This window comes from Thalassospira sp. ER-Se-21-Dark (genome assembly GCF_017922435.1).
GTDB lineage: Bacteria > Pseudomonadota > Alphaproteobacteria > Rhodospirillales > Thalassospiraceae > Thalassospira.
In genome coordinates this window covers 114494-229836 of record NZ_VDEZ01000001.1, presented here as the reverse complement: position 1 = coordinate 229836, position 115343 = coordinate 114494, and the positions used below count along the sequence as shown (strand labels likewise).

The 115343-nt window shown below is 54.9% G+C and carries 101 protein-coding genes, 5 tRNA genes and 1 other RNA gene (2 of these 107 running past the window's edge); 64 read left to right on the top strand and 43 right to left on the bottom strand.

Annotated features, from left to right (window positions below; genetic code table 11):
• The 14 genes from FHI25_RS01060 to FHI25_RS00995 all read right to left on the bottom strand — a co-directional run.
• Window positions 1–82 carry the 5' end (the start) of an FtsQ-type POTRA domain-containing protein gene (locus FHI25_RS01060; RefSeq protein WP_210514222.1) on the bottom strand. The gene continues 782 nt to the left of window position 1, outside the view, so 82 of the gene's 864 nt are visible here — the first part of the coding sequence; it begins with the start codon at window positions 80–82; its stop codon lies beyond the left edge, outside the window.
• Window positions 70–984 carry a D-alanine--D-alanine ligase gene (locus FHI25_RS01055; protein ID WP_210514220.1) on the bottom strand — a complete coding sequence of 305 codons (915 nt, stop codon included), beginning with the start codon at window positions 982–984 and terminating at the stop codon, window positions 70–72. The genes FHI25_RS01060 and FHI25_RS01055 overlap by 13 nt, the downstream gene beginning before the upstream one ends.
• Entirely contained in the window at window positions 981–1925 is a 945-nt protein-coding gene (gene murB / locus FHI25_RS01050; protein WP_210514218.1) for a UDP-N-acetylmuramate dehydrogenase, read from the bottom strand. The genes FHI25_RS01055 and murB overlap by 4 nt, the downstream gene beginning before the upstream one ends.
• Before the next feature lie 7 nt (window positions 1926–1932).
• Window positions 1933–3342 (bottom strand): UDP-N-acetylmuramate--L-alanine ligase, encoded by a 1410-nt coding sequence (gene murC / locus FHI25_RS01045; protein ID WP_210514216.1) that lies wholly within the window; start codon window positions 3340–3342, stop codon window positions 1933–1935.
• Window positions 3339–4538, bottom strand: coding sequence for an undecaprenyldiphospho-muramoylpentapeptide beta-N-acetylglucosaminyltransferase (gene murG, locus FHI25_RS01040; protein WP_210514214.1), 1200 nt, complete (start codon window positions 4536–4538; stop codon window positions 3339–3341). Before murG ends, murC begins: the two co-directional genes overlap by 4 nt.
• A gap of 154 nt (window positions 4539–4692) precedes the next feature.
• Window positions 4693–5832 (bottom strand): putative lipid II flippase FtsW, encoded by a 1140-nt coding sequence (gene ftsW / locus FHI25_RS01035; RefSeq protein ID WP_008889595.1) that lies wholly within the window; start codon window positions 5830–5832, stop codon window positions 4693–4695.
• Window positions 5829–7235 (bottom strand): UDP-N-acetylmuramoyl-L-alanine--D-glutamate ligase, encoded by a 1407-nt coding sequence (gene murD / locus FHI25_RS01030; RefSeq protein ID WP_210514212.1) that lies wholly within the window; start codon window positions 7233–7235, stop codon window positions 5829–5831. The genes ftsW and murD overlap by 4 nt, the downstream gene beginning before the upstream one ends.
• A gap of 12 nt (window positions 7236–7247) precedes the next feature.
• On the bottom strand, window positions 7248–8336 hold the full coding sequence (gene mraY, locus FHI25_RS01025) for a phospho-N-acetylmuramoyl-pentapeptide-transferase (protein WP_063088838.1): 1089 nt from the start codon (window positions 8334–8336) through the stop codon (window positions 7248–7250).
• A 45-nt stretch (window positions 8337–8381) separates the two neighbouring features.
• Window positions 8382–9791 carry a UDP-N-acetylmuramoyl-tripeptide--D-alanyl-D-alanine ligase gene (gene murF, locus FHI25_RS01020; protein WP_210514210.1) on the bottom strand — a complete coding sequence of 470 codons (1410 nt, stop codon included), beginning with the start codon at window positions 9789–9791 and terminating at the stop codon, window positions 8382–8384.
• 59 nt (window positions 9792–9850) lie between these two features.
• Complete coding sequence (locus tag FHI25_RS01015) at window positions 9851–11311, bottom strand: UDP-N-acetylmuramoyl-L-alanyl-D-glutamate--2,6-diaminopimelate ligase (protein WP_210514208.1); 1461 nt, start codon at window positions 11309–11311, stop codon at window positions 9851–9853.
• On the bottom strand, window positions 11298–13016 hold the full coding sequence (locus tag FHI25_RS01010; protein ID WP_008889600.1) for a penicillin-binding protein 2: 1719 nt from the start codon (window positions 13014–13016) through the stop codon (window positions 11298–11300). Before FHI25_RS01010 ends, FHI25_RS01015 begins: the two co-directional genes overlap by 14 nt.
• A complete protein-coding gene (locus tag FHI25_RS01005; protein ID WP_210514205.1) occupies window positions 13013–13444 on the bottom strand; it encodes a hypothetical protein in 432 nt (143 codons plus the stop codon). The genes FHI25_RS01010 and FHI25_RS01005 overlap by 4 nt, the downstream gene beginning before the upstream one ends.
• Window positions 13441–14427, bottom strand: a complete 987-nt coding sequence (gene rsmH / locus FHI25_RS01000) for a 16S rRNA (cytosine(1402)-N(4))-methyltransferase RsmH (RefSeq protein WP_210514203.1) — start codon at window positions 14425–14427, stop codon at window positions 13441–13443. The genes FHI25_RS01005 and rsmH overlap by 4 nt, the downstream gene beginning before the upstream one ends.
• On the bottom strand, window positions 14424–14927 hold the full coding sequence (locus FHI25_RS00995) for a division/cell wall cluster transcriptional repressor MraZ (protein WP_210514201.1): 504 nt from the start codon (window positions 14925–14927) through the stop codon (window positions 14424–14426). The genes rsmH and FHI25_RS00995 overlap by 4 nt, the downstream gene beginning before the upstream one ends.
• 633 nt (window positions 14928–15560) lie before the next feature.
• Between FHI25_RS00995 and FHI25_RS00990 the strand changes: the two genes are divergently transcribed.
• The 4 genes from FHI25_RS00990 (at window position 15561) to FHI25_RS00975 (ending at window position 18733) form a co-directional block, all read left to right on the top strand.
• On the top strand, window positions 15561–16244 hold the full coding sequence (locus tag FHI25_RS00990) for a hypothetical protein (protein ID WP_349237943.1): 684 nt from the start codon (window positions 15561–15563) through the stop codon (window positions 16242–16244).
• Between the two features lie 94 nt (window positions 16245–16338).
• Window positions 16339–17400, top strand: a complete 1062-nt coding sequence (corA, locus tag FHI25_RS00985) for a magnesium/cobalt transporter CorA (RefSeq protein WP_210514199.1) — start codon at window positions 16339–16341, stop codon at window positions 17398–17400.
• 95 nt (window positions 17401–17495) lie between these two features.
• Window positions 17496–18044 (top strand): cysteine hydrolase family protein, encoded by a 549-nt coding sequence (locus FHI25_RS00980; protein ID WP_210514197.1) that lies wholly within the window; start codon window positions 17496–17498, stop codon window positions 18042–18044.
• Window positions 18045–18112: 68 nt separating this feature from the next.
• A complete protein-coding gene (locus FHI25_RS00975; protein ID WP_210514195.1) occupies window positions 18113–18733 on the top strand; it encodes a pyridoxamine 5'-phosphate oxidase family protein in 621 nt (206 codons plus the stop codon).
• Window positions 18734–18811: 78 nt separating this feature from the next.
• On the opposite strand, the gene rnpB is transcribed toward FHI25_RS00975, so the two are convergent.
• The 5 genes from rnpB to FHI25_RS00950 form a co-directional block, all read right to left on the bottom strand.
• An RNA gene (gene rnpB, locus FHI25_RS00970) (RNase P RNA component class A) lies at window positions 18812–19207 on the bottom strand.
• A gap of 61 nt (window positions 19208–19268) precedes the next feature.
• Entirely contained in the window at window positions 19269–20021 is a 753-nt protein-coding gene (locus tag FHI25_RS00965) for an N-acetylmuramoyl-L-alanine amidase (protein WP_210514193.1), read from the bottom strand.
• Between the two features lie 5 nt (window positions 20022–20026).
• Complete coding sequence (locus tag FHI25_RS00960; protein ID WP_008889609.1) at window positions 20027–20899, bottom strand: EamA family transporter; 873 nt, start codon at window positions 20897–20899, stop codon at window positions 20027–20029.
• Between the two features lie 178 nt (window positions 20900–21077).
• The gene (locus FHI25_RS00955) at window positions 21078–22901 is read right to left on the bottom strand and encodes an ATP-binding cassette domain-containing protein (protein WP_210514191.1); all 1824 of its coding nucleotides are present in this window, start codon (window positions 22899–22901) and stop codon (window positions 21078–21080) included.
• A 123-nt stretch (window positions 22902–23024) separates the two neighbouring features.
• Window positions 23025–23762: a TerB family tellurite resistance protein gene (locus FHI25_RS00950; RefSeq protein WP_210514188.1), complete on the bottom strand. Its 738-nt coding sequence runs from the start codon at window positions 23760–23762 to the stop codon at window positions 23025–23027.
• A gap of 270 nt (window positions 23763–24032) precedes the next feature.
• On the opposite strand from FHI25_RS00950, the gene FHI25_RS00945 reads away from it, so the two are divergent.
• From FHI25_RS00945 to FHI25_RS00935, 3 genes are all read left to right on the top strand, one after another.
• Window positions 24033–26030: a HAMP domain-containing methyl-accepting chemotaxis protein gene (locus tag FHI25_RS00945; RefSeq protein WP_210514185.1), complete on the top strand. Its 1998-nt coding sequence runs from the start codon at window positions 24033–24035 to the stop codon at window positions 26028–26030.
• Window positions 26031–26358: 328 nt separating this feature from the next.
• Window positions 26359–28302 carry a HAMP domain-containing methyl-accepting chemotaxis protein gene (locus FHI25_RS00940; RefSeq protein WP_246878845.1) on the top strand — a complete coding sequence of 648 codons (1944 nt, stop codon included), beginning with the start codon at window positions 26359–26361 and terminating at the stop codon, window positions 28300–28302.
• Window positions 28303–28441: 139 nt separating this feature from the next.
• Entirely contained in the window at window positions 28442–28951 is a 510-nt protein-coding gene (locus tag FHI25_RS00935; protein ID WP_063088853.1) for a winged helix DNA-binding protein, read from the top strand.
• A gap of 63 nt (window positions 28952–29014) precedes the next feature.
• Here FHI25_RS00935 and FHI25_RS00930 read toward each other — a convergent pair whose 3' ends face one another.
• On the bottom strand, window positions 29015–29767 hold the full coding sequence (locus FHI25_RS00930) for an SDR family oxidoreductase (RefSeq protein ID WP_210514178.1): 753 nt from the start codon (window positions 29765–29767) through the stop codon (window positions 29015–29017).
• A gap of 269 nt (window positions 29768–30036) precedes the next feature.
• Between FHI25_RS00930 and FHI25_RS00925 the strand changes: the two genes are divergently transcribed.
• The 6 genes from FHI25_RS00925 to FHI25_RS00900 all read left to right on the top strand — a co-directional run bounded on the left by FHI25_RS00925 (window position 30037) and on the right by FHI25_RS00900 (window position 39081).
• Entirely contained in the window at window positions 30037–31011 is a 975-nt protein-coding gene (locus FHI25_RS00925) for a TRAP transporter substrate-binding protein (protein WP_008889616.1), read from the top strand.
• A gap of 141 nt (window positions 31012–31152) precedes the next feature.
• Window positions 31153–31665 carry a TRAP transporter small permease gene (locus FHI25_RS00920; protein ID WP_063088856.1) on the top strand — a complete coding sequence of 171 codons (513 nt, stop codon included), beginning with the start codon at window positions 31153–31155 and terminating at the stop codon, window positions 31663–31665.
• Between the two features lie 9 nt (window positions 31666–31674).
• The gene (locus FHI25_RS00915) at window positions 31675–32976 is read left to right on the top strand and encodes a TRAP transporter large permease subunit (protein WP_210514175.1); all 1302 of its coding nucleotides are present in this window, start codon (window positions 31675–31677) and stop codon (window positions 32974–32976) included.
• Between the two features lie 69 nt (window positions 32977–33045).
• The gene (locus FHI25_RS00910; protein ID WP_210514171.1) at window positions 33046–36687 is read left to right on the top strand and encodes a hydantoinase B/oxoprolinase family protein; all 3642 of its coding nucleotides are present in this window, start codon (window positions 33046–33048) and stop codon (window positions 36685–36687) included.
• Between the two features lie 315 nt (window positions 36688–37002).
• Window positions 37003–38679: an FMN-binding glutamate synthase family protein gene (locus tag FHI25_RS00905; RefSeq protein WP_210514168.1), complete on the top strand. Its 1677-nt coding sequence runs from the start codon at window positions 37003–37005 to the stop codon at window positions 38677–38679.
• A 48-nt stretch (window positions 38680–38727) separates the two neighbouring features.
• Complete coding sequence (locus FHI25_RS00900) at window positions 38728–39081, top strand: VOC family protein (protein WP_210514163.1); 354 nt, start codon at window positions 38728–38730, stop codon at window positions 39079–39081.
• Window positions 39082–39114: 33 nt separating this feature from the next.
• On the opposite strand, the gene FHI25_RS00895 is transcribed toward FHI25_RS00900, so the two are convergent.
• The 3 genes from FHI25_RS00895 to FHI25_RS00885 all read right to left on the bottom strand — a co-directional run bounded on the left by FHI25_RS00895 (window position 39115) and on the right by FHI25_RS00885 (window position 41273).
• Entirely contained in the window at window positions 39115–39372 is a 258-nt protein-coding gene (locus FHI25_RS00895; RefSeq protein WP_063088860.1) for a YjhX family toxin, read from the bottom strand.
• A gap of 232 nt (window positions 39373–39604) precedes the next feature.
• Complete coding sequence (locus tag FHI25_RS00890) at window positions 39605–40081, bottom strand: GNAT family N-acetyltransferase (protein ID WP_064779575.1); 477 nt, start codon at window positions 40079–40081, stop codon at window positions 39605–39607.
• Between the two features lie 157 nt (window positions 40082–40238).
• Entirely contained in the window at window positions 40239–41273 is a 1035-nt protein-coding gene (locus FHI25_RS00885; protein ID WP_349237942.1) for a sensor domain-containing diguanylate cyclase, read from the bottom strand.
• Between the two features lie 249 nt (window positions 41274–41522).
• Here FHI25_RS00885 and FHI25_RS00880 point away from each other — a divergent pair, with 249 nt between their 5' ends.
• Both FHI25_RS00880 and FHI25_RS00875 read left to right on the top strand, forming a co-directional pair.
• Window positions 41523–42230 (top strand): TIGR00266 family protein, encoded by a 708-nt coding sequence (locus tag FHI25_RS00880; RefSeq protein WP_210514158.1) that lies wholly within the window; start codon window positions 41523–41525, stop codon window positions 42228–42230.
• Between the two features lie 276 nt (window positions 42231–42506).
• On the top strand, window positions 42507–43910 hold the full coding sequence (locus FHI25_RS00875) for an FAD-linked oxidase C-terminal domain-containing protein (protein WP_008889628.1): 1404 nt from the start codon (window positions 42507–42509) through the stop codon (window positions 43908–43910).
• Between the two features lie 66 nt (window positions 43911–43976).
• On the opposite strand, the gene FHI25_RS00870 is transcribed toward FHI25_RS00875, so the two are convergent.
• Together FHI25_RS00870 and FHI25_RS00865 are read right to left on the bottom strand one after the other, a co-directional pair.
• The gene (locus FHI25_RS00870; protein WP_210514156.1) at window positions 43977–45065 is read right to left on the bottom strand and encodes a lipid A deacylase LpxR family protein; all 1089 of its coding nucleotides are present in this window, start codon (window positions 45063–45065) and stop codon (window positions 43977–43979) included.
• 272 nt (window positions 45066–45337) lie between these two features.
• On the bottom strand, window positions 45338–46174 hold the full coding sequence (locus FHI25_RS00865; RefSeq protein WP_064779571.1) for a DUF2189 domain-containing protein: 837 nt from the start codon (window positions 46172–46174) through the stop codon (window positions 45338–45340).
• Between the two features lie 467 nt (window positions 46175–46641).
• Here FHI25_RS00865 and FHI25_RS00860 point away from each other — a divergent pair, with 467 nt between their 5' ends.
• The 7 genes from FHI25_RS00860 (at window position 46642) to queG (ending at window position 56766) form a co-directional block, all read left to right on the top strand.
• The gene (locus FHI25_RS00860) at window positions 46642–50220 is read left to right on the top strand and encodes an AsmA family protein (protein WP_210514154.1); all 3579 of its coding nucleotides are present in this window, start codon (window positions 46642–46644) and stop codon (window positions 50218–50220) included.
• A 170-nt stretch (window positions 50221–50390) separates the two neighbouring features.
• A complete protein-coding gene (locus FHI25_RS00855) occupies window positions 50391–51917 on the top strand; it encodes an inorganic phosphate transporter (protein WP_040822812.1) in 1527 nt (508 codons plus the stop codon).
• A 231-nt stretch (window positions 51918–52148) separates the two neighbouring features.
• Entirely contained in the window at window positions 52149–52694 is a 546-nt protein-coding gene (locus FHI25_RS00850) for a VUT family protein (RefSeq protein ID WP_210514152.1), read from the top strand.
• Window positions 52695–52818: 124 nt separating this feature from the next.
• Window positions 52819–53871: a tRNA preQ1(34) S-adenosylmethionine ribosyltransferase-isomerase QueA gene (gene queA, locus FHI25_RS00845; RefSeq protein WP_210514150.1), complete on the top strand. Its 1053-nt coding sequence runs from the start codon at window positions 52819–52821 to the stop codon at window positions 53869–53871.
• A gap of 6 nt (window positions 53872–53877) precedes the next feature.
• The gene (tgt, locus tag FHI25_RS00840) at window positions 53878–55020 is read left to right on the top strand and encodes a tRNA guanosine(34) transglycosylase Tgt (RefSeq protein WP_210514148.1); all 1143 of its coding nucleotides are present in this window, start codon (window positions 53878–53880) and stop codon (window positions 55018–55020) included.
• A 3-nt stretch (window positions 55021–55023) separates the two neighbouring features.
• Window positions 55024–55491, top strand: a complete 468-nt coding sequence (queF, locus tag FHI25_RS00835; RefSeq protein ID WP_008889637.1) for a preQ(1) synthase — start codon at window positions 55024–55026, stop codon at window positions 55489–55491.
• Between the two features lie 120 nt (window positions 55492–55611).
• Window positions 55612–56766, top strand: a complete 1155-nt coding sequence (queG, locus tag FHI25_RS00830; protein WP_210514146.1) for a tRNA epoxyqueuosine(34) reductase QueG — start codon at window positions 55612–55614, stop codon at window positions 56764–56766.
• Here queG and FHI25_RS00825 read toward each other — a convergent pair whose 3' ends face one another.
• Window positions 56767–57552 (bottom strand): phosphodiesterase, encoded by a 786-nt coding sequence (locus FHI25_RS00825; protein WP_210514144.1) that lies wholly within the window; start codon window positions 57550–57552, stop codon window positions 56767–56769.
• A 338-nt stretch (window positions 57553–57890) separates the two neighbouring features.
• Here FHI25_RS00825 and FHI25_RS00820 point away from each other — a divergent pair, with 338 nt between their 5' ends.
• Window positions 57891–58163 carry a ribbon-helix-helix domain-containing protein gene (locus FHI25_RS00820; protein WP_210514142.1) on the top strand — a complete coding sequence of 91 codons (273 nt, stop codon included), beginning with the start codon at window positions 57891–57893 and terminating at the stop codon, window positions 58161–58163.
• An 11-nt stretch (window positions 58164–58174) separates the two neighbouring features.
• Entirely contained in the window at window positions 58175–60034 is a 1860-nt protein-coding gene (gene asnB, locus FHI25_RS00815; RefSeq protein WP_210514140.1) for an asparagine synthase (glutamine-hydrolyzing), read from the top strand.
• Here the strand turns inward: asnB (FHI25_RS00815) and FHI25_RS00810 are convergent.
• Complete coding sequence (locus tag FHI25_RS00810; RefSeq protein WP_210514138.1) at window positions 60002–61081, bottom strand: response regulator; 1080 nt, start codon at window positions 61079–61081, stop codon at window positions 60002–60004. The genes asnB (FHI25_RS00815) and FHI25_RS00810 overlap by 33 nt on opposite strands.
• A 279-nt stretch (window positions 61082–61360) precedes the next feature.
• On the opposite strand from FHI25_RS00810, the gene FHI25_RS00805 reads away from it, so the two are divergent.
• From FHI25_RS00805 to FHI25_RS00765, 9 genes are all read left to right on the top strand, one after another.
• On the top strand, window positions 61361–62236 hold the full coding sequence (locus tag FHI25_RS00805) for a MurR/RpiR family transcriptional regulator (RefSeq protein WP_210514136.1): 876 nt from the start codon (window positions 61361–61363) through the stop codon (window positions 62234–62236).
• Between the two features lie 22 nt (window positions 62237–62258).
• Window positions 62259–63647 carry an aspartate aminotransferase family protein gene (locus tag FHI25_RS00800; RefSeq protein ID WP_210514134.1) on the top strand — a complete coding sequence of 463 codons (1389 nt, stop codon included), beginning with the start codon at window positions 62259–62261 and terminating at the stop codon, window positions 63645–63647.
• Window positions 63647–64477 (top strand): 3-keto-5-aminohexanoate cleavage protein, encoded by an 831-nt coding sequence (locus FHI25_RS00795; protein ID WP_210514132.1) that lies wholly within the window; start codon window positions 63647–63649, stop codon window positions 64475–64477. The genes FHI25_RS00800 and FHI25_RS00795 overlap by 1 nt, the downstream gene beginning before the upstream one ends.
• 206 nt (window positions 64478–64683) lie before the next feature.
• Window positions 64684–65661 (top strand): TAXI family TRAP transporter solute-binding subunit, encoded by a 978-nt coding sequence (locus FHI25_RS00790; RefSeq protein WP_008889649.1) that lies wholly within the window; start codon window positions 64684–64686, stop codon window positions 65659–65661.
• Between the two features lie 198 nt (window positions 65662–65859).
• The gene (locus FHI25_RS00785) at window positions 65860–68463 is read left to right on the top strand and encodes a TRAP transporter permease (protein ID WP_210514130.1); all 2604 of its coding nucleotides are present in this window, start codon (window positions 65860–65862) and stop codon (window positions 68461–68463) included.
• Between the two features lie 14 nt (window positions 68464–68477).
• Window positions 68478–68906: a universal stress protein gene (locus FHI25_RS00780; RefSeq protein ID WP_063088881.1), complete on the top strand. Its 429-nt coding sequence runs from the start codon at window positions 68478–68480 to the stop codon at window positions 68904–68906.
• A 39-nt stretch (window positions 68907–68945) separates the two neighbouring features.
• Window positions 68946–69431, top strand: coding sequence for a hypothetical protein (locus FHI25_RS00775; RefSeq protein ID WP_210514128.1), 486 nt, complete (start codon window positions 68946–68948; stop codon window positions 69429–69431).
• A 208-nt stretch (window positions 69432–69639) separates the two neighbouring features.
• A complete protein-coding gene (locus FHI25_RS00770) occupies window positions 69640–70506 on the top strand; it encodes an SUMF1/EgtB/PvdO family nonheme iron enzyme (protein ID WP_210514126.1) in 867 nt (288 codons plus the stop codon).
• Between the two features lie 108 nt (window positions 70507–70614).
• Entirely contained in the window at window positions 70615–71382 is a 768-nt protein-coding gene (locus tag FHI25_RS00765) for a hypothetical protein (protein ID WP_349237941.1), read from the top strand.
• A 127-nt stretch (window positions 71383–71509) separates the two neighbouring features.
• Here the strand turns inward: FHI25_RS00765 and FHI25_RS00760 are convergent, their stop codons facing one another.
• A complete protein-coding gene (locus tag FHI25_RS00760; RefSeq protein WP_064789388.1) occupies window positions 71510–71908 on the bottom strand; it encodes a c-type cytochrome in 399 nt (132 codons plus the stop codon).
• A gap of 473 nt (window positions 71909–72381) precedes the next feature.
• On the opposite strand from FHI25_RS00760, the gene FHI25_RS00755 reads away from it, so the two are divergent.
• Window positions 72382–73518: a DUF2336 domain-containing protein gene (locus FHI25_RS00755; protein ID WP_008889656.1), complete on the top strand. Its 1137-nt coding sequence runs from the start codon at window positions 72382–72384 to the stop codon at window positions 73516–73518.
• A gap of 144 nt (window positions 73519–73662) precedes the next feature.
• On the opposite strand, the gene FHI25_RS00750 is transcribed toward FHI25_RS00755, so the two are convergent.
• The 6 genes from FHI25_RS00750 to FHI25_RS00725 form a co-directional block, all read right to left on the bottom strand.
• A complete protein-coding gene (locus FHI25_RS00750) occupies window positions 73663–75054 on the bottom strand; it encodes a TRAP transporter large permease subunit (RefSeq protein WP_210514124.1) in 1392 nt (463 codons plus the stop codon).
• A 21-nt stretch (window positions 75055–75075) separates the two neighbouring features.
• Entirely contained in the window at window positions 75076–75660 is a 585-nt protein-coding gene (locus tag FHI25_RS00745) for a TRAP transporter small permease subunit (RefSeq protein WP_008889658.1), read from the bottom strand.
• Between the two features lie 110 nt (window positions 75661–75770).
• On the bottom strand, window positions 75771–76832 hold the full coding sequence (locus tag FHI25_RS00740) for a TRAP transporter substrate-binding protein (protein ID WP_174713873.1): 1062 nt from the start codon (window positions 76830–76832) through the stop codon (window positions 75771–75773).
• 528 nt (window positions 76833–77360) lie between these two features.
• Window positions 77361–77437 (bottom strand) — tRNA-Pro (locus FHI25_RS00735).
• Between the two features lie 211 nt (window positions 77438–77648).
• Window positions 77649–77725 (bottom strand) — tRNA-Pro (locus FHI25_RS00730).
• A 99-nt stretch (window positions 77726–77824) separates the two neighbouring features.
• Window positions 77825–78862, bottom strand: coding sequence for a polyprenyl synthetase family protein (locus FHI25_RS00725; protein WP_210514122.1), 1038 nt, complete (start codon window positions 78860–78862; stop codon window positions 77825–77827).
• Between the two features lie 253 nt (window positions 78863–79115).
• Here FHI25_RS00725 and FHI25_RS00720 point away from each other — a divergent pair, with 253 nt between their 5' ends.
• From FHI25_RS00720 to ppdK, 6 genes are all read left to right on the top strand, one after another.
• Window positions 79116–79373, top strand: coding sequence for a DUF2007 domain-containing protein (locus FHI25_RS00720; RefSeq protein WP_064779976.1), 258 nt, complete (start codon window positions 79116–79118; stop codon window positions 79371–79373).
• Between the two features lie 38 nt (window positions 79374–79411).
• The gene (locus tag FHI25_RS00715; RefSeq protein WP_210514120.1) at window positions 79412–80197 is read left to right on the top strand and encodes a methyltransferase; all 786 of its coding nucleotides are present in this window, start codon (window positions 79412–79414) and stop codon (window positions 80195–80197) included.
• Window positions 80198–80272: 75 nt separating this feature from the next.
• Window positions 80273–80497, top strand: a complete 225-nt coding sequence (locus FHI25_RS00710) for a hypothetical protein (RefSeq protein ID WP_210514118.1) — start codon at window positions 80273–80275, stop codon at window positions 80495–80497.
• Between the two features lie 261 nt (window positions 80498–80758).
• On the top strand, window positions 80759–81649 hold the full coding sequence (locus tag FHI25_RS00705) for a glycine--tRNA ligase subunit alpha (protein ID WP_064779553.1): 891 nt from the start codon (window positions 80759–80761) through the stop codon (window positions 81647–81649).
• A gap of 3 nt (window positions 81650–81652) precedes the next feature.
• Complete coding sequence (gene glyS, locus FHI25_RS00700) at window positions 81653–83716, top strand: glycine--tRNA ligase subunit beta (RefSeq protein WP_210514116.1); 2064 nt, start codon at window positions 81653–81655, stop codon at window positions 83714–83716.
• 75 nt (window positions 83717–83791) lie between these two features.
• On the top strand, window positions 83792–86452 hold the full coding sequence (gene ppdK / locus FHI25_RS00695) for a pyruvate, phosphate dikinase (protein WP_210514113.1): 2661 nt from the start codon (window positions 83792–83794) through the stop codon (window positions 86450–86452).
• 50 nt (window positions 86453–86502) lie between these two features.
• On the opposite strand, the gene FHI25_RS00690 is transcribed toward ppdK, so the two are convergent.
• On the bottom strand, window positions 86503–87180 hold the full coding sequence (locus FHI25_RS00690) for a hypothetical protein (RefSeq protein ID WP_210514111.1): 678 nt from the start codon (window positions 87178–87180) through the stop codon (window positions 86503–86505).
• Window positions 87181–87307: 127 nt separating this feature from the next.
• Window positions 87308–88222, bottom strand: coding sequence for a folate-binding protein YgfZ (locus tag FHI25_RS00685; RefSeq protein ID WP_210514109.1), 915 nt, complete (start codon window positions 88220–88222; stop codon window positions 87308–87310).
• 149 nt (window positions 88223–88371) lie between these two features.
• On the opposite strand from FHI25_RS00685, the gene FHI25_RS00680 reads away from it, so the two are divergent.
• The 9 genes from FHI25_RS00680 (at window position 88372) to FHI25_RS00640 (ending at window position 97997) form a co-directional block, all read left to right on the top strand.
• On the top strand, window positions 88372–89412 hold the full coding sequence (locus FHI25_RS00680) for a glycosyltransferase (RefSeq protein ID WP_210514107.1): 1041 nt from the start codon (window positions 88372–88374) through the stop codon (window positions 89410–89412).
• Between the two features lie 3 nt (window positions 89413–89415).
• Window positions 89416–90378, top strand: coding sequence for a glycosyltransferase family 9 protein (locus FHI25_RS00675; RefSeq protein ID WP_210514105.1), 963 nt, complete (start codon window positions 89416–89418; stop codon window positions 90376–90378).
• On the top strand, window positions 90375–91139 hold the full coding sequence (locus FHI25_RS00670) for a glycosyltransferase family 2 protein (RefSeq protein WP_246878844.1): 765 nt from the start codon (window positions 90375–90377) through the stop codon (window positions 91137–91139). Before FHI25_RS00675 ends, FHI25_RS00670 begins: the two co-directional genes overlap by 4 nt.
• Before the next feature lie 4 nt (window positions 91140–91143).
• On the top strand, window positions 91144–92178 hold the full coding sequence (locus FHI25_RS00665) for a glycosyltransferase family 4 protein (protein ID WP_210514102.1): 1035 nt from the start codon (window positions 91144–91146) through the stop codon (window positions 92176–92178).
• 103 nt (window positions 92179–92281) lie between these two features.
• Window positions 92282–94054, top strand: a complete 1773-nt coding sequence (gene asnB / locus FHI25_RS00660) for an asparagine synthase (glutamine-hydrolyzing) (protein ID WP_210514100.1) — start codon at window positions 92282–92284, stop codon at window positions 94052–94054.
• 91 nt (window positions 94055–94145) lie between these two features.
• Window positions 94146–94454 (top strand): hypothetical protein, encoded by a 309-nt coding sequence (locus FHI25_RS00655; RefSeq protein WP_210514098.1) that lies wholly within the window; start codon window positions 94146–94148, stop codon window positions 94452–94454.
• Between the two features lie 15 nt (window positions 94455–94469).
• Window positions 94470–94850: a DUF1232 domain-containing protein gene (locus FHI25_RS00650; RefSeq protein WP_246878843.1), complete on the top strand. Its 381-nt coding sequence runs from the start codon at window positions 94470–94472 to the stop codon at window positions 94848–94850.
• Between the two features lie 94 nt (window positions 94851–94944).
• Window positions 94945–95943: an MDR family oxidoreductase gene (locus FHI25_RS00645; RefSeq protein ID WP_210514095.1), complete on the top strand. Its 999-nt coding sequence runs from the start codon at window positions 94945–94947 to the stop codon at window positions 95941–95943.
• Window positions 95944–96032: 89 nt separating this feature from the next.
• Window positions 96033–97997 carry a response regulator gene (locus FHI25_RS00640; protein ID WP_210514093.1) on the top strand — a complete coding sequence of 655 codons (1965 nt, stop codon included), beginning with the start codon at window positions 96033–96035 and terminating at the stop codon, window positions 97995–97997.
• A 123-nt stretch (window positions 97998–98120) separates the two neighbouring features.
• Here FHI25_RS00640 and FHI25_RS00635 read toward each other — a convergent pair whose 3' ends face one another.
• Entirely contained in the window at window positions 98121–98774 is a 654-nt protein-coding gene (locus tag FHI25_RS00635) for a response regulator transcription factor (protein ID WP_008891795.1), read from the bottom strand.
• A 296-nt stretch (window positions 98775–99070) separates the two neighbouring features.
• On the bottom strand, window positions 99071–99814 hold the full coding sequence (locus FHI25_RS00630; RefSeq protein WP_210514091.1) for a putative metalloprotease CJM1_0395 family protein: 744 nt from the start codon (window positions 99812–99814) through the stop codon (window positions 99071–99073).
• Window positions 99815–100049: 235 nt separating this feature from the next.
• Here FHI25_RS00630 and FHI25_RS00625 point away from each other — a divergent pair, with 235 nt between their 5' ends.
• Together FHI25_RS00625 and FHI25_RS00620 are read left to right on the top strand one after the other, a co-directional pair.
• Window positions 100050–101081: an NAD-dependent epimerase gene (locus FHI25_RS00625; RefSeq protein ID WP_210514088.1), complete on the top strand. Its 1032-nt coding sequence runs from the start codon at window positions 100050–100052 to the stop codon at window positions 101079–101081.
• A 6-nt stretch (window positions 101082–101087) separates the two neighbouring features.
• On the top strand, window positions 101088–102371 hold the full coding sequence (locus FHI25_RS00620) for an oligosaccharide flippase family protein (RefSeq protein ID WP_210514085.1): 1284 nt from the start codon (window positions 101088–101090) through the stop codon (window positions 102369–102371).
• 128 nt (window positions 102372–102499) lie between these two features.
• On the opposite strand, the gene FHI25_RS00615 is transcribed toward FHI25_RS00620, so the two are convergent.
• Window positions 102500–102574: transfer RNA gene (locus FHI25_RS00615), tRNA-Thr, on the bottom strand.
• 27 nt (window positions 102575–102601) lie between these two features.
• Window positions 102602–102676 (bottom strand) — tRNA-Thr (locus FHI25_RS00610).
• 201 nt (window positions 102677–102877) lie between these two features.
• On the opposite strand from FHI25_RS00610, the gene FHI25_RS00605 reads away from it, so the two are divergent.
• The 7 genes from FHI25_RS00605 (at window position 102878) to FHI25_RS00575 (ending at window position 108062) form a co-directional block, all read left to right on the top strand.
• Window positions 102878–103039, top strand: coding sequence for a hypothetical protein (locus FHI25_RS00605; RefSeq protein WP_210514081.1), 162 nt, complete (start codon window positions 102878–102880; stop codon window positions 103037–103039).
• Between the two features lie 130 nt (window positions 103040–103169).
• Window positions 103170–103724 (top strand): dCTP deaminase, encoded by a 555-nt coding sequence (gene dcd, locus FHI25_RS00600; RefSeq protein WP_062956196.1) that lies wholly within the window; start codon window positions 103170–103172, stop codon window positions 103722–103724.
• Between the two features lie 81 nt (window positions 103725–103805).
• Entirely contained in the window at window positions 103806–105098 is a 1293-nt protein-coding gene (gene murA, locus FHI25_RS00595; protein ID WP_008891764.1) for a UDP-N-acetylglucosamine 1-carboxyvinyltransferase, read from the top strand.
• A 46-nt stretch (window positions 105099–105144) separates the two neighbouring features.
• Window positions 105145–105804, top strand: coding sequence for an ATP phosphoribosyltransferase (gene hisG, locus FHI25_RS00590; RefSeq protein WP_008891763.1), 660 nt, complete (start codon window positions 105145–105147; stop codon window positions 105802–105804).
• Window positions 105794–107089, top strand: a complete 1296-nt coding sequence (gene hisD, locus FHI25_RS00585; protein ID WP_210514077.1) for a histidinol dehydrogenase — start codon at window positions 105794–105796, stop codon at window positions 107087–107089. The genes hisG and hisD overlap by 11 nt, the downstream gene beginning before the upstream one ends.
• 43 nt (window positions 107090–107132) lie before the next feature.
• Window positions 107133–107609 (top strand): UPF0262 family protein, encoded by a 477-nt coding sequence (locus FHI25_RS00580; protein WP_008891761.1) that lies wholly within the window; start codon window positions 107133–107135, stop codon window positions 107607–107609.
• 6 nt (window positions 107610–107615) lie between these two features.
• The gene (locus tag FHI25_RS00575; protein ID WP_008891760.1) at window positions 107616–108062 is read left to right on the top strand and encodes an arsenate reductase ArsC; all 447 of its coding nucleotides are present in this window, start codon (window positions 107616–107618) and stop codon (window positions 108060–108062) included.
• Between the two features lie 9 nt (window positions 108063–108071).
• Here the strand turns inward: FHI25_RS00575 and FHI25_RS00570 are convergent, their stop codons facing one another.
• Window positions 108072–108566 (bottom strand): GNAT family N-acetyltransferase, encoded by a 495-nt coding sequence (locus tag FHI25_RS00570; protein WP_210514074.1) that lies wholly within the window; start codon window positions 108564–108566, stop codon window positions 108072–108074.
• Window positions 108567–108820: 254 nt separating this feature from the next.
• Between FHI25_RS00570 and infA the strand changes: the two genes are divergently transcribed.
• The 5 genes from infA (at window position 108821) to FHI25_RS00545 (ending at window position 111568) form a co-directional block, all read left to right on the top strand.
• Entirely contained in the window at window positions 108821–109039 is a 219-nt protein-coding gene (infA, locus tag FHI25_RS00565) for a translation initiation factor IF-1 (protein ID WP_007092059.1), read from the top strand.
• A gap of 149 nt (window positions 109040–109188) precedes the next feature.
• Complete coding sequence (locus tag FHI25_RS00560) at window positions 109189–109770, top strand: nucleoside triphosphate pyrophosphatase (RefSeq protein WP_197145542.1); 582 nt, start codon at window positions 109189–109191, stop codon at window positions 109768–109770.
• A 2-nt stretch (window positions 109771–109772) separates the two neighbouring features.
• A complete protein-coding gene (locus FHI25_RS00555; protein ID WP_210514071.1) occupies window positions 109773–111182 on the top strand; it encodes a ribonuclease E/G in 1410 nt (469 codons plus the stop codon).
• Window positions 111175–111375, top strand: a complete 201-nt coding sequence (gene yacG / locus FHI25_RS00550; protein ID WP_008891756.1) for a DNA gyrase inhibitor YacG — start codon at window positions 111175–111177, stop codon at window positions 111373–111375. Before FHI25_RS00555 ends, yacG begins: the two co-directional genes overlap by 8 nt.
• A 117-nt stretch (window positions 111376–111492) precedes the next feature.
• Window positions 111493–111568, top strand: a tRNA-Phe gene (locus FHI25_RS00545).
• Window positions 111569–111639: 71 nt separating this feature from the next.
• Here FHI25_RS00545 and FHI25_RS00540 read toward each other — a convergent pair.
• Window positions 111640–112095 (bottom strand): hypothetical protein, encoded by a 456-nt coding sequence (locus FHI25_RS00540; protein ID WP_210514067.1) that lies wholly within the window; start codon window positions 112093–112095, stop codon window positions 111640–111642.
• Window positions 112096–112514: 419 nt separating this feature from the next.
• Here FHI25_RS00540 and FHI25_RS00535 point away from each other — a divergent pair, with 419 nt between their 5' ends.
• Window positions 112515–114062, top strand: coding sequence for a CYTH and CHAD domain-containing protein (locus tag FHI25_RS00535; protein ID WP_210514065.1), 1548 nt, complete (start codon window positions 112515–112517; stop codon window positions 114060–114062).
• Between the two features lie 37 nt (window positions 114063–114099).
• Here the strand turns inward: FHI25_RS00535 and FHI25_RS00530 are convergent, their stop codons facing one another.
• On the bottom strand, window positions 114100–115343 hold the 3' portion of the coding sequence (locus FHI25_RS00530) for a deoxyribodipyrimidine photo-lyase (RefSeq protein ID WP_210514063.1). Its footprint extends 235 nt past the window's final position; the window shows 1244 of its 1479 coding nt (coding positions 236–1479); the start codon falls outside the window, past its right edge; its stop codon occupies window positions 114100–114102.

Genomic DNA, 115343 nt, shown 5'->3' with positions numbered 1-115343 from the left:
TCTTTTTGACGTTGGTGCCAACGCTATGTTGCTTATCAAGCTTCTCGCGCCGTTCGCGGGCCTGTTCTTCTAGCGTTCGCACGATGCATCCTCCACCATCCATGCAACGATGTCGGCAAAGCTCATGCCGTCATGGCGTGCGGCATCCGGTACCAGTGATGTCGGCGTCATGCCCGGTTGGGTGTTAATCTCAAGGATCACCAAACGGTCGTTTTCAGGGTCATAGCGAAAATCGGCGCGTGCCACACCCCGGCAGCCAAGCGCCTTATATGCTTCTTCGGCGTGACGTTGTAGTCGATCGCGCAAATCGACTTCGATGTCGGCAGGCACGATATGTTCGGAGCCACCCTGGGCATATTTGGATTCAAAGTCATAAAATGCGTGATTGCCGGTCAGGATTTCGATGACTTCCATCGCCTCGCCATCCTTGACGGCAACGGTCATTTCGCGCCCGGGAATGAATTCTTCCTGCATGACGCCGTCACCATGGACCCAATCACGGGCCAGCATGTTTTGTTCTTCCTCGGCGGTCAGGATGATTTCAACCCCGACAGATGACCCTTCGTTATTGGGTTTCAAAACATAGGGCGGCGGCAATGCCTTGCCCGATGCGATGTCTTCGCGCGTGACCCAGACATGGCGGGCGCAGGGAATTTCATATTCGGCAAACATCGCCTTGGCAGACATCTTGTCCATAGCAATTGCCGATGCCCTTACACCGGAATGGGTATAGGGGATGTTCATGATTTCAAGCAGGCCCTGAACTGCGCCATCTTCGCCCCAGCGGCCATGCAGGGCATTGAAAATCACATCCGGTTTGGGATCAATGGCCGCCAATTGATGGGCAAGATCACGGTTTGCGTCGATTTCGGTAACTTTATAGCCCTTTTCGCGCAACGCCTTGGCGCATTCGCGCCCCGAGGACAGGGAAACTTCCCGTTCTGCTGACCAACCGCCCAGAATGACAGCGACATGTTTGTTCATGCGTCTTTTCCTATGATCGAGTGGCCAAGGCGTTCGCCAATGCGCCGGATTTCCCAGCGCAGCTCAACGCCGCTGTGTTCTTTGACCCGTCTGCGGACCTCTTCGCCCAACTGTTCAAGATCAAGGGCGGTGGCATCGCCCTTGTTGATCATGAAGTTGCAATGCTGTTCGGACATTTGCGCGCCACCGATGGTAAGTCCCCGGCAGCCAGCAGCATCAATAAGCTCCCATGCACGATCAGGCACCGGATTGGCAAAAGTCGATCCGCCGGTGCGTGATTTGATCGGTTGCGATTCTGCGCGCGCCTTCTGGATTTCATCCATGCGTTTGGCGATGTCTTCGGGATCACCAGACGATGCACGCAAGATTGCGGATGTGAAAATCCAGTCTTCCGGAAGCCCGCAGTGGCGATAGGTCATATTCATTTCGTCGGGCGTGACGGTATGAATGTTCCCGCTGCCATCAATTGCGGTTGCCGATACAAGGACATCCTTGATCTCAGTGCCATAGGCCCCGGCATTCATGCGTAACGCCCCGCCGATGGTACCTGGAATTCCAGACAGAAATTCCAGACCGGCAATGCCATTCATCTGTGCGGTTTGTGCGACATTGAGGTCAAGCGCACCGGCACCGGCGTGAACCGCTCCATCTTCAACCACCACATCGGTAAACGGGCGGCCAAGGCGGATCACAACCCCACGAATGCCGCCATCGCGCACCAGAAGGTTCGAGCCAACCCCGATCACAGTTACCGGCATATCCGCCGGTTTGCCTTTCAGGAAGGCGGCAAGGTCGGCTTCGTCTTCTGGGCGAAACATCACGTCTGCCGGGCCGCCAACCTGAAACCAGGTGACTTTGGCAAGTTGTGCGCCTTCACGCAGCTTGCCACGCACCTTGGGCAGGCGGTCGATCAGGGGCGTATGGTGTTTCGGCGTGCTCATATCTGCCTCAGTTCTTGATCGCTTCAAGTTGGGCGGGCAGGGCATTTGCCCATGCGCTGATGGAACCAGCGCCAAGGCAAACGACAAGATCGCCCGGCTTTGCTTCGGCTTTGATGACTTCGGCCAGTTTCTCTGGCCCTTCAAGTGCACTGACATGTCGATGGCCACGGTTGCGCAGGCCTTCGACAAGGGCATCACGTGATGCGCCTTCAATCGGGCTTTCTCCGGCTTCGTAAACGTCGGCAACGATCACGCTGTCAGCATCGTTAAAGCAGGTGCAGAAATCTTCAAACAGGTCATGCAGGCGCGAATAACGGTGCGGCTGAACCACAGCAATCACGTTGTTCTGGGTTGCCTGACGGGCAGCCTTCAGCACCGCCTTGATTTCCACAGGGTGGTGACCGTAATCGTCGATAATGGTGACACCATTGACTTCACCGGTTTTGGTGAAGCGGCGTTTAACGCCGGTGAAGCCGTCAAAGGCGGAGACGATTTTCTCATCCGGGATGCCAAGTTCAAGCGCGACCGTAATCGCCGCCAGCGAGTTGGAAACGTTATGATCGCCCACCATCGGCAGGCGGACATCCTTGATTACGCGTTCTTCGCTATCAACCCGTTCGCGGATCACGACATCAAAGACGGTATCGCCGATATTGGTGCGGACATTAACCGCACGCACATCGGCCTGCGGTGAAAAGCCGAACGTGAAAATGCGACGATCCGTGACGCGCCCGATAAGGGCCTGGACTTCGGGATGGTCGATGCACAGAACGGCAAAGCCATAGAACGGGATGTTCTGAACGAAGTTCTTGAAGGCTTCGCGCAGCTGATCGAAATCTTTCCAGTGATCCAGATGTTCCGGATCAATGTTGGTTACGACCGAGATCGTTGACGGTACTTTGACAAAGGTACCATCAGATTCATCGGCCTCGACCACCATCCAGTCACCTTCACCAAGGCGCGCATTGGTGCCGTATGAATTAATGATCCCGCCATTGATCACGGTCGGATCAAGGCCCGCCGCATCCAGCATAGTCGCAACCAGCGAAGTGGTGGTGGTTTTGCCGTGCGTACCACCAATCGCAATGGCCGCCTTAAGACGCATCAGTTCGGCCAGCATTTCAGCACGGCGCACGACCGGGATCATCGCGGCGCGCGCGGCAACGACTTCGGGGTTGGTCGGCTTGACAGCGGTTGAAATCACAACAACCTTGGCGTCTTCGACGTTTTCTTCCTTGTGGCCGACAAAGACCTTGATGCCAAGGGCGCGCAGGCGCTGCACATTGGCATTGTCTGAAATGTCCGACCCCTGAACGGAATAGCCGAGGTTATTGAGGATTTCGGCAATACCGGACATGCCGATGCCACCAATACCGACAAAGTGGATGGTGCCGATGTTGAGCGGCAGGGTGTTCATTGAGAGTCTCCTCGGTCTTGCGTCATGCTTTTGTTATCCGGGCTTCCTGCAGGGTTCAGGCCCAGCATATCAAGCACCATGTCAGCCAAACGCTCCGCGGCGTTGGCACGCCCGCTGCTTTTGGCGGCTTTTGCCGCCCGGGTAAGCGCTGCGGGGTGGGTTAAAAGTTTTGCCAGGCGATCAGTGACGGCCTCGCTGCTAAAACGTTCTTGTGGCATCAGCCACGCACCACCTGCGTCTTCGATCTGCTGGGCATTGTAACGCTGATGGTCATCAATGGCATGGGGCAGGGGTACGAGAAAACCCGGGCGTCCAGCCGCGGTCAGTTCCGCCACCGTCGACGCCCCTGAACGGGCAATCACCAAATGGCAATCGCGCAGGCGTTCGGGAATATCATTGATAAAAGATGCCAGGGTCACGTCAATCTGCGATCCGTCATAGGTTTTGCGCACCGTATCGATATCTTCTTCGCGCGCCTGTTGGGTAACAATCAGGCGTTTGCGGATGGCTTCCGGCAGGTTGACCAGCGCGGTTGGCAGAACTTCCGACAGGATGCGTGCGCCTTGTGATCCACCCGTTATCAGAAGGCGGATCGGACCATCGCTGGTCGGGGTCTCGTACTCGGTCGCAGCAAGGGCTGCGACCTCGGCACGGACCGGATTGCCCGTCCAGATCACTTTGGCCTCGTCACTTGATGCAATCATCGTGACCTTGGCAAAGGATGTCGCGATGCGCTGTGCGTTGCTAGCAACCAGACGGTTGGCGCGGCCCAAAACCGCGTTTTGTTCATGAATGGCATAAGGAATGCCAAGCCACTTGGCCGCCATGGTCGCCGGGATAGAGGCATAGCCGCCAAAACCGATCACGGCCGCGGGTTTGGTCTTTTTGATCCGTTTGCGGGCCTTAAGCGTGCCAAGGCCAAGCCGGGCGGCCCCGATCAGGCGGCCCTTGATGCCTTTGCCGGCAATGCCGCCGGCAGGCAGGATGACGGTTTCGACGCCTTCAACGCCCTCGGTATAGCGTGCGGCACGGGCATCGGTGAAAAACAGGACCTTTGCGCCACGACGCACCAGCGATTTGGACAAGGCAACAGCCGGAAACATATGCCCGCCAGTGCCACCGGATGTAACGGCGATCACCTGACCTGCGAGCGGTGTCTCGACGGCAGAAAGTTCTGGGTTGGCGAAGTCAGTCATCTTGTCCACATCTAAAACGACGGCAGTGCGGGGAGGGTCCCCGACAGTTACCCCCATCAGAACCCGACAAAGGTTAATATCCCTTCAAACCGGGCGTGGAATAACACCTGATTTTGTCGTTTTGATGCAGAAAGTTTTAAAGGGGTGGTGTCGATTATTCGCCGGGCCGTTTTCGCGTCAGCGCCAGAACAAAGCCCATGCCAATCGCAATCCCGATCGTGGCGGAACCGCCATAGGAAACAAACGGCAACGTCATGCCCTTTGGCGGGACCAGCTGCAGGGTGGACGCCATGTTGATGACGGCCTGCAAACCGAACTGAACGAGAATGCCGGTGACGGCCAGAACCACGAAAAGGTTGCGTTCCCCCATCAAGCGCGAAAGACCGCGCATGATGATGAAGGTAAAGACACCAACGACCAGCACACAGAACAGAAGCCCGAATTCCTCGCCCGCTACAGCAAAGATAAAGTCGGAATGGGCATCCGGGATGGAGTTCTTGACCCAGCCTTCACCCGGGCCGCGGCCCATGATACCGCCACTCATGAAGGCTTCCATGGATCGTTCGATCTGATAACTGTCACCAGATGCCGGATCAAGGAAGCGGTCCACACGCGACTGAACGTGCGGCAAGATCAGATAGGCCGTGACGGCCAGTCCAACTGCGCCAAGCCCAAGACAGAACACCAGAATGATCGGAAGTCCGGCCAGGAAGATCTGCACCGACCAGATCGATGTGATGACAACGGTTTGGCCAAAGTCCGGCTGGATCATCAGAAGGAAGATGCACACCGCCAGCATCAGGCTTGAAACGATGTATCCCGGGAAGTTCGGGTTCAAACGTCCTTCGGCAAACATCCAGGCAATGACAACCGCAAAGGCCGGTTTGAGGAATTCGGACGGTTGCAGGTTAATCCCGGCAACGTTGATCCAGCGTACTGCGCCCTTGATGTCTGATCCGATGAACGGGGTGATGATCAGCAAAAAGAGTACGCCCAGAAACATGAAGGACGCCAAACGTCGCACCCATTTCACTGGCAACAGCGAAATGGCAAACATGCAGACTGTCGCCATGCCAAGGAAAACGAACTGGCGGGTGACAAAGTGGAAACTGTCAACATTGATGCGATCAGCAACCGGCGGACTTGCCGACATCACCAGAAGCGCGCCAATCCCCATCAGAAGGATGATGGCCGCCAGCAACCAGCGATCGACCGTCCACCACCAGATCCCCAGAACTGATGTGTCGGCACGCGAAAAGGCTATATTCGTGTTGTGACCAAACAGGGACTTCATGCGTTTGCCTTCCCGGTCATGTCACGACCCGCCAATGCGTTGTACAGAACGCGGAATGCATCGCCGCGCGCCTCAAAGCTTTTGAACTGATCAAAAGATGCGCAAGCCGGGGTGAGCATTACCACCGGTTTGTCATCACCATTGGCCTTGGCGTCGGCAAAGGCCATTTTGGTTGCCACATCAAGGGTTTCGCATTTCTCCCATGGCAGGTCACTACCAAGGGTTTCGGCAAATTCATTGGTCGCCGCACCAATCAGATAGGCCTTCTTGATGTGGGGATAGAATTCCTGCAATCCCTCAATCCCGCCTTCCTTGGGTTTGCCGCCGGCAATCCAGTAAATGTTGCGATAGGCTGAAAGCGCCTTTGCCGATGCCTCGGCATTGGTGGCCTTGCTGTCATTGACAAACACAACACCGTCAATGGTGCCGAGCAATTCCTGTCGATGGGCAAGACCCGGGAAGGACATGATCCCGTCAATGATCCGGGTGGCATCCACACCGCGCGCACGGCACAGCCCATAGGCAAAGGCAATGTTTTGCCAGTTGTGGCGTCCGGGCATGTGGGTGACGGTCGCAAGGTCCAGAATACGAGTTTGTGCACCGGTCATGTCATCAATCAGCCAGCCATCCGCATCAACATAGATGCCGTGATCGACCAGTTGTTTGACCGAAACCTCGATGATGTGCCGACCGCCTTCACGGGCCAGCTCAACCGCCATTTTGGCACACGGCTCGTCATCAACGGAAATGATCGCCCATTTCGGGCCCTTTGCACGGGCAAAAATCAGGTGCTTGGCACCGATATAACCGTCCAGTCCGCCATGGCGATCCAGATGATCCGGTGTGATGTTCAAAAGCGCGCAGGCATCAAAGGCCGCATGTTCAAGCAGCTCAAGCTGATAGGATGACAGCTCAAGGACCAGACAATCATCTGCGGTGGAGGGTTCAAGTCCAAGGGCTGCATTGCCAAGGTTGCCGCCCGCCTGAGTCTTGATCCCGGCCTGCCCGATGATGTGGGCGGTCAGCGCGGTGGTGGTTGATTTGCCGTTGGTGCCGGTGATGGCAAGTGTTGGCACATCAGGTTGCGCCACACACAGCAATTCGACGTCACAAATGATCGGTTTGCCCGCACGGCGTGCCTTTTCAGCCGCCGGATGCGGGGTCGGGAAGGTGGATGGAATACCCGGGCTGATCACCAGCATGTCCGGTTCTGTCCAGTCGCATTCTGCAATATTGATCGGGGCAAGACCAAGCGGTTCAAGCTGTTCACGTGACGATGCGTTGTCATCCCACGCCCAGACGACGGCGCCTGCATTGATCAATGCCTTCACACTGGCAAGTCCGGATTTCCCAAGACCCAGAACCGCGATGGTTTTGCCGCGCAGATGTGAAAGATTAATCAATTCAGTATGTCCTTAACGAAGTTTCAGGGTTGCAAGTCCAACCAGGGCAAGGATCACGGCAATGATCCAGAACCGGATCACGATGGTCGGTTCCTGCCAGCCCTTTTTCTCGAAATGGTGATGAAGTGGTGCCATGCGGAATACCCGCTTGCCGGTCAGTTTGTAGGACCCGACCTGAATGATCACCGACAGTGTTTCCAGAACAAACAGACCACCAATGATCGCCAGAACCAGTTCGTGTTTGGTGACAACCGAAACCGCACCCAAAGCACCACCAAGGGCAAGGGATCCGGTATCCCCCATAAACACCATCGCAGGCGGGGCGTTGTACCAAAGGAAACCAAGGCCGGCACCAACCAGTGCGCCAAGGAAAATGGTCAATTCGCCAGAACCGGCAACGTAATGGACCTGAAGATATTCGGCGAATTGAACGTTACCGATCAGATAGGTAATCAGCGCAAAGCTGGCCGCCGCAATCATCACCGGCACAATCGCCAGACCATCAAGGCCATCTGTTAGGTTCACCGAGTTCGAAGCACCGACCATGACAAACATGGCAAACGGCACGAAGAACCAGCCCAGATCCAAAAGGAAATTCTTGAAGAACGGGAAGGCAAGTGCGGTCGAAAGCGGATCGGCGGTGTTATAGGAAATCCACCAAGCCGCAAGGGCTGCGATGGAAAACTGCCCAAGAAGCTTGAGCTTGCCCGGCAGGCCTTTGGTATTGCGCTTGGAAACTTTCAGGAAGTCATCAAGGAAACCAAGGAAGCCATAGCCGATGGTGACCAGCAAAACCGCCCAGACATAAGGGTTGGTGAGGTCGGCCCACAGCAGGGTGGCAATCGATGTTGACAGCAACAACAATAGCCCGCCCATGGTTGGCGTACCCTTTTTGGTCAAAAGGTGGCTTTCAGGGCCGTCTTCGCGGATCGGCTGGCCTTCGCTTTGTTTGGAACGTAACCAGTTGATCAGGTGCGGGCCGATCACAAAGGCAAGCACAAGCGACGTGATGATCGCACCACCCGTACGGAAGGTGATATACCGAAACAGGTTCAGTACCGGCATCTGATCAGCAAATTGATAAAGCAGATTATAGAGCATTGCTCTGGTCGTTCCTTTTGCGACTTATCCTGTTGCGGTTGTGGATTATTCCACCACGCCACAGGATTTTAAGGCCGATACAATTTTCGAAACGTAAATGCCAAGCGATCCTTTGACCAAAACCACGTCGCCATCGCGCAAATCGGCCTTTATTGGCTCAATTGCGTCCTCGGCAGTTTCAAAATGGCCAGCATTTCGTTCGGAAGGCAAAGTTTTGTCGAGTTCAGCCATCATCGGCCCCACCGAATAAACCCGATCAATTTCAAGTGCGGTCAGCGGTTGATGCAAATCGGCATGCATTTTCGGCGCAATATCGCCGAGTTCGCGCATCTCGCCCAAAACGGCAATCTTGCGTCCGCCGTCACCCGGTTTGGTCTGTGACAGGACCTTGATCCCGGCCATCATCGAGGTCGGATTTGCGTTATAGGCATCATCAATCAGGGTAAAGGTACCATCCCCGGATGGCAGCTTGACCGTGTGTGTTTCACCGCGACCGGCAGGCGGCGTAACATCCGCCAGATCCTGCGCGGCACATACAGGATCCGCACCAATCGCGTCAACACATCCCAGAACCGCAAGCGAATTCAGAACCCAGTGTTCACCGGGGCACCCGATGAAATATTCAAGGTCCCGTCCACCGACACGTGCGCGGACGGCACTGCCATCGGTGACGATGTTGGCTTCAAACAGTCGATAGTTCGCCATGGCATCGGTGCCAAAGCACTTGATGTTGCCAAGGCCAAGTTCCTTGGCACGTCGGGCAAGGGCGAAGTAATGCATGTTGTCACGGTTCAGAATGACCGTGCCATCCTGATCAAGGCCATCGAAAATCTCGGCCTTGGCCATGGCAATTTCGGCTTCGTCCTTGAAGAATTCAGTGTGTGCGCCGACCACGGTTGTGATCACGGCAACACTTGGCTTGACCATTTTGACAAGCTTGCTGATTTCGCCCGGATGGTTCATGCCGATTTCAAAAACGCCAAAGGCGGCATCGGCGGGCAGGGTCGCCAAGGTTATCGGCACACCCCAATGATTGTTGAAGCTGGCCGGGCTGGCATGGGTCTTTCCCTGCTGGGACAGCACGTATTTAAGCGCTTCCTTGGTGCCGGTTTTGCCAACACTGCCGGTGATGGCAACGATTTTGGCATTGCTGCGCGCGCGACCGGCAAGGCCAAGGCGCTCAAGGGCTGCCATCGTATCATCCACCAGAAGAACCTTGTCGGTATCGGTGATGCCTTTGGCATCCGAGACCATGACGGCATGTGCGCCGGCATCAAGGGCGGCCTGGGCGAATTTGTGACCGTCGAAATTCGGGCCTTTAAGGGCGATGAAAAGATCGCCCTCGCTGACTTTGCGGCTGTCGATTGAAATGCCGGCTACCGTCCAGTTCCCGGTGGTCTTGCCACCGGTTGCGGTTTCGGCATCCTTTGCCGTCCATAAAACAGCCTTCGTCATAACGTCACTTTCTTTCCGGTCAGGCCATCACGGCCAAAGCGCCGTAACGGTATTTATGTTCAGTTGCCACCTGCAAGGATGCTGCGGGCGACAGATGCATCATCGAATTGAAGAACCGTCTCGCCGACAACTTGGCCTCTTTCATGGCCTTTTCCGGCAATAATAAGGACATCGTTACGCTGCAGAATGCCAATGCCGCGTTTGATGGCCTCGGCGCGATCACCGATCTCAACGGCACCTTCACATCTTGCCTTGATGGCGGCACGAATGGTGGCCGGGTCCTCGCTGCGCGGATTGTCATCGGTGATGATGGCAATATCGGCAAAATCGTGCGCAACCTGCCCCATCAACGGGCGTTTGCCGGTATCACGGTCTCCACCGGCCCCGAATACACAAACGATGCGGCCTTTGCAATGTGGACGGACCGCCTTGATCACAGTTTCAAGGGCATCTGGCGTGTGGGCGTAATCAACAAATACCGGTGCGCCGAAGCTGGTTTTGCCAACCAGTTCCAGACGACCACGAACACCTTCTAGTTTTTCAAGGGCCAAAACCGCCTGATCAAGGTCGGCACCAGATGCCACCACGATGGAAAGGGCTGCCAGTGCGTTCATCACCTGGAAGCTTCCCATCAGCGGCAAATGGATGTTGTATTCGCCCTTATTCGCCATCAGGCGGAGCTTGGTGCCGGTGCTGTCCGGTGTTGCCTTGATCAGTTTGATGTCATCGGCGTTCTCGCCATAGGACAGGACATTCACACCGCGCTTGGCGCAAAGTTTTTTCAGAAGATCGAACTGTTCAACATCGGCATTCAGCACAGCCGTGCCATCGGCGACCAGAAGGTCAGAGAACAGGCGGGCCTTGGCGGCGAAATATTTTTCGAACGTGCCGTGATAATCAAGATGATCACGCGACAGGTTGGTAAACGCGGCAACGGTAACCTTCACGCCATCGAGACGATATTGATCAAGCCCGTGCGAGCTTGCCTCCATTGCGACATGGGTAACACCAATGCCACACATTTCATCAAGGCTTTGATGCAGGGCAACCGGATCGGGCGTGGTCAGCGAACCGGGGATCTTTGCCCCAGCGGCACGGATGCCAAGCGTTCCGATCGATCCCGACATGTTGCCAAGGATCGTCCAGAGCTGCTCGGTAAAGATCGCCGTGGATGTTTTACCGTTGGTGCCGGTGATCGCCGCGATGTTTGCCGGCTGCTTGCCATAGAAACGGGCGGCAAGCTGGGCATAACGTTTGCGCGGGTTTTCCACCGGGATCAGCGGCACAGTGGGGGCTGCCGGTCTTGGCGTTCCATCCTTTGCAAGGATGGCTGCGGCACCAAGTTTGATCGCATCGGCGATATACTTGGAACCGTCATCACGTGCACCGGACAGGGCGGCAAACATATAGCCATCCTTCACGGTGCGTGAGTCTGCTGTCAGGCCCGTGATATCCGGGTCCTGTCCTTCGGCATGTTTCAATGCCGCTTGATCACCTGCCATGAGCTCAGAAAGACGCAAGTTTGCGTTCCCCCTTGCGAAGTTCGATCTGCAGCGCTTGCTCAATCTCCGGCGCCTTCGCATTCGCCGGTTCAATGCCCAAAAGGGGAGCAATACGTGTCACAACCTTGCCAACGGCAGGGGCGGACACCCAACCTGCTGTGGCAAATCCATAAGTTTCTTTAGTGCCTTTGGGCTCGTCCAACGTCACCAGAACCACATATTTCGGGTCCTGCATCGGGAAGGCGGCGACAAAGGTCGACATGCGGGCGTTCTTGACATAGCGCCCGTTCACGAGTTTTTCCGAAGTCCCGGTCTTCCCGCCAAGGAAGTAACCCGCCACTTCGGCGTTCTTGCCAGAACCGTCGGTTACGACCAGTCGCATCAGGCGACGTAGCAGTTCCGACGTTTTCTGGGAAAATACACGTTCGCCTGCCGGTGCGCCGTCCTGTTTGAGGATGGTCGCAGGGCGGCGAATACCACCATTCACAAGGGTGGAAATGCCACTGACAACCTGAAGCGGGGTCACGGCCAACCCATGACCGAACGAAATCGTCATGGTGTTGATGTCGCGCCACGGATTGGGCACAAGCGGTCCGCCAACTTCAGGAAGCTCGATCTGCGGTTTGTCGAGCATGCCAAGCTTTTTAAGGTATTTTTGCTGGGTCTCGCCGCCAAAGGCCATTGCCATGCGGGCTGATCCGATGTTCGAGCTGTGAACAAGGATTTCCGGCAGGGTCAGCCAGCGGTTCTCGCCGTGATAGTCACGAATGCGGAACCCGCCAATTGCCAGCGGTTCGGTCGCGTCATAGACCGAATTCAGCGTCGATGTGCCGGTTTCAAGGGCGATGGCCGTGTTAAACAGCTTGAACACCGAACCCATTTCGTAAACGCCAAGCGTGGATCGGTTAAAGCGCGCATCGGCCGGGGCCTGACCCGGGCGATGGGGGTCAAAGTTCGGAAGCGATGTCATCGCAACGACTTCGCCGGTATAGACATCCATCACAAGGCCTGCCGCCCCAACCGCGCTGTAGGTTTCCATCGCGTTTTCGACTTCTTCGGCAAGCGCGTATTGCACGCGGGTATCAAGCGAAAGTTCCAGTGGGCCGTTATTGATGCGCAATTCGTTGTCAAATTCGCGCTCAGCCCCGGCGATGCCGTTATTGTCGATGTCGGTGAAGCCCAGAACATGTGACAGAAGACGCCCATGCGGATAAACGCGGCGTTCTTCACGCTGGAAATTCAATCCCGGAATGCCAAGCGAGTTGACGTCATATTGCTGTTCCGGTGTCAGGTTGCGGCGCAGCCAGACGAATGCCTTGCGCGAACTCAGATGACGGATCAGTGAATCGCGGTCCAGATCAGGCAATACGGTCAACAGCAAGTCTGCCGACTCAACCGGGTCCTTGACGACGCGGGCATCGGCATAAAGCGAATTGGTCGGAAGATCGGTCGCAAGCAACATGCCGTTGCGATCAACGATATCGGCGCGCTCGGTCTTGAGTTCGCGGGTATCAGTTCCCGATGCGACAGCCGGTTCATTGCCCTGACGCAGAACCGATGCATCAATCAGACCATAGGTGATCCAGCAAAAGCCGATGATGAACATCGCGCCGGTAATAAAGATACGGTTGCGCGCAGTTTCAAGCGCAAGACGTTCGCGCTGATCCGGGCCCAGTTCCGGACGGTCGCCACGCAGCCAGTATGAAAAACGGGTCAGGCTCATTGTGCGCCCTCCGTTTCGGTCGCAACAGACGGGGCATCAATGATCATGGTATCAGCCGCCTCGTCATACATCAGATCACCTGGACGGGCGCGCGGGACGGGCATGAAGGCAACTGCCTCGCCAAACTTGTTGATGCGATACTGATGCAGATCGGCGTCTTCGGGCAGGTCGTCGATGCTTGCCATCTGAAGCACGTCAATCTGCGCAAGGCTCAGATACTGTTTGGACAGGCGTTCGATACGTTCCGGATTGTTCAGATAGCTCCATTCGGCCTGAAGAACATGAATGCTTTCCTGTTCGGCCAGAATGTCGGACTGAATATCCGCGTAACGTTTTTCAAGACGTTCGACCTGATGGCTGACCCAATAGGTGCCGGTGCCGATCAGGATGGTCAGAACAAGGCCAATGATGGTTACCGCACGGGTCATTTGCGACCTCCCTGCGATGTGGCCGGTTGGTCGTTGCGCGCAACAGCGCGCAGCTTGGCCGAACGTGCGCGCGGGTTGGCGCGAATTTCATCTTTCTGACCAGTGACGGCCTTGCGTGTAATTGTCGTAAAGGTCGGAATGGCGACTTCCGGTTCGCCGGGCAGGCGACGCGACATCTTGTTCGGATCGCCAGAGCGTTCCTTCATGAATGTTTTGACCTGCCGATCTTCAAGCGAGTGGAAGGTCACAACCACCAGACGGCCGCCCGGTTTCAGCAACGTTTCGGCGGCATCCATGGCGCGTTCAAGTTCGCCAAGTTCGTCATTCACATAAATGCGCAGCGCCTGAAACGTCCGTGTGGCGGGATCAATGCCGTCCTTGGATTTGCGCACAACAGAACGCACTGCACGGGCAAGCTGGGATGTGGTGGTAAAGGGTTCCTCTGCGCGCATTTCGATAATCTTGCGCGCGACTTTGCGCGATGCGCGTTCCTCGCCATAACGGTAAACGACATTGGCGATGTCTTCTTCTTCGGCGGTGTTGACGAAATCGGCCGCCGTCGGGCCAGACATCGACATGCGCATATCAAGCGGGCCGTCTTCGCGGAACGAAAATCCGCGATCGGCCTGATCAAGCTGCATGGATGAAACGCCGATATCAAGAACGATACCATCGACCTGCTGCGCACCTGCCGCCGGGAGAAGTTTGGCCATATCGCCAAAGCAACCCTCGACCATGTGGAAGCGGCCGTCATATTCGGCTTCAAGCTTTTTGCCGGTGGCAACAGCGGTCGGGTCGCGGTCGATGCCGTAAAGTTCGCAGTTGGCAGAGTCAAGAATGGCGCGGGAGTAACCGCCTGCGCCAAAGGTACCGTCAACCATGATCTCGCCGTCACACGGTGCAAGGGCTTCTAGGACCTCGCGAAGCAGGACCGGCTTGTGCGGACGATCTTCAGTGGCAAAGCTTAGATCGTTGCTGCTCATGATGCGTCCTCCTCCGTTGCGGTGCCGGGACGTGCACCTTTGGGGAGTTCACTCATCGGTTTGAGCTTCAATGTCGCACCACGGTTAAGCGTTCGGGTCCGGCTGGCTTCTTGCAGGGGCTTGAAGATGTCAGGGTTCCACAGGCGGAAGGTGCGACCGCGGCCGACAAAGGCGACCTGGTCTTCGATGCGGGCGAACTCGATCAATTCTGCGGGCAGAATGATGCGGCCTTCGCCGTCGTAAGGAAGCATATGCGAGGAGCCAAGGATGGTGTCTGCCAGATCGTCGGCCTCGTCAGAAAACATGTCGAGTTCATCAAGCGATGCGGCAATGCGCTCCATATGGCTGTGGCTACAGCCTTCAAGCGCGCTTTCCTTGTGGGATTGATACAGGTAGATGCCGGCGAATTCTTCGGTATCAAGGGCCGCACGGAACCGTTTGGGGACGGATACGCGTCCCTTCCGGTCCAGCTTGTGAATGTGCGTCCCTGTGAACAGCACTTCGCCATTCCCCTGATCAAAAAACCGATCTCAGAACACTGGCCCTGATGGGCTGTCTTGCGACTGTGGTGTGTCTGAAATGGATATGCCCCGCATGGCACGGAATTTGTGCCTCTTTATGGGGTACCATGGGAAATCATGGGGGTCAATGGGATTTGATGGGCAAGAGTGTGACGTTTTGGCACTTCCCAAGGGTTTCCGCGGTATATGCAGAAAGGCTGAAATCGGCCAAAAATGCAGGAAAACCAGCGGCGATCCATCTTCTGCCCATAAAACCCCAATTCCGTTCCATGGGGACCCATGGGAAGACCATCGAAAAACCGGAATTTGGGTTTTGATGGACCAGTTCAAGAATTGGATTTGAATGGGGTTTTCGAAGACAATTTGCGATTTGATGGCCAATCGGGTTTGATGCGCGGGCAAACTCCTGCAAAATGTCAAAATGATCTCTGATGGTTTTGATCGGCCATCACGAATGAAAATGTCCCCAAATGGGGCGTGGTCTTCTGGCGCAGGGCAGCGTCAGTGAAACGAAGGATGCGATTGTTGCGGATAAAAGCTGCCATTCTATTAATGGGTTGTGCATTTTCCTGGGCCGCGTTGGCTCCCGGGGCGAACCCGGTCACGGGTGGCGTGGCCACGGCACAGGGGCTTAGTCTTGACCCGGCCGGTGGCGGATCAAATTCGCCCGAAGTTTCATCGCCGCAGATGCGTGAATTGCTGCCCTTGATCATGCAACAACTGCAAAACAATCCGGAGCTGATGTCTCAGTTTGGACTGGGCGGGCTTTCGGGGCTGAATGGCCTGAATGGGGATGGCTCCGGTGTAGGTGTTCCCGGTATGACAGGCGACGGTGTGTCCAACATCCCTGGATTGAACGAGGCAATCGCAAAGGCGCTTGCCCAGCAAAATGGTGGCGCTGGCGTCGCTCCATCGGGCATTCCCGAACAGGTCAAAGTCTATCGCGAACAATACCACCCGGTTGATATCGACCAGGATGGCCGGATCAGCGCGGACGAGGCTGCCGCCTATGCCAGCTGGATGTTCCGGCGGCGCGATATCACCGGCGATAATGTTTTGGTGGCGCGCGAATTTGCCGCGGTTGAAAAATTGCCCGGTTCTTCGGATGCCAATCGACAAAGGTTGCGCACCGAAAGCCGTCGACTTGAATTGCTGTTTCCGGAATTTGACGCCGATGGTGACAAGATGATCACCAAGGAAGAATTCATGGCGCAGGTGCACGCGACCTATAATGAAAAGCGCGGAGCGGCGGCGGATATTGATCCGTTTTCGTTCCAGACGGTTTTGCCATTCTAGGGCTGCGTTGCTTGGAAACGCATTCATCACATGACAAGCATTCAATAAACTGGCATCCGTAACCATCGGCAAGCCGGAAGAGACGGAGAGGCTCATGGACACCAACGAATTCTTTGCCCCGGTGCGCGCAAACACCGACAGCGGCAGTACCGCCAGTCAGGCTGCTTCTGATAGCGCCGTCGGTGACAGTGGGCAGGCAACCGAGGCTGCAAACACGTCTTCTGAACAATCTGCCGCCAAACCGGCTGCGACCAAGGCCGAGCGCCTTCCGGTTTGGGTCGATTTGCATGCCCCGACGCCTGACGAAATTCACGAGATTGAAGAACGCTTTGGCATTGAAATACCGACGCGCGAAGAAATGCAGGAAATCGAACTGTCATCGCGCTTGTATGACGAAGACGGTGCGTTGTTCATGACGGTTTCGGTTCTGACCAAGGCAACCACCGATGCGCCGCAAACCACGGCGGTGACATTTATTCTGGTCAAGAAAACCCTGATCACTGTGCGTTATGCCGATCCAGTACCGTTCAAGACCTTCATCCGGCGTGTGAAACGCAGCCCGTCGCTTGCCAATAGTGCAGAGGCCGTTCTGTTTGGTCTGCTTGAACAGATTGTTGATCGACTTGCCGACCTGATGGAGCAAACGGCGACCGATCTTGAAGGCCTGTCCAATCAGGTCTTTATCAGTCCGGACGAGAAGAACTCGGATGCGGATCACCGCGAAACCCTGCGTCAGATCGGGCGTACCGGTAACCTGTCGGGCAAGGCCAAGGACAGCCTTTTGAACCTGCATCGCTTGGGATTGTTCCTTTCAACACAGGCGCGACTAAAAAAGGATGCCAAGGCGCGGCTCAAGATCCTGTCGCGCGATATTGTCTCGATTACCGAGCACGCCAATTTCATCGCCAACAAGGTGACCTTCCTGCTGGATGCGACACTTGGCATGATCAGCCTGGAACAAAACAATATCATCAAGATCTTCTCGGTCGCCGCCGCCGCCTTCCTGCCGCCGACCCTGATTGCCAGCATCTATGGCATGAACTTCGAATTCATGCCGGAACTGGGGTGGAAGTTCGGCTATCCGGTTGCAATCGGCCTGATGGTGATGTCGGCCGTCCTGCCGCTGTTGTACTTCAAGCGCAAAGGATGGCTTTAAGCCAAATGGCGAAATGCGTGGGGCTTCTGTCCTTTTAGACAGTCTTTGCGCTGCTAGATTGACCGGCACATTCACCAGACATCGGAGCCCCACAAATGAGCAAGACCGCCTTGATCCTGATTGATTGGCAGAAGGGATTTGATGACCTCAATTACTGGGGAAATCGCAATAACCCCGACGCCGAAGCCAACGGCGAAAAACTGTTAGCACACTGGCGCGCCAAAGGTTGGCCTGTGTTTCATGCCAAGCATAATTCCACAGAGCCGCAATCGCGCCTGCATCCCGATCATCCCGGTAACGCTTTCAAGTCGGGTTTTGCGCCCAAGGATGGTGAGCCGGTCTATGGAAAGAACGTCAATTCTGCCCTGATCGGCACGGACCTTGAGGCCGATCTGCGTGCGCAAGGCATTTCGAAACTGGTTCTGTGCGGGATAACCACGGATCATTGCGTGAACACGACCACCCGCATGGCGGCCAATCTTGGATTTGATGCCACCATTGCGGCGGATGCCTGTGCGACCTTTGATCGCAGTTTGCCAGACGGGCGGGTTTTCCCGGCCCAGATGGTTCACGATGTTGCACTCGCCAGCCTGAATGGCGAGTTTGCAGCGGTGAAAACAGCCGCGGAAATTATTGCGGACTAATCGCCAATTGACTTGCGTTCGCAACTAAAGCAGTTTCTGCCCTCGTTTCTCGCCAAAGGTAATCTGCAATGACCAAAATCGATACTCAGGAAAAGCTCCGTGCCATTTACGGAGAGCCGCTTGGACTTGCTGTCAGCAAATGTTTGCCGGCGCTTGATCCGCACTGCAAGCACTTCATTTCGCTTGCGCCCTTTGCGGTCATTTCCTCGTCAGATACCAATGGTAATGCAGATGTCAGTCCGCGTGGTGATGGTCCGGGTTTCATCAAGGTTGTTGATGACAAAACGCTGGTCATGCCTGATCGTCCGGGAAACAATCGTGTCGATACCCTGTCAAACATTGTCGACAACCCGAAAGTCGGGATGCTGTTTTTCGTGCCGGGCGTGAACGAAACGCTGCGCATCAATGGTGTTGCCGAAATCAGCACCGACCCGGCTTTGCTGGGGCTGTTTACCGATACGCCCAAGGCACCGATTACCGCGATCAAGATCACGGTCGAGGAAGCCTTCCTGCATTGCGCAAAGGCACTGATGCGTTCCAAGCTGTGGGATCCGGAAACCCGGATCGAACGCAAAACGCTTCCGACCTTGGGCAAGATGATCAAGGATCAGACAGCGTCCGATATCCCCGAAAGCACGCAGGAAGAAGTAGACAAGTATTTCGCGCAATCTATTGCCGAGCGCGGCTGATCTGCTGTTCATGATTGAACGCATTTGATCCGGGCGATGACGGGAAACGGTCATCGCCTTTTTTCTGTCTGAAATGATAATACCAGATGGCCTGTAAGCCGGGTTCTGTCCATGCGGCGAACCGCACTGGATGACTATTCATCTGGGACGTCCGTCGCCGAACGCCTCCTGCAACCAACCCGAATGGTGGTGCGAAAACCCACCTGCCGACAATGCCGAAGCATCCGGCCGACCATTCCTATTAGGTTTTGCTCCCGGTGGGGTTTACCATGCGTCCCGCATTGCTGAAGGACCGGTGCGCTCTTACCGCACCCTTTCACCCTTACCGGATGGCTTGCGCGATCCGGCGGTATCCTCTCTGTGGCACTTTCCCTAGGGTCGCCCCCGCCAGACGTTATCTGGCACCGTGTTTCCGTGGAGCCCGGACTTTCCTCCCCGATTGCAAGCAATCAGGGCAGCCATCCGGCCATCTGGTGATCGGGATGTAGGTCACATCCATGGTGGCGTCAAGAAAAAGCAGTGTGGGCAGGGATGCCTAGCGGGTGATCGCATTGGCAAGGACCTTGGCAATGGCAATGCATTCGCCATCAACATTGCCTGAAATGTCGTTTTGCCGCCAATGACGTTGGAACGCGATGGTGCGTTTGTCTGTATCTTCGTCGCTGTCTGCCGGACCATAGCCAATCGCCTGAAGCAGTCGATAAAACTCATCCGGGCTGACAGCTGTGCCGGAAATGCCGGAACTGATTTCAGCAACGCCATGGCATCCGGGCCACAATCCAATGCCGTTTTCGGCCAGTTGCTGCCACGGGAACAGTTCACCCGGATCTTCCTTGCGGTTTGGGGCCATATCGGAATGGGCGATGATGCGGCTGGCGGGGATCTCATGGCGTTTGAGGATGTCTTGCGTCAGATCTATAACGGATTGGATCTGGATTTCCGGAAACGGGCGATAGCCATATTCATGTCCCGGATTGACGATTTCGATCCCGATGGAGTGGGAGTTCACATCTTGGCAGTCTTGCCAGATGCCAAGCCCGGCGTGCCAGGCGCGCTTTTCTTCATCAACCAGCTGAAAGATACGGCCATCTTCCTCGATCAGGTAATGGCTGGATACCGAGCTTTCCGGATCACAAAGCCGTTCAAGTGCCGAGGCACCCGATTGCATGCCGGTGTAATGCAGGACGAGAATATCAATCGGGCAACCCTCCGGACGATCACCAGAATTGGGGGAGGGATGGGAAATGATGTTTCCCGCTGATCGCGTTCTGGTGATCTTTTCCCCCATGCGGATCAATCCATTCCCTGTGCTTTGCGTTGAACCGGCTTGCGCAGCATGATGACCGCGACACCGCACAGAACGACTGTGCCACCAATGATTTTAAGCAGCGAAAACGGCTCGTCAAACACAAGGAACGAACCCATCACGCTGATCACCGGTGCCAAAAGGGTCCAGGGCACAACAACGTTCACATCCTGCGTCTTCAGCAAATGATACCAGAAGCCATAAGCCACAATCGATGACATCACGACCGTAAAGGCAAGGTTTGCATAAGCCACCCAGCTCGCGTTCATCACCGCTTCAAACCCGTTCGGCTCAAAGATCAGGGACATGATCAGCAGTTGCGGGGCCGCCATCAGCGCCATCCAGCCATTCAGCTGAAAGGTATCAATGTCGCCAAGCTTCTTGATCATGACATTAGCAACCGCCCACATGAAGGATGCAAACACGACCAACAATAGCGGTAATTGCAGCTCGGTCATGGTCGGGTCCCAGAACATGATGGTGACACCGATAAAGGCCAGCGCCATACCCGAAAGCCGTTTCCAGCCCAGCCGGTCATTAAAGAAATAGGTCGCAAGCATCGATGAAAACGGCACGCCCAAAAGAATGATGATGGCAACCGGCCCGGCATCAATCATCGACAGGGCATAGAACAGAACCCCGAAATGAAGACCGCCAAAGGTAACCGAAATCAGGGCGAGCTTGCCAAAACGGCCGCGCGGAACTTGGGTAAACGGGATCAACAGGATCGCCACAGCCGCAAAACGCATTGCTGTCAGGATGAAAGGCGGGATTTCACCAACCGCCCCTTTGACGGTCAGCATGTTCACGCCCCAAATGACGGCGACGGAAAAGGCCATAATTACGGCTTTGATCGGCATGGCGGGGCCTTTCGGCAATAAGGGACAATAATGACCCCAAGAATATCAGATAGATACGCACACCCGCCCAAGTTTTTTTAGACGGGTTCCAGTCCCTTGATCCGATGTTTCAGCCCAAAGCACAAATGAGTTGTTTTCAACTCATGCCTAAACTGTCTTGAAATTCGCGTAAGCTTGGTCAGCCCTGACCAAGTTCTTCGCGCAGCATTTCAAGTTCCAGCCAGCGTTCCTCGGATGCTTCAAGCTCCGAACGCGCAGCATCAAGGCGATCCACCTTTTTCTGGAAACCGTTCGGGTCCTTGGTGAACAGGCTGCTGTCAGAAAGCGCATCCTCAAGGGTGGCGATTTCCGCTTCCAGTTTGGCCATCGCAGCAGGCAGATTGTCGTATTCGCGCTGATCCTTATAGCTCAGCTTGCCTGTCGGTTTTGATTTCGGTGCAGATGCCTGTGCGGCCTTTTTGACCTGTTTGGCCGCGGCCTTTTCTTCCTTGGCGGCCTCGGCGCGCGAAAGTCTGCGTTGGGCGATGTAATCGGAATAACCACCGGCATATTCGATGGCAGTCCCATCACCTTCCATAACGATGGATGATGTCACCACGCGATCAAGGAAGTCACGATCGTGGCTGACCAGAAGAAGCGTGCCTTCATAGTCGCTCAGCATTTCCTGAAGCAGATCCAGCGTATCCATATCCAGATCGTTGGTCGGCTCATCCATGATCAGAAGGTTGGTCGGTTTGGCCAATTGTTTGGCCAGCAACAGCCGATTGCGTTCACCGCCAGAAAGCGCGCCAACCGGGCTTCGCGCCTGTTTTTCATCAAACAGGAAATCACGCAGATAGCTGACCACATGGCGCGGATTGCCGCGCACCATGACCTGATCGCCACCAACATCACATAGCGTATCCCAAAGGGTCTTGCTGTCATCAAGGGCGGCGCGTTTCTGATCGAAATAGCTTGGATTAAGGTTGGTGCCGATCTTGATCGTGCCGCTGTCAGGTTCGATCTGGCCGGTCAGCATTTTCAAAAGCGTGGTTTTACCGGCCCCGTTCGGGCCGATAATGCCGACCTTGTCGCCACGCAAAATACGGGTCGAGAAGTCCGCGATGATCTGACGGTCGCCAAATGATTTCGCGATATCGGTCGCTTCGATCACGACCTTGCCGGATGTCTCGCCGGCATCGGCCGCAAGCGACACGTTGCCGATGCGGTCAACCTGTTGGGAACGCTGGGTGCGCATGTCATAAAGACGGTGCAGACGGCCCTGGTTCCGTTTGCGGCGGGCTGAAATGCCCTGCACCGACCAGACGGTTTCCTGCGCAATCAGTTTATCAAGCTTGGCACGTTCCTCGGCTTCCTTGCGATAGATTTCCTCGGACCATTCCTCGAACTGGGAAAAGTTGATCGCACCCTGATGCATCACACCGCGATCAAGCCACAGCACACCATTCGATACGGCATTGAGGAATGCACGGTCGTGCGAGATCACCACAACGGCACCGCGGAAATTCTTGATTTCGCCTTCAAGCCATTCAATTGTCGGCAAATCAAGGTGGTTGGTTGGCTCGTCAAGTAACAGAACCTGCGGATCGGCAATCAGCGCACGCGCAATCGCGGCCCGGCGGCCTTCACCACCCGAAAGCTGTTTTGGGTCCGACTTCGGATCAATATCAACCGATGCCAGCAACATGTCGGATCGATAGGCATAATCCTGTTCATGGTCATCAAGGGCCGAAAGCACAAAATCCTCGACCGTGTCATAGCCGTCAAATTTCGGTTCCTGATTAAGGTAGGCCACCTTGCAGCCCGGCTGAACAAAGCGTTCCCCGCCATCGGGTTCGATTTCACCGGCGATGATTTTTAACAATGTCGATTTGCCGCCGCCATTGCGCCCGACAAGGCACAGGCGGTCACGGTCGCCAATGGCAAATGACACATCAGAAAACAGATCATTCCCGCCAAAGGTCAGGTGAATGTCATTAATATTGATCAGCGGTGGCGCCATGGAAAAACCGACAAGTTTGAAAATAAAACAGGGTCACAGTGACCGGCCCCCTGCAAACAGCAATTCGGGCACCGTTGCAAGGGAAATCAACTTTGACAGAGATAATCGCGAAGATCGAACGCGCTAGCGGATACCGCGTTCTTTGCGGATTTGATCCCAGGCCGCATTGATCCGCGCCATCTTTTCGTTGGCCTGTTCGATGAATTCCGGCGGCATGCCCTTGGCCATCAGGGTGTCGGGATGATTTTCGCGCGACAGTTTCCGATGGGCCGATTTCAGGTCATCGTCACTGGCATCACGGGTCAGACCAAGCTGTTCATAGGGATCGGGGCCATTTGATGCGGTGAAGGCATGATGAACCCGTTCAAAGTCGACCTCGGCAAAGCCAAAGATATGGGCGACCTTTTTAAGGTAGTCCTGTTCGGCCGGGTGCAGTTCGCCGTCGGCCATGGCGATTTGATAAAGCGCCTCAAGCACACCTTCAAGGATCGCCCGTTCACCGCGAAACATGGTGGCCATCTGATGGGCATAGACCTCAAACCCGTCTGACGATGATCGCGCCATGTCAAAGATGCGGCCGACATTCTTTTCTTCGCCCGGCGGGATATGGAACACGCGTTTGAAGGCGTTTACTTCATCGCGGCTGACATGGCCGTCTACCTTCGCCATCTTGGCGGCCAGCACGACCACACCGGTTGCAAAAGCGATCTGGCGGGGATCATGCCCGCCAATTTGCGGCCCGCGTGCATTGCTTTTGATCTTGTCAACGACATGACCGGCCGCCGCGCCAAGAATTGCACCCAATGGTCCGCCCAGGGCAAAGCCTGCGGTTCCGCCAATAATTTTGCCCCAGATGCTCATGGGTGATCTTCATCCTGTTTGTTGTAATCCGGTGCGGTCGATTGGCTGAATGGACAGGTGACTAATCAGTACCAATGCCCGCGCAAAGCACAAACATAGTGCGCAGATGATGAAAAGAAATGACCTAATTTGCGGGAATTTTCGCCAAAGGTAGAGGCAATTAGTAATTAGTCTATACTTTAGTCTTTATATATCTACTGATGGTAGAATGTTTTATGGTTCTGAAAAACAAAATATAAAACCAAGAACCGGAAAATGAGGGGTGGAAGCATGTCTTTCTTGTCGCGAATGAAGCTGGTTTACCAGATCTCGCTGCTGAGCATCGTTGCTCTGGTGATTTTCGCCATTGTCGGGATCACACAATTCGTCGCCGATCAACAGCGCCAATCCGCGCAATTGATCGCCAAGGCTGCGAGTGAGGATTCCCAGACGGTAAGCATTGTATCGCGTGCGTTCCTCGATGCACGTCGCCACGAAAAAGATTTTGTTATTCGACGAAGCGAGGAATATGTCACTGCCCACGCCGAAGCCGCCGCACAAATCCGGGCCGGTCTGGAAGAGCTTTCCGGGCGTGAAGAACTTGGGAGCCTTCTTGAGCAGGTCGAGCAGGTTCAGACAGCCGTCGATAATTATGTGTCGGAATTCGCCACTGTCGTTGAATTGCAGCGCAAGGTTGGTCTGGACGAGAGTTCGGGCTTGCTTGGCGAAATGCGCAGTGCTGCATCCGAAGTCGAAACTGCTTTGGCAGAAGTGGCCAAGCTCGAGGCGATGCTGGGACTGAGTGGCACCAAGGACCTCTCGATTGCCGTTTTACAGATGCGCCGCGATGAAAAGGATTTTCTTGCCCGTCTGGATCCGGCCTATGTCGAAAGTGTCGAAGCAACTTCCAAGCAGTTCTCGGCTGCGCTTGAGCGCGCTGGCAGCATTCAGGATGAAAAGAAACAGCAGCTTGGCAAGCTGATGGACTCATATCTGGCGGATTTCAAAACCCTTGCCGATGCTGTTCTTGAACGTGAAGAATCCCTGGAACGCCTCAGCGCATATTACGCCGCCGTCGAGCCGGTTCTGGAAACATTGGGCAATGAAGTCCGGACCGTTGCCGAAAACATGCAACAACGCGCCGAACAAATCGCTCATAGCGGGGTTCAGGTTACGTTTGCGATCTTTATCGCCGGTGCGATCATCATGATCCTGATGTCGATGGTTCTTGCGCGTGCCATCGTGCGGGCCATCACCGGGTTGACCGACAAGATGGCCCGGTTGGCCAAGAACGACTTTGACGTCAAACTGGATGAAGCCGACCGCAAGGATGAAATTGGCGAAATGGGCCGGTCTGTGGTTGTCTTCCGCGAAAACGGTCTGGAGCGGCAAAAGCTTGAAACCCAGCAACGCGAACTTGACGAAAAACAGCGCCAGCGCATTGAAAAGCAGGAACAGCACATTCGCGAATTTGACGATGATGTCGTCGCAATGATGAGCGAAGTGGGGACTGCGGTTCAGCAGCTGCACTCTGTTTCCGAAGTTTTGCGTAACAGTGCGGCCACAGCAAATGAACAGTCGACAACCGTTTCTGCGGGCAGTGAAGAAGCATCGTCAAACGTGCAACTTGTTGCAACGGCGGCGACGGAGCTTTCGGCCTCAATCCACGAGATTGCTGGGCAGATCAGCGATACTTCGAAAATGGCGGCAACGGCAAGTGATCGTGCCCAGACAACCAACGATGACATTCAGGGCCTGAATGCGGCCGCAGTCCGCATTGGCGAAGTCATCAATCTGATCAGCGATATCGCCGAACAAACCAACCTTCTGGCTCTGAACGCCACGATCGAAGCCGCCCGTGCCGGTGATGCTGGCAAGGGCTTTGCCGTGGTTGCCAGCGAGGTTAAAAACCTTGCCAATCAGACCGCCAAGGCGACCGAGGACATTTCAAGCCAGATCAATGATATCCAGCAAGCGACACAATCGGCCGTCGATGCGATTGATAGCATCGTTCAGATGATCAAGGATATCAGCGAACGAGCATCTGCGGTGGCCGCTGCCGTCGAACAACAGACCGTTGCAACCAGCGAGATTTCCCAGAATGTCGAACAGGCCGCATCGGCAACCACCGAAATCTCGAACGCCATGCAGGGGGTTTCGGCGGCGGTGGCAGAAACCACCGAGGCTGCCGATGATGTGCGTGGCTCGGCCGATAACCTGGGTCGTCAAAGTGATGGTCTAAGTGAACGTATCGATAACTTCCTTGCAAGGATGCGCTCGATTTCATAGGCCGCCTGCAACAAGCATCATTTCACGTCTGCAACTGGAACAAGAGGAAAGAGCAATCTTTCCTCTTGTTTTGTTGTGCCTCAAACCAATTGTGATTCAGTTGAGTAAGAGACAGGCACCGGGCAAGCATCAATTATGTCTTGCCAAGGCTTAGAGGCCGAAATGGTTTCCCGACATATGGGGCAAGGTTCCCCCGATTTGATCTGGCGGGCGCGATAGGTGTCTTCATTTCGTTGTTGAATAGAAACCTGCGCTGATGCCAGCGGGAGAACAGCTGTGGCAAAGGCGGGGCAACTGCTTGGGGGCCAAGATGAATTTTCTTTCCCGAATGAGACTTCTCTATCAAATATCGCTGATCGGCGGGGTGGCACTTCTGATCTTTATTGTAGTTGGTGCCGTGCAATTCATTGCCGAGCAACAAAGACGGGCCGCCGAAGAGGTCGCCGAGAGTGCGCTGGAAAACAAACTGGTTGCTGATGCTGTTTCACGTGAATTCCTGAATGCACGTCGGCGGGAAAAGGATTTCCTGCTGCGCATGGATGAGAAATATGTTTCCGAGCATGCCAGTGTCGTTGAAAACGTCAATGCAGGCCTCGAGCAGCTTGAACAGGCACCAGAACTGAACGCGTTTGATGCACAGCTCCAGGAAATCGTGACAGCCTTTGCAAACTATGACGCCAAGTTTTCGGTGGTTGTCGGTTTGCAGCGAGAAATCGGGTTGAACGAGGAAGAGGGGCTTCTTGGACGGCTACGTTCATCGGTGCACAATGTCGAAGAAGCGCTCAAGAAATATAATGCCGACAATCTTACCGTAATCATGTTGATGATGCGCCGCCACGAGAAGGACTTTCTTGCACGCCTTGATCCAAAATATGTCGGCCGGATTGATGACCGCCTAGCCGAGTTCGGACCGGCATTGGCCGCCTCAAACATTCCCGCCGCCGAGCAGGATAAAATCACCGACTTGATGAAGTCATATGTCGCCGATTTCAAAGCGCTGTCTGAAAAGATCCTGCAACGCGAAGAAGAGCTCGGCTTTTTATCCGACTATTATGCCGAGGCTGAGCCGATCCTTAATGAACTCAGTCAGTCGATTGGCGAAATCGCACAGACCCAAAAGCAAAGAGCTGACAGCATTGCAGAAACCAGTCTGACGGTTTCGGTCATCATGTATTCAATCGGCGTTCTGGCGTTGATGGGGCTTTCGTTCTTGTTGGCGCGCGCCATTGTCAGCGCGATCAGCGGTTTGACCAACAAAATGACCCGATTGGCTGAAAACGACTTTGACGTCGATATTAACGAAGTGAAGCGGGCGGACGAAATTGGCGAGATGGGCCGAGCTGTCCTGGTCTTCCGCGAAAACGGTATCGAACGCATCAAGCTTGAAGCGGCGCAAAAGGCCGAAGACGAAAAACGCCGCAAACGCATGGAGACGCAGGAGCGCTATATCCAGGAATTCGATCAGGCGGTGGTTGCCGTCATGGCAGATGTCGGAATAGCGGTGGAGCAACTCCATCAGGTGTCGAACGTATTGCGCAACAGTGCTGAAACAGCAACCAATCAGTCGATGGCGGTATCGTCCGGTGCGGAAGAGGCCTCTTCGAATGTGCAGTTGGTTGCCACGGCCGCAACCGAACTTTCGGCTTCTATCAACGAGATTTCCGGTCAGGTCACTGAAACGTCAACCATGGCACAGTCCGCAACCGAGCGGGCGCGCAATACCAATGACAATATTCAGGGGCTTAATGATTCTGCGATCAAGATTGGCGAAGTCATCAGCCTGATCAGTGATATTGCCGAACAAACCAACTTGTTGGCCCTTAATGCAACGATTGAGGCCGCCCGGGCGGGGGATGCAGGCAAAGGCTTTGCCGTTGTCGCAAGCGAGGTGAAAAACCTTGCCAATCAGACCGGCAAGGCAACCGAGGAAATCACGTCCCAAATCAATGATATTCAGCAGGCCACAAGCCTTGCCGTCGATGCAATCGACGAAATTGTCAAAATGATTTCTGACATCAGCGAACGCGCAGCTGCCGTGGCGGCCGCGGTCGAACAGCAAACCGTTGCCACCAGCGAGATTTCGCAAAACGTCGAACAGGCCGCCGCCGGGACAGAGGAAATCTCGGCTGCCATGCAAGGGGTGTCTGCAGCTGTCAATGAAACCAACGAAGCTGCTGGCAGCGTCAACGTTTCGGCCTACAACCTTGGTCAACAAAGCGGTGATTTGCGGTCGCAGATTGATGGTTTTCTCGAACGGATGCGCACACTTTAACGGTGAATTGCCGATAAGTATAAGGCGACAGGGGCTTTACCTTGTCGCCTTTATCGCGATAAAATGCCGACAAACTTCCAATGAATCTGGTTGGAACCTATGTTGGTGACCGGGAATACTGCATTACAGGGAACGTCGGATGGCTGATAAAACACGTATCGTCTCATCGTCACATCTTGTCTCGGAACGCGCAGCCGAATTGTCGGAACTTGAATTTGCGTTGATCCTGTCAGGCAACGCATTTAACCGCTGGATGGTGCGGTGCATGCGTGCGGCGGGTATGCCCGATGTGTCGGTTCTCGATATTCTGGTACTGCACAACGTCAATTCCCGTGAACGGGAAAAAAGCCTGTCTGAAGTGTGCTTTGTCCTGAATGTCGAAGACAGTCATCTTGTGAACTATTCCCTTAAAAAGCTCCGCAAGCTCGGACTGGTCGAGGGCGTCAAACGCGGCAAGGAAGTGCATTACGCGACCACCAAGGACGGCCGCGAAATGTGTGAGAAATACCGTCAGGTCCGCGAGGATTGCCTGATTGAGACTTTCCAGCGGCTTGGCGTCAATAGCGAGGAAGTCGGGGATGTCGCCAAGACCCTTCGCGCAATTTCCGGTGTCTATGACCAGGCATCACGTGCGGCGAGCGCGATGTAACTCGCGCTGCTGATACTGCTGCCAAGGCTTGTCCCTTGCATCCCCGACGTCCGGGAACAACACCTAGGGCTGAATAGGCAACAAGGTGCGATTGTAGGTCGGGGACATCACGATTTCGTTGAAACAGACCCGCATGGGGGCCCCGACGACATAAGTCACGATTTCTGCAAGATCGCTTGGGTTTAAAAGACGATCAAGTTCTTCCTGTTCTATCGGTACCGGGCGTTGCTGCAAGATCGGGGTGGCAACCTCGCCCGGCGAAATGCAGCAACAGCGGATGTTGTTGTGCAGTTCTTCCTGATTGATGCTGTGCGAAAGGTCGACGACACCGCGCTTGGATGCAATATAGGCAGGACCTGCGACCGGGAATTCATGCTTTGCGGCCCACGATGCAATATTGATGATCAGTCCGTCTTTTTGATCGCGCATCAAGGGCAGGGTCGCGCAAACGGTGTTGGCAACACCGTTCAGGTTGACGGCGACGATACGTTGCCAGTCTTTGATATCAAGATCGCGCCAATGCCGTTTCGGGGTGTTTACGCCAGCGCAGTTGATCAGCACATCAATTTTGCCCATCGCGCTTTTGATTTTCGCGACCGTTTCAAAAACCTTGTCGCTGTCACTGATGTCGAGCGGGTAAATGTCAACTTTTCCCCCGCTTGCCACAATGTCATCTGCAACTTGCCGAAGTGTCTCTTCGCGCCGCGCCGAAAGGGCAACGTGTGCCCCGTCAGCCGCAAGAGATTTGGCAATTGCCTCACCGATGCCGCTACCGGCACCTGTAATCCAGACAGACTTCCCCGAAAGATCAGACATTGGATTTTCCCCACTTGTTATTTGTTTGATCGCTAGTTGAATGCCCCCGGAAGGCAACAATAACAACAAAAATATCAGACGAATGGTCGGTTTTTGCGGGTTCACGCAGGTGGGGTTCTAAGTGTTGTTTCCCGGATTTCGCATATCTGCTATGAATTAAAGTTGACAATTTGTCGGCAAAATGTGATCAATGTGTCGGGAGGCTACTTTGGAGTCTCGATACGCGATTACGTGTATCGGCTTGCATCACACACAGGGAGACTTGAAAAATGTTGAAAAAAGCACTTTCGACTGTCGCAGTCGCAGCGATCACCATGTCAGCTGGCTTTGCATCCGCTGAAGAAACCTGGGACATGGCAACGCCGTATCCTGACGCGACTTTCCACACCCAGAACATCATTGAATTTGCCAAGGATGTGAATGAAGCATCCGGCGGTGAGCTGAGCATCACCGTTCATTCCGGTGGTTCGCTGTTCAAGCATGCTGACATCAAACGTTCGGTTCAGCGCGGCCTGGTGCCGATCGGCGAAACCCTGATTTCCCTGCTGGCCAACGAAAACCCGATCTACACCGTTGACGCGATCCCGTTCCTCGCGACGTCTTATGAAGACGCCAAGAAGCTTTGGGAAGTATCGCGCGAAGGCATCGAAGCCGCCCTCGCAAAAGACGGTCTTAAAGTTCTTTACGCTGTTCCGTGGCCGGCACAGGGCCTTTACACCGCGAACGAAGTCAACAGCGTTGCTGACCTCGATGGTGTCAAGTTCCGCGCCTATAACGCCACCACGTCCGAACTGGCATCGCTGACCGGCATGGTCGCGACCCAGGTTGAAGTTCCGGAAATCCCGACCGCCTTTGCAACCGGCATTGTCGAAGCGATGATTACGTCGCCATCGACCGGTGCCAACTCCAAGGCATGGGACTTTGTTTCGAACTTCTATGACGTTCAGGCATGGCTTCCGAAAAACATGGTTATCGTAAGCGAAAGCGCATTCGATGGCCTGTCTGCCGACGTTCAGGCTGCTGTTCTTGAAGCTGCTGCCAAAGCCGAAACCCGCGGCTGGGAAATGAGCATGGCAGAAGCCGAAGAGAAAAAGAAAATTCTCTCTGAAAACGGCATGAACGTTGCTGCACCGAGTGCAGAACTCAAAGACGGTCTGGCAGCAGCTGGTGACAAAATGGTCGCTGGTTGGCTGGAAAAAACCGGCGATGAAGGCCAGGCCATCATCGACGCGTTCAAGAACTAAGCACCAGTTCTTGCCAATTGTCGGGGCCGGACGGGTGTCGTCCTCCGTTCGGTCCCGGACAATCCGCACATTTTAATGTTACTGTCCGTTAGGTACGATACGTCGCTTTGGGGATGATCGTTGGCGGAAAGGGGGACTGCTGTGCGCAGACTGCTAGATTATTTATTCAAATTCAGTGCCGTTTTGGCGGCCGCGTTCCTGGTAATCATTGCGCTGCTGATCCTCGCCCAGTCCTTGGGGCGCCTTGTCGGGATCGCCGTTCACGATGCCAATGAACTGGCCGGGTTCTCGCTTGCTGCCGGTACGTTCCTTGCCCTTGGTCCGGCGCTGCGCGCAGGCACCCACATCCGGGTCATGATCGTCCTTTCGCACCTTAAAGGCCGTGTCCGCCGGACAATGGAAGCGATCACGCTGTTGGCTGCGATCTATCTTGCCGGTTACTTCGCCTGGTGGATGGCGGTTCTGGCCGAGGAAAGCTTTTCGTACGGCGATACCTCGCCCGGCGTTCTGGCCTTCCCGCTGTGGATCCCGCAAACCGCCATGGCCTTTGGACTGGTTGTCTTTACCATCGCTCTGCTCGAAGCATTTGTTGATCTTCTGGCTGGCCGCGAACCCGCTTTTGTCGGCGGCGAAGCGAACGAACTGAACGAGTAGGGGGCGGTCATGGACGTACTTCAAATCGGTCTTATCCTGATGGGCCTGCTGTTCCTGTTTCTGGGCGCTGGTCTGTGGGTTGCACTTGCACTTTTTGCCATTGGCGTCTTTGCCATTGATGTTTTCACCAGTGCGCAAACCGGTCCGATCATCGCGACCACAGCATGGTCAAGCCTTGCGACCTGGTCACTGGCACCGCTGCCGCTGTTTATCTGGATGGGTGAAATCCTGTTTCGGTCCCGCCTTTCCGAAGACATGTTCACTGGGCTTGCCCCGTGGCTGAACAAACTTCCGGGCCGGTTGCTGCATGTGAATATTCTCGGCTGCGGTATCTTTGCCGCGGTGTCGGGGTCGTCGGCGGCAACTGCGGCCACCATCGGGCGCATGTCGATTCCGGAACTTCGTAAGCAGGGCTATGCCGACAGCCTGATCCTTGGAACCCTTGCCGGATCCGGTACGCTGGGTCTTCTGATCCCGCCGTCGATCATTCTGATTGTTTATGGTGTTTCGGCCGAACTTTCGATTGCCCGTCTTTTCATTGCCGGCGTAATCCCCGGTGTCATGCTGATCATCATGTTCATGAGCTTCGTTGGCATCTGGGCCACGATCAACAAGGACAAGATGCCTGAAGCGGCCCCCAGCATTCCGTTTGCTGAAAAAATCCGTGCATCGGGTCGCCTGATCCCGGTCATCGTTCTGATTGCGGCTGTCATCGGCTCGATCTATGGCGGGGTGGCAACCCCGACCGAGGCCGCGGCATTCGGTGTGGTCGGTGCGTTGATCCTCTCAGCGCTTAGCGGGTCGCTTTCCAAGGAAAGCCTGCTTGATGGCATCATGGGGGCAACCCGGACGTCCTGCATGATCTGCTTTATCCTTGCGGGTGCCGCGGTATTGACGGTTGCCATGGGCTTTACCGGTGTGCCGCGTGAGCTGGCCGCATGGATCGCCCAGATGGAGCTGTCGCCTTATGCGCTGCTTGGTGCACTGACGATCTTCTTTATCGTTCTGGGATGTTTCCTTGACGGTATTTCGGTGGTGGTTCTGACAACCTCTGTGATCCTGCCGATGGTGCAGGCCGCTGGCATCGACCTTTTGTGGTTCGGCATCTATGTCGTACTGGTGGTCGAAATGTCACAGATCACGCCACCGGTCGGCTTTAACCTTTTCGTTCTGCAAGGCCTGACAGGCAAGAACCTGTTCAAGATTGCAATTGCTGCCTTGCCATTCTTCTTCCTGCTGTTGTTTGCCGCCCTTCTGATCACCGTATTTCCGGGGATCGTTACCTGGCTGCCAACGCAAATGAGTGGCTAACAGTTCATGATTTGAACTGACCAAAATACTCGAATTTTCTGACTACAGATGCCTGAAGGAGTGAGCATCATGGCCCCGCTCGACCAAAATTCGCCCGCCTCGCAGACCACCGGACAGCCGAAATGGCAGTTCTGGATCGATCGCGGCGGCACATTTACCGATATCGTTGCCCGCAAACCCAATGGCGCGCTTGTCACCCACAAACTGCTGTCGGAAAACCCCGAACGGTATAAGGACGCCGCCATTCAGGGTATCCGCGAACTGCTTGAGGTCGCCGACGGCGAGAAAATCCCGGCCGAGAAAATCGAAGCCGTCAAAATGGGCACCACGGTTGCGACCAACGCCCTGCTTGAACGCAAAGGCGACCGTACCGTTCTGGTCACCACCAAGGGCTACCGCGATGCGCTGCGCCTTGCCTATCAGAACCGCCCGCGCCTGTTTGACCGCAACATCATCCTGCCCGAAACGCTTTATGAGACCGTGATCGAAACCGCTGGCCGTTTTGATGCGCAGGGGCATGAACTCGAAGGCATGGACCTTGATACCCTTCGGGCTGACCTGCAAAAGGTCTATGACAGCGGCATTCGTGCCTGCGCCATCGTTTTCATGCACGGTTATCGCTATACCGCGCACGAACTGGCCGCCGAAAAGGTTGCCCGTGACATCGGCTTTACCCAGGTTTCCGTCAGCCATCAGGTCAGCCCGTTGATGAAGCTGGTATCGCGCGGCGATACCACTGTGGTTGATGCCTATCTGTCGCCGATCCTGCGTCGTTACGTTGATCAGGTCGCCTCCGAACTGGGCGGCGTGAAATTGATGTTCATGCAGTCCAATGGCGGTTTGACCGATGCGGTCAAGTTCCAGGGCAAGGACGCAATCCTGTCCGGTCCGGCTGGCGGTGTGGTTGGCATGGTCCGTACGGCTGAAATGGATGGCTTCAAACAGGTCATCGGTTTCGATATGGGTGGTACATCGACCGACGTTTCGCACTATGACGGCGAATACGAACGTGATTTCGAAACCCAGGTTGCTGGTGTGCGCATGCGTGCACCGATGATGAAAATCCACACGGTTGCCGCCGGTGGCGGCTCAATCCTGCATTTCGATGGTGCACGTTTCCGTGTTGGTCCGGACAGTGCCGGTGCAAATCCGGGACCGGCGGCCTATCGCCGTGGTGGTCCGCTGGCGGTGACTGATATCAACGTCATGCTGGGTAAGGTCCAGCCGGACTTCTTCCCGAATGTCTTTGGCCCCGAAGGCGACGAGCCGCTGAATGCCGATGCCGTGCGCAAGGGCTTTGAGGAAATGGCCGCCGACATCGAAAAGAACACTGGCCAGATCCGCACCCCCGAAGAAGTCGCCGAAGGCTTCCTGCGCATTGCGGTTGAAAACATGGCAAACGCCATCAAGCAGATCTCGGTTCAGCGCGGCTATGACGTCAGCGACTATATCCTGCAATGCTTCGGCGGTGCCGGTGGTCAGCACGCCTGTCAGGTTGCCGATACCCTTGGCATGACCAAGGTCTTTGTTCATCCGTTCGCCGGTGTTCTGTCGGCCTATGGCATGGGCCTTGCCGATATCCGTGCGATGCGTGAACAGGCGGTTGAGGGCAAACTTGCCGCCGAAGGTCTTGCGGATCTGGATAAACAGCTTGATGCCTTGGCTGTTGACGCGCTTGCGGAACTGAAAGAGCAGGGCATTTCGGATGACAAGATCAGCCTGCTGAAACGCCTGCATCTGCGTTATGACGGAACCGACACCCCGCTGATTGTTGATTTCGGCGATGTTGATGCCATCACGGGCCAGTTCGAAGAACAGCACAAACAGCGTTATGGTTTTGTCATGAACGGAAAGCCGCTGGTGGTTGAGGCCGTCGCGGTTGAGGCGATTGGCGAAACCCAAAGCCTTCCGGCGTCGTCGGCTGAACTCGATGGTGCGGAGGTTATGCTCAAGCCGCTTGCGACCCGTCCGGTCGTCTTTGATGGCAAAACCGAACAGACACCGTTTTACAAACGTGAAAACCTGAAACCCGGTGCGACCGTGCGCGGCCCGGCTGTGATTGTCGAGCCGGTCGGCACCACCGTGATTGATCCGGGCTGGGAAGCCAAGGTCAACGGCCTGGATCATCTGATCCTGAACCGTGTCGTGCCGATGAAACGCTCAGAGGCGATTGGCACCCAGGCCGATCCGGTGATGCTTGAAGTGTTCAACAACCTGTTCATGAACATTGCTGAACAGATGGGGGTCACCCTTGCCAACACGTCATACTCGGTCAACATCAAAGAACGTCTGGACTTCTCCTGTGCGGTGTTTGATCAGGAAGGTCTTCTGATCGCCAATGCCCCGCATATGCCTGTCCACCTCGGCTCGATGGGTGAATCCGTTCAGGCGGTGATTAAAAACAACGACGGCAAAATGAAGCCGGGCGATGTTTATATGCTGAACGACCCGTATAACGGCGGTACGCACCTGCCTGACATCACGCTGATCACCCCGGTGTTTGGCGATGATGGTAAGGAAGTGCTGTTCTATGTCGCATCGCGTGGTCACCATGCCGATGTTGGCGGCATCACCCCGGGCTCCATGGCGCCGAATTCGCGCGTCCTTGAAGAAGAAGGCGTTCTGATCAACAACTTCAAACTGGTTGATCAGGGCACGTTCGATGAAAAAGGTCTGACTGACCTTCTTGAAGGTGCGAAATATCCGGCACGTAACCCCTATCAGAACATCGCCGATCTGCGGGCCCAGATCGCGGCCAATGAAAAGGGTGTGCAGGAACTGCGCAAGATGGTCGATCACTTCGGCCTTGATGTCGTGCATGCCTATATGCAGCACGTTCAGGACAACGCCGAAGAAAGCGTGCGTCGCGTGATCGACGTCCTGAAAGACGGTGAATATGCCTATGAAATGGACAATGGCGCGGTTGTCCGCGTCAAGGTCACCATCGACAAGGCAACCCGTTCGGCGACGGTTGATTTCACCGGCACGTCCGATCAGCTTGATAACAACTTCAACGCCCCGTCGGCGGTGACCCGTGCTGCTGTGCTTTATGTCTTCAGAACGCTTGTTGATGATGACATTCCGCTCAATGCCGGGTGCCTGAAGCCGGTCAATCTGATCGTGCCCGAAGGATCGATGCTTAATCCGCGTTATCCGGCCGCCGTTGTTGCCGGTAACGTCGAAACCAGCATGCATGTCACCGATACGCTGTATGCCGCCCTTGGCGTGTTGTCGGGTGGTCAGGGCACGATGAACAACTTCACCTGGGGCAACGATACGCACCAGTATTACGAAACCATCTGTGGCGGTACCGGTGCCGGTCCCGACTTTGATGGTACGGCGGCTGTTCATTCGCACATGACCAACTCGCGCCTGACCGATCCGGAAGTGCTTGAATGGCGCTTCCCGGTGCTGCTCGAAAGCTTTGAAATCCGCAAAGGGTCGGGTGGTAAAGGCAAACACAAGGGTGGCGATGGTGCGATCCGCCGTGTGCGCTTCCTTGAAGACATGACCGCATCGATCCTGTCCAACCACCGTCGCGTGCCGGTTCAAGCCTGCCAAGGTGGGGAACCCGGTCAGCTTGGCCGCAATGCGGTTGAGCGCACCGATGGCACTGTGATCGAGCTTAAGGGCACAGACGGTGCGGAAATGCACGCCGGTGATGTCTTTGTCATCGAAACCCCGGGTGGCGGGGGTTACGGCAAGGCCTGATCGGCCCCTGCATTACCAGATGTTGCGGACCGGGAACGTGTTCCCCCCTTAAACACCTGTTTGTTTCCGGTCCCCGAAGCCGCCTTGCTTCCCTGTTGCAAGGCGGCTTTTTCTTGATGTTGTTTCAAACGTTCCCACATTCAGATCAAATGGGGATTCATTAAAAATCAACGACATTGCCATTGAGGCCCGTGATCAAATCAACGATGATCATGGATGTTGCTGCTATCTCGGATACGAAGAGTCAGATGCCTCCCCGCACAAGGCGGCTTTTCGTGGATCAGATCGGCCTGAACAGGACAGGATGAGAGCACCGTGAAATTCTTCATTTTGAACCAGCGCTACTTCGTGATGACGGGTGTTGTGGTTTTGGCTTTGGCCTCTGTGATCTTGGCGACGGCCGTTGATGTCTGGTTCTGGGTGCCTGCGGTCATTTTCGGGTTGCTGGTGCTGGTTGGCATTCACGACCTGTATCAGAACAAGCATTCCATCCTGCGCAACTATCCGATCAGTGCGCATATCCGCTTCATCCTCGAAAGCTTCCGTCCGGAAATCCGCCAATATCTGCTTGAAAGCGATCAGGACGAAATCCCGTTCAGCCGTCAGGCACGCGGTCTTGTTTATCAGCGCGCCAAGGGTGTCGAAGACAAACGCCCGTTCGGCACGATCGAGGAAGTCTATAAATCCGGCTATTCGTGGATTACCCATTCCGTCGCGCCCAAGCACATCACCGATACCGATTTTCGGGTGCGTGTTGGCGGACCGCATTGCAAGCAGCCCTATGATTGCAGCCTGTATAATATCTCTGCCATGAGCTTCGGTGCGCTGTCGGGCAACGCGATCTTGGCGCTCAACAAGGGGGCCAAGAAGGGCGGATTTGCCCATGATACCGGCGAAGGCAGCATTTCACGTTATCACCGCGAAGGCGGTGGTGATCTGATCTATCAGGTCGCCTCGGGCTATTTCGGGGCGCGCAACGAAGATGGCAGTTTTTCCGAGGAAAAATTTGCCATAACCGCCGCCGACCCGCAGGTCAAAATGATCGAGGTAAAGCTCAGTCAGGGCGCAAAACCCGGCCATGGCGGCATGTTGCCATCGGCCAAAATTACCGCCGAAATTGCCGAGGCCCGCGGTATCCTGATGGGGCAGGATTGCGTGTCGCCCGCCGGACACAGTGTTTTCTCAACCCCGATTGGGCTTATGGAATTCATTGGCCGTCTGCGCGATCTTTCGGGCGGCAAGCCGGTCGGGTTCAAACTTTGCATCGGGCACCGCCGCGAATTCATGTCGATCATCAAGGCGATGCTTAAAACCGGCATCACGCCCGACTTCATCGTCGTGGATGGCAAGGAAGGCGGCACAGGTGCGGCCCCGGTCGAATTTGCCAACCGGGTTGGCATGCCTATGCAAGAAGGCCTGACCTTTGTCCATAATGCGTTGCGTGGGGCTGGTGTCCGCGATCAGATCAAAATTGGCGCGGCCGGCAAGATCGTCTCGGCCTTTGATATTGCTCGAACGCTGGCGTTGGGGGCGGACTGGTGTAATGCCGCGCGTGGTTTCATGTTTGCGCTCGGCTGTATTCAGGCCCAAAGCTGCCATACCAACTGCTGCCCGGTCGGGATCGCGACACAGGATAAAATCCGCCAACGCGCCCTTGATCCGGGTGACAAAAGCGAACGTGTCGCACGCTTCCATAAAAACACCATGCATGCCCTGGCTGAAATCACCGGGGCTGCCGGTTTGACCGATCCGCGCAACTTCATGCCCTATCACTTCATGGTGCGCCAGAAAGACAACGAGTTTGTTGATGGCAACGAAGCCTATCCCTACCTGCCCGAAGGCTTCCTGCTGCAAGATACCGAACTTCCGGAACTCCACGAATGGCATTCCCGTTGGGAACGTGCATCCGCTGAAACCTTCGATCCCAAGGAAATCCCGTTCGGCCCCTATAAACGGGCAAAGGCGATTGCAGGGGAAAAAGCCGCGCAGTAGCATGCTTGCGAACCACACCCCCCAAATGGAGAGGACCAGATAGCACCAATGGTTGTTAAACGGATTGTCTCAAACTTTGCTGTGGATGATATCGCCAAGGCGGTTGCCTTCTACGAGGGCATCTTGGGTCTTGATACCGTGATGGATCATGGCTGGATCAGAACTTTTGCCGCAGCAGACCAAACCATGACCACGCAGGTCAATTTCGCCACCGAAGGTGGATCGGGTACGTCGGTTCCCGACATGTCGATCGAGGTTGATAACCTTGATAGCGTCCTTGGTAAAATGAAGGAGGCCGGGATCACAATCGAATATGGCCCGGCAGAAGAACCATGGGGTGTCAGGCGGTTTTATGTCCGCGACCCGTTTGGCAAGCTGGTCAATATTCTTGAGCATAAATGATCAAAGCCCGGCTTTTGGGGCCGGGCTTTGCTATTAGCGTTGACATAGTTCTGCGCGCACTGCGAGCAATCCTTCACGGGTAATGCGGTAAGGTCCGCCGCCTTGTGAACGGATCAGTCGGCGTTTGCGCAGCTTTTTGAAGACATCAAGCGTACAGGCGGTCAGAAACCAGCCGTCGCGGGTGATGCAATCTGCCTCAAGAACATGGTTTTTGTCGTCCTTGATCACTTTGATCAGGCCGCCTTGTGCGAGTGCATGCAGCACGCGCTGTTCATTCTTTGAAATATTCATCGGTCAGAGTCCGAAAACCAGTTGGGAAAACGGTTTTCGATCGGGACGGGCACAACAGTACCAGTCACGCGCACCCGGTTTAAGGTCGGGCAGGCGGTCCGATCTGCTGATCAGCGGTCTGGAAGCAGGAAAGACGCTAGGCTGTCAAACCGCGATCAGCGGCTGTGCCGGGACTCTGACATAAAATCTCCGATTAAGGTTCGGACGAAAATTGTCCGATTGCGCGCATTTGTCAAGCGGCGCGCTGCATTTCAATCATCGGCACTTTCTGGTCATTGATCGGGCCGGTGACCATAAAGCCGAACTTGCGGTAAAACGCCTTGGCGCGTTCATTGGCCGCCGGGACGGTCAGGCGCACATTGCTGCGCACTCCGCGTTCGGCCAGGGCATCAAGGGCGGCAATCATCAATGCCTTGCCCGCGCCAGTGCCTTGTGCTGATGGATCAACAACGATCCAGCGGATTTCAGGGGCATCATGGATGGCAACGACATAGCCCAGAAGATTATCGTCGCGGGCGGCGACATAGACCGAGTGATTGTCAGACTGCACACTGGCGGAAAAGGCATCAACCGCCATTTCAATCACACTGCGGGCATGGATGCTGGTTGTCTCATCAAGGTCTTCGACCAGACAGCCGAGCTCTATCGTGCGTTCGGAAATCGCACGTATTTCAGGCAGATCGTCTGCGGTGCCTTTGCGTATTTGCATGTCGTGCGCTCTAAGTCATTGTTCTTTCGGGTCTGACCCTTTGAGATCAGTTTTACTCAAAAACAATACCGGGAGGTTAATGACATACTGCCCTCAAGGGTGGGCGGGACAGTTCGGATATGCATAGACAGTCGCTGGGCCAAGCGTTGGTGGGTGATTATTTGCGGCGGCTTTTTTTATCGCGATACATCTCGAGATCGGCAATCGCCATCATGTTTTCAAGGCTTTTATCAAGCGGCTCGAAGAAGACCGACGCACCAGAACTGATTTTCGGTGTTTCGCGGATCGGGGATTTCGCGGTCGGCACGGTAAGTTTGACGTGATCAAGGGCGTTGCGCACCCGGGTGACAATGGTCGTCAGATCGCCGCGATTGCGCACATAGCCCAGAACGGCGAATTCATCCCCACCGATGCGCCCGCAAATATCAACCTCGCGAATACTGTCCGTGATGGCCTTGCCAACTGCGCGAAGGGCGGCGTCCCCGGCGGCGTGGCCGTAATCATCGTTCCAGTGTTTCATGTCATCAAGATCGATAAAGATGATCCCGATATTGTGGTGATAGCGTTTGGCGATGCGGATTTTCTGATGGGCGAGCATCTCAAACCCGGCACGGTTGTTCATGCCGGTGAGCGGATCGGTCATCGAAAGATTGCGCATGATTTCGTATTGCTCATACAGGCGCAAATCGGCTTCGATCAGGTCGCGAAAGACCTCCATCAATTCCTGCAACGGGTTTTCATACTGTGTGGCCTTGGTGTCAAACACGCAAAGTATCCCGAAAACCAAGCCGTTTGGCCACAAAAGCGGCACCCCGAAATAGGAAATATAGCCTTCTTCGACGACTTCGGGATTGTCCGCCCATTCGGGTTTGTTGCTGGCGTCGGGTTCGTAAAAGGCTGACTTTGTGGCGACCACCCGACGGCAATACAAATTGGCGTCAAGCGATTGCGGTTTTCCCGAAACTTCGGGAAACGGATTTTCCGGGTTCTTGCTTGTCAGGGCGGCGCGAAAACCGATCTTGTCATTATATTCGACAACATATCCGGCCGTGGCACCAAGAAGCTGCGTCATCAGATCGACGACACGCTGCCACTTATCAAGCGACGCCTTCATGACCTCGTCCTGAGTGATCCAGTCGAATTTCCTAAGCAAGACCATCGCAAGTGCCTTTGTCCGAGACCGATCAGTCACCCTGATCGCCTTAATATACATTATAGCATGGTATTATTAGGACTATACGAAACCTCTTAACAAAATGCTTTCGCTTCAACATCTTGACGATGGTGTTTCAGTCTCACGTATAGTTCTGCAAAATTAATGGCCTTCAGTGGTTTTGGGTGTGTCTGTCGTGTTTTCGCCCCTTTTTCTTGCGATTGAAACCGCGAGGTTCCAAACTTGGCCGTAAAGCAAGGTTAATTCAGAAAAACAGGAGACGCCCAGATGGCAGACGTGATCGATTATACGATCCATGGCGAAGAGATGCAGCTGGTTGAAATCGAACTCGATCCGGGCGAAGGGGTCCGGGCAGAAGCCGGGGCCATGATGTATATGAGCGACGGCATCGCCATGCAGACCGGTACCGGTGGCGGGCTGTTTTCTGGCTTCAAGCGGATGCTGACGGGTGAGGGGTTCTTTATCACAAGCTTTGTCCATGAAGGAGCGGGCAAGGGGCATGTTGCCTTTGCCGCCCCTTATCCGGGCAAGGTGGTGCCGCTTGATCTGGGTGAACATGGTGGCGAGATCATCTGTCAGAAGGATGCGTTTCTGTGTGCTGCGTCTGGCATTGATATTGATATCGCCTTTTCCAAAAAGCTCGGCGCAGGTCTTTTTGGCGGGGAGGGCTTTATCCTTCAACGGTTGAGCGGCGATGGCCTGGCCTTCATGCATGCGGGCGGCACGATTATTCGCAAGGACCTTAAACCCGGCCAGACGCTTCGGGTGGATACCGGTGCGTTGGTCGCGATGACGCCATCGGTTGATTATTCGATCAAGTTTGTCGGCGGGTTCACCAACGCGCTGTTTGGCGGCGAAGGCCTGTTCGTCACGACCTTGGAAGGACCGGGGACGGTCTGGCTGCAAAGTCTGCCCTTCGCACGTCTGGCGGACCGGATTGCTGCCGCGCTGCCGCAGGATCGCAACAAGGGCTAGGGCGCCGGGCCTTGCATAATCTGATACCGTTTCATGGTGTCAAAAACGGGTGGAGATATCGCCAGAACTTGGGCTTGCGCGATATCTCCACATTCTTTTCAGATCGCGACCGTGAGAATTTTTTGCAAGGTTTGGGCAAAAGGTAATACCAATTTCGGGCATCTCGGCGTAGGGTGTTTGCCAAATTTCTGTCCGGTGCTGTCTTCCCCAAAGATTTGAGGCGCACCGGGAAGCGATAGCCGCCATCAGGACCACACAGGCCGAAAGAGTAAAATCATGTCAGTTCGTCAGTATGAACGTATCGAAACCCCGGAAAGTCTGATCAATGCCTTGCGCGAAATGCTTGGTGATCGGCTTTCAACGGCTGCATCCGTGCTTGAACAACACGGCAAGGACGAAAGCTGGCATGAGGCATCGCCACCCGATGCGGTGGTCTTTGCCCACTCGACCGAGGAAGTAGCCGAGGTGGTCAAGCTCTGTGCCGCCCATGAAGTGCCTATTGTGCCGTTTGGGACCGGATCGTCGCTTGAAGGGCATGTTGCCGCCCTGCGTGGGGGTATCTGTATTGACGTTTCGCAGATGAACAACATCCTTGAGGTCAATAACGAGGATCTTGATTGTCGCGTTCAGGCCGGTGTGACCCGTGAACAGCTTAATGATCATCTGCGTGATACCGGTTTGTTCTTCCCGATCGATCCGGGTGCCAATGCCTCTATCGGGGGCATGACCGCGACCCGTGCATCGGGCACCAACGCCGTGCGATATGGCACCATGCGTGAAAACGTCCTTAGCCTGACCGTCGTGACCCCGGATGGCAAAATCATCAAGACGGCCAACCGCGCGCGTAAATCATCGGCGGGTTATGACCTGACCCGTCTGTTTGTCGGTTCCGAAGGGACGCTGGGTGTCATCACCGAAATCGGCCTGAAGCTTTATGGTATCCCAGAGGCGATGTCGGCTGCTGTCTGCGCCTTCCCGACGGTGGAAGATGCGGTTAACACCGTCATCCTGACCATCCAGGCCGGCATTCCGGTCGCACGTATCGAGTTTCTTGATCCGTTGCAGGTCCGTGCAGTGAATAACTATTCCAAGCTCGACCACAAGGAAGCACCGACCCTGTTCTTTGAATTCCATGGCACCGAAGCCGGGGTGAAGGAACAGGCTGAATTCGTGCAATCAGTTGCCGAGGAATTTGGTGCCGAGGAATTCCAGTGGGCCACCCGCCAGGAAGACCGCAACAAACTTTGGGCCGCGCGCCACAAGGCCTATTACGCGTCGCTTCAGCTTGAACCGGGCAAGGCCGGCATGCCGACCGATGTCTGTGTGCCGATTTCCAAATTGGCCGAGGCGATTTCCGAAACCCGTGCTGATTGCGATGCCAGCCCGCTGACCTGCACGATTATCGGTCATGTGGGTGATGGCAACTTCCACACCCTGATCCTGCTGGATCCCGAAGATCCGGCCCAGATGGAAGAAGCCAATCGCCTGCACAAACGCATGGTCGAACGGGCGCTTAAACTTGGCGGCACCTGTACTGGCGAACATGGCATTGGTTATGGCAAGCTTGATTTCATGGTGACCGAGCATGGCGAAGACACCATTGCCGTCATGCGGGCGATCAAAAACGCGCTTGATCCCAAAGGTCTGATGAATCCGGGCAAGCTGATCCCGGGTCTTTGATATCATCAGACCAATAGGGATATCACATTGAAAACGGGGCCATTTGGCCCCGTTTTTGTTTTCGGATCAGAACCGGAAGGAAAGCGAAAGCGACCCGAACTGGTCCGCCCCGCTTTGGGCGGTGAATTCCGGGGTCCGATAAACATGGGTGTAGGTCAGACGCGCCTGGCCGATGATCACGGCAAGACCGATCTGCAAATCGCCAACCCATGGTTCCTTATCGACCGACGCGCTATCGGCAAAGGTATTGCCATCAAGGGTGATGTCACGCGCGACATAGCGCCCGGCAAAACCGGCAAAGACATAACCGCTTAGCGGGAAGCCATCGGTGTCGGGGACAAAGAAATCCGATCCCGGCAGGCTGGGGCGAATGCGCGGCGGGCCATAATCGGCCGGCAGGTCAAAGCCCATCCGGAACATTGTGCCCAGTTCCGCATTGGTAAAGGCGTTACCCAGCGTCACGGCCCCGTGTGGGGTGGCATCAAATTCGACACCCAACAGATCGGCTTCGAACCAGCCACGATATTTCCGCTCATAGGTCAGGCCAATGATCGGTTCGTTCTTGATCTGATTGTCCCAGCCTTCGGGGTGGGGGCTATTGATTTGCTTATGCACAAACGACTGCGTTTCATCGGCAAGGGAAGCCGGACCAACCACGCCAAGGGTTAGTTCCAGCGTATCAATGCGCGAATAATTACTATCCGTCCCATTTTTCTGCAGACCGGTATCCGACAAAAGCCCGGCCGTGCCATACAGCATCCCGGCCCATGGGCGGTCATTGGGCTGATTTTCCGCAATCGTGATGTCGTCGGGCGTGTACATGGTCTGGCCCAGCGAATAGCTGGTGCGAATGCGCCCCTCGGATGCGAAGAACGGGACTTTCTTGGCAACGTTCAGAAAGCTCGCCGGGGCGTCGTCTTCGGGCGAGATAAAGGCAAGCCGCACACCGTTGGTGTAATGCTGGTCACTGTTTGTCGGCGTGAACAGATCGTTTTCAACCGACAGCGACACACCCCATTTGTCATCCGGGGTCCGGGTCGATTGCGGGCCATCGGCCGTATTGGTTTGCGCAAAAGCCCCTTGGGTGCTCGCAAGCAGCGCGAACAGAGATGCGGAAACGGCGATAACATGGCGGGGCGCACGGGCTTGATGCATGATCAAAAATAACTCGTAAATGCAGATGGTTGCCAGATGCTGATCTGTTGCCGACTGATCTTGGACAATTTATGGCGACGACGCCAGTGAAGTTTGCGGGTGCGTGATCGATATCTCGTCGTCTTATACGCAGGTCAATCGCCACAAAGCTTAAACTGCTGGTCGCGATATTTGTTCCCGTGCATGCATCGGTGCTAGGCAAATTATTTACGTAACAAAAAACGCCGCCCGTTTCAGGGGCGGCGTTTACAGATCAGCTATCAGAGAGATGCTTACGGAACCTGACGGCGCAGGCGGGCGACATCAGCCTGACTTTCATCGATGATCCCGCGATACGCATGCCAGCTTGAAAAGCCCAGAAGCGGCATGGTGATGGCAAGCCCGAACAGGAATACGACCATCCCGCAAGCAGACAGGATGGCAATCACGGCCCCCCAGCCAATCAAAACCTTCCAGTTTTTGCGAAACGCCGAAACGCTGATGATGACAGCGGTAATCACATCGACATCACGATCAACCAGAAGCGGGATCGATACCACCGATACCGCAAAGGCAATCACCGCCAACACACCACCGAGCAAACCGCCAGTAATCAGGAAAGTAATCGCATCGCGCGAGAAGAAGGTTTGCCAGACCAGCACATCAAGCGATGGCATGGTGCCGTTGTAAAACAGGGCAAAAAGTAACATCGCAATGCGCGTCCACGCCAAAAAGAACAGCATCAGCAAAACACCGATGGCGCCGATCTGGCCGGGATTGCGACGAAAACCATTCAGGCTGTGCCACAGGGTAACGTTTTCGCCCATCTCAAGACGGCGACTGGTTTCATAAAGTCCAACCGCAAGCACCGGTGCCAACAGCATGAAGCCAGCCGCAAGTGGCAAGGTCAGATAAGGTTCACCAGAACGGAAAATGCTGAGCACGATCAGCCAGCCGGCAATGGTGCAAAACGCTCCATAGGTCAGGCCGATGGCAGGGGTGCGTTTGAAATCGCGCCAGCCCGCTTGCAGCCAGGCGCCTGATTGGTCGGTGGTGATGGTACGTACAACGATTCCGCGTTGACCGGCGTCGACCGCTTTTTCCGGCGTTTCGATTATTGTATCGGTCATTTTAATCTTCCCTGTCGCGATTGCGTACAACGATCATCCGGGTGGAATGAAAGTCAGGATTGAATTCTTTTTCTGTTTTATAAAATGTATCATTTCGGAGGCCGATTTCCACCATCCAATTGATTTTAAACTACGTATTTCGCCGTTTGGTAAATTCGCAAATGGCGTTAAAGGTTTTCTTTCCGGGTATTCCGGTTCTATTTTTAATGTTTCAAAACAACGCAATATCTGCCGGATGCTTGATCAAAGCCCCGCTTTGACACACATGAAGATGGTGTCGATGGAACACATCGAACGATCCCGGCGTTACGGATGGATCAAGCTTGCCTGAAATTAGCTATAATCTTTGGCCATTTTCTGTTGCGAGAGCCATCACGAGCCTTATGCTTTCGAACAAGAAATCAAACCTTTGTGGGTCGCGGCCTTTTTTGGGCGGGGCGACCATGCGATCTAGCGGAGCCTGACTATTGAAAAAAATCCTTGTCGCAATTGGTGCACTTCTCGTGGTTCTTGTTGCCGCGTTGCTGATCATTCCGTCATTGATCGACTGGAATGGCTATAAGGCCGAGGTCAGCCAGGCTGTTCGCGAGGCGACCGGACGCGAGCTTGATCTTGCGGGCGATTTGTCGATGTCGCTGATCCCGTCTCCATCCCTGTCGGCAACGGATGTCAGCCTTGGCAATGTGCCAGGCGCACAGGATGCCGATATGGTGTCGATTGACGAGGTCCGGGTTTCCGTTGCGCTGATGCCGCTTTTGACCGGCAACGTGCAGGTGACCGAAGTCAGCCTGATCAATCCGGTGATCGCGATTGAGACCTTTGAAGATGGTTCGAACAATCTGGTATTTGATCCAGCGCAGGCCGCACGTTCAGGCCCGGACGCGGGAACAATCAGCACGCCGGGTACGGGTACTGAAAGCACCCCGGTACCAACCGAGAGTGCCGAGGGTACGGCTGATGCCACTGAGAGCACCGACAGTGATTTCGCCAGCACCATTCAGGTCGACCGTCTGGAAATTGAAAACGCGACCATCATCTATCGCGCGCCGGGCTCCGAAGAACGGATCGAGGGGCTTACCCTTGGTATATCGGCAGAGACCCTGAATGGCCCGATGGAGGGTGAAGGGTATGTTTTCTATCGCGGTATTCCGCTGACATTTGCGATGAATGTCGGGCAGATCAGCCAGACTGCACCGTTCCCGGTCAGCCTGAAACTGGGCATTGATGAGGTCGACGGCGGTGTCACCGTTGCCGGACGTGTCGATCTTTCAACGGATAACCCCGGTTTCGACGGCGAGATTGATGGCAATTTCGATGACCTGCGCGAAGCCGCCCTTCGGATTGCAGGCGACGATGCCGACATTCCCGATATCGCGGCCAAGCCGCTTGATCTTGGCGGGCACATCACGGCCAATGCCAAATCGGTGACGCTCAATGATCTGTCGATCCGGTTTGGTGAAACCCGCGGGTCTGGCGCGATTGCCATTGATCAGGAACCGAGCCTCAATGCTGATGTTGCGCTTCGCTTCAACCAGCTTGATCTTGATAGCATCCTTGTTCTGGCCGATATGGGCAATACGAGCGCATCGTCTGCGTCCGGTGATGCCAACAGCACGCAGGAAGCATCAAGTGACGCTGCAGGTAGCGCACAATCGATCCCGTCGCAAAGCTCGGTCAAGAAAAACGGTGCTGCCAATGCACCGGCGATCCCGGCGGATCTGAAGGCATCGATCGATTTCGAAGTTGAAACCCTGATCTACAACCAGACGCCGATCCATAATGCCCGGATCAATGCGGCAATCGCCAATAGCAAGATCACGCTGAACGAAGTCTCTGCCGGTCTTCCCGGCGGGACAGATGTATCTGTCTTTGGCAGCATTTCCGGTGATACGCCGGACTTGAGTGCCGCACTTAGCTATGAAGTGGCATCCGAAAACATTCGTGCCGTCATGCGTTGGTTGGGTGTCGATGTCGACGGGATTCGTGCCGACCGACTGCGCCGGTTCTCCTTGACCGGCGGGATCAAGGGTACATCCGAACAACTCAATATTTCCGATCTTGATCTTCGCGTCGATGATACCGCCATTCGCGGGGCCGTTGTTGCCAATCTCGGTGGATCGGACCTGCCTGCCTTGGGCATTGGTCTCAAGCTCGACCGGATCAATCTGGATCAGTATATCGCAGCTGCGCCGGATGCAGACGTTTCAGTGTCTACGACTTCTGAGGCGGGCGGCAATGCATCGACCGGTACTGCATCATCTTCATCGGATGCGGGCAACACGTCTGCTGCCAAGCAGGACATGGTCAAGATCATCAAGGATGCGCTGGCACCCCTTGAAGGCATGGCCGCCAATTACCGACTGGCCGCTGATGAAATCATTTCCTCTGGCGTGGCGGTACGCGGCATTTCAATTGATGGCAGCCTCAATGGTCCGAATATTACCCTGAGCAATTTTGCGGTTGCCGATGCAGCAGGCCTTGCCGCCAGTGCAAAGGGCGCATTCAACGGTTCGGCCGATGTGCCGGCGTTTGATAATTTGTCCGTGCGTATCACGGCCAAAACGCTGGAGCCGCTGGCGAAGCTGACAGGTATTACCCTTCCGGCACCGGCAAGCAGTTACAAGAGTGTTCAGGCAAATCTGGACCTGAATGGCCCGGTCACCGGGCCGAGCGTTGCGCTTGATGTGTCCAACCCGCTTTTGCAGGTTGCTCTTGATGGCGTTGTCTCGGAAATGCTCGGCAGTAATCCCGGCATTGATGGCAAGCTTGCTGTTCAGGCATCCAGCCTGAACCGTGCGCTGGAGCTTTTGGCACCCACCTACACGCCATCGGGCAATCTTGGCCGACTGGCAGTTTCGGGTACTGTGAAGGGCGATGCAAAGAATGTCGCCGTCGATGGTCTGAAGCTTATCCTCGGCGCATTTGAAACGGCGGGTACCGTGCGCTTTGATGGTTCACAGGCACAGCCCAAGCTTTCTGTCGCACTATCGGGTGGCAAGCTTGTGGTGGATCCGTTCCTGCCAGCAGACAAGCGCGCAAGCCTGATGCCCGGTATGGGCAGTGGCCCGCGCAAGGCGGCATTTAATCTGCCGAAAACCACGATGGTGACCCGCGTTGATGTCCGCGACGGTACGCCGTGGGATGACACGGTAATTGATGTTTCGGCCCTTCGCTCGATTGATGCTGATATTGCGGTTGCCCTGGATCAGCTTGATTTCGATACCTATAGCCTGATCAATCCGGACCTGAAGGCAACGTTGGTTAACGGGCTTCTCAGCATTCCGAGCTTTACCGGGCTTCTGGGGCAGGGTGACCTTGCGATTAACGGCACCTTTGATGCACGTAATACCGATGTGCCCAAACTGGCCCTTGCCGGTCGTTTGGACAGTGCACGGATCGAAAGCCTTGTGCCGATCCGGGTGGCAAGTGACACCATCATTGGCGGACTGGGACTGACATTTGATGCCAATGCGCAGGGCAATACATCCCGCCGTCTGGTGTCGGCCCTGAATGGTACAGCCAATCTGGTTCTGAACAATGTACGGTTCAGCAATGCCGACAAACGGTCGCCGGATCCGCGCCTGAATATCGAGGCACTTCTGCGTCAGGGGCCACAGGCCATGGTGGTTGAAGGGGTTGGTAACAACGATCTTATGCAATCGCTTGAAGCCGACATGACCATCACCAACGGGATTGCCAAAACCACCCGTGTCGAAGCACTGTCGCGGGTCGGCACTGCGGATGCGGATGCGACCCTTGATTTGCCGCGTTGGGTGATGGATACGCAGGCTGATTTCGATTTCTCTGAAAAGATCGAAGAATTGCCGCCGTTCAGCGTCTATGCCAAAGGCAAGATCGATGATCCGGTCATCACTGGACGCATGGACAAGGTTGCCGTTCGGGTTCTCGACAACCTGATCGACAAGGCACTGGGTGGCAGCGGATCAAGCAACGATTCATCGGGAACGGGTGGCTCTGGTGGCGGCTCCGCCGAGGATGCGGCCAAAGGCTTGCTTAAGGGGCTTTTGAACCAGTTCGGTCGCTGATATCAAATCCCTTGAAAATGTTGGAAAACGGCCCCGTTTTGTGGGGCCGTTTTTCTTTATCCTCAAAGACTTATCCGAAGGTCGTCATAAAACAGCAAAAAAACCTTAACAAAGAGGTCCGGCTTCGACATGATCCGCCCGTCGATTCCCTTTGATGGTAACGGTTGATTATGTCGGTAAAGAAAACTGCTCTGGATAAGGATCTCAAGTGGCAAAAACGCATGGATGCGGGGCTGGGTGAAACAGCATCGATCAGTGCGAAGCTTGGTCTGGCGCTTGTCTTCCTGCTTGCCTGTAGTGCGTTTGTCGCCTTTCACATGGGCGGACTGCCGCAAAGTGGCTTCCTGATCGCCGCCGCCGTTATCGGTGGTTATATGGCGCTGAATATCGGGGCCAACGACGTTGCCAACAATGTTGGTCCGGCGGTGGGTTCCAAGGCGCTGACCATGGTCGGCGCGCTTTTGATTGCGGCGATATTCGAGGCCGCTGGTGCGATCATTGCCGGTGGCGATGTTGTCGGCACGATCAAGAACGGCATTATCGATCCCACCCAAATGCCCGATGCCCAAACCTTTGTCTGGGCGATGATGGCAGCCCTTCTGGCAGCAGCCCTTTGGCTGAACCTGGCCACCTGGTTTGGCGCACCTGTCTCAACCACGCATTCGATTGTTGGTGGTGTCATGGGGGCTGGTATGGCCGCCGTTGGCATTGGGGCGGTGAACTGGCCGACCATGGGCACAATCGCCGCAAGTTGGGTGATTTCGCCGGTTCTGGGTGGTTTGATTGCTGCCGGGTTCCTGGCCTTTATCAAATTCCGCATTCTTTACACCGAAGACCGCGTGACCGCTGCGCGTAAATGGGTTCCGATCTTGGTCGGCGTTATGGTCTCGGCCTTCACGATGTATCTGATGATGAAGGGTGTGAAGAAAATCTGGAAGGCCGAAACACCGGTTGTGATCGCCATTGGTGTTGCCGCGTTCTTCCTGACCGTGATCCCGGTTCGCAAGGCCGTCTTCCGTGCCTCGGCCAGCATGACAGGCCGTCGCAAGGAAATCGCATCGCTGTTTCGCATTCCGCTTGTCGTGTCGGCAGCCTTGCTGTCCTTCGCCCACGGCTCTAACGATGTTGCCAACGCGATTGGTCCGCTGGCCGCGATTGTTTCCGGTGTCGATAGTGGTCAGATCGTGACCTCGGCCCCGATCCCGATCTGGGTGATGGTCATCGGCGCGCTTGGTATTTCTGCCGGTCTGATCCTGTTTGGTCCGAAACTGATCAAGACGGTTGGCTCAAAAATCACCAAGCTTGATCCGATCCGTGCCTATACCGTGGCATTGTCGGCGGCCCTTACGGTGATTGTCGCATCTGCACTGGGTCTTCCGGTAAGCTCGACCCACATTGCGGTTGGTGCTGTGTTCGGGGTTGGTTTCCTGCGTGAAAGCCTGTCGCATCGCCGTCGCAAGGTCGCATCGCCGATGTTGGTGGATCGTCCCGAGAACGAACAGGGCGACGAACATATCGAAGCACTTCGTCAGATTGACCCGAGTGAGGCCGAAAAGGCCGAGAAGAAAATGCGCAAGCGTCTTCTGGTGCGTCGTCGTTATGCGGTGACGATTGCAACCGCCTGGGTGGTGACGGTTCCGGCCGGTGCTTTCCTCGGCGCGCTTCTGTTCTTCACCATTCGCGGCATCATGCTGTAACTTAAAACGAATATGGTTTCGCGGCGCGGCGCCCCATTTTCCCCGGGGCGACTTGCAGCGATCTGCAGCGGCGATCAGGTTTTCCTGATCGCCGTTTTTCCTTGACCGGGCCTTGGTCTGCGCGTAAACAGCCGCACCAAAGTTACACAGAATCCGTTCGTGATCGTCGCCCAATATGGTGGGCCGCGAGATTTGTTATGCGTGGGTTCATTTGATGAGAAGGGCTAACAGATGAAAGCGATCATTTTCGGTGTCCTCGCCATGGCGGTGACCGTTGTCGCATCGAACATTCTGGTCGAATACCCGCTGCCCGGCGTTCTGGCGGACTGGCTGACCTATGGTGCCTTTACTTATCCGGTCGCTTTCCTTGTTACCGACCTGACCAACCGCGCACGTGGTGCGGCTGCAGCACGGGTTGTTGTGCTGGCCGGGTTTGCTTTGGCGGTTGTTCTGTCCCTGATCGTTGCGGATACGCGTATTGCCATCGCATCGGGTTCGGCTTTCCTGATTGCCCAGATGCTTGATGTGACCGTGTTTGACAAACTGCGCCGTGCAAGCTGGTGGAAAGCACCGCTGGTGTCGTCTGGCATTGGCTCGGCGGTTGATACCGCTCTGTTCTTCTCGATTGCGTTTGCCGGTACCGGTCTTCCGTGGGATACGTGGGCGATGGGTGATTTCGCAGCCAAGATGATCATGGCGCTGACGTGTCTGGCACCGTTCCGCCTTCTGATGACCGTGGTTACCCCGCGCGCCGATGCGCAACCAGTCCGGGGCTAAGACCGGCCTGATGCATGGCCGGGGCGGATCAGATATGCCTTCCGTGGCCTTGTGATTTCTTCTGAAGGGGCGCATAACACGCCCCTTCATTTGTTTTTTTAATTGAGCGGAATTTCCCTGATCCATGAAAGTCGATCTGTTCGATTTTGAATTGCCGCGCGAACGCATTGCCGAACATCCGGCCAACCCGCGTGATGCTGCCCGTATGCTTGATTTGTCAGGCGAAGGAATGCAGGACCGCATCGTGCGCGAATTGCCCGATATTTTGCGTTCCGGTGATCTGCTGATTTCAAATGATACGCGCGTGATCCCGGCCCGCCTGTTTGGCAAACGTGGGGATGCCAAGGTTGAGGTCACCCTGCATAAACAGGAAGGCCTTGGCACCTGGGTGGCATTTGCCAAACCGGCCAAGAAGCTGCGCATCGGGGAAACCTTCAAGGTCAATGATGAATTCGAAGCCGAAGTTCTTGCCAAGAAGGACGGCGGCGAAGTGACCCTGCGCTTTAACAAATCCGGTGCAGACCTCATTGCGGCTCTTGAAAAATACGGCGTCATGCCGCTGCCGCCCTATATCCGGCGTGATGCCGGTGGCGATGATCAGGACAAATCCGATTATCAGACCATCTTTGCCCAAAAGGATGGCGCGGTGGCGGCTCCGACGGCAGGGCTGCATTTTACCCCGGAACTTCTGGCCAATCTTGATGCACGCGGGATCAATCGCCGCACGATCACCCTTCATGTCGGGGCGGGCACGTTTCTGCCGGTCAAGGTGGATGATACCGACGATCATAAAATGCATGCCGAATGGGGATCGATCAGCAAGGAAATCGCCGATCTGATCAACGAAACCCGCGCCAATGGCGGGCGTGTGGTTGCGGTGGGGACCACGTCGCTGCGTCTGCTCGAAAGTGCGGCGCGCGAAGACGGGGTGGTTGACCCGTTCGAGGCCGAGACCGACATCTTTATCACGCCGGGCTATAAATTCCGCGCAGTGGATATGTTGCTGACCAACTTCCACCTGCCGCGTTCGACCCTGTTTATGCTGGTGTCGGCCTTTGCCGGGTTTGAACGGATGAAGGCGGCCTATAACCACGCCATCGAAAACGAATACCGTTTTTATTCCTATGGCGATTGCAGCCTGCTTGAATGCGCCAACAAAATTGATGCACGGACATAAGAACCGATGACCGAATTTCGTTATGAATTGCTTGCTCAGGATGGCAAGGCCCGTCTGGGGCGCATTCACACCGCTCACGGCGTAATTGATACGCCGACTTTCATGCCGGTGGGAACGGCCGCCACGGTTAAGGGCATGTTGCCGGAAAACGTTGCCGACACGGGTGCGCAAATCCTTTTGGGCAATACGTACCATTTGATGCTGCGTCCCGGTGCAGAACGCATTGCACGTCTGGGTGGCCTCCACAAATTCATGAACTGGGACAAGCCGATCCTGACCGACAGTGGCGGGTATCAGGTCATGTCGCTGGCAAAACTGCGCAAGATCACCGAAGAAGGTGTCACGTTTAAAAGCCATATCGATGGCCGCAAGTTCAACCTGACACCCGAACGTTCGATGGAAATCCAGCATCTGCTGGGCTCGACCATCACCATGGCGTTTGATGAATGCACACCGTTCCCGGCAACCGAACAGCAGGCACGCGAAAGCATGCAGATGTCGATGCGCTGGGCAAAGCGGTCGAAGGATGCGTTTGTTAACCGCGAAGGCTATGCGCTTTATGGCATTCAGCAGGGCAGCGTTTTTGAAAACCTGCGGCGTGAAAGCTCCGAAAAGCTGGCTGAGCTTGATCTGCCGGGCCACTCGGTTGGGGGCCTTGCAGTTGGCGAAGGCCAGCAGATCATGTTTGATACGCTTGATTTCTGCGTTGATATGCTGCCTGCCAACAAGCCGCGCTATTTGATGGGCGTTGGCAAGCCGTCCGATCTTGTCGGTGCGGTGATGCGCGGGATTGACCAGTTTGATTGCGTGCTGCCGACGCGATCCGGGCGCAATGCACAGGCCTTTACCCATCGCGGGACGCTGAACCTTAAAAACGGCCGTCATCGCGATGATGATCGTCCGCTGGATGATCAATGTGGTTGCCCGGCCTGCACGAAATATTCGCGCGCCTATTTGCATCACCTGATCAAGGCGGGCGAAATTTTGGGCGCGGTTCTGCTGACCTGGCACAACCTTGCCTATTATCAGGACTTGATGCGTGGCATGCGCGAAGCGATTGCCGAAGGCGGCATGGACGCCTTCGCACGCGATTTCCATGCCGGACAGGAAGGCGGGGACATTGATCCCGTGCCGATTATCGAGGACTAAGCCATGGCTGATCAAACCATCTACGACAACCTGACCATGCTGGGCGGCGACACCAAGCAGCCGGCATCGCCAGACGAAGCGGTTCTGGAACGCGTACAAAACCCGCAGGCCGGAACCGATTACTGCGTGCGATTTGTCGCACCGGAATTCACATCCCTCTGCCCGATCACCGGCCAGCCGGATTTTGCCCATCTGGTGATCGATTATGTGCCCGGTGACTGGCTGGTCGAAAGCAAGTCGCTGAAGCTTTTCCTGACCTCATTCCGCAATCACGGTTCGTTCCACGAAGATTGCACGATCAAGGTCGGGAAGCGGATTGTCGAAACCCTTGATCCGAAATGGCTGCGTATCGGTGGATATTGGTATCCGCGCGGCGGCATTCCGATTGACGTGTTCTATCAGACCGGCCCGGCCCCCGAAGGTGTCTGGATCCCCGAACAGGGCGTAGCCCCTTATCGCGGGCGCGGCTAGAACCTGCGTTTATGAGTTTGTTAAAAAGGCCGCAGCATCATGTTGCGGCCTTTTGCGTTATGATCGTAAGGCGATATAACGCGCCGAAGAATAAACAGGCCGAATGAATGCACTGATGCCATGACCACCAATACGCGCCAAAATATCACGTTTGAAATGCTTCAGGCCAAAGCCCGTGAAATCGGCTTTGATGTCTGTGGAGTGGCGCGTCCGAAAATTGATGCGCGTAATCAGCAACGTCTTGATGAATTTGTCGCGGGTGGTGAATACGGTTCTATGGCGTGGATGAATGATCCTGAACGTTTGCCGCGTCGGCGCGATCCGGAAATGCTGTGGCCTGATGTCAAATCAGTGATTGTGCTTGGCAGTAATTATGGGCCGGCGGAAAATCCGATGGCACTGTTGGATCATCCCGACCGGGCGATGATTTCGGTCTATGCCAAGAACAAGGATTATCACGACCTGATCAAAAAGCGCCTGAAGCAATTGGCGCGCTGGGTTGTTGAACAGTCGGGCGGGGCGGAACAGGTCAAGGTTTTCGTCGATACCGCGCCGGTTCTGGAAAAGCCGTTGGGGCAGGCATCGGGAATTGGCTGGCAGGGAAAGCACACCAACCTTGTGTCGCGCGAATTTGGCAGTTGGTTGTTTCTGGGCGAGATTTTTACGACCCATGATTTCCCGGAAGCGGAACCGGAAATCGATCATTGCGGGTCGTGCACCAAATGCCTGTCGGCCTGTCCGACGGATGCCTTTCCGGCCCCCTATAAGCTTGATGCGCGCAGATGCATTTCGTATCTGACGATCGAGCATGACGGGCCGATCCCGCCGGAATTCCGTAAACCGATGGGCAATCGCATTTATGGCTGTGATGATTGTCTGGCCGTGTGCCCTTGGAACAAGTTTGCCAGCCGGACAGAAGAACTAGCCTTTATCCCGCGCGTCGAACTGACGGCGCCACGATTGGCCGATTTCCTTGATCTGGATGACGCCGGATTTCGCGCGTTCTTTACCGGATCGCCGATCAAGCGGATTGGTAGGGCGAAGTTCCTGCGCAATGTTCTGATTGCGGCAGGCAATAGCAAGGCACCGCGCCTGATCCCGCGCATTGAAAATCTGCTGTCAGATGAAAGTGCGCTGATCCGTGCCAGTGCGGTCTGGGCCCTGTCGCAACTGATGAGTGCTGCTGAATTTGCCAGCCTCAAGGACATTCACGCCAAAATCGAAAGTGACCCGGTTGTTCTGGTGGAATGGGATCAGGCCAGTCACGCCGCCTGATCACAATTGCATATCGAACTTCACGAAATTGAAGTGATACCGAAGCCCGCCCTTGGCATCGGCAAAGGCAATCCCGTAACCCGGTCCAAGCGGATTGGGGTCCTGAAGCTCTTCTTCTTTCTCATGGCGGAAATCAAGTGGTTCGCCGGACTGGGTGCTGTTGCCCAAAACGAACGGCACGCCCAGCCAGGTACCTGTCGCCGGGCGATGCAGATGGCCAAAGAACAGATGTTTGATCTGCGGGTTGCTTGATACGATTTCACCAAGTGCGTCTTCGGCATCCAAGCGGATGGTATCCATAAACGGTAGGCCCATTGCCATTGGCGGATGATGCATGAACAGGAAGGTTGGCGTATCCCGATGCGCGGTCAATTCATCGCGCAACCAGTCAAGGCGTTGTGCGCACAGCGTGCCGTGATGGTGGCCGGGAACGATGCTGTCCATCATGACAAAACGCACACCGTTGAAGGTTTGCCCGAAATTGACAAAGCCGTGGGTGTCGGTTTCGGTTGTCGGAAAGGCATCACAAAATGCTTCGCGGATGTCGTGATTGCCCGGAATAATCAGATAGGGAATGGCAAGATCAGATAAAATATCGACAGCATTTTCATACTGTTCCGGTGTGCCGCGGTGGGTGATGTCGCCGGTGATGATGCAGATTTCCGCATCCGCATGATAGGTGTTTACCTCTTCAATGACCTTGCGGAGCGTCGCGGCCGCATCGGGCAGACGCGACACGTCATTTCGCGCCAGAATGTGAAGGTCGGAAAGATGTATGAATTTCATGTCGATGCCCTATCATGGCGGAAAGCTTTTGAAATCATGGTCGTTTTTGCGCCGGAATTAAAGACTAAGGGGCCAAACTCATTCACATAACTGATCCGGCAATTGATATGAGAGAAAAAACTAGGAAAAGCCTGTGGAGCGGGGTGATCCCCGGTCAAGGGGTTTGACGCAGGGGCTTTCTCTCATATCAATTGTCCTTCGGATCGCCCGGATTTGCACGGGTTATTTTGTCGCAAAATCTTGAAAGATCTAGATCTTCCTGCGATTTTGCTTCGCATATCCGCACAAATCCGGGCGACCGGGTCTATTATGTGAATGAGTTTGGACCCTTAACACCGATGGAAGATGCCGTTCGTAAAAGATCAGTGACAATTGCCGGGCACCGGACCAGTTTCTCGCTTGAAGATGCATTCTGGGAAGAATTGGTCGGCATTGCTCAACGTCGCGCCATGACGCTGGCTGAACTGGTTGTCGAAATTGATACCGACCGCGAAGGCAATTTGTCGAGTGCACTGCGGCTGTTTGTCCTGCGCGACCTGCAAAGTCGATTGGCCGGTGGCGCGGGCGGAGCTGAACCGTCCGATCCTGAAAGCCTCAGCGACCAGAATTAAGCAGGACATCCATGTGTGGCATCGCGGGCGCAACCCAACCAGACGATCACAGTGCCGTCGATACGATGCTTCAACGACTTGCCCATCGGGGGCCGGACGGCTCGGGTGTCTGGTCTGATCCAAATGGAAAGATAGCCCTTGGCTGCGTACGCCTTGCCACCACCGATCTGACGGGGCAGGCCAACCAACCGCTTATCAGCACGGACGGGCGATTTGTTCTGGTTTTCAACGGTTATATCGCGGGACATCAGCGCAAGATACAGGCGGCAACCCGCGACGGCCTGACATTCCAAACCCGGAATGATGCGGAACTTGTTTTGCAATTGATGTCCAACGCAATCCGGCAGGGAAGTGATCCTGCAAAGGTACTCCAAACCTTGTCGGGGCAATATGCGCTTGCCTTGTGGGATGTGGCGCAATCCTGTCTGTGGCTGGCGCGTGATCCGCTGGGCATCAAACCGCTTTATGTTTTGAGCCGTCCAGGCGGTCACATTGCCTTTGCGTCAGAGATATCGGCGTTTTCTGCAATTTCTCCGCTGGTGCGGGATGAGAGAGTCAAATCGACATATCTTGCCCATCTGTTTGTGCCCGCACCCGACACCGGGAAAGAGGCCGTAAAACTTCGTCCACCCGGTACGCTCATGCGCTGGCACGCGGGCGAGGTTTCTACAGACCACATCGCGCACCCGGTATATCGGGCCGACAAGGCTTCGCAGATACCGACGGCGGGCGACCTATTGTCTGCTGTTCGTCAATCGGTTGCTGATGCGATGGATGCGGATTGCGAAGTGGGATGTCTGGTTTCGGGTGGACTGGATAGTGCGGGTGTCGCGGCATTGGCGTGCGATATTGCGCGCGAACGTGGACAGAATTTTCCCAAGGCATTCGTGATGGGGTTTGATGATCCGGCCCTTGATGAAACGGAAGCTGCGCAAAAACTCTGTCGGCATCTCGGGCAAGAGCTGCATGTCGTTGCAGCCCCGACGCAGCCAGAGGACATCTATCAGGAGCTTGTGGCGGCCTTGAAAAGTGTCGGCGGGCCCTTTGCCAATCCGTCGATTGTCCTGATGCGCTGCCTTGCAAAAGCGGTGAGCGGGAATGTCAAAGTATGTCTGTCAGGCGATGGCGGGGATGAGTTGTTTGGCGGCTATCCGCGATATCGGGCCGCACAGTTTTACGAGACATATTGGCGTCACGTGCCAAGACCTTTGCGGCGACTGACAGCAAAGCTGTATGACGCTGGCACTCGACGGGAAATCCATCGCTTTCTTGCGGGCGGTTCAGGGGCGCGCAATCATGCCTTTGCCGTTTGGAACAACCGGTGTGTGATACCCGAATGCGATGCCAGAATTGCGCAGTGTCCTGATTTGCGCGGCAGCCTGACAGACGCGATGATGCATTTTGATCGCGATGTGACGCTTCCAGGTAATCAGCTTTTGATGTCGGATCGTTGCGGGATGGCCCATGGGCTTGAATATCGGTTGCCGCTTTTGGGGCATGATGTTGTGCGCATCGCGGGGGCAGTTACCGCGAAGCAACACCTTAAATACGGTCCAAAATCCCTGTGGCGTCAGGCCGTAATCCCCTACCTGCCAGCGGGGCATGTTCAACACCACAAGATCGGCTTTAATCCGCCTGTCGCAACGTGGCTTTTGGGTGTCGCCCGATATCTGTGGGGGGATGCGAACCGAATTCTTGAGGCGATCTTCGCTGATGTCGCCATTACGTTTGATCGCAAGACGGCATATTGGAAGCGCGCCGTTTCGGGCAAGGATCTGGATATGACGCTTAGTGTCTGGGCGCTGATGGTCTGGCAAATCTGGCTTGAACTGGATGGATCAGATATGGGGAGCGCTGCTGATACTGCGTGATCTGCGATACAGATTGAGCGCGGTCAGGGCCGTCGGGGCCAGTTGTACCACTTGGCGCGAGAGTGACAACAGGCGGTCTTCATCCGGATCATTGTCTTCGAATACGGATTGGGTGGTTTCGCAAAGTTCGGAAAGCTGGCGCAGTCCAAAGGTCCCGGATGTGCTTTTAAGCGCATGAACTTCGTTGCGGACCGTGGTCATGTCATCTTCTGACAGGGCCTTGTCGATCTTGACCAGACGGGATTCCGTTTCATTGATGAAAATCTCGATACCGCATCCCGCACCTTCGTCCCCGGCATCGGTGTAAAGCTGTTCAAGAATACGCACATCGAGAACCGGACTGGTCAGGGATTCCGGGCGATACGGACGACCGATCCGCGCACCCTTGCTGCGTTTTTGGGCTGCGTTCGGATCGCCTGTGGTGCCGCTGCGCCGGGTGATCAGTTCCTGCATGGTTTTGATCAGTTTTTGCCGCTGGATGGGTTTGTTGATGAAATCATCAACACCGGATTGGCGGGCAATGACATTCCAGTCACGTGACTGATGGGCGGATAATGCAATGATCGGCGTGCGCGAAACCGGCCCACTCATATGGCGGATGCGGCGGGTGGTGTGCAGCCCGTCCATATCGGGCATTTCGACATCCATCAGGATCAGGTCGGCATTCACCCCGCGCTTGAGCATGTTCAGCACCGTCTGGCCATTGCTGGCCTCGACAATGCCATATCCCTCGGCCTGCAGAATGCGGCGCGCCACCATGCGGTTGCTTTCGCTGTCATCGGCAATGATGACGGTGCCGATTTTGGCATCATTGGCGGAACTGGTCGCTTCAATCCGCTCGGACTGAGGGACTTGCGGCTTGACGAAGCACACCGAAAGCATGCCGCCATCGGCAAGTTCGGTCTCATTGAAGATCAGGTCTTCCTCGGCAATCCCGGAGATCAATTGTTCCCACGCCGGATTGGCAAAGACAATCCGTTCGTCTGCATCAAACAGCGCAATGCCTGTCTGTGCCTGATTAAGGGCCTCGATGATCTTCGTTTCCATTGGACATCGACCGATTCGGTGCCTCGGTTTCCACCAAAGGGCACATTTTAATTTCCCGTATGAAACGCAGGGGTTTCATTTGTGAGTTCAGTTATTTTTACAGTTTTTTCTAATAAGTCCATGTTTTTTAGGCGTCACACCGAATGTCCCGGTCCCACGGCTGAAACAGAGATGCGAAACATGTGTTTCGTATAATGTAAATTTTGAAACATGTGTTGTGTGTCGCTGCTGCCTGTGGCGTAATCTTGGTCTTCCTGACAGGGCATGGATATCCGGGTGATGGGTTTGCAAACTGATCTGCGTGAAAAGCTGATTTCGGACTACGCAAAGCTTAGTCCGCAAATGCAAAAGGCTGCGCGTTATATCCTGGATCATCCAAATGATGTCGCCTTGCGTTCCATGCGGGCACTGGCCCGTGCAGCAAATGTGCCGCCAAGTACGGTCACTCGTCTGATGACTGCGATTGGCGTCGAGACCTGGCAGGACTTCCGGGATCATTATCAAAGCCGGTTGCTTGATCAGCCCGCAAGCTACACCCGCCGCGCGCGCGAAACGCAAAAGACCGACAATGATGTCGACCGGGACCAGCATCTTCTTGAAAGCATTTGCCGCACCGAAATCGACAATATCAGCGACGCTTACTCGCCGGATCTTGTGTCACGCATGATTGCGACCTGCGAGGCGATTGAAAATGCCCGTCAGGTGTTCATCGTCGGGCGGGGGGCGGCATATCCGGCCGCGTTCCAGTTTGCCTATGCCTATCGGCTGTTTTGCGACAATGGCGTCCTGGTCGATGGCCATTCCGGTACTTTTGGCGATGAACTGCGTGGCATTGGGCGACGTGACATCATGATTGCTGTCGGGGCAAAACCCTATATCCGCGATACGGTGCGTGCGGTTGAGTTTGCCCGGTCCCAGCATTGCCCGGTCATCGCAGTAACAGACTCTGATGTTTCACCGATTGCGATGGATGCGCATTGCAAACTTGTGGTGCGCGACACCTCGCAGTCGTTTTTCCAAAGTTTTACCGCCGCCCTTTCCGTGATGCAGGCCCTTGTTGCCCTGCTGGTCGCGCGGGGCGGCCCCAAGGCCCTGCAACGGATTGCCGCTGCAGAAGAACAACTCGCTGTCTTTGACACATATCTCGAAGACTAGGCACTTTACGGAACGCCCGATCATGACCAATGCGTCAAACTCTGCCCGATCTTCTGTGCCGGCCCCGAATGCCGGAACTCGTGTTCTGCACCGCACGAGCACATCCACCCCGCCGCGCGCCGTCAGGGGGGAGGGGATCTATATTTTTGACCAGAACGGGAAGAGTTATCTTGATGCCTGCGGAGGGGCAGCCGTGTCATGCCTTGGTCATTCCGATCCGGATGTCCGTGCTGCCATGCATGCGCAGATTGATCAGATTGCCTATGCCCATTCCGGGTTCTTTTCATCCGATGCGATGGAAGAACTGGCCGATGAACTGGTCGCATCGGCGCCCGACGGCATCGACAAAGTCTATTTTGTTTCCGGCGGGTCAGAGGCCACCGAAGCAGCCCTTAAAATGGCGCGCCAGTACTTTCTCGAAATCGGCCAGCCGGACCGTAAATACGTCATCGCCCGTCGCCAATCCTATCACGGCAATACCCTTGGCGCGTTGTCGGTTGGTGGCAATATGTGGCGGCGCAAACAGTTTGAACCGCTTCTGATCACCGCAAGTCACATCGCACCTGTTTATCAGTATCGTGACCAGCGTGACGATGAAACGCCAGAGGCCTATGGCCTTCGCGTTGCCAACGAACTGGAAACCGCGATCCTTGAGCTTGGGGCGGAAAGCGTTGCGGCATTCGTGGCCGAGCCGGTTGTCGGGGCAACGGCGGGTGCGCTTGCCCCAGTGCCGGGTTACTTCAAGCGCGTGCGCGAAATTTGCGATCAATATGGTGTGTTGTTGATCCTTGATGAAGTCATGTGCGGCATGGGCCGCACCGGCACCCTGCATGCGATTGAGCAGGAAGGCATTTCTGGCGATCTGCAAACCATCGCCAAGGGGCTTGGGGCAGGTTACCAGCCGATTGGTGCCGTGCTTGTGTCAAAGAAAATCAACGATGCCATTGCCAATGGATCGGGTTTCTTCCAGCACGGTCACACCTATCAGGGGCATGCAACCGCCTGTGCGGCTGCACTTGCGACCCAACGCGCCATCAAGGAACGCAACCTTTTGGCCAATGTCGTCAAACAGGGGGAAAACCTTGTCGCGGCACTTGAGGCAAAACTGGGCCAGCACCCGTTTGTTGGTGATATCCGCGGACGTGGCCTGTTTCGCGGGGTGGAGCTTGTCGCAGATCGTGAAACCAAGGACCCGTTCGATCCTATCCTTAAAATCAATGCCAAGATCAAGAAGGCGGCCTTTGCACGCGGACTGATGGCCTATCCGATGGGCGGTACTATTGATGGCGTTCGCGGTGACCATGTGTTGTTTGCCCCGGCCTTCATCATTGATGAAAACGATGTCGCCAAGATCGTCGATATGTTTGCAGGTGCGCTTGATGATGTCTTTAAGGCCGAGGGATTGGCGTGATGGGATATGGCGACAAACCGTTTCTGATTGCCTCCGCCCCCAATGGTGCGCGCAAAACAAAGGCCGATTTGCCAAACATTCCGATCACGCCAGCCGAAGTCGCAAGGACGGCTTTGGAATGCAAGGCCGCCGGTGCATCGATGATGCATCTGCATGTTCGCGATGAGGATCAGAAGCACAGCCTTGATGTTGGTCGTTATCGGGAAATGCTGAACGAGGTCAGATCATCGGTTGGTGACGATATGCTGTTGCAAGTCACGACCGAGGCGGTTGGCATCTATACCGCCCAGCAGCAGATGGAACTGATCAGAAACCTGCTGCCAGAAGCGGTATCAATCGCTGTGCGTGAAATTGCACCCGTCGATGCGGACCTCAATGCGCTGAAATCGTTTTTCGAATTTATGCGCGAGGCAAAGATCTCGCCGCAGCTGATCCTTTATGCGCCTGATGATGTCGCGCGGTTCAATCAGCTCGTTGAAATTGGTGTTCTGCCTGGTGACAAGTTCCCGGTTCTGTTCGTGCTAGGCCGTTACACCGCTGGTCAGGTGTCTCAGCCTTCTGATCTTTTGCCATTTATAGGATCCAGCCCGTATGTCTCGGAATGGATGTTGTGTGCTTTCGGGGCATATGAAAATGCCTGCATTCTGACGGGTGCTGGACTGGGTGGTCATGCGCGTATCGGATTTGAAAATAATCACCTTAGGGTTGACGGATCGCCTGCTTCGAACAATGCTGATCTTATTGCCCAGGCACATGATGGTTCGATCCTGATGGGGCGGAAGATCGCGACAGGTGAACAGGCCCGCCAGATTATGCAACCCATGTGGTAGGAGGTGCAAAAACAACCGGACAATACGCACAAATACTGAATTTCGTCAGGAGGTTTCGGGGTTATAGGGTTTTATTCCGCCAAGTCGGACACTATAATCCCCATCGTCGAAACATCTGATTTCTCTGATGTTTCCGTTTGATTCAGTTGTTCGATGTCGAACATTTGAATGCCTGATAACAGGGTGTAAAAAGGGAGCGAATCCTAATGAAAAAACTTATCGCTGTAGCGGGTGCAGTCGCTGCGATTGCTGGCGCCTCGCTGTTTGCCGGTCAGGCCTCGGCACAGGAAAACCGTTTCATCACCATCGGTACCGGTGGTGTGACTGGTGTGTACTATCCGACCGGTGGCGCGATCTGCCGTCTGGTCAACAAGGATCGCAAAGAGCACGGCATTCGTTGCTCGGTCGAATCCACGGGTGGTTCGGTTTACAACATCAACACCATTCGTACCGGCGAGCTGGACATGGGTGTTGCCCAGTCTGACTGGCAGTACCATGCCTATAACGGGACTTCGAAATTCGAAGACCAGGGTCCGTTCGAAGACCTGCGCGCTGTATTCTCCGTCCATCCGGAGCCGTTCACCGTTGTTGCCCGTGCAGATGCCGGCATCAAGACCTTTGACGACCTCAAAGGCAAGCGCGTGAACATCGGTAACCCGGGTTCCGGTCAGCGCGGCACCATGGACATCGTTCTTGCTGCCAAAGGCTGGACCCTTGATGACTTCTCGCTGGCATCCGAACTGAAGCCGGCTGAGCAGTCCCAGGCGCTTTGCGACAACAAGATCGACGCTATGATCTACACCGTTGGTCACCCGTCCGGTTCGATCCAGGAAGCAACCACTGCCTGTGATTCGGTTCTGGTTGAAGTTGCTGGCCCGGAAATTGAAAAGCTGATCGCTGACAACCCGTACTACCGTGCAGCCACCATCCCGGGCGGCATGTATCGTGGTAACCCGGATGATGTTGTGACCTTTGGTGTCGGTGCGACCTTTGTGTCCTCGACCAACACCGATGCCGACATCGTCTACAACGTTGTCAAAGCAGTCTTTGAAAACTTCGACGACTTCAAAAAGCTGCATCCGGCATTTGAAGTCCTGAAAAAAGAAGAAATGATCAAGGACGGCCTGTCGGCTCCGCTGCATGACGGCGCAGCTCAGTACTACAAAGAAGCTGGCCTGATGTAATCGGGCTTGGGACGGAGGGCGTTTTTCGCCCTCCGTTTTTCTTTTGCGCCCGACGGGTTTGCTCACAAAAATTGAATAAAATGAACACCGTCATTTAGGTGTTGGAGTACTCCGTGGGGGACCGGGTGTGTGTCGACGGAGGCTTTTTGTTTCTGGACCCCCAGTTCAAATGGCTTTCGTAGTGACCGGGAGTTTGTGATGACTGACGACAAGAATACGAAAAATGTGTCCGTCGATCAGGGGCTGCAGGACCTGATTGCGGAAAATGATACAGGGGCCCGTCAGCCAAGTGGTTTGACGGCGAAGATATTGTTGTGGCTTGCCGTTGCATGGTCACTGTTCCAGCTTTGGCTGGCCTCGCCATTGCCATTTATCTTTAATTTCGGCGTTTTGAACTCGACCGAGGCGCGGTCGATCCATCTCGCATTTGCTATTTTCCTGGCCTTTATGGCCTATCCGGCCTTCAAGAATTCCCCACGTAGCTACATTCCGATCGTCGATTGGGTTCTGGCTGCGGTTGGTGCGTTTTGTGCGGCTTACATTTACATATTCTATCGCGAACTTTCGGATCGTCCGGGGCTGCCGATTACGGCGGATCTTGTTGCAGCTGGTGTTGGCCTTGTCATGTTGCTTGAAGCAACCCGTCGCGCACTTGGCCCGCCCTTGATGATCGTTGCGATGGTGTTCCTGGCGTATGTCTTCTTTGGCAATGCACCGTGGGTGCCAGATGTTCTGCAATGGAGCGGGGCGAGCTTCTCCAAGGCGATGTCGCATCAGTGGATCACCACCGAGGGCGTGTTTGGTATCGCGCTTGGCGTATCAACCAGCTTTGTGTTCCTGTTTGTGCTGTTTGGATCGCTTCTCGATAAGGCGGGTGCCGGCAACTATTTCATCAAGGTTGCATTTGCCGCCCTTGGTCACATGCGTGGTGGCCCGGCAAAGGCCGCTGTTTTGTCATCGGCGATGACCGGCCTTATTTCAGGGTCCTCGATTGCCAACGTTGTGACGACCGGTACCTTTACCATTCCGCTAATGAAGCGCGTTGGTTTCTCGGGTGAGAAGGCCGGTGCGGTGGAAGTCGCATCCTCGGTCAATGGTCAGATCATGCCGCCTGTGATGGGGGCTGCGGCCTTCCTGATGGTGGAATATGTCGGCATTCCGTACCCGGAAGTCATCAAGCATGCCTTCCTGCCCGCAACGATTTCCTATATCGCACTGATTTACATTGTTCACCTTGAGGCACTTAAGGCGAACATGAAGGGCCTGCCGAAACGGGTGACCTCGACCCTTGGTCAAACGCTGATCAGATCGCTTCTGTTCGTGCTGTCACTCGTCGTGCTTTCGGGGCTGGTTTACTACGCCATTGTCTTCCAGAAGCAGCTATTTGGTGATGCCGTTGGTTGGATTGTCGCACTCGAGTGTGCTGCGATTTATCTGGCAGGGCTTTATTACGCGGCAAGATATCCCGATCTTGAAATGGATGATCCCAACCAGCCGGTGGTCGAATTGCCGGCTTTGGGTGAAACCGCCAAGGCTGGTTTGCATTATCTGCTGCCGGTTGTGGTTCTGGTCTGGTTCCTGATGATTGAATTGAAATCACCGGGGCTGTCGGCCTTCTGGGCGACGGTTCTGATGATCTTCATCATGCTGACCCAGCATGCTGCCAAGGGCATCTTCCGCAAAAGCCGCAATGTTTCCAACGACCTTAAGCTTGGCTTGATCGACGTGATTGACGGTTTTGCCACCGGTGCCCGCAACATGATCGGCATTGGTGTGGCAACGGCCGCCGCCGGTATCATCGTTGGCACGGTGTCACTGACCGGTATCGGTCAGGTGATGGTTGAATTCGTCGAACTGATTTCGGGCGGCAATTTGATGCTGATCCTGATCTTTACCGCCGTGATCAGCCTGATCCTTGGCATGGGGCTTCCGACCACGGCAAACTACATCGTGGTTTCCAGCCTGATGGCACCGGTGATTGTCGAACTTGGCGCGGCAAACGGACTGATCGTGCCGTTAATCGCGGTTCACCTGTTTGTCTTCTATTTCGGCATCATGGCCGATGTGACCCCGCCGGTCGGTTTGGCATCCTTTGCTGCTGCCGCCGTATCGGGGGCTGATCCGATGAAGACCGGGGTGGTGGCATTCTTCTATTCAATGCGCACAGCCGTCCTGCCGTTCCTGTTCCTGTTCAACACGCAACTTCTGATGATCGGTCTGGATCATCCGCTGGATGTGGTGATGGTGATCATTGTTTCGACAATCGCCATGCTGGTCTTTGCCGCAGCGACGCAGGGGTATTTCTTTGCCCGGTCCAAGCTGTGGGAAAGTGCGGCACTGCTGTTGATCGCGTTCACCTTGTTCCGTCCGGGTTTTTGGCTCGACATGATTGCGCCGCCTTACGAAAACCTTCCGGCGACAACCATTGTCGAAGATGCCGCCAACATGCCGCCTGAATCCAACATCCTTCTGGATGTCGAAGGCATCAGCATCGAAGGGGATGAGGTTTCCAAATCCGTGATGCTGCCGCTTGGTCCGGCAGGTGCGGGTGAGGATCGCCTTTATCACGCCGGTATCGGTATCCGGAATGAAGATGGTCGTATCTATATCGACGATCTGGTCTTTGCCGGTCCGGCCGAGAAAGCCGGGCTTGATTTCGACTTTGAAATCACCGCGGTAAAGGTCGAGGCTGATCGTCCGGCCAAGGAAGTCTTCTTTATCCCGGCCTTCCTGTTGCTGGGTGGGATCATTGTTCTTCAACGCCGACGCAAGCGCAGTGAAGACGCGCTTGGTACGGCCTGACTGGGAGATTGAACATGTACAAGGATATTCTGGTCACAGTAGATCTTGATCATGAGTCTTCCTGGAAGAAGGCCGTACCGGTTGCGATCAAGCAGGCGCAAAGCTTTGGTGCGCGCCTGCATGTTCTGACCGTGGTGCCCACGGTTGGAATGTCGATGGTTGGTCAATTCTTCCCGAAGGGCTACGAAACCAAGGTTCTTGAAGCCTATAACGAACGTCTCCACCAATTTGTGGCTGAACATATTCCGTCAGACATCAAGGTGCAGCACATCGTGGGCCAGGGAACGGTTTACGAGGTCATCCTTCAGATCGCGAAGAAAACCAATTGCGACCTGATCGTGATCGGCTCCCACCGCCCGGAACTGAAGGATTATCTTCTGGGGCCGAATGCTGCGCGCGTTGTGCGCCATGCCGATTGCTCGGTGATGGTCGTTCGCGAGTAGGGTTTGACGGCCTTTCTGCTTGAATAGAAAACGGGGGCGATGCAGATGCATCGCCCCCGTTGCTGTTGGGACGGATCAGGTATTTACTTTGCGGCGCAAGGGTTAGCTGCGCACGGATTGGCCGCGCACGGGTTTTTCGCAGCACATGGATTAGCTGCGCACGGGTTTGCCGCACACGGGCTGCACGGGTTAACCACTTTTTTGGCGGCACACGGGTTCGCAGCACACGGGTTTGCGGCGCAAGGATTGGCTGCACATGGGCTGCAGGGTGCGCAACTTGCCACTTCGGCGGTCGGTGCCGGAAGCGGGGCCGCCATCGCCATCGGTGTTGCCATGGCAAGGCTGGTGCCTATTGCCATCGCCGGGATGAGTGCCTTTTGTGCGAAAGTCATGGATTTCTTGGTCATGTCGTGCCTCTCTGAAGATCCGGTAAGTTCAATCCGGGGCGTTCCGTCGCCCATCGGTAAGCGCACTATGATCCAATTCTTCACCGAAGCGGCGTCACATGGTTTCACTGTTGTGTGAGACCGTCGTGTTCAAAAAGGTGTTTGCCTACAACTGATTAGAAGCCCATTAGATAAAATGCATGTCACAAATACCGGTTGAAAACTGTCAAACCGATTGAAAGTGCGGCAAAAGTTCAGCATCTTGGGGTCAGTTATAAAGGGGGCATAAGTTGGGGTTTCGTTTGAATAAAGCGTGAGCCGCACCGCCCATCAGGACGGAAGTTTGTATGATAGTCGGGGATCGTATCGCAGAAATCTGGAAGTTCTGCGCTGTTGCGTGCGTTGTTGGCCTTGCGGGAAACGCAGAGGCGGCAGGTAATGGAATCCCCGAGACGATCGACATTCCGTCTGGCTGGTTCTGGCAGGGATCTGATTCAATCGAACGGCAATATGCCTATCAGATTGACGAGCAGGTCTATGGCCACGATATCAGCCGCCGTAACCGTTGGTATGATCTCGAAGCCGATAAATGGCGCGTCCATCTTTTGGGTTATGATATCGGCAAAACGCCGGTAACCAATGACCAGTATGCGGTTTTTGTCGAAGAAACCGGCCATCCCGCACCAACGATCAGTCAGGAAGACTGGGAACGTCAGGGGCTGATTTATAACTATGACACCATCGTGCCGTTCCTTTGGAATGATGGTCGTCCCCCGCGCGGGCGTGGCAATCATCCGGTCGTTCTGGTGTCGTGGCAGGATGCCAACGCCTATACCCGCTGGCTGAGCGAAAAGACGGGTGAAAGCTGGCACTTGCCCGACGAGCTTTATTGGGAAAAGGCGACGCGCGGCCCGGATGGTACGTTTTACCCTTGGGGAAATATTTTCGATGCAAGCCGCCTGAACAGTGCCGATAGCGGACCGTTTGATACCATGCCTGTCGGCCAGTTCGAAGCCGGGCCATATGGTGTGCTTGACGGTGTCGGGCAGGTGTTTGAATGGACGTCTTCATCTTCCCAACCGGGCTATCGGACAGTTAAGGGCGGATCATGGGATGATCGCGGGTGCGGGGTTTGTCGCCCGGCAGCCCGTCACGCCCGCCCGGAATATCTCAAGCACATCCTGATTGGTTTTCGGGTGATGCGCGATCACTGATCGCCCGAGGCGATTGTTGCAAAGCGCCATCAAATCACTAACTGTTGAAAGGGGTTTATTGGCGTGATCGGTCGCAAACCGCCTTATTCTGTGCAACAGGAATAAAGGGTGGATCGCAACGATGTTGGTAAAGAAATGACTGAAGACAAACTCGATTTGGCGTCTATCCCGACAGATCAGCTTGAAAAGATGTTGGCCGCGGGACGCGATGTTATGGAATGTCACCGCGTTTTGACTGCGACGGGCGATAACATCGTCGGTGAACTGATCAAGGGGTCGGGGACGTTCTATGAATGGAACCACTACCCCGAAGGCGATGTCTATGATCGCCAGTCACATGCGCAGTTCTATTATCATGCCCATCCCAAGGAAGAACGTCGGGACTGGGACGAGCACGGACATTTCCATACCTTCATGCGTCCGCGCGGCATGCCCGATGGCTGCAAACCCAAACAGATCGACGGTTTCGCCTATCCCGAGGGGCCGAACGACGCACTTTCGCACCTGATCGCGTTTTCGATGGATGAGTTTGGCTTTTGCCAGCGATTGTTTACCACCAACCGTTGGGTTACCGGTGAAGTCTGGTATGACGCCGAAGACGTCATCGGCATGCTTGATGGTTTTGTCATCGACCATGCCCAGCCGTCCTGGCCGGTCAACCGTTGGGTGTCGGGCATGATGGTGCTTTTCCGGCCACAGATTGAACAGCTGATCCGCGAACGCGATCAGGCGGTGGCCGACTGGGCGCAAAAACACCCTGACCGTGACGTCTATGAAGATCGTGATCTTGAAGTTACCGCGACCCTGGATGTCGCAACGGTGGAGCAGATGCGTTCGGTCGGCGAAGAACTTCTGCGTCGGCGCGAGGCGGCATAGCACGCTTGCGCAACAGGTATCTGGAATATCCAGGACTCATTGCCAGAGATTGTAAACAGAGTGCAAATCACAAAAATGGCCGGGGCATGTTGCTCCGGCCATTTCGTATTGCGAGATCGTGAAAGTGTTACTGAGCTTTCAGGAACTCGATGATGTCGGCAACATCTTCATCTTTGTTGAGTTTGAACGCCATTTTGGAACGTTCCTTGGAACCTGCGATTTCGCTCAGTTTCGCAGACGGATCCTTGAGGTAATCGGTCAGGAACGCTTCGTCAGCAACAAAGCCTTTTTCGCAGGCTGCAAGATAACCCTTGCCGTATTTGAAACCTTCAACCGTGCCGCATTCACGACCGAACGAACCCGCAAGGCTTGGGCCGACCTTGTTCACACCAGCTTCAAGGCTGTGGCAAGCAGCACAGCGCTTGAAAAGTTTTTCACCTTTTTCCGCATCACCAGCAATCGCAGGGGCGGCAGACAGGAAGGCGATGGAGCTGGCAACGAGAACCAGTTTGCGCGAAAACGTCATTATTGAGCCTCTCTCTTAGTTCGATGTTCCCGGTGATCGGGACAATGCACCACTTTCTGGCGCATCTGTGGGTAAACGCAAGGTCAACGCGGGATATTGTTATGCGTCGAACAAGTACAAGATCGCTTGATCTTCAAAAACTGGTAACCAGATCTATCATAGTGTGATGGTGAAAAATTTGAGTTTAGTCAATTTTTGGACTGAGCTGTCGAAATTTGCCAGATTTCAGATGCTTCTGATTGCTGGTGTAAGGCTTAAGACTGAAATAGTGTGTTTTTGCCATTGTGGCAGAAGGTTTGATGAAATCCATCAGAGACCGGGAATATCCCGGTTCGACAATTGATCAACAGGATGGTTGAAAATCAGGACCTTGTGCCCCAACTATGGAAAATATGTTTGTCGAATTCCTGCCAGAAGTATAATGTTGCGCAGAAATTTGGCAGCCATATGAGAAGCGTGCCAGGAGATATCTATTGCCACGTATCACCAAAGAAGATCTGAGCAAGCTGGTTCAGGACCCGTCAGGGGAAAATCGCGCGGACACGGCCGACAAGATCAGTCGTGAATTCACGACCGAGACCCTGACTGACAGCGAACGTGTTTTGGCCGAAGATATTTTCCGTCTGATGATCCGTGACGCGGAAGTCCGCGTGCGCAAGGCTCTTGCCAAAAACCTTGCCCAGACGCCTTTGGTGCCGCACGACGTTGCCGCGACGCTGGCCCGCGATGTGGACGAGGTCGCGCTTCCGGTTCTTGAATTTTCCGAAGTTCTCAATGACGACGACCTTGTCGACATCATCGGTGACAATGCCGACAGTGTCGAAAAGCAGCGTGCGATCGCCTCGCGGTCATATGTGTCCGAAGTCGTTTCGGCAACGCTGGTCGATATCGGCCATGAAGACGTGATGGTCGACCTGATGTCAAACCAGGGTGCCGAAATCAGCGAAGTTTCCCTGCAAAAGGTCGTTGATGATTTCGGCGACAATGAACGCATCCAGAAACCGATGATCGAACGCAATCATCTGCCGATCACGATTGCTGAACGCATGGTGACGCTGGTGTCCGAACGGATGCGGTCGCAACTGATTTCACGCGGTCACATCCCGGAAGGGATCGTTAACGCCGTGATGACCCAGTCACAGGAAAGCGCGACCATCGGGCTTCTTGGTGATGGGGTTGAGGAACGCGATGTCGAACTGCTTGTCGAACATCTTTATAACAACAAGCGTCTGACAAGCGGTCTGATCCTGCGTGCACTTTGCATGGGCGATGTATCCTTCTTCGAGGCCGCCTTGGCGAAACGTGCCGGTGTCTCGTTGATCAATACCCGTATTCTTATTCATGACAGTGGTCCGTTCGGTCTTGAAGCGATCTATAACAAGGCCGGCATGCCAGAACATTTCTTCCCCGGTGTTCGTGCGGCGATTGAAGTTGCCCGCGAGACTTCCTTTGACGGTGAAGAACATGACAAGGAACGCTATTCCCGCCGGATGATCGAACGGGTCCTGACCCAGTATGGTGATCTTGGTGTCGAGTTTGATTCAGATGACGTCGATTATCTGATGGGCCGTATGTTGCAGCTTCCGGGTGAACGGGCCTTGCATCACTGATTTCGCCTGTCAGCACGATGATCTTGAATTCAAAACCGCCCGATATGTAATCCGGGCGGTTTTCCTTTGGACCGTCGTTGCCCAAACAAAAAGGGCGCTGCCATGCCGACAGCGCCCTTTGTCACTTACTATCCAAACGCCACGCTATTCAAGCAGCGTATTGGGCATCCAAAGTGCCAGTTCCGGGAAGTACATCACGAGGATAAGACCCAGAACCTGCAGAAGTACGAAGGGAATGATGCCTTTGTAGATCTGCTGGATGGTGATGGATTTCGGCGCCACACCCTTGAGATAGAATAGGGCAAACCCAAACGGTGGCGTTAAGAAGCTTGTTTGCAGGTTCACCGCCACAAGGACCGCAAACCAGGTCAGTACCTGTGCCTCGGTGGCTTCAAGGCCGCCGATGTCAAGGTGATGCCCAAAATCAAGCTGGGCGATGACCGGTGCAAAGATCGGCAGCACAATCAGGGTGATCTCGACCCAGTCAAAGAAGAAGCCAAGGATAAAGACGATCAGCATCAGCAAAAGCAAGATGCCCCATGGCCCCAAACCTGCACCTTCGACAAGGTCAATCACCAAGTCATCACCGCCCAGCGAACGGAACACATAGGAAAACACCGTCGCACCGGCAAACAGGAAGAACAGCATCGCGCCGGTCAGTGCCGAACGTTCACAAACATCCTTAAGGACCGGCCATTTCAGGCGCCCCTTGACCAGTGCAAGGAAGGTCGCGCCAACCGCACCAACGCCTGCGGCCTCGGTCGGGGTGGCGAAACCGGCAAAGATCGAGCCCAGAACCAGAACGATCAGGAACACTGGCGGCACGAAACTGCGCACCACCATCATCGCCAGATCCTTGCCATGGATCGCTTCGCCTTCTGGAAGCGGCGGGGCAAGCGACGGATTTAACTGGCAACGCACAAAGATGTAGACGGTATAAAGACCCGCCAGGATCAAACCCGGAAGGATCGCCGCCAGGAACAGGTTACCAACCGATACCGACAGAAGGTCGGACATCAGAACCAGCATAATTGATGGCGGGATCAGAATACCCAACGTACCCGATGCCGCAATAGTCCCGGTGGCCAGTGACGGGTCATAGTTACGACGCATCATCACCGGCAGGGCGAGCAAGGTCATCATGACAACCGATGCGCCAATAATACCGGTGGTCGCCGCCATGATGGTGCCCATCAGTGTCACCGAAAGGGCGAGACCGCCCGGCACTTTACGCAGCAGCATGTTGAGGCATTCCAGAAGGTCTTCTGCAACACCACTTTTTTCAAGCATCGTGCCCATGTAAATGAACATCGGCACGGCAACCATCACCATGTTTTCGGAAATGCCGCCCCAGATACGTGAAACGATATTGAAAAATTCAATAAACGAGAAAACGTCATAGGCCATGCCCAGGAAGCCAAAGCCGATCCCGATGCCGGAAATGACGAAAGCAACCGGAAGTCCCGTGAAGACAAGAATGCCGAGCGAGGCAAACATGAACAGCGGAAACCAGTCTTCGATATAGAAGTTATCCATTTGGAATTATCCCCGTTCCGCTCAGTCTTTGATCTTGGCAGTGCCAAGTTCTTCAAGATGGTGGGTCCCGACGTAATAGCCTGCGCGCTTGTGCAGGTTGGTCGGGCCAAAGACATAGACGAAGCATTTCAGGAAGATCGAAAGCCCCGCCATGGCGAGAAGGCCAAAGCCGATGGGAATGGTTGATTTGATGATCCAGCGATGGGTCAGACCCGTTGTTGAAGCCGATACTTCGCCGCTTTCAAAGGAACGGGCAACAAAATCAAACCCGAAATACAGCACCAAAGCACAGAATGGCAGCACGCAAATGATGCCGCCGATCATCTCGACAATCGCGCGGGTACGGGGGCGAAGGTTGTCGCGGATAAGTTCGATACGAACATGTGCATCGCGGATATAGGCGAAGCCGAAACACAACATAAACAGGCCGGTATGCAGGTGCCATTCAAGCTCCTGGAGCTTGATGGATCCCTGACCGCCAAATTTACGCTGGATCACGTCGTACAGGATGACGATCATCAATGGTATCGCAAGCAGGCTTGCCCACTTTCCCACACGGGTCACGATGGCATCGATGATGTCACTAAATTTCAGTAGCGCTTCCATAGAAGGTCTCCCGGGTCTTCTTATCGCGGTCAAGGCCGGGGCACGGAGCACCCGGCCTTGCCGAGACTTGTTTTTGTCGACTGACTTAACAGTCGTTCAGACCTGTTGGATTAATCGAGATAACCGATGTCTTTCCAGATCTTGTAGTTTTCGCGGAAGCTCTGGAGGCTTTCGTAAGCCATTTTGAAGTTCGCATCTTCAGCTGAAAGTTCGGCTGCGACTTCTTCCCAGGCACCACGCATGGCATCAAGCATTTCCGGCGACCATTTCTTGATGTTCACGCCTTTTTCCTGAAGTTCTTTCAGGGCGTCGAACTGGATCGCTTCACCTTCTGCAAAGCCATATGCAAGGTTGTCGTTACAGACGGACTCGATCTGGGCACGCTGGGTATCGGAAAGCGCATCCCATTTTTCCTTGTTCATCATCAGATCGAACAGGGTCGACTGCTGATGCCAACCCGGGAAGTAGTAGTACTTCGCGACCTGGTGGAAGCCGAGTTTCAAGTCAATCGCCGGCATGGAGAACTCGGTCGCGTCAATCGTGCCAAGTTCAAGTGCCGGATAGATGTCGCCACCGGCCAGAAGCTGGGTGGAAACACCAAGTTTTTCCATCACTTTCGCGCCAAGACCGAAGAAGCGCATTTTCAGACCCTTAAGGTCTTCCGGCGAATTGATCTCCTTGGAGAACCAACCCGATGCTTCCGGTGCGATCAGGCCGCAGAACAGCGATTTGATGCCATGTTCGGCATAAAGCTTGTCAAAGATTTCCTGGCCACCGCCAAACTTGACCCATGCCAGATATTCACCTGCCTGCGGGCCGAACGGAACGGCACCGAAAAGCTGAAGGGCCGGAACCTTACCTGCCCAGTAACCCGGGGTGGAGAAGGCCGCATCAATCGAGCCGGTCGAAACCGCATCGAAAACTTCCAGTGCCGGCACAAGTGCGCCCGGCTCATAGAATTTGATGTTGATATTGCCGCCAGAAACTTGGTCGATCTTCTCGTCGACGCGTTTGCCAAGCGTACCAAGCTGGGTCAGGCTGCCCGGATAGGTCGAGCCCATTTTCCAGCGAACGCGATCCTGGGCATCCGCATCAGAAGGTACTGCCGCAACCGCGACCGCAGCAAGAACGGCCGCACAAGTTGCGGATTTAAGCATTTTAGAAAAAGTCATTCGTCTTCCTCCCTAAGAAGTCCGAAATTGGTAATACCACGTGAGGCCGACCACCACCTTTTGCTTTTATTATTGGGTGGTATTCTCCCCGATTTTTATGTTGCAGGGCGAAGCATAAGCGTATTTCGCAAGGATGAGCAAGTTTGTTTCACCGTTTGCGAAAGAAAATATCCTTTTGCAGTGCAAAAAGAAAACTTCGTGTCAGGCGTGGAAAGCAGGAATTCCGCACGGGAATGCGCATTTGGCGTTCATTCATGCCGTTTGAAAATTCGGGGTCAAAAAGCTGCATGATCGTCGCGGCTTAGGGGATTTTGGTTTTATCACCCTAATTATTGTGGGGGGATTCGTGTCCGGGATTCTGTGTGACGCCGGGGGCATGTCTGGGCGATTGTTGCTGCAATCCAGGCGAATGATGCTGTCTTGCGATATTGCAAATGCAGCAGATGGCGTCATTTCGACGTAACACAGGGGAAGAAATCGTTTGAAAACGAAAACGGGCGGCCCTTCAATGAAAGACCGCCCGACTGATGGTCGGAGCGAGAGGATTCGAACCTCCGACCCCTGCCTCCCGAAGACAGTGCTCTACCAGGCTGAGCTACGCTCCGTCAGTGGGCGGAGGTTTATCTCTTCTTTTGGCGTGGATCAAGCATAAACCGGTCGTTTTGGCGGAAAAAATGTCAGTGTGGGCGTGCGCAGGACGGGCAGTTTAACAAGCGATTGAAAATCCTGCCTCTGCAGGTGATGAGGGCGCGACACTTCTTTGACTGAAACGCAAAAGGCCCCGAAACGTATAAACGTTTCAGGGCCTTTGAATGATGGTCGGAGCGAGAGGATTCGAACCTCCGACCCCTGCCTCCCGAAGACAGTGCTCTACCAGGCTGAGCTACGCTCCGTCATTCTGCGAAGCCGGGTGATAATGGTTTATCGCAGGCGACGCAAGATATTTTTGCGCCGCCCGGGTGTGACCCCGGCATGCGCAACGGGAATATCGATTAGTATGGGCGCGAAATGCAGAACTCGACTGCCTCGACCATTGCATCCTTGATCGCGCCATCGTCAAAGCGGGACAAGGTGGCAATCGCCTTTTCGCCGAATTCGCGGGCGCGATCCATCGATGCATCGAGTGCATCATACTTGCGGATCAGCGTTTGCGCACGATCCAGATCGCCATCCTGGAAGTCCTGATCTTCCATGCAGCGACGCCAGAAGGCCTTTTCGTCTTCATCGCCATTGGCATAGGCAATGATCACCGGAAGTGTCACCTTGCCGTCGCGGAAATCATCGCCAACGGTTTTGCCAAGGGTTGCCTGATGGGCGGAATAATCCAGAACATCGTCAATCAACTGGAAGGCGGTGCCAAGGTAAATGCCATACAGACGTAGGGCTTCTTCATCTTCGGCCGACCGGTTGGCAATGACCGCACCAATCTGCGATGCCGCGCCAAACAGGGCAGCGGTTTTCGCCGTGATGACTTCCAGATAGGCCTCTTCGGACGTGCCCATGTCATTGGCGGTCGAAAGTTGAAGAACTTCGCCCTCGGCAATGACGGCAGATGCCTGTGCCAGAATATCAAGAACGCGCAGCGACCCGGTTTTGACCATCACGACAAAGGCGCGCGCAAACAGGAAGTCACCGACCAGAACGCTGGCCTCGTTGCCAAACAGGGCATTGGCCGATGCTTGGCCACGGCGCAGCTGGCTTTCATCGACCACGTCATCGTGCAGAAGGGTCGCGGTGTGAATGAATTCAACGCAGGCCGCAAGGTCCACAGCATGCGGTCCGTCGCCATACCCGCAAAGACGTGCCGATGCCAGTGTCAGCATCGGGCGCATGCGTTTGCCGCCGGCCGCGACAAGATGGGTGGCCAATTGCGGAATCAGGGCGACTTCGCTGTGCATGTTGTCGATGATTACCTGATTGACGCGCTTCATGTCGCCATCAACGAGGTTGACCAGTGAATCAAGGCTCGGCTGAGTCTTTGGCTGCGGTGCGGTATTGATCACGCTGTATTCCGACTTCTCAAATGGCATCTTCGCTGCCTGCGTGGGCGAAGATTGCAAATAACAGCAGGCGGCCTCAACATAGATAGGCCAAGCTGTTGTGGTCAAGTGGACAAATGCGGTGCAGACACACGCCTGATCGTTGGCAATTCACAGTTTTATCGCACAGCTTTTGAAAACCATCGCCACAAACGCCTACATTATAGAGATATTATCGTTTTTTGGATTTCTTCTTATTTCAGAACGTATGCAAGACCAGATCAAAGTTTGAAGGAAAATGCAGATGATCGAACTTTTTCGCAGTAACGATCCCATCGAACTGAGCTGGGCACAGGCTGTGTTGGCCGATGAGGGCATCGACAGCCACATCTTTGACTACCACGCCAGCATTATCGAGGGTTCTATCGGTGCCTTGCCACGGCGTCTGATGGTGGATGGTGATGCGGAAAGTCGTGCGAAATACGTTCTTGATGTTGCCAGACGCGAACTGGATGAGCATAACGCAAAGCGTGATGCGTCGGACGCGATGACGTCCGAGTAACAGGTCAATCAGATCAAAACGACAGATCAGGACAATCGATGGTGAATGCAGCCACACGCATTGAAGTGCCCCACTTCCCCGAAGAACGCATCAGCCATGATTTTCTTCTTGGCGGGTCGGTGGTGCTCAAGCAACCTGTCGACGGCTATCGGGCGGCGGTGGATGCTGTGTTGCTGGCGGCATCGGTTTCGATCAATTCCCGTCGTGACGAAAAGATCCTTGATGTCGGTGCGGCGGTCGGCACAGCCGGGCTTTGCGTTGCCCGTCGTCTTGAAACGGCGAAGGTGACCGGTGTGGAGCTGCAAGACGATCTCTATGCGCTGTTTTGCCGCAACGTGATGGAAAATGATCTGGCGGTGCGTGTGACCCCAATCCATGGCGACATCAATGATGGTCGCCTGCCACTGGTGGCTGAAAGCTTTGATCAGGTCATTTCCAACCCGCCCTATTATGCCGGCGGTACGCGGCCCAGCAATGAAAGCCGTGCGAAGGCCCATCAGGAAGGCACTGCAGACCTCAAGGACTGGATTGCCTTTTGTCTTAAGATGGTGCGGCAAAAGGGACGGATTACGCTAGTACACCGTGCGGACCATTTGGACCGGATCATTGGTCTGTTGCATGGCCGCGCTGGTGATATGACGGTTTATCCGATCTGGAGCAAGGCGGATGCCGACGCGCCCTTGCGTGTGATTGTCTCGGCGCGTAAAGGCGTTGCATCGCCATTAACCATGCGGCGCGGGATCGTTTTGCACGATGAGGGCGGGGCCTATTTGCCGCAAACCGATACCCTTTTGCGCAACCCTATGGCATTGCCCGGTTTCTAATTCGGTCAAACTTCAATATAAGAACGACATGCTTGCGACAGATGGCGCAGATAAATCCGTGCTTTGGGACCTGATATGCTGAGTTTTTCGAAAATCCTCTTCACCGCGCTGATCATCGTTGTCGTCTGGCAAGGCTTCAAGCTGTTTAATCGCGGCAAACAGGTTTCAAGCAACGAACAGCCCAAGCAAACCGGCCAGGAAAAGAAAAAGCAAACCAAGCCGATTGCCCATGAACTGGAAAAATGCCCACATTGCGGCGTCTACCATGCCGAAGGCAATGCGCATCGCTGCGATGGTTAAGCCGTTTCAGCGATAAAAGCCGGGTTCTGATCAAAGTGCCTCTGCGGCATTCGACTTTGGGGCAATCCGCGCGAATTTGTCTTGGATTTTTCCCGATAATCGAGGATCAATGTTGTTGCAATGCGGCATGATCGCGAAGGGCGAGATACAAGGGTTGCAAATTCAGCGCGTCTCAGGGCTTTTGCCTTCTTGACCGCGCGGGGGCAGGGCGGTAGCTTGCCGCACTAAATTTACAGACAACAGAAATAGAGAGTTCGCGCCATGGCGCTCGACGGGTCGCAACGTCCCCCTTCATTCCAGGAAATCATTCTTCGACTGCAAAGCTATTGGGCCGATCAGGGTTGTGTCATCCTGCAGCCTTATGACTTGGAAGTCGGTGCCGGTACCTTCCACACCGCGACGACCTTGCGCGCGCTGGGTCCGGAAACCTGGAATGCAGCTTATGTGCAGCCGTCCCGTCGCCCGACCGATGGTCGTTACGGCGAGAACCCGAACCGTCTGCAACACTATTACCAGTTCCAGGTGCTGATGAAGCCGTCACCGGCGAATTCGCAGGATCTGTATCTTGGCTCGCTGAAACATCTGGGCATTGACCCGATGGCCCACGACATCCGCTTTGTCGAGGATGACTGGGAAAGCCCGACGCTGGGCGCATGGGGCCTTGGCTGGGAAGTGTGGCTTGATGGCATGGAAGTCACCCAGTTCACCTATTTCCAGCAGGTCGGTGGTTTTGAATGTAATCCGGTCCCGGTCGAGCTGACCTATGGTCTGGAACGTCTGGCGATGTATATTCAGGGCGTCGAAAACGTCTACGACCTTGATTACAACGGTAATGGCGTGACCTATGGCGACGTGTTCCTTCAGAATGAAAAAGAACAGTCGACCTATAACTTTGAAGTCGCGAACACCGAAATGCTGTTCCAGCACTTCAAGGATGCGCAGGCCGAATGTGCGGTGAATATCGAACGCGGTCTGGCCCTGCCGGCCTATGAGCAGGCCATGAAGGCATCCCATCTGTTTAACCTCCTTGATGCGCGCGGCGTGATTTCCGTGACCGAACGTGCAGCCTATATCGGCCGTGTTCGTGACATGTCGAAATCCTGCTGCGAAGCGTGGCTGCGGTCGCGTGGCCATCTGAATGAGGAGGCTTAAGTCATGGCCGAATTGCTGCTTGAACTGTTCTCCGAAGAAATCCCGGCCCGCATGCAGGCACGTGCCGCCGAAGACCTGACCAAACTGGTTACCGATGGCCTGAAGGCCGCCGACCTTGGTTTCGATAAGGTCGAAGCGTTGGTGACCCCGCGTCGCCTGACCCTGATTGTCGATGGTCTGCCGGAAAAACAGCCAGACCTGCGCGAAGAACGCCGTGGTCCGCGTGCTGATGCCCCCGAAAAGGCCATCAATGGCTTCCTTGCGGGCAATGGTGTCACCCTTGATCAGTGCGAAAAACGCGAAACGCCAAAGGGCGTCTTCCTGTTTGCTATTGTCGAACAAAAAGGCCGTGCGGCGTCCGAAGTCATCAAGGACATCATCGAAGATGCGATGAACAAACTGCCCTGGCCGAAATCCATGCGCTGGGCAGATCAGAAAATCCGTTGGGTGCGTCAGCTTGACCGCATTCTGTGCCTGTTTGATGGCAAGGTTATTCCGGTCACCTACGGTCCGGTTACCGCAGGCGATACCACCCGCGGCCATCGTTTCCTTGCCCCGGCTGAATTCAGCGTATCAAACGCCGCCGAATACAAGGAAAAGCTGCGTGCAGCCAAGGTCATGCTGGACCGTGAAGAGCGCAAGCAGGTCATCCTTGAGGGGGCGAAAAAACTTGCCGCGTCCGAGGGCTTTGCGCTTCTGGAAGACAATGGTCTTCTGGAAGAAGTCTGTGGTCTGGTCGAATGGCCGGTTCCGGTCATGGGCAAGGTTGATGACCAGTTCATGGATATCCCGCGTGAGGTTCTTGAAACCTCGATGCGTGAACATCAGAAATATTTCGTGGTCGAAGACAAGGCGGGCAAGCTTGCCGCGCGCTTCATCACGGTTTCAAACATGATTACCGCAGACAACAACGCCAAAATCATCGCCGGGAACGAGCGTGTTTTGCGCGCACGTCTGCATGATGCCAAGTTCTTCTGGGATCAGGATCGGAAAGTGACGCTGCAATCGCGTCTGCCGAAACTTGATAACATCGTCTTCCATGCCAAGCTTGGGTCGCTGGCAGAGCGTGTTCTGCGCCTGCGCGGTCTTGCGCGTGAAGTATCTGCGGAAATTCCGGGCTGTGATGTCAAACTGGCCGACCGCGCAGCAGAAATCGGCAAGGCCGATCTGGTGTCGCAGATGGTGTTTGAATTCACCGAACTGCAGGGACTGATGGGGAAATATTACGCCGAAAATGACGGCGAAGCCCCGGAAGTCGCCAATGCTATTGCCGAGCATTATGCACCGGCCGGCCCGTCGGACATGTGCCCGACGGCACCGGTTTCGGTGGCACTCGCCTTGGCTGAGAAACTTGATACCCTTGCCGGGTTCTTTGCGATTGATGAAAAGCCGACCGGTTCAAAAGACCCGTTCGCCTTGCGTCGTGCGGCATTGGGTGTCATTCGTCTGGTTCTGGAAAACGAATTGCGTTTGCCGTTGCGGCGTCTGTTTGCATTTGCAGTTTCCCAGTACCCGGCAAATATTCGTCGTGACGAGGCGGTTGAAGACCTTCTGGCCTTCTTTGCAGACCGCCTCAAAGTCCATCTGCGTGAACAGGGTGTGCGCCATGATCTGGTGTCAGCCGTGTTTGCCCTGGATGGCGAGGACGATCTTGTCCGCCTGTTGGCCCGTGTTGAAGCGCTTTCCGATTTTGTCTCTGGTGAAAGCGGCGTCAACCTGATGGCCGGATACAAGCGTGCGTCAAACATCCTGCGCATCGAAGAGAAAAAGGACGATACGTCCTATAAAGCGGACGTTTCCGCTGATCTTCTGAGCCTGGAAGAAGAACGCAAGCTGTATGAGGCGCTCATTGATGTCCGGCACAAGGCCTTGCCACTTCTGCGTGACGAGGATTATGCCGCGGCAATGACCGAATTTGCGCGGTTGCGTGAACCGGTCGATGCATTCTTCGAAAAGGTTACGGTCAATAGCGACAATGCTGATGAACGTGCCAACCGCTTGAAGCTGTTGGCACAAATTCGCACAGCGTTGCACGATATTGCCGACTTCTCGAAAATCGAATCATAAAACAGGTCAAGGTTGCGGGGCTTTCCCCATCCGGGGAGGCCCATCGGGGCCTCGACCAGATGAGGAAAAGGCAAGATGACCAAATGGGTTTACGGTTTCGGTGGCGGTAGCGCCGAGGGCCGTTCGGATATGCGTGAACTTCTGGGCGGCAAGGGGGCCAACCTTGCCGAGATGTGCAATCTCGGACTTCCTGTCCCGCCCGGCTTTACCATTACAACCGAAGTCTGCACGGCGTTTTATGACAATGACCGCGCCTATCCCGATGGTCTGAATGCCGAGGTCGAAACCGCACTGGCATCTGTCGAAAAGCTTGTTGGTCGCAAGTTCGGCGATGCCAAGGACCCGCTTTTAGTTTCTGTCCGATCCGGCGCCCGCGCATCTATGCCCGGCATGATGGACACGGTGCTTAACCTTGGCCTCAATGACGAGACGGTCGAAGGTTTGGCAAATGTGTCAGGCGACCGTCGGTTTGCCTATGACAGCTACCGCCGTTTCATTCAGATGTATGGCGACGTCGTGCTGGGCGTTGATCACTATCATTTCGAAGACATCCTTGAGACCGTCAAGGAAGACAAGAGTGTCAGCCTTGATACCGACATGGGCGCAGACGACTGGGCCGAAGTCGTCGAGGCGTTCAAGAAAAAAGTCAAAACCGAACTGGGTGAACCCTTCCCGCAAGATCCGCGCGAACAGCTGTGGGGTGCGATTGGTGCGGTGTTTGGCAGCTGGATGAACGCGCGCGCCAATACCTATCGCCGTCTGCATAACATCCCGGCCAGCTGGGGTACGGCGGTCAATGTGCAGGCGATGGTCTTTGGCAATATGGGCGATGATTGCGCTACTGGTGTTTGCTTCTCGCGCAACCCGTCGACCGGCGAAGATCGTTTCTATGGCGAGTACCTGATCAATGCGCAGGGCGAAGACGTTGTTGCTGGCATTCGGACCCCGGCCCCGCTGACCGAAATTGAAAAACAGGAATCTGGTTCGGACCTGATTTCGATGGAAGCAGCCATGCCGGTTGTCTTCAAGGAACTTTGCGATATCCGCGAAAAGCTTGAATCCCATTACCGCGACATGCAGGACATGGAATTCACCGTTGAGTCCGGTAAGCTTTACATGCTCCAGACCCGTGCGGGAAAACGCACGGCAAAGGCCGCATTGCGGATCGCAGTTGAAATGTGCCGCGATGGCGTGATTTCCCAGGAAGACGCCATCAGACGCGTCGATCCCGCACAGCTTGATCAGCTGCTGCACCCGACCCTTGACCCCGAAGCAGATCGCAAGGTCGTGGGCATGGGCCTTCCGGCGTCGCCCGGCGCGGCATCCGGCCAGATCGTCTTTTCCGCCGAGGCTGCCGAGGAATGGGCGGGCAAAGGCCGCAAGGTCGTTCTGGTGCGTATCGAAACCAGCCCCGAAGATATCGCCGGCATGCACGCCGCCCAAGGCATTCTGACATCACGCGGTGGCATGACCAGTCACGCAGCCGTGGTTGCGCGTGGTATGGGTACGCCATGCGTTTGTGGTGCAGGTGCGGTCAAGATCGACTATGCCAACAAAACCATGATGTCTGGCGGTGTGACCCTTAAGGAAGGGGACGTCATCACCCTTGATGGCGCCACCGGCGAAGTCATGCTGGGTGAAGTGGCGACCCTGAAACCCGATCTTTCCGGTGATTTCTCGCAACTGATGGAATGGGCCGATGCCTTGCGTCGCCTTAAAATCCGCACCAACGCCGAAACCCCGGAAGAAGCAGAAACCGCACGTGGTTTCGGGGCAGAGGGAATTGGCCTTTGCCGTACAGAACACATGTTCTTTGATCCGGAACGCATTGTCTCGATGCGCGAAATGATCCTGGCCGAAACCGAGAAGGGCCGTCGTGCCGCACTGGCAAAGCTTCTTCCATACCAGCGTCAGGACTTTGTCGACCTGTTCCGCATCATGAAGGGGCTTCCGGTTACCATTCGCCTGCTCGATCCGCCGCTTCATGAATTCCTGCCACACGGCGATGCCGAAATCGCCGACGTGGCCAAGGCCGCCGGTGTGTCGGAAGCCATCGTCAAGCGTCGCTTGCTTGATCTTGCCGAAGCCAACCCGATGCTGGGCCATCGCGGGTGCCGTTTAGGCATCAGCTATCCGGAAATCTATGAAATGCAGGCCCGCGCCATTTTCGAAGCCGCGATTGAGGTTTCCAAGGATGTTGGCGATCCGGTCATTCCGGAAATCATGATCCCGCTGATTGTCGGCAAGAAGGAACTCGAAATCCTCAAAGCCGCGATCATCAAGGTTGCCGCCGAGGTCGAAGACGAGAAAGGCGCCAAACTGAAATATCTGGTCGGCACCATGATCGAATTGCCGCGTGCAGCACTGCGGGCGGGTGAAATCGCCGAAGAAGCCGAATTCTTCAGCTTCGGGACCAATGACCTCACCCAGACCACGTTTGGTCTGTCACGTGATGACGCTTCGCGCTTCCTTGATACCTATATCTCCAAGGATATCTTTGCCGGTGATCCGTTTGTATCGCTTGATCAGGAAGGCGTTGGCGAACTGGTCAGCATTGCCGCCGAACGCGGTCGTGCGACCCGTGGCGACATCAAGCTTGGCATTTGTGGTGAACATGGTGGCGACCCGGCATCCATCGCGTTTTGCGAGGCACAGGGACTTGATTACGTGTCATGTTCGCCGTACCGCGTGCCGATTGCGCGCCTTGCCGCTGCACAGGCAGCTCTTGGCAAGTAACGCGTAACACATAGCGATATTTCAAACGGCAACGGTTAATCCCGTTGCCGTTAACTTTTGCCAGATGGCGATGATGGATCGTTGCGCTGGGCAAGGTGTTTCATCACCAGCATTCCGCCAACCGATAGACCCAGAAGCAGCAGGATGATGCCGCCGATCTTGAAAAGCTTTTCGTAAAGAAGGCGGTTGTGATATTCCGCCTCGCGCATCTCTGTCAGGTGGGTAATCACGGCATCAAGCTGCGGACGATAACGTTCTTCGGGCGCAAGCGTACTTTCATAGCGCACAGCGCGCAACAACATGTTTAGGCGTTCAACCGCATCGAGATAGTTTTCCTCGGTCATGCGGGCCTGTTCGATTGTGGGCCTTAGTGGCGGTTTTTCATACGGTCCAAGAAAGTGCCCCGGATAGTCTTTAAGATCAGGCCAGTGATTGTCCAGACAGTCGCGAACATTGGTGACAATCGCGCCACACGGCACGATCTTTTGCGGATAAAATCGAAGCAGAGTGCCAAGCGCCATCTGTTTGATCTGATGACCCTTGCGGTTATAGGTCTCGGTGATTGTGGCCATTTCCTTTTCGGCCTCGGCAATCGACATGTCGGAAACAGGCACGTCACTTAGGCCCGGTGCAGCTTGCTGTGCCACGGCCATAGCAGGCACCATGGCAAGCGCGCAAAGCGCGGCCATCAAGCCCTGGACAGAACGGACCCTATTCCACAGTTTCATCGCAGTTCCCGATTTTGCTTTTCTATTAACATAGGGGCTTTTGCGGCGTTGCAACAGGTTTTAACGAAAACGGGCCCCGCAAGGCGGGACCCGTCTTAGACGTAAATATGACTTTTGGGCGCCGAGCTCAGGCTGCGTTTTCCGGCAACTGAACCCAATCGGGAACGGAAACAGTGACCTTTGCGTCGCCTGCGCTGAGCTCAGCATCGCCCTCAACCCGCTCAAGCCGGATCATTGCCAGTCCATGGTCACCATGGACAGATCGAATGATCCCCGCTTCCTTGTCGCCATTCATGATCGGCGTGCCGGCATCCGGTGCCGGGCCGTCAATTTTGACGGGCAACAGACGTTTGCGCACAAGGCCGCGATATTTGGTTCGGGCGGTAAGCTCCTGACCCATATAGCAGCCCTTTTTGAAATCGACACCGCCAAGCTCTTCAAAGCCATTTTCAAGCAGGATGGATTTCTCGATTTCCAGTTCCTCGCTGCCATTGGGAATACCAAGCGAAACGCGCATTTCGTGGTAGGTTTCGATATCGCTTTCCTCGGCACCTATGGCCGCCATTTCGGTCAGCGCACTTTTCGGCAAAAGAACACGTGCGCCCATTTCAGCAAGACGCGGATCAACCGCCTTGATGCCATCGGCCATATGTGCGGTCGCACCGGGTGTTGCATCCAGCGACAGGGCGGAAAGCGCATCCTTGCCAAAGACGGCAATGACGTCGTAGCTGTCGGTGACATCTGTCAGTTCGGCCTTAGCGCGGAGTTTGTACATGCGAAGTTTCTTGAACAGTTCGGCCGCACGCTCGCCATTCTCGCCGCGCTCGCATTCAATCAGCAGGCTGTCCTCATCCTGATGATAGACAAAGAAATCAAACAGGAACTTGCCCTGCGGCGTTAAAAGCGCTCCATAGCCGGATTTCTCGGCCGAAATGGTTTCGATATTGTTTGATACCAGCCCTTGCAGAAAGCTGACCCGGTCCGGGCCGCTGACACGGATCACGGCGCGATCCGGCAAAAGGGCGTAAAAAGTCTCACTCATGATATTTATGGCTCCGGTAAATCGGAATTGTTTGGGCGAAATGTGGGGCAATCACACAAATTTCGCAAGAGCTGTCTGTGCGGAGGCAGGGTGGGTAAGCTATAAGAAAACCCTTCATAAAACGCCGTCGAACGGATAGAACCAAACTTATGAAAATCTTGATGCTTGATCACTCCATCGGCTTTGATCCCAAGGATCGCGAAGCCCGTCCGCTCGGAACATGCCAGCGTGCTTTCATTGCGTTGGCTGAGTCCCTTGTTGCCCGTGGTCACAAGGTCGAAGCACGCCGCAATGGCGGCATCGACAAGGACATGCACGGCGTTGCCTGGCGACAGATTGATGCCGAACTGCCGCCCTTTGGCGGTGATGCGGTCAATACCGTGATCGTCTGGCGTGATCCCGCATTGTTGAGCCACACTTCGGTGCCCAAGGGTGCGACGGTGGCACTCTGGTTCGATGGCGATCCGGCACGACTGAATGCCGATGATGTGCGTCTGGTGCTGCAGGAAAAGAAAGTTCAGGTCATCTTTACCGATGATGCGCAGGCAAAGGCCTTTGATGCCGACCTTGCCAAAAAGCCGATCGTGGTCAAACCCGGTGCGACAACATCCTTTGTCATGGCATCGAACATGCACTGGGCATTTGAATCGCGCGATGAATTGGCCGTTACAGTTGCCAACAGCTCGACCGGGGTCGCCCAGATCATTCGCATCTGGGAAACCTATGTCGCGCCCAAGGCACCAAACGCGATCCTCGAAGTCTATGCCTATGACCTGTTTAGCGCCATGGCAGGTGAAAATGACAGCGTGTCGGACGACCTGCTTGATATGGTGCGATCCGCCATCGACAAGGGGGTTCGGGTCCATCACCCGAAACCAGAGGCGGACATGGCCGAAACCGTTGCCAATGCGCGTGCGTTCCTGCATCACGGCAAGTACGGCACGGATCATGTCGGGCAGTGGATTGTCGATGCGCTGGGGGCTGCAACGCCGGTTGTGTCCTATGGCGGGATTGCCAAAAGCCGGGTTGAGGATGGCAAGACGGGCTACATCGTCCCGGACGAGGCCGCATTTGGCAATATCACAACGCAGCTTCTGACCGACCGTTCCTTCTTTGCCAGCCAGTCCGAAGCCGCGCGCAATGATCGCCGCGAATGGATCCATGTCGCTGGCGAGTTGGAGAAACTGTAAGCCGTGCGCCTGCTGTTCATAACGTCAAACCGTCTGGGCGATGCGGTACTCTCGACATCGGTTTTGCGCCATTATGTCGAAACCTATCCCGGTATCCGTGTGACGGTCGCCTGCGGCCCGGTTGCCGCTCCGATTTTCGAAGGTGTTCCAAACCTCGAACGCATCATCAAAATGCCAAAGCAAAAACGCGGTGGCCACTGGTGGAAACTCTGGAAATCGGTTGTCCTGAACTGGTGGGACATCATTGTCGACCTGCGTGGCAGTGCGACGGCTTATGTGTTGCCGGGGCGGAAGCGGCTGGTGTTGCAGGGGAATGATGATCGCGTGCACCGTGTTGAGCAGATGGCAAGTACAATAGGTCTGGCGCATTGGCTTTATCCCAAGGTATGGACGAAAAGCGAGCATCGAGAACGCGCTATTAATCTGCTACCTAATGATGGCCGTAAGGTGCTAGCAATTGGTCCATCTGCCAACTGGGGTGGGAAAACTTGGGCTACGGATCGTTTCATTGAGTTGATTGCGTATATTCGAGCAAGTGAAGGCCTTTTACCAAATGCGCATTTGCTTTTGGTCGGGGCTCCTAACGAGCGCGAAGCTGCGAAGCCTGTTATTGAATTCTTAAGACCCGAAGAGCGAACAGTAATTTTTGGCGATGAGGACTTGTTGACCGTTCAAGCCTGTTTGGAACGTAGCGATCTCTATGTCGGAAATGACAGTGGTTTGATGCATATGGCAGCAGCAGCAGGCATTCCGACCCTTGGTCTGTTCGGTCCGACGCGAGAAGAGAATTATGGGCCTTGCGGTACGACTACAGCGCACGTACGAGCTGACAAATCTGTTGAAGAAATTTGGAAGGCCGGCGAGATATGGCGCTCCCACGAAACGCAAATGGATAGCCTGCCAGTTGAGAAGGTTTTTCAGGCCGCAAGAGAGTTGCTTGCACGCAAGGATGGATCTGTTCAATGATGAGTTCGACGCCAAAACTGTCAGTAGTCATTACTGCCCATAACGAGGAAGAGCGTCTGCCCTCTTGTTTGTTGCATGTCGCCTTTGCCGACGAAATCATTGTTCTGTGCGATAAGTGTACCGATGGTACAGAGGAAATAGCCAAACAGGCAGGTGCAAAAACGCTGGTGGGTAGTTGGAGTATTGAAGGAGAGCGCCGTAATTACGCGCTCTCTAAAGTGAGTGGTGACTGGGTTCTTGAGGTCGATGCCGATGAGCACGTCTCAGAAGAATTGGCGCAGGAAATCCGCGAAGTGATTAAAACCAGTAAATTTGGTTTTCATCACCTGACAGTCCACAACTATGTCGGAGACCGGTTGGTTCTGCACGGTTGGGGGGCGTCATTTGGGAAACCTGCCTATCCGGGTTTGTTTCGCGCAGGTTGCAAAACCTGGGGACCTCAAAGAGTTCATCCAGCTCTTTCTTTTCAAGGGGAAAAAGGTCCCAAATTAATACACCCTGTGCGGCACTACGTGGATCGCAATATTTCGGACATGATTAAGCGATTGGACAGTTATTCTACCGCGCGCGCCGCCGATTTGCGTGATAGCGGTAAAATAGGTAGTTTTTCAAATAATCTCAGGCGGTTTTTCTCGCGCTTTATTCGCTGCTACATCGGTCGGAAAGGATACAAAGAAGGTGGCATCGGCTTTCTGATCGCCCTTTTTGCTGGGCTGTTTCCTGTGCTCTCTTATCTAAAAGCCAAACACGAGGAAAATTGATCTCATGGCAACAATCGTTCTGGCTGATGGTGGTATAGAGTTTGACGGATTTACGCTGGAACACCGCCCTTTGGGGGGGGCTGAAACGGCATTTATCTCTTTGGCAGAGGCACTGGCAGAGCGTGGTCACGATGTTAGAATCATTAACAAGTGTGGTGAACCTCATGAGAATAACGGGGTGAAGTGGCGCCCGCTATCTGATGGTTTTCCCGACACTGCTGATCTCTATATCGCCAATCGCGGCTTTGAATTGATGGGCTGCATGCCCAGAGCAAAACGCACGATTTTCTGGATACATAATCCGGCCAAGTATTTGCTTAAATGGCGGTATCTTTCCCGCTTATGGAAAATTAAACCAGCCATTGTTTTCTCGGGGCAGCATCATCTTCTGACTTATCCAAGGTGGGCACCTTGCGGGGATCGGGTCATTATCCCCTATGGTATTGAGAAACGCTTTATGAATGCAGAGGTTGGCGACGAAATTCGAAAAAAACGTGCGATTTTCACATCAAATCCATTGCGTTCTCTTGATTGGCTCGTGAATTTGTGGGCGGAAAAAATCCATCCACTGTCACCGGATGCAGAACTTCATGTCTTTGCTGGGCCGCAAACCTACGGTTCTGCTGGAGATGAAAAAGCGCAGCGGATGAAAGTTATTCTTGATCAAGCTGAAACACTTCGCGACAAGGGTGTTGTTTTACGGGGCCCTGTGCCCAAAAGCCAACTCTTGGACGAGATGCGCCACGCACGTGTCATGCCTTATCGAGGTGATGTTGGTGAAACTTTCTGTCTCGCGCTGGGCGAAGCTCAGGCTATGGGGATACCATGTGTGGTGCAGGATGTTGGCTGTGTCACTGAACGCATTGTCGACGATAAAACCGGATTTGTTGCAAATGATGACGATTTATTTGCCAAACGCACCGCAGAAATTCTAAATGACGACGATTTATGGGAAAAGCAGCACAAAGCATGTCTTGAAAATCAGCGTTCATGGGGGTGGGCGCAGGCTGCCGAGGCTTTTGAAGAATTGATCCCATAAAAAGGTTCTGTAGCTGTTTTGATCAAAACGCCTATCCTGCTTCCAGTGGAATAGCAGAAAGCCTCATCAGCTAATACAAGGCTCTCATTGAGGTAACTGTCCAATGTGCGGAATTGCCGGTTATATCGCCAAGGACAAGCAATCCCTTGATCCTGAAATCCTTGATGGTTTACGTGATGCATTGGGGCATCGCGGACCAGATGGTGACGGGCGCTATGTCAAAGGTCCCGTAGGTTTCATCCAGACACGCTTGGCAATTATCGATCTCAATACTGGTGACCAGCCGCTTTACCACGAAAATGGTAGTGCTTTGATCGCCAACGGTGAGATTTACAATTATCTCGAGCTCAGAAAAGATCTGGGTGAAGAGGGCTTTAAAACCCATTCCGACAGCGAGACTGCACTTCGCAAATTCGTGCGCGATGGTATTGGCGGGTTTGATCAGCTGCGTGGCATGTATGCCTTTGCTATTCATGATGTGGTCGACAATCAGGTCGTTCTGTGTCGCGACCCGTTTGGTATCAAGCAGATTTACTACGTTGAAACCCCTGAATATTTCGCATTCGCGTCCGAAGCGCAGGCATTGGTTGCTGCCGGACTTGTCGGACGGGAAGTGCGCGAAGATGCCCGGTCCGAGTTGCTTCAGGTGCAATTCACCACTGGCTCGGACATGATCCTTGATGGGATCAAACGACTGCAGCCCGGTGAAACCATCGTTTTGAAAAACGGACGGATAGTCGAGCGCCGGCGTCATCAGGTTCTCAGTGATACAGGTGCGACCGGGAATAATCTCGAAAGTGCGCTTTATGAGTGGGACCGGGTGTTCGAGGAATCCGTTCGACTGCATCAAAGATCTGATGTCGATTATGCCATGTTCCTGTCGGGCGGGGTCGATAGTGCGTCCTTGCTTGGTATGATGCACCGGCTTAATGAGAGGCCGGTAACGGCCTATACTGCGGCGTTTGACGCCAGCAGCGTACATGATGAACGCGAGCTCGCCCGAGAGGTCGCCAAGGCATGCAACGCCAACCATATCGAAGTGATGTTTTCCGAAAATGACTTCTGGACGCTATTGCCGGAGGTGGCCGCGCGAATGGATGATCCGGCAGCGGATTATGCCATTCTTCCGACCTACAAGCTTGCCAGGGAAGCCGCGCGCGATTTCAAGGTTGTGCTGTCGGGCGAGGGCGGTGACGAGCTGTTTGGTGGCTACGGTCGGTACCGGTCGGTCATGCGCCCCTTTTTGCTCGGCGGTCGTGTGATGCGCTCCAAGGGGACGTTTGACAAGATTGATGTCTTGCGGCCCGGTGTGCTGGAGGGGTGGCGTGATGGCATTGCAGCGTCGGAAAGTCGTGAAAGCCGGGGGAAACGGTCGCGTCTGGCGATTGCTCAGGCCGTGGACTGCGCCGACTGGTTGCCCAATGATTTGTTGCTCAAGCTTGATCGAATGCTGATGTCGCATGGTCTGGAGGGGCGCACACCGTTTCTTGATCCGGTTGTCGCCGAGTTCTCCTACCAACTTCCCGATCGCCTCAAGGTCAGAAAGGGCGTTGGCAAGTTCCTGTTGCGCAGTTGGCTGGAACGCTGTTTGCCGATGGCAAAGCCGTTTGCCAAGAAGCGCGGCTTCACGGTTCCGGTTTCAGAATGGATTGCAGCGCGCGGCAAGGAGTTGGGGCCGCTGGTCGCCCGGCAGGCCGGCATTATCGAGATCGCAGATGCGCACAGGGTGGAAAAACTTTTCAACACTCCGGGCAAACGTGAAGGTGCTGCGTGTTGGCATTTGCTGTTCTATGCGCTTTGGCATCAGGCGAATGTTCTCGGGCATGCGCCTTGCCCGGACGTTTTCGAAACACTCGCCAGTTTTCAAAAAAGTTAAGACGTCTTAACTTTTGCGGGAACAAATCACGCGCTCCGGCATTTCTTAATTGCAAATAACAATTAACAGATATGCTGTTGGGACATGAGTGATGCTGTATCTTGATAAACTGGCGATGTTGGCGGTTCTTGGTTTTGCATTGTTGCTGGCATGGATGACTGTACCGCCGAGTGATTTACACGCGAAGTCGATTAAGGCACTACCCTTGAAAGAAAGTGCGACACTGGGCGCGACATATGAATTCAAGCTCCCGAGCACTGTTTATGACAAATGTACGATTGATTGCGGATCAATCGGGGTTGATGTGACGGAGCAGGTAACCAGTGCTGAGCAGCGTGAAAAGTTTGCGCGCGCAATGCGGATTGCTTACTCTGCCTATGTCACGCCACTGCATCGTTGAAGCGGGTAACTGCCTTTGAGAAAAGCTTCGGTCTGGATGATCGTACCCAACCTGTTGCGCACTTTGATGCGTAAAGATGTGGCGCTGAAATCCAAGCTTCTTTTACTGACCGGTCTGGTCTATCTGGTCAGTCCGGTTGATTTCCTGCCCGATATTTTGGTCGGGATTGGCTGGTTGGATGATCTTGTGATCGTGCCTTTGTTGGGATGGCTGTCCTATCGAAGCCTGCCTGACGATGTGCAACGCGAAGTCATCCAAGACGACTTACAAAAACAGCCCGGGTCGCGTCGCTTGTTTGTCTATCTTGGTATTCTGGCGATTGTGGTTATCGCTGTTGCGGTGATGGGTGGTATGGACAACTCCCTTGAACCTTTAAGCATTCCCGCGGCTGATTAGTCAATCCGTCTTGTCGGATGTAACCTGCGTGTTTGACGCACGGTGGTGGGCACCATACTCTTGATCGATCATCCGAACAGATCGGGAGGATCCCATGGCTGACTCATTTCGCGCACTGGTCCTGGACCAGAAAGAAAAAAGCGTTACAGCAGAATTCAAGAACTTGACGACAGATGACCTGCCCGCAGGAGAAGTGCTGGTTCGAGTCAAATGGTCAACTCTCAATTATAAGGACGGCATGGTCCTGAACGGATTGGGCCGGCTTGTGCGCACCTATCCCCACGTGCCCGGCGTCGATTTTTCCGGCGAAGTCGTTTCATCAACCGATGATCGGTATAAGCCCGGCGATGAAGTTGTATTGACCGGCTGGCGGGTTGGCGAAGCCCATTGGGGCGGGTATGCCCAGCTTGCACGGGTGAGGGCCGATTGGCTTGTTCCGTTACCTGCCGGAATTGATGCGTCACAGGCAATGGCAATCGGCACGGCGGGCTTCACCGCAATGCTGGCAGTCATGGCACTGGAAGACCAGGGTGTGTCGACAAAGCAGGATGGTGAAGTCCTTGTGACCGGGGCCGCCGGGGGTGTCGGTTCTGTTGCTGTTTCAATACTTTCTGCGCTTGGCTATCGGGTTGCCGCATCGACGGGACGGGCCGAAACGCATCAGTATCTCCGTGACCTCGGGGCAAGTACGATCATTGATCGCAATGAACTGACCGATACAAGCAAACCTCTTCTGACCGAACGATGGGTGGGGGCAATCGACAGTGTTGGTAGCACGACGCTTGCCCACGTTCTTTCCGAGATGAAATACCATGGTGTCGTTGCCGCCTGCGGTCTTGCCGGTGGTCCGGATTTGCCCGGGACAGTTATCCCGTTCCTGTTGCGCGGTGTGAAACTGATCGGGATTGATTCGGTCATGTGTCCCTACGAGACACGCGTGCGTGCATGGCAGCGCCTCGCGCGCGAACTACCCAAAGATCAACTGCAATCTGCAACAACGAAAGTTGCACTGTCCGATATTCTGCCATGGGGGGAGAAGATCCTCAAAGGGCAGGTGCAGGGACGTCTGCTTGTTGATGTTCAGGATTGCTAGCACCCGCAAAACCATGCAGAATCAACGGGTTTTCGATCCGTGCGATGCGGTGCGAAAACCCGTATCTCTGAAAGCTGGAAATGAACGTGATGCCTGAACAACGGTTCCGAATTCTTCTTGTCGAAGATAATCCCGGGGATGCGTTTCTTGTGCGTACCCTGCTGGAAGAAACCGGCGAGCCGTTTGATATCGAGCATCGAAGCGATCTTGCATCCGCAATGGCGGTGCTGAATTGTGACGGCCCAGAGGCGCTGTTTGATGTTGTTTTGCTGGATCTGACCTTGCCGGACTCGTCTGGCGTGCAGACCATCAGCCGTGTACGCAGTTGTGCCAATGCCGCACCCGTCGTCGTCCTGACCGGCCACAAGGACGAAGAACTTGCGTTCGAAGCCCTTCAACATGGCGCTGAAGACTATCTGACCAAGGAATTTCCTGATGGCCGTACAATCAGGCGTTCCATCAGGTATGCGATTGAACGGTCGCGCGCCGAACGCGCGCTCAAGGAGAGTGAAGAGCGTTACCGCAAACTGGTCGAGCTGGCACCAGAACTGATCTCTGTCCTGAGTGGTGAAGAGATCGTCTATATGAACCAGCAGGGTGTCAGCATTTTGGGCGCGCGCGACAGTGATAAACTGGTCGGGCGATCCTTCATGGAAATGGTGCATCCTTCAAGCCGCGAAACGCTTGAGGAGTATATTTCGCGCTATCGAAACGGGTATCCGGGGCGTGCGGACTTCACAATCATCTGCCAACGCCCGGAAGGCGAAAATGTCGAGCTGGAAGTCTCGGCCATTGCCTTCACCCACGAGGGGGCGCCAGCCATGCTGATGCTGGCAGAAGATGTTACCGACAAACGCAAAGTTGAACGTCAACTGGTTCAAACGTCCAAACTGGCAACGCTTGGCGAAATGGCAGCATCCGTTGCCCACGAAATGAATCAGCCGCTAAACGTCATCCGGATGGCCGCAGATACCTGCGCCCTGCAATATGATCTGGATGCCGTGAAACCGGCCTTCCAGCGCGAAAGACTGGCGCTCATCAGTTCCCAGACAGAGCGCATGTCCGAAATCATCAAGCATCTTCAGATATATAGCCGTCCGGACGACGATGATTTTGCGCCGTTCGACGTCATGAAAGCGGTTGAGCGTGCTGTGGACATGGTCGAACATGATTGCAGATTGTCGGGCATTGCAATTGATGTTGTGGCCCCCCGGCAGCGCTGTTTCGTCAATGGCCGGCAGGTTCAGTTGGAACAGGTTCTAGTCAATATGCTAAGCAACGCGCGCGATGCCATAAACGAAAGCGGTGATGATGCCGGCAGTATCGGAGGTTTGATCCGTGTCAGCGCAATGGTTGACGAAGCCCGGAAGTCATTGAAACTGGCTGTCAACGACAATGGCGGGGGTGTTCCGGAAGCCGCCATTGACTTGCTGTTTCATCCGTTCTTTACGACCAAGGATGTTGGAAAGGGAACTGGACTCGGGCTGTCGGTCAGTTTTGGCATTGTCGAGGCCATGGGCGGCCGAATTGATGTCCGAAATGAGGGTGACGGGGCCTGTTTCGAAATCACTCTGCCGCTTGCGGATGTGGACACCGCGAAGGTGGATCATCATTCCGACGCAGGTCAGGAGGATGGCTGGCTGACCAAGGTGCCGCCGAATGCCGAAGCACGCGGCAAAATTCGCGTGCTTGTCGTCGATGACGAACTTGATGCCATGGAAATCATCTCGGGATATCTTGAAGCACAGGGCTTTAATGTTTCCGCCGCAAACAACGGTGAAGATGCGTTGGCGATTGCGGGTGTTGTGCAGCCTGACATCCTGATTACAGACATTCGCATGCCTCATATGGATGGCAACGCCTTGGTCAAGGAACTTCGGGAACGCAATCCCGCACTGCCAGTGATTGTCATGACCGGCCACCCGGGCGACGCTGACCGACCGGTTGAGGATGAAGATGGGCCAGATGCACCGGTGACAGTGATGTCAAAGCCGCTGAACTTGAAGGAACTTCTGGCTACACTTGATGAGCTTTGTGAAGTGTTCGCAGCTTAATTTTGGCCCGCAGGCATCCGCAGTGGGCTTTGGGCTGCAAGTGGACTTATGATTTAAATTGATAAAGAAAAAGCCCGGCATCATGCCGGGCTTTTTGATGTGTTTGCCTGGAGTTGGCAGCGATCAGGCTTCCCAGCCCAATTGCATGGCAATCTTTACCGCTTGTGTACGGTTGGCAGCACCAAGCTTCTTGAAAATACCGGTCAAATGGACCTTCACGGTAATTTCGCGAACGGTTAGCTGTTTGGCGATTTCCTTGTTGGAAAGGCCCTTGGTCAGAAGACCCAGCACTTCGCGCTCGCGGTTGGTCAACTGCCGCAAGGGGTTGTCTGGTGCAAGGCCGTCAAGGTCGATCTCACCCGGGCGCATCTGCGTGCCATCGTCTTCAAGCAATGCAGACGGAATGTATTTTTCGCCGGACAAAATCAGACGCAGGGCGTTGATCAGGGATTTACCTGACAGCGTCTTGGGCAGATATCCCGACGCACCATGTTCCAGTGCGTTCAGAACGTCGCTGCGTTTAACCGAGCCTGAAAGAATAACCACCGGAATTTCAGGATGTTTCTGGCGCATGACGGTCAGACCTGACAATCCATTCATGCCAGGCATGTTCAGATCGAGGATGGTCAGTTCGACGTTGGTTTCTCCGTCAACGACGGCAAGTGCTTCTGCGAAGTCTTTCGCCTGCGCGACTTCAACTTCCGGCGCTGCGAGTTTTAGGAAGGAAGTGATCCCGTCTCTGACGAGATCGTGATCGTCTGCTAGCAGGATGTTCATTTTTATGCCGTACCTGTTCTTGTCCAAAGCTCACTGAAATAAATTGGGACAGCGACCTCGGAAACGCGATCCACAATTGCAATAATATGGTTTCGCGCGATTCTGATATTTTCAATCCAAGCGTCCCCCCCGGACGCGAGCGCAGCATTCAACAAAACGGTGTCCCTGTCAAACGGCAGGATAGTTTTTGATAGCAGCATCTATCCAAGTGAATAGGTATCCGAACTCAAGGATAAGTATTTCATCGCGCATCGAATAGTATATCAGGGGATCAGAAGGAACCGCGATAGGAAAAGTTACACAGAAATTGAAATATTCTGATGCGCGCCGTTTTTAGACATCGCCTCGTTACGTGCGGATTCTTCGGTAGTATTGTTTATATCAATACCATCACTGGTTGCTCTTTGCAGGCTTGCCTGACGGAAGGCTGCCATATCGGCACCTGATGGCGCGTTTGGTGCCAGTGCCGCATTTTGCAAGGTAGCCAGCGCACGATCACGGTCTTCCGCACTGCCTGACAGTGATACGCTTACATCAACGTGACCACCAATCGCATAAGCGTTACCGTCCGGGCCAATCTGATATGTGTATTGCGGCGCAGAGCCATAAGGCCCGGCAGCAGCGGCATGGGCCTTTTCCTCTTGGCGTACAGCTGAATCTCGGGCGCGCAGCTGATTGACGACAGCTTCTTCAGCCGGGTCGAGATCCTGATTGGACGAAGCACCATTTGCGGTGTTGCCGTTTTCCGAATTGGTTTCGCGTGCCTCGCGGTATTCCGCGCGGCTGACGCCGCCAGCAACTGCTTGTGCCTCGGTCAGGGTGCGTGGATCAACAATCCGCGTGCGTGCACCGTCTGAGCCGGCGCCAGCAATGGCATATGGCGAAACAGATGACGCATTTCCGCCCTGACGCTGGACTTCAATGGCCTCATATTCGGCCAAAACACGCCCATCAGCAGTTTGTGCGATTTCCCGAACATTCAGGATAACGCCCAAACCGCCCCCATTCGGGTTGGCTATGGTTTGACCAGCTGAAATCATCTGTTTTTACGTCGCTCGTAACTTTAAGACGAAACCTATACGAAAAGACACCATAGCAGAAAAATGACCGGGAGTCTCGGCTCGCAATACGCAGTTTTAGATACAGCGGTCCTGAGGCGTATTATAAGGGTTGATGGCTTGCGCATCCGAACCCTTGCTGGTATCAAAAATCCCGAATTGCCAACCAGCGCCTGACGCGCTTCATGCTGTGCTTCAATCAGGAATTCCAACGCGCATGTCCGACTTCATCATTCCGGCGAATGAAAAGGTACTTGTTACGGGTGCGGCCGGTTTTATCGGTTTCCATCTTTGCCTGAAACTGCTGGAGCAGGGGGCGACCGTTGTCGGACTTGATAACGTCAATGACTATTATGACGTTAACCTCAAAGAGGCGCGTCTCGCACGGTTGGAAGGCAAGCCGGGTTACAAATTCGTCCGTATGGATCTCGAAAACCGCGAAGGCATTGCTGATCTGTTCGCGACTGAAAAGCCGACCTATGTTGTCAATCTGGCGGCCCAAGCCGGGGTGCGCTATTCGATTGAAAATCCGCATGCCTATATTGATGCCAACCTGGTTGGCTTCACCAATATCCTCGAAGGATGCCGCCACAACAATGTGAAGCATCTGGTCTATGCATCAAGTAGTTCGGTGTATGGCATGAATACCGAAATGCCGTTTTCCGTGCATCACAATGTTGATCACCCGATCAGCCTGTATGCTGCGTCGAAAAAGGCCAACGAACTGATGGCCCACACCTACAGCCATCTCTATCGTCTGCCAACGACCGGTCTTCGCTTCTTTACCGTCTATGGTCCTTGGGGGCGCCCGGACATGGCGCTGTTCCTGTTTACCAAGGCAATCCTCGAAGGGCGACCGATCAACGTCTTTAACGAAGGCAAGATGCGTCGCGACTTTACCTATATCGACGACATCGTCGAAGGTGTTTATCGTTGCATCTCGACCGTCGCCAAACCGAACCCGGACTGGAACTCGGCCAAGCCCGATCCCGCAACCAGTTCGGCACCCTATCGGGTGTTTAATATCGGCAATAACAGCCCGGTCGAGCTGATGTATATGATCGAGACGATCGAAAAGGCACTGGGTAAAACGGCAGAGAAAAACATGCTGCCGATGCAAGATGGAGACGTTCCGGCAACTTACGCCGATGTCGATGCGTTGACCGATGCCGTTGGCTTTAAACCAGCAACACCGATTGAAACGGGGATTAACAACTTCGCTGATTGGTACCGATCTTTTTACGGATAACATGATTTGAAATTTGCAGCGATCTTCGTGCTGCTCGCCAATGCGTTCTCGGCGGGTATGATGTTTTTGGCCAGCGTGTTTATCTCGCGATATGGCGGAAAAGAGCTGTTCGGGTTCTTCAGTGTTATTCTTGGTGTAATTGTCATCGGGGCAAAAATCACGACATTGGGGCTCGACGTCGCTCTTGTGCGCTTCTTGCCAAAATATCGCACAGAAGGCAAACTTGCCGCCTCGGGTGGTATCAAACGCATTGCTATAGGCTTGACACTATTTCTGTCGGTGTTGGCAGCGGTCACGTTTGCGTTATTGCTTCATTACTTACGAGGATTTACTGTGCAGGTGTCGGCGGCTGTAGCGATCTCATTGCCGCTGGCTGCAATGCTGGCAATTTTCCAAAACATTATCAGAGCAGATGGGAACGTGTCGCGCGCTGTAGTGGGCGAAGCCGTTGTGCGACCGGTTGCATTTATGACTGTTATACTGTTGTTGCATTTTGCTCTGGTCCCCGGCATCGGAAATTTTGGTGTGGGGTTAGCTTACAGTATTGCGCTTGCATCTTCTTTGTTAGTCAGCATCTCATTTGTGTTTTTTGACAAGAAGGTGAACTGGACGGGGGCTTTCAGTCTAAGCGGCAAGCAAGTACGGGAATGGCTGTCGCACGGCGTCAACCTTTTATTGTCTGAATCTGCAACTGCTTTGCTCAACCAGGCTCCCATTCTTCTGGCTGGTATATTACTCTCAGCGCCTGAGGCTGGGGAAATGAGTGCCGTCGTCAGGCTTGCTATGTTGGTGATTTTCGCCCTTACTGCTGTGCAGTCGATAATCACCCCTTTCCTGTCTCAGGCGATGTCAAATGACAATCACACCGAGTTGCAGGCTCTTGTAGCGCGTGCTGCTGCGTTTACGATGATTGTTGCTATTCCTGTCTGTGTTGGCTTTGTAGTCTTTGCACCGAGCTTGCTAAGCTTCTTCGGTGATGGATATGTTGAAGTGGTGCCGCTTCTCAGAATCATGTTGGGTGCATATTTGATTTATGCCGCAGCTGGCCCCGCAATTGCTTTGCTCACAATGACTGGGCATCACAAGATGGCACGCAATGTGGTTTGTTCTGCTGCTATTTTGATGACAGGTGCTGGTGCGGTTGCGATGAAGACTGGGGGATTGACCGCTGCAATTTGGGTGTTGGCTGCCATTGTAGCTATCTATCCAATGATTTTGGCAGCTGTGTGCCGCCATAAACTTGGCGTGGATCCGACTGTTTTTTCTATGAGATTCTTGTTGACACGCTGAGCCCGTCTGTAATTCCGGATACGGCAAGAGCGTGCGACTTGCCTTAAATCCAGACAAATAAATATCATGTAGGCTCGCATCACTTTGATGCGGGCTTGCCAACGTTATTTTTGAATGTATTCGGAAAATGGTGCTGCTGGGGAGATTTGAACTCCCGGCCTCTCCCTTACCAAGGGAGTGCTCTACCCCTGAGCTACAGCAGCCCGATAAACAGGCTGACCGGTGGGCAATGGTGCTGCTGGGGAGATTTGAACTCCCGGCCTCTCCCTTACCAAGGGAGTGCTCTACCCCTGAGCTACAGCAGCATGAGCCCTTGCGGTGCGGGCGGGTTATAGGCCACGTATCTGTAATTGGTCAAGCCTGAATTATGCGAAGTTTTTCGATTGTTCCCGTGGCAGGCCTTTTCGCCCTGTTTTCGTCAAGATCGGCTGTAATTTTTCGCGCGCTGTTTTATAACAGGCCAATCGCTCAAACCCGCATAAATCTGACGGAACTTTGATTGCACCATGACTGCCAAAAAATCCGATATGCGCCCCGCCGTGAACGAGGAACGCCTGAAGCGTGAAGCCGAAGCCCTGCGTGCCAATCTGGCCAAGCGCAAGCAACAGCAACGCTCGCGCAAAAGCGATCCACAAGGTCCGGCCTCCGACGAAAAATCTGAGGATTGATCACGCACGTCATTTTTCACCTTCGCTTTGATGGGCGCGTGCATCGTTTGGTTGATCTTGAGGCCAGCGGGCGGGTAAAACCGTGGGTGCTGAACGTGGTTGGGATTTTCGCAAAAACAGGGGTGGCACTATGTCGGTAAGACCGGATCACTGGATACGCCAGATGGCGCAGGAAAAAGGCATGATCGAACCGTTTGTCGACGGTTTCAAACGCGATGGTGTGATTTCCTACGGTGTCAGCTCGTACGGCTATGACGCCCGCGTCGCTGACGAGTTCAAGATTTTCACCAATGTCGACTCGGCCATTGTCGATCCCAAGGAATTTTCCGATGACGGGTTCGTTAACCGCCAGACCGACGTGTGCGTGATCCCGCCCAACAGTTTCGCGCTCGCGCGCACGGTGGAGTATTTCCGCATCCCGCGCGACACGCTGGTGATCTGCCTTGGGAAATCGACCTATGCCCGGTGCGGCATCATCGTCAATGTCACGCCGCTTGAACCCGAATGGGAAGGGCATGTGACCCTTGAATTTTCCAATACCACACCGCTTCCGGCGCGCATCTATGCCAATGAAGGGGCGTGTCAGTTCATTTTCCTTAAGGCGGAAAGTGAATGCGATACCTCCTATGCGGATCGCGCAGGGAAATATATGGGCCAAAAAGGTGTCACATTGCCGCGCCTGTGATAAAGGGGTGGCAACAATCTGGTGGTGAACCACCAAGACACGCGTTCGCTGTGCCATTGCGCGCAGCACAAAGAGGACTGAATGGACAAGATCAAGATTTCCGGTGGTCGCCGCCTGCAGGGCAAAATTGCAATCGGCGGTGCCAAAAACGCGGCTCTGCCGTTGATGGCAGCGGCCCTTCTGACAGATGAAACGCTGACCCTTTCGAACCTGCCGCATTTGGCAGATATCACATCGATGGCCAATCTTCTGGCCCAGCATGGTGTCGCGTTGCATCTGAACGGGCATGCCCCCAATGGTGGCCATACCGGTCGCGTTCTGGAAATGACTGCCAAGGAAATCACCTCGACCACGGCACCCTATGATCTGGTGCGCAAGATGCGTGCGTCTGTCCTGGTGCTTGGTCCGATTGTCGCGCGCTGTGGTGTTGCCCGTGTGTCGCTTCCTGGAGGGTGTGCAATTGGCAACCGCCCGGTTGACCTGCATCTCAAGGCGTTGGAAGCCATGGGTGCGGAAATCCACCTGACCGAGGGTTACATCGAAGCCCGCGCGCCCGACGGCCTGAAAGGCGGACATGTCCTGTTCCCGCAGGTTTCGGTGGGCGCGACGGAAAACACGCTGATGGCCGCATCGCTGGCCGACGGTGTTGTCACCATCGCCAATGCCGCGCGCGAGCCGGAAGTGTCTGATCTTGCTCATTGCCTTGTTGCCATGGGGGCCGAGATCGAAGGCATCGGAACCGATACCCTCAAAGTCACCGGCAAGCCGCGCCTGCATGGCGCGGAATACTCGGTTGTGCCGGATCGTATCGAAACCGGGACCTATGCGATTGCAGCAGCCATCACCGGTGGCGAGATCGAACTGACCGGAACCCGCATGGAACTGATCGACAGCCTTGTCGATGCGATGCGTGCAGCTGGGGTCGAAGTTGAAGAAACCGAAGATGGCCTTAAGGTGCGCGGTAACCGTGCGACGCTTAAGGGTGTTGACGTGATGACCGAACCCTATCCGGGCTTCCCGACCGATATGCAGGCCCAGTTCATGGCGCTGATGTCGGTGGCCAACGGTGCATCCATGATCACCGAAACCATTTTCGAAAACCGTTTCATGCACGTACCGGAACTCAGCCGCATGGGCGCTGATGTCAACGTGCATGGCCGTTCGGCGATTGTTCGCGGCAGTGCGAAGCTTTCGGGGGCTGAAGTTATGGCAACCGATCTGCGTGCCTCGGTCTCGATGGTGCTTGCAGGCTTGGCAGCAGAGGGCGAGACGGTTATTAACCGTGTCTACCATCTGGACCGCGGTTATGAGCGGCTTGAAGAAAAACTGAGCTCCTGCGGGGCGCAGATCGAACGTGTCCGGGTTCCGGCCTGATATCAGGTCTACCGGATAACTGAAAAACGCGTAAGGCGACTGATTGATGAGTGACGAAAAGCTGGTGCTTGCCCTGCCAAAGGGGCGCATTCTTGACGAGGTGATGCCACTGGTGCGATCCGCCGGGATCGAACCGGAAGCGGCATTTGATGATCCGAAATCCCGTGCGCTTCGTTTCGCCACCAACCATCCGCATATCGATATCATCCGTGTGCGCAGCTTTGACGTCGCAACCTTCGTCGCCTTTGGCGCAGCCCATATCGGTGTCTGCGGCAACGACGTCCTGATGGAATTTGATTATCCGGATATCTATGCGCCGCTGGATCTTAATATCGGGCATTGCCGGATCGCCGTTGCCGAACCCGAAGAAATGATCGAAGGCGATGATCCGTCACGCTGGTCGCATGTCCGGGTCGCGACCAAGTATCCCAACATCACCCGTACGCATTTTGCCAAACGGGGCGTGCAGGCTGAATGCATCAAGCTGAATGGCGCGATGGAACTGGCACCAACACTTGGTCTGTGCCGCCGTATCGTCGACCTTGTGTCGACGGGCAACACGCTTAAGGCCAATGGCCTGCGTGAAATCGAACATGTTGCCGATGTGACGTCGCGCCTGATCGTCAACCGTGCCGCGCTGAAAACCCGCCCGACCGATATCCAGCCCTGGATCGACCGTTTTTCCGAGGTGCTCAATGCCGCTTAAGCTTTCGATTACTGACGCCAGCTTCGAAGAAGATTTCGTCAAGCTTCTGGGCATGAAACGCGAATCGGATGCCGATGTTGATGCGGCTGTTGCCGATATTATTGCCGATGTCCGTAATCGCGGTGACGAAGCCGTTTGTGACTACACCAAGCGCTTTGATCGCCTTGGTATAGATGCGTCCGGCATGGCGGTGAGCGCGGCCGAGGTCGATGCAGCGGTTGCCGACATTGATGCGGACCTTCTCAAATCGCTGGAATTGGCAGCAAAGCGCATTCGTGCCTACCACGAAAAGCAGATGCCGGCCGATGAACGCTATACCGATGAAAGCGGTGTTGAGCTTGGCTGGCGCTGGCGTGCGGTATCGGCGGCCGGGCTTTATGTTCCGGGCGGTCTGGCATCCTATCCGTCATCGGTTCTGATGAACGCCATTCCGGCCAAGGTTGCCGGTGTGGAACGCCTTGTCATGGTGGTGCCGACCCCGGACAATAAAATGAACCCGCTGGTTCTGGCTGCGGCCCGAATTGCCGGTGTTGACGAGATTTACCGCATCGGCGGGGCGCAGGCGATTGCAGCCCTTGCCTATGGCACCGAAACCATCAAGCCGGTCGACAAGATCGTCGGTCCGGGCAACGCGTTTGTTGCCGCGGCCAAACGCCGTGTCTTTGGTCAGGTCGGTATTGATATGATTGCCGGGCCTTCGGAAATTCTGGTGGTTGCCGATGGCAGCAACGATCCAAGCTGGGTGGCAGCAGACTTGCTGTCGCAGGCCGAACATGACCCGGTCGCGCAATCGATCCTGATCACCGATGATGCAAACTTCGCCGATCAGGTGCAGGTGGCGATTGATGCCCATCTTGAAAAACTGCCGCGTGCAGAAATCGCCGGGGCAAGCTGGCGCGACTTTGGTGCAATTGTTTTGGTCGAAAATCTGTCGCAGGCTCCGGCCCTTGTGGATCGGATCGCACCGGAACATCTGGAATTGGCGGTCGACGACCCGGACGCACTGGCAGAAGACATTCACCATGCCGGTGCGATTTTCCTCGGCCGTTATACGCCCGAAGCCATCGGCGATTATGTTGCCGGCCCGAACCATGTCCTGCCGACGGCCCGCTCGGCGCGTTTCTCGTCCGGCCTTGGGGTTTTGGACTTCATCAAGCGTTCGTCGCTGATCAAGTGCACACCCGAAAGTCTGGCAAAAATCGGCCCGGCGGCAATCGCCCTTGCAGAAAGCGAAGGTCTGCAGGCACATGGACTTTCGGTAGCGATCCGTTCAAACCAGATGTAAGCTGTTGCAATGCAGCGTGTGAAGGGACCGGAGCGAGAGAGCCATGGCAGAAAACCAGTGTATTGCCGGTATCTATCTTGACGAGAAATACAAGGTAAGACGCCGTCCTGAGGTCGAGCATGAGCAGGCGGTGGCGATCTATGACCTTCTCGAAGAGAACCATTTCGAACCGGCTGGCGGTTTCGAAGGTCCGTATTCGGTGCATATGCGCATCGAAGAAAACCGCATCTATATGGATGTGCGCGGCGACGATGATACCGAAAACCTGACGACCATTCCCGTACCGCTGTCGCCGTTTCGTCGGATCGTCAAAGACTATTTCATGATCTGTGAAAGCTATTATGACGCCATCAAAAAGGCCAGTGCCGCGCAGATCGAAACCATCGATATGGCGAGGCGCGGTCTTCACAACGAGGGCTCCGAACAATTGCGAGAGCTTTTGGCCGACAAGGTGACGATTGATGAAAATACCGCGCGTCGCCTGTTTACGTTGATCTGTGTCCTTCACATCCGGGGTTAAGGCACGGTGGCAGAAGAACTCCCCGGCTCGGTTCTTTTTGCCTGCAGCTATAATGCCGTGCGTTCGGTGATGGCTGCTGCCTTGATGCGTCACTATCACGGGACCCGGATTTATGTTGAAAGTTGCGGGGTGCGTGCCGGTGAGCTTGATGGCTTTGCCGTCGCGGTGATGGAGGAAATCGGTCTTGATATTTCCTCATACAATTCCAAAACCTTTGATCAGCTTGAAGACGGCTTCTTTGATCTGATCATCACGATGTCTCCCGAGGCCCAGCACCGTGCGGTCGAAATGACCCGCACCATGGCCTGTGACGTCGAATTCTGGAATACCTTTGATGCCACAATCGTCGAAGGCTCGCGTGAAATTCGCCTTGAGGCCTACCGACAGGTGCGTGACCAGATCAAGAAACGCATCCTTGATCGCTTCCCGGTCGGTCCTGCCCCCACCATGTGATTGCTTGGCTTAATCCGCGCTGCTGAGGACTTCGAACGCAGCACCATCAAGTACATAGATCTTCTCGTCCTCGGCATGGCGCATGCCAAGTTTTTCGTAAAACCGCTGGCCAATTATGTTTTCCGCATCGACCGATAACCGGATATAGGATTTGCCGTGTGCACGGGCATGTTTGGCGACCGCAGCCACCAGACGTTTGGCAAAGCCGCCGCCGCGATGGCTTGGTGCGACATAAAGGTCCTGAATATAAAGCCCGGGCCGTCCGCGGAATGTCGAATAGCTTGGGAAAAACAGGCACATGGCCACCGGCGTGTCATCGGCAATCGCAATCAGCGCGTCAAACGCGCGGTCTTTGCCAAAGCCATCCCGCGCCAGATCTTCGGGCGTGCTCACAATTTTATCCGCACATCCTGTTGCCTTGCCGATTTCGCAAATCATGGCATGGAGTGCCGGTGCGTCATCGCGTTCTGCAAGGCGTATTTCAATGGTATGAGGATTGGTCATGCGGGAGCTTTCATGAAAGGCCGGAAAGATAGCGGCATCTTAGGGCGCATACCGGCATTCGAAAAGGGCTGACCCGGTTCTTTTCGCGCAATCCTTATTCCATACAGTTTGGCAGCACAGATACGTCGCCATTCGTTTAACGCAGTGCTGTAACGCCACGCCTGAGACGTGAAAGGACTTGACCTTTTGCCCGGTTCAGAGCAGTTTGCCGCCCACCGGTATTTTGATATTGCAATACGAAAGCTAGGAGTCACATGGCTAAAGAAGACGTTATCGAGTTTCAGGGCACTGTCGTTGAACTTCTGCCCAATGCGATGTTTCGCGTGAAGCTGGACAATGACCACGAAATCCTTGCCCACACCTCGGGCAAAATGCGCAAGAACCGTATCCGCGTTCTCGCAGGTGACCGTGTCAGCGTCGAAATGACCCCTTATGACCTGACCAAAGGTCGTATTACCTTCCGTTTCAAGTAATCTGAAACCACGACCAAGCGCAAATTGACCTTGTCTGGCGGGGCGTTTACCCTTGCCGTCAGGGTGCATTTTGCTGCCTGCATCGAAATGTGAGTATTTATCACATTTCTGGTCGGAATGGTCTGGGACGGATATCCGGGAGCCACATCTTGTCGAAACTGATATTGGCATCTGCATCGCCGCGCCGTCTTGAGCTGCTTGCGCAGATCGGAATTGTGCCAGATCAGGTCGTTCCCGCAGATATCGATGAAACACCCATGCGCGATGAAAGTCCGCGTCGGCTGGCGCTTCGCCTTGCCGAGGAAAAGGCACGATTTGTTGCCAAATCCAACGGCGGGGCCTTTGTGCTTGCGGCGGATACGGTTGTTGCCTGTGGCCGGCGTGCACTGGGCAAGGCCGAAGACGCGGCAGAGGCACGCAAGTTCCTTGAACTCCTGTCGGGGCGTCGCCACCGTGTTTATGGTGGCATGTGTGTGATTGCCCCGGACGGAACCGAACGATCGCGCGTGATCGAAACACAGGTAAAATTCCGAACCCTTGGTTCCGATGACCTGAAGCGCTATCTTTCCCATGACGAGTGGCAGGGCAAGGCTGGGGCATACGCCATTCAGGGCTTTGCCGCGACCTTTGTGAAGGCGATCTCGGGATCGTACTCCAACGTTGTCGGGCTGTCGCTGTGCGAGGTGGACGGTCTTTTGCGCGGTCTCGGCTATCACCCCAAAGAGGTTTGATCATGGCAGTTGGCGGCACTCATAACTCCCGCCTGCTGATTGATGCCGTTGCGCTTGAGCGCAGGGTGGCCCTGATCGAAAATGACCGCCTGACCCGTTTGTGGATTGATCGCGGCGGTCCGGCAAGATTTGATATCCATCTTGGCCGTGTTTCCAAAATGATGCCCGAAATGGCCGCCGCCATGGTTGCGCTTGACGGGTTGCCTGATGGGCTTTTGCCGTTTGATCGCTATAACGGCCCGCTGCATGAAGGGCAGTGGGTTCTGGTGCAAATCGCCCGCCTTGGTTTTGACGACAAGGGCGTGAAACTTACCGGCCGGATCGCGATTGAAGGTGTTGGCATGATCCTGCGACCGGGGGCCAACCATATCGAGTTGCCGCGTAAGCTTAAGGACGGGGACCGGCGCACCGAACTTCATGAATTGCTAAGCTCTCTTCAGGCCGGTCACAACGGGATCATGCTGCGTTCCGTCGCACTCGACTGGACGCGTGATGCCATCACCGCCGAATACAAACTTCTGAAATCACAATTGCAAAAGGCCGAAAAGGCCCTGTCCGAGGCATCGAAGCCGCAACTGGTCAGCAAGGCACAATCAGAAACCGATCAGGTGATCGAACGGCATCTGATGGCGGGTGGGCAATGCGTTGTCGATGGCACAAACGAATTCGTGCGGTTGCGTGGATTGCTGACGATGCTGGGTAAGTCGGATGACAATCTTGCGCGTCATGTCGGCAGCCGACTGTTATTCAACGATCAGGGTATCGAAGACGAAATTGCCGCTGCGTTGTCGCCACGTGTCGAGTTGCAGGGTGGGGGCTGGATTGCCATTGACCAAGCAACCGCACTTTGTGCCATTGACGTCAATGCCGCCGGGGCAGATGTCGGGCGTGATAGCGAAACCCGTGCGGTCGAAGTCAACCTTCGGGCCGCCGCCGAAATCGTGCATCAAATCCGCCTGCGCAACATCGGTGGTCTTGTGGTGATTGATCCGCTTCGCATGAAATCACGGGCAGGGCGTGACAAGTTCGATATCGCTATCCGTGATGCCTTTGGCAGCGAGCTTGATGGTGCGGTACAGATTGGTGGCTTCACGCGATTGGGGCTTTATGAGTTCAGTCGCCAACGGGCGGGCGAATCGCTTCGTGCCACGCTGTTTGCCAAACAGGAACGCGCTCCTCTTTTGCGTGATGCCGCGCTCAATGTCGTTTTGCGCGCCGTTGTTGCCGAAAGCCGAAACGGGGTGACCGGGATGGTTAAACTGTGCGTAAACCCTGGTGTGGCGAAGGCACTTGCGGATCAGGCGGATGCGATCCAGATCCTGGCAAATGCATTTGGGGGTGCGCCGAAAATTGTCGCGGACCCGACCCTTGAAGACGATGCCTATCGGTTGGAGAAAAACCACCATGAATGAAAAAAAGATAACGAAAACAGCCAGCTCCGACTGCGTGGTTTGCGGCAAACCGGCTGATGAAAAATACACGCCGTTTTGCTCCAAACGCTGTGCGGATCTCGACCTTGGCAAATGGATGAATGAAAGCTACGCCATCCCCGCCGCCGAGCCGCCCGAGTATCTCGAAGACCTTGAAGATGAAGAAGAATTTTAATCCGACGCGTGATCGCAAAAAAAATGCGATTTGAGGCTGGACAAGCCCCAAAGGAGTTTGTATAACCCCGCTCGTTCCGCAGGGAACACTCCGGAAACGGAGACGAAAGTCGGATTTGCCCAGGTAGCTCAGTTGGTAGAGCAGTGGACTGAAAATCCGCGTGTCGGTGGTTCGAGTCCGCCCCTGGGCACCATCTTTCGGTAGCCAAAAAAACCCGGCCTTCTGGCCGGGTTTTTTGTTTTTTCATCTCAGCTACCGGTCGATTTAATTCGGGATCGGCAGGTCAAACCCGACCTTCTCGCCATTGATCGCATTGCCGATGCCCAGAATGTTTCCCTGTTGGGTCAGCTGGAATTTTCCAGCAGCGTAGCTGTCATCCTGGCAAATCAGTTCCCACCAGCCATGAGCAGGGGCCAGTCGATCATCGCGGACAAATTTGCCAAGGCAGGTCTGCGCGCCATAAACATCAAACATCCCGCCAAAGGCATTGGCCCGAACCCAGGTGTCATAACGCGAAAACGGCCCGATGCGCGACCAGTTCAGATTGATTTTGACCATGGTGTTGGTGCTATAGGGCACGGTCGATGCCGATTGTTTGGTCTGCCAGGCGTCATAGCTGATTTCAGGGGCGGTTGCGGTGGTTGTCGTTTTGCAGCCGCTGATCAGCATGGCAATCCCCATGATCAGGGCGGTCTTGAAAGTGTGGCTACGGCTAAGCATCTTCGCCCTCTGGCAGATTGAATTTGAACAGACTGTAACTGACAAAACGCAATTCGCAAACGGTGCGAAACTGTTATCAATATATGACGGTGCAACCGTTCAGAATCGCCCTTGCATCAACGACTTGATGGGGCCTGTGTCAGGGGTGAATGCGCAAGGTATGTGCAAGCAATCTGTATCAAATGAACCTGATTGCCCCTATTTGTTTTCAAATGAAAACAGAGGGTTGTGCAAAATGCTGATCGGTCTTTTAAGGCTTGATTTTGGGGGCGTTTCTGCCTTTTGTTGCGAAAATCTTACATTCCGCTACCATCATTCCCGCTTCTTGTTTCAAACCGCTGAAACATAAAATTGGTTACTACTTGGTGGCGGAACAGCGCGACGACGCGCTGTGACAATAACTCGCTTAGGGGAACCAGATGGCCGAGAAGCAGATCGAGATCGAACTCAAACTTCGCATCGATCCGAAACATGTCGCGCGTCTTAAAAACGCGCCGGTCCTGCGCGAGGTCAAGGAAGGTCGTCGTCTGGTGACCACGCACCTTGTCTCCATCTATCATGACACGCCGAAACTCTCGCTGGCTGAAAAGGGCCTGGCGGTTCGTCTGCGCAAGAAGGGCGCGACTGGTTGGGAGCAGACCATCAAGGCGACCAACGGCCTGCGTGAAGCCTTGCCTGAGCGTAATGAATGGACGGTCGAGCTTGAGGAAGGTGTTCTTGATCTTGACCGGTTTACCGACAAGGACGTCAAAAAGCTTCTTAAGAAGTTTGTGAAGAAAAAGAAGATCGACCGCATTTTCGAAAGCGATCTTAAACGCGGGGCGGTGGATCTGACCTATCGCGATGCGGTGATTGAGCTTGCCATTGATCAGGGTGTTGTCCGATCTGGCGAGAAGGAAGTGCCGATCTCCGAGGTCGAGTTCGAGCTTAAGGAAGGCCATCCGGCAGCCCTTTTTGACCTTGCACTTGAGCTGCAACGCACCGTGCCGCTGTTACTGAGCATGCGGTCCAAGGCGTCGCGCGGACGTGACCTGTATCTTGGCAATGGGCCGGGTGCCTATCGGGCGGCGGCAGTGCAACTGACCCCGGATATGTCGGCGGAAACCGCGTTTCGTGCCGTGATCGCGCAGGGGCTTCGCATGATCCTGAGTAACGAGGTTTGCGTGCGTCAGGACCTTGATATCGAAGGCTGCCATCAGATGCGGGTGGGCATGCGCCGCCTGCGCGTGGCCCTGAACCTGTTTAAGAAAAACCTGCCCGCGGGCGAGGCCGTATTGCTGCGCCGGTTGTTGAAACTGTGCAGCAAGGGGCTTGATGGCTTGCGCGATTGGGATGTGTTCCTGACCGAGACTCTGCCAATGATCGAGGAACGCTTCCCCGATCACGCGGGTGTGGCGGAGCTGCGCAAGGCCGCTGAAAAGCAACGCGAAGCCGCCCTTGCCAACGCACGGCACATGCTCGATCAGCCGGAATACGGGCAGTTGCTTTTGCTGCTTGGCGCATGGGCAAGCTATTCGCGCTGGGCATCAGGAGCCAGTGCCGCGCAAATGAAGGCGATGGCCGCACCGGTGTCGGAAATGGCCGAACCGCTTTTGGAACAGGCCTATAAACGGGTCACCAAACGCGGTGATCATGTTGCGGGTCTGACGACGCCGCAACTTCATGCGCTTCGTCTTGATGTCAAACAGATGCGCTATGGGACGGAGTTCTTCGGGGCCATCTACGGTTCGAAAAAGGTCAAGAAGTTTCGCAGCAAATTGACGACGATGCAGGAAATCCTGGGCCAGCTTCAGGACGCCGCCGTTGCCGAAGCGCGTTTGATGGCACTTGCACCACAGCTTTCAAAAGACGGGATGATTGCGGTCGGTCTGATATCGGGCTGGTTCGGCGCACGTGCTGATCATCGTCTTGAGGGGATCGAAGATGCCATGCACGATTTCATCGATCAGAAGGTTTTCTGGAAATAGGCACCGTCTGCACTGGGAACGCGAAAGGCTGTCGGGATCACCCGGCAGCCTGTTTCATATCCTGATAGGCGCTTAGAGCCCGCTCACGGCCTTCTTTCAGCCCTATCAGGGGCTCGGGGTAGGTTTTCCCCAACGTTACGCCAGCGGCCTTGAGGATGAGCGGGGAGGCCTCCCACGGTTTGTGGATATATTGTTCGGGCATGTCACGCAGTTCCGGTACCCATTGGCGGACATACTCGCCCTTCGGATCAAATTTTTCGCCCTGAAGCACCGGGTTGAAAATGCGGAAATAGGGGGCCGCATCGGCCCCGCAGCCGCCGATCCATTGCCATGAAAACGGATTGTTGGCCGGGCAGGCATCAACAAGCGTGTCGTCAAACCACTCCAGACCATCGCGCCAATGGATCAAAAGGTGCTTTACCAGGATCGAGCCCACAATCATCCGCACCCGGTTATGCATATAGCCCGTATGCCAAAGTTCGCGCATGCCGGCATCGACAATCGGAAAACCTGTCTGGCCTTTTTGCCAGGCGCGAAGGCCCTTTGCGTCATCTGACCAGGGGAAATGCTTGAACTGGCCCTGAAGCGGCACAGAACGCAGATCGGTTGCATGATACAGGATGTGATGGGCGAATTCCCGCCAGCCAAGTTCGGCGATGAATTTCGAGGCGGTCTTGCCCTTGCCCGGGTTGGCATCGGCATAGTGGTTGGTTGCATGCCAGACCTGATAGGGGCTGATTTCACCAAAGCGCAAATGCGGCGAGAGCTCCGACGTCACCCGGCGGTCCGGGCGATCGCGCATATCGGCATAATCGGTAAGACGATCATCGATAAACTCAAAAAGTTGATCTTTGGCACCCTGTTCGCCGGGGGCGAAACGCTCCTCAAGGCCGCCGGCCCAATTCACCGGCTTTGGCGACAGGTCAAAGTCGGCGATGTTGATTTGTCCATCAACCTCACCCTTGAATAACGCAAGGCTTTCTGGGGCGGACTTTGGTTCGCGCGGGGTGGGGAGCTTCTGGCAGGCCCGCCAGAACGGGCTATAGACCTTGAAATCGGTGCCTGATCCGGTTTTGACGTCCCACGGTTCAAACAAAAGGTTGGCCTTGTGACTTTCGCAGGTCAGGCCGTGGTCCTGAAGGGCTGCCTTGATGTCGGTATCGCGCTTGGTCGATGGATTGTCATAAAGCCGGTTCCAGAACACCGCCTTGACCGGTTTGTCATCGGCAAGGGTTTCCAGAACGGTTTTTGCGTCCCCCTTAAACAGGCGAAGGGCGCGAT

What these genes read in the sequence shown, in the direction of transcription:
- FHI25_RS01055 (WP_210514220.1), bottom strand. Translation starts at nt 984, where the DNA reads ATGAACAAACATGTCGCTGTCATTCTGGGCGGTTGGTCAGCAGAACGG.
- murB (WP_210514218.1), bottom strand. Translation starts at nt 1,925, where the DNA reads ATGAGCACGCCGAAACACCATACGCCCCTGATCGACCGCCTGCCCAAG.
- murC (WP_210514216.1), bottom strand. Translation starts at nt 3,342, where the DNA reads ATGAACACCCTGCCGCTCAACATCGGCACCATCCACTTTGTCGGTATT.
- murG (WP_210514214.1), bottom strand. Translation starts at nt 4,538, where the DNA reads ATGACTGACTTCGCCAACCCAGAACTTTCTGCCGTCGAGACACCGCTC.
- ftsW (WP_008889595.1), bottom strand. Translation starts at nt 5,832, where the DNA reads ATGAAGTCCCTGTTTGGTCACAACACGAATATAGCCTTTTCGCGTGCC.
- mraY (WP_063088838.1), bottom strand. Translation starts at nt 8,336, where the DNA reads ATGCTCTATAATCTGCTTTATCAATTTGCTGATCAGATGCCGGTACTG.
- murF (WP_210514210.1), bottom strand. Translation starts at nt 9,791, where the DNA reads ATGACGAAGGCTGTTTTATGGACGGCAAAGGATGCCGAAACCGCAACC.
- FHI25_RS01010 (WP_008889600.1), bottom strand. Translation starts at nt 13,016, where the DNA reads ATGAGCCTGACCCGTTTTTCATACTGGCTGCGTGGCGACCGTCCGGAA.
- FHI25_RS01005 (WP_210514205.1), bottom strand. Translation starts at nt 13,444, where the DNA reads ATGACCCGTGCGGTAACCATCATTGGCCTTGTTCTGACCATCCTGATC.
- rsmH (WP_210514203.1), bottom strand. Translation starts at nt 14,427, where the DNA reads ATGAGCAGCAACGATCTAAGCTTTGCCACTGAAGATCGTCCGCACAAG.
- corA (WP_210514199.1), top strand. Translation starts at nt 16,339, where the DNA reads ATGGACACCAACGAATTCTTTGCCCCGGTGCGCGCAAACACCGACAGC.
- FHI25_RS00980 (WP_210514197.1), top strand. Translation starts at nt 17,496, where the DNA reads ATGAGCAAGACCGCCTTGATCCTGATTGATTGGCAGAAGGGATTTGAT.
- FHI25_RS00975 (WP_210514195.1), top strand. Translation starts at nt 18,113, where the DNA reads ATGACCAAAATCGATACTCAGGAAAAGCTCCGTGCCATTTACGGAGAG.
- FHI25_RS00965 (WP_210514193.1), bottom strand. Translation starts at nt 20,021, where the DNA reads ATGGGGGAAAAGATCACCAGAACGCGATCAGCGGGAAACATCATTTCC.
- FHI25_RS00960 (WP_008889609.1), bottom strand. Translation starts at nt 20,899, where the DNA reads ATGCCGATCAAAGCCGTAATTATGGCCTTTTCCGTCGCCGTCATTTGG.
- FHI25_RS00955 (WP_210514191.1), bottom strand. Translation starts at nt 22,901, where the DNA reads ATGGCGCCACCGCTGATCAATATTAATGACATTCACCTGACCTTTGGC.
- FHI25_RS00950 (WP_210514188.1), bottom strand. Translation starts at nt 23,762, where the DNA reads ATGAGCATCTGGGGCAAAATTATTGGCGGAACCGCAGGCTTTGCCCTG.
- FHI25_RS00945 (WP_210514185.1), top strand. Translation starts at nt 24,033, where the DNA reads ATGTCTTTCTTGTCGCGAATGAAGCTGGTTTACCAGATCTCGCTGCTG.
- FHI25_RS00940 (WP_246878845.1), top strand. Translation starts at nt 26,359, where the DNA reads ATGAGACTTCTCTATCAAATATCGCTGATCGGCGGGGTGGCACTTCTG.
- FHI25_RS00935 (WP_063088853.1), top strand. Translation starts at nt 28,442, where the DNA reads ATGGCTGATAAAACACGTATCGTCTCATCGTCACATCTTGTCTCGGAA.
- FHI25_RS00930 (WP_210514178.1), bottom strand. Translation starts at nt 29,767, where the DNA reads ATGTCTGATCTTTCGGGGAAGTCTGTCTGGATTACAGGTGCCGGTAGC.
- FHI25_RS00925 (WP_008889616.1), top strand. Translation starts at nt 30,037, where the DNA reads ATGTTGAAAAAAGCACTTTCGACTGTCGCAGTCGCAGCGATCACCATG.
- FHI25_RS00915 (WP_210514175.1), top strand. Translation starts at nt 31,675, where the DNA reads ATGGACGTACTTCAAATCGGTCTTATCCTGATGGGCCTGCTGTTCCTG.
- FHI25_RS00910 (WP_210514171.1), top strand. Translation starts at nt 33,046, where the DNA reads ATGGCCCCGCTCGACCAAAATTCGCCCGCCTCGCAGACCACCGGACAG.
- FHI25_RS00900 (WP_210514163.1), top strand. Translation starts at nt 38,728, where the DNA reads ATGGTTGTTAAACGGATTGTCTCAAACTTTGCTGTGGATGATATCGCC.
- FHI25_RS00895 (WP_063088860.1), bottom strand. Translation starts at nt 39,372, where the DNA reads ATGAATATTTCAAAGAATGAACAGCGCGTGCTGCATGCACTCGCACAA.
- FHI25_RS00890 (WP_064779575.1), bottom strand. Translation starts at nt 40,081, where the DNA reads ATGCAAATACGCAAAGGCACCGCAGACGATCTGCCTGAAATACGTGCG.
- FHI25_RS00880 (WP_210514158.1), top strand. Translation starts at nt 41,523, where the DNA reads ATGGCAGACGTGATCGATTATACGATCCATGGCGAAGAGATGCAGCTG.
- FHI25_RS00875 (WP_008889628.1), top strand. Translation starts at nt 42,507, where the DNA reads ATGTCAGTTCGTCAGTATGAACGTATCGAAACCCCGGAAAGTCTGATC.
- FHI25_RS00870 (WP_210514156.1), bottom strand. Translation starts at nt 45,065, where the DNA reads ATGCATCAAGCCCGTGCGCCCCGCCATGTTATCGCCGTTTCCGCATCT.
- FHI25_RS00865 (WP_064779571.1), bottom strand. Translation starts at nt 46,174, where the DNA reads ATGACCGATACAATAATCGAAACGCCGGAAAAAGCGGTCGACGCCGGT.
- FHI25_RS00855 (WP_040822812.1), top strand. Translation starts at nt 50,391, where the DNA reads ATGTCGGTAAAGAAAACTGCTCTGGATAAGGATCTCAAGTGGCAAAAA.
- FHI25_RS00850 (WP_210514152.1), top strand. Translation starts at nt 52,149, where the DNA reads ATGAAAGCGATCATTTTCGGTGTCCTCGCCATGGCGGTGACCGTTGTC.
- queA (WP_210514150.1), top strand. Translation starts at nt 52,819, where the DNA reads ATGAAAGTCGATCTGTTCGATTTTGAATTGCCGCGCGAACGCATTGCC.
- tgt (WP_210514148.1), top strand. Translation starts at nt 53,878, where the DNA reads ATGACCGAATTTCGTTATGAATTGCTTGCTCAGGATGGCAAGGCCCGT.
- queF (WP_008889637.1), top strand. Translation starts at nt 55,024, where the DNA reads ATGGCTGATCAAACCATCTACGACAACCTGACCATGCTGGGCGGCGAC.
- queG (WP_210514146.1), top strand. Translation starts at nt 55,612, where the DNA reads ATGACCACCAATACGCGCCAAAATATCACGTTTGAAATGCTTCAGGCC.
- FHI25_RS00825 (WP_210514144.1), bottom strand. Translation starts at nt 57,552, where the DNA reads ATGAAATTCATACATCTTTCCGACCTTCACATTCTGGCGCGAAATGAC.
- FHI25_RS00820 (WP_210514142.1), top strand. Translation starts at nt 57,891, where the DNA reads ATGGAAGATGCCGTTCGTAAAAGATCAGTGACAATTGCCGGGCACCGG.
- asnB (WP_210514140.1), top strand. Translation starts at nt 58,175, where the DNA reads ATGTGTGGCATCGCGGGCGCAACCCAACCAGACGATCACAGTGCCGTC.
- FHI25_RS00810 (WP_210514138.1), bottom strand. Translation starts at nt 61,081, where the DNA reads ATGGAAACGAAGATCATCGAGGCCCTTAATCAGGCACAGACAGGCATT.
- FHI25_RS00805 (WP_210514136.1), top strand. Translation starts at nt 61,361, where the DNA reads ATGGGTTTGCAAACTGATCTGCGTGAAAAGCTGATTTCGGACTACGCA.
- FHI25_RS00800 (WP_210514134.1), top strand. Translation starts at nt 62,259, where the DNA reads ATGACCAATGCGTCAAACTCTGCCCGATCTTCTGTGCCGGCCCCGAAT.
- FHI25_RS00795 (WP_210514132.1), top strand. Translation starts at nt 63,647, where the DNA reads ATGGGATATGGCGACAAACCGTTTCTGATTGCCTCCGCCCCCAATGGT.
- FHI25_RS00790 (WP_008889649.1), top strand. Translation starts at nt 64,684, where the DNA reads ATGAAAAAACTTATCGCTGTAGCGGGTGCAGTCGCTGCGATTGCTGGC.
- FHI25_RS00785 (WP_210514130.1), top strand. Translation starts at nt 65,860, where the DNA reads ATGACTGACGACAAGAATACGAAAAATGTGTCCGTCGATCAGGGGCTG.
- FHI25_RS00780 (WP_063088881.1), top strand. Translation starts at nt 68,478, where the DNA reads ATGTACAAGGATATTCTGGTCACAGTAGATCTTGATCATGAGTCTTCC.
- FHI25_RS00775 (WP_210514128.1), top strand. Translation starts at nt 68,946, where the DNA reads ATGCAGATGCATCGCCCCCGTTGCTGTTGGGACGGATCAGGTATTTAC.
- FHI25_RS00770 (WP_210514126.1), top strand. Translation starts at nt 69,640, where the DNA reads ATGATAGTCGGGGATCGTATCGCAGAAATCTGGAAGTTCTGCGCTGTT.
- FHI25_RS00760 (WP_064789388.1), bottom strand. Translation starts at nt 71,908, where the DNA reads ATGACGTTTTCGCGCAAACTGGTTCTCGTTGCCAGCTCCATCGCCTTC.
- FHI25_RS00750 (WP_210514124.1), bottom strand. Translation starts at nt 75,054, where the DNA reads ATGGATAACTTCTATATCGAAGACTGGTTTCCGCTGTTCATGTTTGCC.
- FHI25_RS00745 (WP_008889658.1), bottom strand. Translation starts at nt 75,660, where the DNA reads ATGGAAGCGCTACTGAAATTTAGTGACATCATCGATGCCATCGTGACC.
- FHI25_RS00740 (WP_174713873.1), bottom strand. Translation starts at nt 76,832, where the DNA reads ATGACTTTTTCTAAAATGCTTAAATCCGCAACTTGTGCGGCCGTTCTT.
- FHI25_RS00725 (WP_210514122.1), bottom strand. Translation starts at nt 78,862, where the DNA reads ATGCCATTTGAGAAGTCGGAATACAGCGTGATCAATACCGCACCGCAG.
- FHI25_RS00720 (WP_064779976.1), top strand. Translation starts at nt 79,116, where the DNA reads ATGATCGAACTTTTTCGCAGTAACGATCCCATCGAACTGAGCTGGGCA.
- FHI25_RS00715 (WP_210514120.1), top strand. Translation starts at nt 79,412, where the DNA reads ATGGTGAATGCAGCCACACGCATTGAAGTGCCCCACTTCCCCGAAGAA.
- FHI25_RS00710 (WP_210514118.1), top strand. Translation starts at nt 80,273, where the DNA reads ATGCTGAGTTTTTCGAAAATCCTCTTCACCGCGCTGATCATCGTTGTC.
- FHI25_RS00705 (WP_064779553.1), top strand. Translation starts at nt 80,759, where the DNA reads ATGGCGCTCGACGGGTCGCAACGTCCCCCTTCATTCCAGGAAATCATT.
- glyS (WP_210514116.1), top strand. Translation starts at nt 81,653, where the DNA reads ATGGCCGAATTGCTGCTTGAACTGTTCTCCGAAGAAATCCCGGCCCGC.
- ppdK (WP_210514113.1), top strand. Translation starts at nt 83,792, where the DNA reads ATGACCAAATGGGTTTACGGTTTCGGTGGCGGTAGCGCCGAGGGCCGT.
- FHI25_RS00690 (WP_210514111.1), bottom strand. Translation starts at nt 87,180, where the DNA reads ATGAAACTGTGGAATAGGGTCCGTTCTGTCCAGGGCTTGATGGCCGCG.
- FHI25_RS00685 (WP_210514109.1), bottom strand. Translation starts at nt 88,222, where the DNA reads ATGAGTGAGACTTTTTACGCCCTTTTGCCGGATCGCGCCGTGATCCGT.
- FHI25_RS00680 (WP_210514107.1), top strand. Translation starts at nt 88,372, where the DNA reads ATGAAAATCTTGATGCTTGATCACTCCATCGGCTTTGATCCCAAGGAT.
- FHI25_RS00670 (WP_246878844.1), top strand. Translation starts at nt 90,375, where the DNA reads ATGATGAGTTCGACGCCAAAACTGTCAGTAGTCATTACTGCCCATAAC.
- FHI25_RS00665 (WP_210514102.1), top strand. Translation starts at nt 91,144, where the DNA reads ATGGCAACAATCGTTCTGGCTGATGGTGGTATAGAGTTTGACGGATTT.
- asnB (WP_210514100.1), top strand. Translation starts at nt 92,282, where the DNA reads ATGTGCGGAATTGCCGGTTATATCGCCAAGGACAAGCAATCCCTTGAT.
- FHI25_RS00655 (WP_210514098.1), top strand. Translation starts at nt 94,146, where the DNA reads ATGCTGTATCTTGATAAACTGGCGATGTTGGCGGTTCTTGGTTTTGCA.
- FHI25_RS00645 (WP_210514095.1), top strand. Translation starts at nt 94,945, where the DNA reads ATGGCTGACTCATTTCGCGCACTGGTCCTGGACCAGAAAGAAAAAAGC.
- FHI25_RS00640 (WP_210514093.1), top strand. Translation starts at nt 96,033, where the DNA reads ATGCCTGAACAACGGTTCCGAATTCTTCTTGTCGAAGATAATCCCGGG.
- FHI25_RS00635 (WP_008891795.1), bottom strand. Translation starts at nt 98,774, where the DNA reads ATGAACATCCTGCTAGCAGACGATCACGATCTCGTCAGAGACGGGATC.
- FHI25_RS00630 (WP_210514091.1), bottom strand. Translation starts at nt 99,814, where the DNA reads ATGATTTCAGCTGGTCAAACCATAGCCAACCCGAATGGGGGCGGTTTG.
- FHI25_RS00625 (WP_210514088.1), top strand. Translation starts at nt 100,050, where the DNA reads ATGTCCGACTTCATCATTCCGGCGAATGAAAAGGTACTTGTTACGGGT.
- FHI25_RS00605 (WP_210514081.1), top strand. Translation starts at nt 102,878, where the DNA reads ATGACTGCCAAAAAATCCGATATGCGCCCCGCCGTGAACGAGGAACGC.
- dcd (WP_062956196.1), top strand. Translation starts at nt 103,170, where the DNA reads ATGTCGGTAAGACCGGATCACTGGATACGCCAGATGGCGCAGGAAAAA.
- murA (WP_008891764.1), top strand. Translation starts at nt 103,806, where the DNA reads ATGGACAAGATCAAGATTTCCGGTGGTCGCCGCCTGCAGGGCAAAATT.
- hisG (WP_008891763.1), top strand. Translation starts at nt 105,145, where the DNA reads ATGAGTGACGAAAAGCTGGTGCTTGCCCTGCCAAAGGGGCGCATTCTT.
- hisD (WP_210514077.1), top strand. Translation starts at nt 105,794, where the DNA reads ATGCCGCTTAAGCTTTCGATTACTGACGCCAGCTTCGAAGAAGATTTC.
- FHI25_RS00580 (WP_008891761.1), top strand. Translation starts at nt 107,133, where the DNA reads ATGGCAGAAAACCAGTGTATTGCCGGTATCTATCTTGACGAGAAATAC.
- FHI25_RS00570 (WP_210514074.1), bottom strand. Translation starts at nt 108,566, where the DNA reads ATGACCAATCCTCATACCATTGAAATACGCCTTGCAGAACGCGATGAC.
- infA (WP_007092059.1), top strand. Translation starts at nt 108,821, where the DNA reads ATGGCTAAAGAAGACGTTATCGAGTTTCAGGGCACTGTCGTTGAACTT.
- FHI25_RS00555 (WP_210514071.1), top strand. Translation starts at nt 109,773, where the DNA reads ATGGCAGTTGGCGGCACTCATAACTCCCGCCTGCTGATTGATGCCGTT.
- yacG (WP_008891756.1), top strand. Translation starts at nt 111,175, where the DNA reads ATGAATGAAAAAAAGATAACGAAAACAGCCAGCTCCGACTGCGTGGTT.
- FHI25_RS00540 (WP_210514067.1), bottom strand. Translation starts at nt 112,095, where the DNA reads ATGCTTAGCCGTAGCCACACTTTCAAGACCGCCCTGATCATGGGGATT.
- FHI25_RS00535 (WP_210514065.1), top strand. Translation starts at nt 112,515, where the DNA reads ATGGCCGAGAAGCAGATCGAGATCGAACTCAAACTTCGCATCGATCCG.